General features: G+C 69.0%; 110 protein-coding genes and 2 pseudogenes (2 of these 112 cut by a window edge). 63 read left to right on the top strand and 49 right to left on the bottom strand.

Going from position 1 to position 110,239, the window contains the following annotated elements:
* Window positions 1-80, top strand: the final stretch of a protein-coding gene (locus tag LK409_RS02650; RefSeq protein ID WP_003809012.1) for a cysteine dioxygenase family protein. Its footprint begins 469 nt before the window's first position; 80 of the gene's 549 nt are visible here — the last part of the coding sequence; the start codon falls outside the window, past its left edge; its stop codon occupies window positions 78-80.
* 15 nt (window positions 81-95) lie between these two features.
* Here LK409_RS02650 and LK409_RS02645 read toward each other — a convergent pair whose 3' ends face one another.
* Both LK409_RS02645 and LK409_RS02640 read right to left on the bottom strand, forming a co-directional pair.
* A complete protein-coding gene (locus LK409_RS02645) occupies window positions 96-557 on the bottom strand; it encodes an Lrp/AsnC family transcriptional regulator (protein WP_003809010.1) in 462 nt (153 codons plus the stop codon).
* A gap of 100 nt (window positions 558-657) precedes the next feature.
* Window positions 658-1,647, bottom strand: a complete 990-nt coding sequence (locus LK409_RS02640) for a Bug family tripartite tricarboxylate transporter substrate binding protein (protein ID WP_041937122.1) — start codon at window positions 1,645-1,647, stop codon at window positions 658-660.
* A 312-nt stretch (window positions 1,648-1,959) separates the two neighbouring features.
* On the opposite strand from LK409_RS02640, the gene LK409_RS02635 reads away from it, so the two are divergent.
* Window positions 1,960-2,661: a riboflavin synthase gene (locus LK409_RS02635; protein ID WP_003809002.1), complete on the top strand. Its 702-nt coding sequence runs from the start codon at window positions 1,960-1,962 to the stop codon at window positions 2,659-2,661.
* 46 nt (window positions 2,662-2,707) lie between these two features.
* On the opposite strand, the gene LK409_RS02630 is transcribed toward LK409_RS02635, so the two are convergent.
* From LK409_RS02630 to LK409_RS02620, 3 genes are read right to left on the bottom strand one after another with little or no spacing between them, the layout of a single operon-like run.
* Window positions 2,708-3,940, bottom strand: a complete 1,233-nt coding sequence (locus tag LK409_RS02630; RefSeq protein WP_059565460.1) for a cyanate transporter — start codon at window positions 3,938-3,940, stop codon at window positions 2,708-2,710.
* On the bottom strand, window positions 3,937-4,446 hold the full coding sequence (locus tag LK409_RS02625; RefSeq protein ID WP_003808993.1) for a nucleoside deaminase: 510 nt from the start codon (window positions 4,444-4,446) through the stop codon (window positions 3,937-3,939). Before LK409_RS02625 ends, LK409_RS02630 begins: the two co-directional genes overlap by 4 nt.
* Window positions 4,436-5,131 carry an ankyrin repeat domain-containing protein gene (locus tag LK409_RS02620; RefSeq protein WP_010926062.1) on the bottom strand — a complete coding sequence of 232 codons (696 nt, stop codon included), beginning with the start codon at window positions 5,129-5,131 and terminating at the stop codon, window positions 4,436-4,438. The genes LK409_RS02625 and LK409_RS02620 overlap by 11 nt, the downstream gene beginning before the upstream one ends.
* Window positions 5,132-5,201: 70 nt before the next feature.
* On the opposite strand from LK409_RS02620, the gene LK409_RS02615 reads away from it, so the two are divergent.
* The gene (locus tag LK409_RS02615) at window positions 5,202-6,071 is read left to right on the top strand and encodes a LysR family transcriptional regulator (RefSeq protein WP_033447715.1); all 870 of its coding nucleotides are present in this window, start codon (window positions 5,202-5,204) and stop codon (window positions 6,069-6,071) included.
* A gap of 10 nt (window positions 6,072-6,081) precedes the next feature.
* Here the strand turns inward: LK409_RS02615 and LK409_RS02610 are convergent, their stop codons facing one another.
* From LK409_RS02610 to LK409_RS02570, 9 genes are read right to left on the bottom strand one after another with little or no spacing between them, the layout of a single operon-like run.
* Window positions 6,082-7,164: an NADH:flavin oxidoreductase/NADH oxidase gene (locus tag LK409_RS02610; protein WP_003808988.1), complete on the bottom strand. Its 1,083-nt coding sequence runs from the start codon at window positions 7,162-7,164 to the stop codon at window positions 6,082-6,084.
* 18 nt (window positions 7,165-7,182) lie between these two features.
* Window positions 7,183-7,872, bottom strand: coding sequence for an ABC transporter ATP-binding protein (locus LK409_RS02605; protein ID WP_010927769.1), 690 nt, complete (start codon window positions 7,870-7,872; stop codon window positions 7,183-7,185).
* Window positions 7,865-8,653: an ABC transporter ATP-binding protein gene (locus LK409_RS02600; protein ID WP_010926060.1), complete on the bottom strand. Its 789-nt coding sequence runs from the start codon at window positions 8,651-8,653 to the stop codon at window positions 7,865-7,867. The genes LK409_RS02605 and LK409_RS02600 overlap by 8 nt, the downstream gene beginning before the upstream one ends.
* On the bottom strand, window positions 8,650-9,612 hold the full coding sequence (locus tag LK409_RS02595; RefSeq protein WP_010927768.1) for a branched-chain amino acid ABC transporter permease: 963 nt from the start codon (window positions 9,610-9,612) through the stop codon (window positions 8,650-8,652). Before LK409_RS02595 ends, LK409_RS02600 begins: the two co-directional genes overlap by 4 nt.
* 3 nt (window positions 9,613-9,615) lie before the next feature.
* The gene (locus LK409_RS02590; protein WP_041937120.1) at window positions 9,616-10,482 is read right to left on the bottom strand and encodes a branched-chain amino acid ABC transporter permease; all 867 of its coding nucleotides are present in this window, start codon (window positions 10,480-10,482) and stop codon (window positions 9,616-9,618) included.
* Window positions 10,476-10,868, bottom strand: coding sequence for a RidA family protein (locus LK409_RS02585; protein WP_003808978.1), 393 nt, complete (start codon window positions 10,866-10,868; stop codon window positions 10,476-10,478). Before LK409_RS02585 ends, LK409_RS02590 begins: the two co-directional genes overlap by 7 nt.
* Before the next feature lie 30 nt (window positions 10,869-10,898).
* Window positions 10,899-12,530: an acyl-CoA synthetase gene (locus tag LK409_RS02580; RefSeq protein ID WP_003808977.1), complete on the bottom strand. Its 1,632-nt coding sequence runs from the start codon at window positions 12,528-12,530 to the stop codon at window positions 10,899-10,901.
* A 16-nt stretch (window positions 12,531-12,546) separates the two neighbouring features.
* Entirely contained in the window at window positions 12,547-13,026 is a 480-nt protein-coding gene (locus LK409_RS02575) for a MaoC family dehydratase (protein ID WP_010927766.1), read from the bottom strand.
* The gene (locus LK409_RS02570; protein ID WP_003808975.1) at window positions 13,023-14,237 is read right to left on the bottom strand and encodes an ABC transporter substrate-binding protein; all 1,215 of its coding nucleotides are present in this window, start codon (window positions 14,235-14,237) and stop codon (window positions 13,023-13,025) included. The genes LK409_RS02575 and LK409_RS02570 overlap by 4 nt, the downstream gene beginning before the upstream one ends.
* Before the next feature lie 251 nt (window positions 14,238-14,488).
* Here LK409_RS02570 and LK409_RS02565 point away from each other — a divergent pair, with 251 nt between their 5' ends.
* Window positions 14,489-15,286, top strand: coding sequence for an IclR family transcriptional regulator (locus LK409_RS02565; protein WP_010926058.1), 798 nt, complete (start codon window positions 14,489-14,491; stop codon window positions 15,284-15,286).
* A 33-nt stretch (window positions 15,287-15,319) separates the two neighbouring features.
* On the opposite strand, the gene LK409_RS02560 is transcribed toward LK409_RS02565, so the two are convergent.
* The 9 genes from LK409_RS02560 to LK409_RS02520 form a co-directional block, all read right to left on the bottom strand.
* Window positions 15,320-16,099 carry an SDR family oxidoreductase gene (locus tag LK409_RS02560; RefSeq protein ID WP_010926057.1) on the bottom strand — a complete coding sequence of 260 codons (780 nt, stop codon included), beginning with the start codon at window positions 16,097-16,099 and terminating at the stop codon, window positions 15,320-15,322.
* 28 nt (window positions 16,100-16,127) lie between these two features.
* Window positions 16,128-17,000 (bottom strand): polysaccharide deacetylase family protein, encoded by an 873-nt coding sequence (locus LK409_RS02555; RefSeq protein WP_003818697.1) that lies wholly within the window; start codon window positions 16,998-17,000, stop codon window positions 16,128-16,130.
* 21 nt (window positions 17,001-17,021) lie between these two features.
* Window positions 17,022-17,771 carry an ABC transporter ATP-binding protein gene (locus LK409_RS02550; RefSeq protein ID WP_010927765.1) on the bottom strand — a complete coding sequence of 250 codons (750 nt, stop codon included), beginning with the start codon at window positions 17,769-17,771 and terminating at the stop codon, window positions 17,022-17,024.
* 7 nt (window positions 17,772-17,778) lie between these two features.
* Entirely contained in the window at window positions 17,779-18,636 is an 858-nt protein-coding gene (locus tag LK409_RS02545) for an ABC transporter permease (protein WP_003808967.1), read from the bottom strand.
* A 32-nt stretch (window positions 18,637-18,668) separates the two neighbouring features.
* Window positions 18,669-19,646 carry an ABC transporter substrate-binding protein gene (locus LK409_RS02540; protein ID WP_010927764.1) on the bottom strand — a complete coding sequence of 326 codons (978 nt, stop codon included), beginning with the start codon at window positions 19,644-19,646 and terminating at the stop codon, window positions 18,669-18,671.
* A 79-nt stretch (window positions 19,647-19,725) separates the two neighbouring features.
* Window positions 19,726-20,529, bottom strand: coding sequence for an enoyl-CoA hydratase (locus LK409_RS02535; RefSeq protein WP_003808963.1), 804 nt, complete (start codon window positions 20,527-20,529; stop codon window positions 19,726-19,728).
* Window positions 20,530-20,549: 20 nt separating this feature from the next.
* A complete protein-coding gene (locus LK409_RS02530) occupies window positions 20,550-21,746 on the bottom strand; it encodes a CaiB/BaiF CoA transferase family protein (RefSeq protein WP_010927763.1) in 1,197 nt (398 codons plus the stop codon).
* A gap of 2 nt (window positions 21,747-21,748) precedes the next feature.
* Complete coding sequence (locus LK409_RS02525) at window positions 21,749-23,140, bottom strand: amidase (RefSeq protein ID WP_010927762.1); 1,392 nt, start codon at window positions 23,138-23,140, stop codon at window positions 21,749-21,751.
* Window positions 23,137-23,307 (bottom strand): hypothetical protein, encoded by a 171-nt coding sequence (locus tag LK409_RS02520; RefSeq protein ID WP_019249309.1) that lies wholly within the window; start codon window positions 23,305-23,307, stop codon window positions 23,137-23,139. The genes LK409_RS02525 and LK409_RS02520 overlap by 4 nt, the downstream gene beginning before the upstream one ends.
* A gap of 94 nt (window positions 23,308-23,401) precedes the next feature.
* On the opposite strand from LK409_RS02520, the gene LK409_RS02515 reads away from it, so the two are divergent.
* Window positions 23,402-24,064: a GntR family transcriptional regulator gene (locus LK409_RS02515; protein WP_003808957.1), complete on the top strand. Its 663-nt coding sequence runs from the start codon at window positions 23,402-23,404 to the stop codon at window positions 24,062-24,064.
* Here the strand turns inward: LK409_RS02515 and LK409_RS02510 are convergent, their stop codons facing one another.
* From LK409_RS02510 to LK409_RS02495, 4 genes are read right to left on the bottom strand one after another with little or no spacing between them, the layout of a single operon-like run.
* Complete coding sequence (locus LK409_RS02510) at window positions 24,065-24,361, bottom strand: DUF1634 domain-containing protein (protein ID WP_003808952.1); 297 nt, start codon at window positions 24,359-24,361, stop codon at window positions 24,065-24,067. It lies immediately after the preceding gene.
* The gene (locus LK409_RS02505; RefSeq protein WP_010927761.1) at window positions 24,358-25,212 is read right to left on the bottom strand and encodes a sulfite exporter TauE/SafE family protein; all 855 of its coding nucleotides are present in this window, start codon (window positions 25,210-25,212) and stop codon (window positions 24,358-24,360) included. Before LK409_RS02505 ends, LK409_RS02510 begins: the two co-directional genes overlap by 4 nt.
* Entirely contained in the window at window positions 25,209-25,955 is a 747-nt protein-coding gene (locus tag LK409_RS02500) for a GntR family transcriptional regulator (RefSeq protein WP_010927760.1), read from the bottom strand. Before LK409_RS02500 ends, LK409_RS02505 begins: the two co-directional genes overlap by 4 nt.
* Window positions 25,956-26,013: 58 nt before the next feature.
* Window positions 26,014-26,445: a YciI family protein gene (locus tag LK409_RS02495; RefSeq protein WP_010927759.1), complete on the bottom strand. Its 432-nt coding sequence runs from the start codon at window positions 26,443-26,445 to the stop codon at window positions 26,014-26,016.
* A 196-nt stretch (window positions 26,446-26,641) separates the two neighbouring features.
* On the opposite strand from LK409_RS02495, the gene LK409_RS02490 reads away from it, so the two are divergent.
* Together LK409_RS02490 and LK409_RS02485 are read left to right on the top strand one after the other, a co-directional pair.
* Window positions 26,642-27,721 (top strand): calcium:proton antiporter, encoded by a 1,080-nt coding sequence (locus tag LK409_RS02490; protein ID WP_010927758.1) that lies wholly within the window; start codon window positions 26,642-26,644, stop codon window positions 27,719-27,721.
* Between the two features lie 58 nt (window positions 27,722-27,779).
* Window positions 27,780-28,358 carry a DUF1488 family protein gene (locus LK409_RS02485; protein WP_010927757.1) on the top strand — a complete coding sequence of 193 codons (579 nt, stop codon included), beginning with the start codon at window positions 27,780-27,782 and terminating at the stop codon, window positions 28,356-28,358.
* A gap of 6 nt (window positions 28,359-28,364) precedes the next feature.
* On the opposite strand, the gene LK409_RS02480 is transcribed toward LK409_RS02485, so the two are convergent.
* Together LK409_RS02480 and LK409_RS02475 are read right to left on the bottom strand one after the other, a co-directional pair.
* The gene (locus LK409_RS02480; RefSeq protein ID WP_010926051.1) at window positions 28,365-28,871 is read right to left on the bottom strand and encodes a YciE/YciF ferroxidase family protein; all 507 of its coding nucleotides are present in this window, start codon (window positions 28,869-28,871) and stop codon (window positions 28,365-28,367) included.
* A gap of 188 nt (window positions 28,872-29,059) precedes the next feature.
* Complete coding sequence (locus LK409_RS02475; protein ID WP_010927756.1) at window positions 29,060-29,689, bottom strand: peroxiredoxin-like family protein; 630 nt, start codon at window positions 29,687-29,689, stop codon at window positions 29,060-29,062.
* 217 nt (window positions 29,690-29,906) lie between these two features.
* On the opposite strand from LK409_RS02475, the gene LK409_RS02470 reads away from it, so the two are divergent.
* The 4 genes from LK409_RS02470 to LK409_RS02455 are packed head-to-tail and all read left to right on the top strand — an operon-like array spanning window position 29,907 to window position 34,482.
* Entirely contained in the window at window positions 29,907-30,641 is a 735-nt protein-coding gene (locus LK409_RS02470) for a DUF3348 domain-containing protein (RefSeq protein ID WP_010927755.1), read from the top strand.
* A 10-nt stretch (window positions 30,642-30,651) separates the two neighbouring features.
* On the top strand, window positions 30,652-33,252 hold the full coding sequence (locus LK409_RS02465) for a DUF802 domain-containing protein (protein ID WP_010927754.1): 2,601 nt from the start codon (window positions 30,652-30,654) through the stop codon (window positions 33,250-33,252).
* Window positions 33,249-33,896 (top strand): OmpA family protein, encoded by a 648-nt coding sequence (locus tag LK409_RS02460; protein WP_003808940.1) that lies wholly within the window; start codon window positions 33,249-33,251, stop codon window positions 33,894-33,896. The genes LK409_RS02465 and LK409_RS02460 overlap by 4 nt, the downstream gene beginning before the upstream one ends.
* Complete coding sequence (locus LK409_RS02455; protein WP_010927753.1) at window positions 33,889-34,482, top strand: DUF2894 domain-containing protein; 594 nt, start codon at window positions 33,889-33,891, stop codon at window positions 34,480-34,482. Before LK409_RS02460 ends, LK409_RS02455 begins: the two co-directional genes overlap by 8 nt.
* 19 nt (window positions 34,483-34,501) lie before the next feature.
* Here LK409_RS02455 and LK409_RS02450 read toward each other — a convergent pair whose 3' ends face one another.
* Together LK409_RS02450 and LK409_RS02445 are read right to left on the bottom strand one after the other, a co-directional pair.
* Window positions 34,502-35,140: a Vgb family protein gene (locus tag LK409_RS02450; protein WP_010927752.1), complete on the bottom strand. Its 639-nt coding sequence runs from the start codon at window positions 35,138-35,140 to the stop codon at window positions 34,502-34,504.
* A 35-nt stretch (window positions 35,141-35,175) separates the two neighbouring features.
* Complete coding sequence (locus LK409_RS02445) at window positions 35,176-36,396, bottom strand: helix-turn-helix domain-containing protein (protein ID WP_010927751.1); 1,221 nt, start codon at window positions 36,394-36,396, stop codon at window positions 35,176-35,178.
* Between the two features lie 117 nt (window positions 36,397-36,513).
* On the opposite strand from LK409_RS02445, the gene LK409_RS02440 reads away from it, so the two are divergent.
* From LK409_RS02440 to LK409_RS02425, 4 genes are read left to right on the top strand one after another with little or no spacing between them, the layout of a single operon-like run.
* Window positions 36,514-38,307, top strand: coding sequence for an acyl-CoA dehydrogenase C-terminal domain-containing protein (locus LK409_RS02440; RefSeq protein WP_010927750.1), 1,794 nt, complete (start codon window positions 36,514-36,516; stop codon window positions 38,305-38,307).
* 26 nt (window positions 38,308-38,333) lie between these two features.
* Window positions 38,334-40,211, top strand: coding sequence for an acyl-CoA synthetase (locus LK409_RS02435; protein ID WP_010927749.1), 1,878 nt, complete (start codon window positions 38,334-38,336; stop codon window positions 40,209-40,211).
* 9 nt (window positions 40,212-40,220) lie between these two features.
* Window positions 40,221-41,018 (top strand): enoyl-CoA hydratase, encoded by a 798-nt coding sequence (locus LK409_RS02430; protein ID WP_003808929.1) that lies wholly within the window; start codon window positions 40,221-40,223, stop codon window positions 41,016-41,018.
* Window positions 41,019-41,037: 19 nt separating this feature from the next.
* A complete protein-coding gene (locus LK409_RS02425) occupies window positions 41,038-41,826 on the top strand; it encodes a crotonase/enoyl-CoA hydratase family protein (RefSeq protein WP_010927748.1) in 789 nt (262 codons plus the stop codon).
* Here the strand turns inward: LK409_RS02425 and LK409_RS02420 are convergent.
* Window positions 41,823-42,920, bottom strand: a complete 1,098-nt coding sequence (locus LK409_RS02420; RefSeq protein WP_003808922.1) for a PAS domain-containing sensor histidine kinase — start codon at window positions 42,918-42,920, stop codon at window positions 41,823-41,825. The genes LK409_RS02425 and LK409_RS02420 overlap by 4 nt on opposite strands.
* Before the next feature lie 155 nt (window positions 42,921-43,075).
* On the opposite strand from LK409_RS02420, the gene LK409_RS02415 reads away from it, so the two are divergent.
* From LK409_RS02415 to LK409_RS02350, 14 genes are all read left to right on the top strand, one after another.
* On the top strand, window positions 43,076-44,059 hold the full coding sequence (locus LK409_RS02415; protein ID WP_010927747.1) for a tripartite tricarboxylate transporter substrate binding protein: 984 nt from the start codon (window positions 43,076-43,078) through the stop codon (window positions 44,057-44,059).
* 1 nt (window position 44,060) lies between these two features.
* Window positions 44,061-45,680, top strand: coding sequence for a class I adenylate-forming enzyme family protein (locus LK409_RS02410; RefSeq protein WP_010927746.1), 1,620 nt, complete (start codon window positions 44,061-44,063; stop codon window positions 45,678-45,680).
* A gap of 44 nt (window positions 45,681-45,724) precedes the next feature.
* Window positions 45,725-46,498, top strand: a complete 774-nt coding sequence (locus LK409_RS02405) for an enoyl-CoA hydratase/isomerase family protein (RefSeq protein ID WP_010927745.1) — start codon at window positions 45,725-45,727, stop codon at window positions 46,496-46,498.
* Window positions 46,499-46,584: 86 nt separating this feature from the next.
* The gene (locus LK409_RS02400) at window positions 46,585-47,535 is read left to right on the top strand and encodes an IS481 family transposase (protein ID WP_010927744.1); all 951 of its coding nucleotides are present in this window, start codon (window positions 46,585-46,587) and stop codon (window positions 47,533-47,535) included.
* A gap of 229 nt (window positions 47,536-47,764) precedes the next feature.
* Entirely contained in the window at window positions 47,765-48,649 is an 885-nt protein-coding gene (locus tag LK409_RS02395; protein WP_010927743.1) for a LysR substrate-binding domain-containing protein, read from the top strand.
* 275 nt (window positions 48,650-48,924) lie between these two features.
* On the top strand, window positions 48,925-49,986 hold the full coding sequence (locus LK409_RS02390; protein WP_003818837.1) for an ABC transporter substrate-binding protein: 1,062 nt from the start codon (window positions 48,925-48,927) through the stop codon (window positions 49,984-49,986).
* Window positions 49,987-50,080: 94 nt separating this feature from the next.
* Window positions 50,081-50,947, top strand: a complete 867-nt coding sequence (locus tag LK409_RS02385) for an ABC transporter permease (RefSeq protein ID WP_010927742.1) — start codon at window positions 50,081-50,083, stop codon at window positions 50,945-50,947.
* Entirely contained in the window at window positions 50,944-51,717 is a 774-nt protein-coding gene (locus tag LK409_RS02380) for an ABC transporter permease (protein WP_010927741.1), read from the top strand. Before LK409_RS02385 ends, LK409_RS02380 begins: the two co-directional genes overlap by 4 nt.
* Window positions 51,714-52,832: an ABC transporter ATP-binding protein gene (locus tag LK409_RS02375; protein WP_010927740.1), complete on the top strand. Its 1,119-nt coding sequence runs from the start codon at window positions 51,714-51,716 to the stop codon at window positions 52,830-52,832. Before LK409_RS02380 ends, LK409_RS02375 begins: the two co-directional genes overlap by 4 nt.
* Window positions 52,833-52,890: 58 nt before the next feature.
* Window positions 52,891-53,940, top strand: coding sequence for a dipeptidase (locus tag LK409_RS02370; RefSeq protein ID WP_010927739.1), 1,050 nt, complete (start codon window positions 52,891-52,893; stop codon window positions 53,938-53,940).
* 27 nt (window positions 53,941-53,967) lie between these two features.
* On the top strand, window positions 53,968-55,122 hold the full coding sequence (locus LK409_RS02365; RefSeq protein ID WP_010927738.1) for an NAD(P)/FAD-dependent oxidoreductase: 1,155 nt from the start codon (window positions 53,968-53,970) through the stop codon (window positions 55,120-55,122).
* Complete coding sequence (locus LK409_RS02360; RefSeq protein ID WP_010927737.1) at window positions 55,106-55,414, top strand: (2Fe-2S)-binding protein; 309 nt, start codon at window positions 55,106-55,108, stop codon at window positions 55,412-55,414. The genes LK409_RS02365 and LK409_RS02360 overlap by 17 nt, the downstream gene beginning before the upstream one ends.
* A complete protein-coding gene (locus LK409_RS02355; protein ID WP_010927736.1) occupies window positions 55,411-56,853 on the top strand; it encodes an FAD/NAD(P)-dependent oxidoreductase in 1,443 nt (480 codons plus the stop codon). Before LK409_RS02360 ends, LK409_RS02355 begins: the two co-directional genes overlap by 4 nt.
* A gap of 141 nt (window positions 56,854-56,994) precedes the next feature.
* Complete coding sequence (locus LK409_RS02350; RefSeq protein ID WP_010927735.1) at window positions 56,995-58,158, top strand: GGDEF domain-containing protein; 1,164 nt, start codon at window positions 56,995-56,997, stop codon at window positions 58,156-58,158.
* Here the strand turns inward: LK409_RS02350 and LK409_RS02345 are convergent.
* The gene (locus LK409_RS02345; protein ID WP_010927734.1) at window positions 58,155-59,072 is read right to left on the bottom strand and encodes a LysR family transcriptional regulator; all 918 of its coding nucleotides are present in this window, start codon (window positions 59,070-59,072) and stop codon (window positions 58,155-58,157) included. The genes LK409_RS02350 and LK409_RS02345 overlap by 4 nt on opposite strands.
* 109 nt (window positions 59,073-59,181) lie before the next feature.
* On the opposite strand from LK409_RS02345, the gene LK409_RS02340 reads away from it, so the two are divergent.
* The 4 genes from LK409_RS02340 to LK409_RS02325 all read left to right on the top strand — a co-directional run bounded on the left by LK409_RS02340 (window position 59,182) and on the right by LK409_RS02325 (window position 63,542).
* Window positions 59,182-60,180 carry a Bug family tripartite tricarboxylate transporter substrate binding protein gene (locus LK409_RS02340; protein WP_010927733.1) on the top strand — a complete coding sequence of 333 codons (999 nt, stop codon included), beginning with the start codon at window positions 59,182-59,184 and terminating at the stop codon, window positions 60,178-60,180.
* Window positions 60,181-60,192: 12 nt separating this feature from the next.
* Window positions 60,193-61,722 (top strand): M81 family metallopeptidase, encoded by a 1,530-nt coding sequence (locus LK409_RS02335; protein ID WP_010927732.1) that lies wholly within the window; start codon window positions 60,193-60,195, stop codon window positions 61,720-61,722.
* Window positions 61,723-61,737: 15 nt separating this feature from the next.
* Window positions 61,738-62,478, top strand: a complete 741-nt coding sequence (locus LK409_RS02330) for a sulfite exporter TauE/SafE family protein (protein WP_010927731.1) — start codon at window positions 61,738-61,740, stop codon at window positions 62,476-62,478.
* Between the two features lie 80 nt (window positions 62,479-62,558).
* On the top strand, window positions 62,559-63,542 hold the full coding sequence (locus LK409_RS02325; RefSeq protein ID WP_003808659.1) for a tripartite tricarboxylate transporter substrate-binding protein: 984 nt from the start codon (window positions 62,559-62,561) through the stop codon (window positions 63,540-63,542).
* On the opposite strand, the gene LK409_RS02320 is transcribed toward LK409_RS02325, so the two are convergent.
* Window positions 63,526-64,182, bottom strand: a complete 657-nt coding sequence (locus tag LK409_RS02320; protein ID WP_226376504.1) for a hypothetical protein — start codon at window positions 64,180-64,182, stop codon at window positions 63,526-63,528. The two genes, LK409_RS02325 and LK409_RS02320, sit on opposite strands and share 17 nt — an antisense overlap.
* 171 nt (window positions 64,183-64,353) lie before the next feature.
* Window positions 64,354-65,247 (bottom strand): LysR substrate-binding domain-containing protein, encoded by an 894-nt coding sequence (locus tag LK409_RS02315; RefSeq protein WP_010927729.1) that lies wholly within the window; start codon window positions 65,245-65,247, stop codon window positions 64,354-64,356.
* 140 nt (window positions 65,248-65,387) lie between these two features.
* Here LK409_RS02315 and LK409_RS02310 point away from each other — a divergent pair, with 140 nt between their 5' ends.
* From LK409_RS02310 to LK409_RS02295, 4 genes are all read left to right on the top strand, one after another.
* Entirely contained in the window at window positions 65,388-66,377 is a 990-nt protein-coding gene (locus LK409_RS02310) for a Bug family tripartite tricarboxylate transporter substrate binding protein (RefSeq protein ID WP_010927728.1), read from the top strand.
* 48 nt (window positions 66,378-66,425) lie between these two features.
* Window positions 66,426-67,652 (top strand): CaiB/BaiF CoA transferase family protein, encoded by a 1,227-nt coding sequence (locus LK409_RS02305; RefSeq protein ID WP_010927727.1) that lies wholly within the window; start codon window positions 66,426-66,428, stop codon window positions 67,650-67,652.
* Between the two features lie 33 nt (window positions 67,653-67,685).
* Window positions 67,686-69,533 (top strand): acyl-CoA dehydrogenase family protein, encoded by a 1,848-nt coding sequence (locus LK409_RS02300; RefSeq protein ID WP_010927726.1) that lies wholly within the window; start codon window positions 67,686-67,688, stop codon window positions 69,531-69,533.
* Between the two features lie 95 nt (window positions 69,534-69,628).
* Window positions 69,629-70,117: a GNAT family N-acetyltransferase gene (locus LK409_RS02295; RefSeq protein WP_225665679.1), complete on the top strand. Its 489-nt coding sequence runs from the start codon at window positions 69,629-69,631 to the stop codon at window positions 70,115-70,117.
* A gap of 17 nt (window positions 70,118-70,134) precedes the next feature.
* On the opposite strand, the gene LK409_RS02290 is transcribed toward LK409_RS02295, so the two are convergent.
* From LK409_RS02290 to LK409_RS02275, 4 genes are read right to left on the bottom strand one after another with little or no spacing between them, the layout of a single operon-like run.
* Window positions 70,135-70,596 carry a universal stress protein gene (locus LK409_RS02290; RefSeq protein WP_003808652.1) on the bottom strand — a complete coding sequence of 154 codons (462 nt, stop codon included), beginning with the start codon at window positions 70,594-70,596 and terminating at the stop codon, window positions 70,135-70,137.
* Window positions 70,597-70,614: 18 nt separating this feature from the next.
* Window positions 70,615-72,276 (bottom strand): gamma-glutamyltransferase, encoded by a 1,662-nt coding sequence (gene ggt, locus LK409_RS02285; protein ID WP_003808651.1) that lies wholly within the window; start codon window positions 72,274-72,276, stop codon window positions 70,615-70,617.
* Between the two features lie 43 nt (window positions 72,277-72,319).
* Window positions 72,320-72,517, bottom strand: coding sequence for a hypothetical protein (locus LK409_RS02280; protein WP_010927725.1), 198 nt, complete (start codon window positions 72,515-72,517; stop codon window positions 72,320-72,322).
* An 11-nt stretch (window positions 72,518-72,528) separates the two neighbouring features.
* Entirely contained in the window at window positions 72,529-74,160 is a 1,632-nt protein-coding gene (locus LK409_RS02275) for an L-lactate permease (RefSeq protein ID WP_010927724.1), read from the bottom strand.
* Between the two features lie 544 nt (window positions 74,161-74,704).
* Here LK409_RS02275 and LK409_RS02270 point away from each other — a divergent pair.
* The 5 genes and pseudogenes from LK409_RS02270 to LK409_RS02250 all read left to right on the top strand — a co-directional run bounded on the left by LK409_RS02270 (window position 74,705) and on the right by LK409_RS02250 (window position 77,819).
* Complete coding sequence (locus tag LK409_RS02270; protein WP_010926001.1) at window positions 74,705-75,391, top strand: hydrolase; 687 nt, start codon at window positions 74,705-74,707, stop codon at window positions 75,389-75,391.
* 172 nt (window positions 75,392-75,563) lie between these two features.
* Window positions 75,564-76,115: pseudogene (locus tag LK409_RS02265) on the top strand (NAD(P)-dependent oxidoreductase); the annotation flags it as partial.
* 33 nt (window positions 76,116-76,148) lie between these two features.
* Complete coding sequence (locus LK409_RS02260) at window positions 76,149-76,553, top strand: NAD-binding protein (RefSeq protein ID WP_256375518.1); 405 nt, start codon at window positions 76,149-76,151, stop codon at window positions 76,551-76,553.
* A 15-nt stretch (window positions 76,554-76,568) separates the two neighbouring features.
* The gene (locus tag LK409_RS02255; RefSeq protein ID WP_003808644.1) at window positions 76,569-76,952 is read left to right on the top strand and encodes a carboxymuconolactone decarboxylase family protein; all 384 of its coding nucleotides are present in this window, start codon (window positions 76,569-76,571) and stop codon (window positions 76,950-76,952) included.
* A 114-nt stretch (window positions 76,953-77,066) separates the two neighbouring features.
* The gene (locus tag LK409_RS02250) at window positions 77,067-77,819 is read left to right on the top strand and encodes an IclR family transcriptional regulator (RefSeq protein ID WP_003808642.1); all 753 of its coding nucleotides are present in this window, start codon (window positions 77,067-77,069) and stop codon (window positions 77,817-77,819) included.
* A 36-nt stretch (window positions 77,820-77,855) separates the two neighbouring features.
* Here the strand turns inward: LK409_RS02250 and LK409_RS02245 are convergent, their stop codons facing one another.
* Together LK409_RS02245 and LK409_RS02240 are read right to left on the bottom strand one after the other, a co-directional pair.
* A complete protein-coding gene (locus tag LK409_RS02245; protein ID WP_225665669.1) occupies window positions 77,856-78,785 on the bottom strand; it encodes a Bug family tripartite tricarboxylate transporter substrate binding protein in 930 nt (309 codons plus the stop codon).
* Between the two features lie 146 nt (window positions 78,786-78,931).
* The gene (locus tag LK409_RS02240) at window positions 78,932-80,677 is read right to left on the bottom strand and encodes an FAD-dependent oxidoreductase (protein WP_010927723.1); all 1,746 of its coding nucleotides are present in this window, start codon (window positions 80,675-80,677) and stop codon (window positions 78,932-78,934) included.
* Window positions 80,678-80,763: 86 nt separating this feature from the next.
* Here LK409_RS02240 and LK409_RS02235 point away from each other — a divergent pair, with 86 nt between their 5' ends.
* The 8 genes from LK409_RS02235 (at window position 80,764) to groL (ending at window position 89,476) form a co-directional block, all read left to right on the top strand.
* Window positions 80,764-81,738 carry a LysR family transcriptional regulator gene (locus tag LK409_RS02235; RefSeq protein WP_310591440.1) on the top strand — a complete coding sequence of 325 codons (975 nt, stop codon included), beginning with the start codon at window positions 80,764-80,766 and terminating at the stop codon, window positions 81,736-81,738.
* 606 nt (window positions 81,739-82,344) lie between these two features.
* Window positions 82,345-83,295, top strand: coding sequence for a tripartite tricarboxylate transporter substrate binding protein (locus LK409_RS02230; RefSeq protein ID WP_003808634.1), 951 nt, complete (start codon window positions 82,345-82,347; stop codon window positions 83,293-83,295).
* 61 nt (window positions 83,296-83,356) lie between these two features.
* Entirely contained in the window at window positions 83,357-85,066 is a 1,710-nt protein-coding gene (locus LK409_RS02225) for an FAD-dependent oxidoreductase (RefSeq protein WP_010927721.1), read from the top strand.
* 43 nt (window positions 85,067-85,109) lie between these two features.
* Window positions 85,110-85,745, top strand: coding sequence for a DUF4286 family protein (locus tag LK409_RS02220; RefSeq protein ID WP_010927720.1), 636 nt, complete (start codon window positions 85,110-85,112; stop codon window positions 85,743-85,745).
* Window positions 85,746-85,793: 48 nt separating this feature from the next.
* Window positions 85,794-86,495, top strand: a complete 702-nt coding sequence (locus LK409_RS02215; RefSeq protein ID WP_003808629.1) for a maleate cis-trans isomerase family protein — start codon at window positions 85,794-85,796, stop codon at window positions 86,493-86,495.
* Window positions 86,492-87,121 carry a DUF4286 family protein gene (locus tag LK409_RS02210; RefSeq protein ID WP_010926000.1) on the top strand — a complete coding sequence of 210 codons (630 nt, stop codon included), beginning with the start codon at window positions 86,492-86,494 and terminating at the stop codon, window positions 87,119-87,121. The genes LK409_RS02215 and LK409_RS02210 overlap by 4 nt, the downstream gene beginning before the upstream one ends.
* Before the next feature lie 391 nt (window positions 87,122-87,512).
* On the top strand, window positions 87,513-87,800 hold the full coding sequence (groES, locus tag LK409_RS02205; protein WP_003808621.1) for a co-chaperone GroES: 288 nt from the start codon (window positions 87,513-87,515) through the stop codon (window positions 87,798-87,800).
* Between the two features lie 32 nt (window positions 87,801-87,832).
* A complete protein-coding gene (gene groL / locus LK409_RS02200) occupies window positions 87,833-89,476 on the top strand; it encodes a chaperonin GroEL (protein WP_003808619.1) in 1,644 nt (547 codons plus the stop codon).
* Window positions 89,477-89,577: 101 nt separating this feature from the next.
* On the opposite strand, the pseudogene brkA reads toward groL, so the two are convergent.
* A pseudogene (brkA, locus tag LK409_RS02195) lies at window positions 89,578-92,620 on the bottom strand (serum resistance autotransporter BrkA).
* Window positions 92,621-92,921: 301 nt separating this feature from the next.
* On the opposite strand from brkA, the gene LK409_RS02190 reads away from it, so the two are divergent.
* From LK409_RS02190 to pyrF, 4 genes are all read left to right on the top strand, one after another.
* The gene (locus LK409_RS02190; RefSeq protein ID WP_059565463.1) at window positions 92,922-93,812 is read left to right on the top strand and encodes a YihY/virulence factor BrkB family protein; all 891 of its coding nucleotides are present in this window, start codon (window positions 92,922-92,924) and stop codon (window positions 93,810-93,812) included.
* A gap of 90 nt (window positions 93,813-93,902) precedes the next feature.
* Window positions 93,903-94,301 (top strand): diacylglycerol kinase, encoded by a 399-nt coding sequence (locus tag LK409_RS02185; protein WP_003808610.1) that lies wholly within the window; start codon window positions 93,903-93,905, stop codon window positions 94,299-94,301.
* A 50-nt stretch (window positions 94,302-94,351) separates the two neighbouring features.
* Entirely contained in the window at window positions 94,352-95,671 is a 1,320-nt protein-coding gene (locus tag LK409_RS02180) for an NAD(P)/FAD-dependent oxidoreductase (protein WP_003808608.1), read from the top strand.
* 7 nt (window positions 95,672-95,678) lie between these two features.
* Window positions 95,679-96,500 (top strand): orotidine-5'-phosphate decarboxylase, encoded by an 822-nt coding sequence (gene pyrF / locus LK409_RS02175; RefSeq protein ID WP_003808606.1) that lies wholly within the window; start codon window positions 95,679-95,681, stop codon window positions 96,498-96,500.
* A 138-nt stretch (window positions 96,501-96,638) separates the two neighbouring features.
* Here pyrF and LK409_RS02170 read toward each other — a convergent pair whose 3' ends face one another.
* The 6 genes from LK409_RS02170 to ribBA are packed head-to-tail and all read right to left on the bottom strand — an operon-like array spanning window position 96,639 to window position 100,985.
* The gene (locus LK409_RS02170) at window positions 96,639-97,205 is read right to left on the bottom strand and encodes a CinA family protein (protein ID WP_003808604.1); all 567 of its coding nucleotides are present in this window, start codon (window positions 97,203-97,205) and stop codon (window positions 96,639-96,641) included.
* Complete coding sequence (locus LK409_RS02165; RefSeq protein WP_003808602.1) at window positions 97,202-97,744, bottom strand: phosphatidylglycerophosphatase A family protein; 543 nt, start codon at window positions 97,742-97,744, stop codon at window positions 97,202-97,204. Before LK409_RS02165 ends, LK409_RS02170 begins: the two co-directional genes overlap by 4 nt.
* Window positions 97,741-98,757, bottom strand: coding sequence for a thiamine-phosphate kinase (gene thiL, locus LK409_RS02160; RefSeq protein WP_010927718.1), 1,017 nt, complete (start codon window positions 98,755-98,757; stop codon window positions 97,741-97,743). The genes LK409_RS02165 and thiL overlap by 4 nt, the downstream gene beginning before the upstream one ends.
* Window positions 98,758-98,796: 39 nt before the next feature.
* A complete protein-coding gene (gene nusB, locus LK409_RS02155; RefSeq protein ID WP_003808599.1) occupies window positions 98,797-99,261 on the bottom strand; it encodes a transcription antitermination factor NusB in 465 nt (154 codons plus the stop codon).
* Between the two features lie 7 nt (window positions 99,262-99,268).
* Window positions 99,269-99,796, bottom strand: a complete 528-nt coding sequence (ribH, locus tag LK409_RS02150; protein WP_003808598.1) for a 6,7-dimethyl-8-ribityllumazine synthase — start codon at window positions 99,794-99,796, stop codon at window positions 99,269-99,271.
* 13 nt (window positions 99,797-99,809) lie between these two features.
* Window positions 99,810-100,985 carry a bifunctional 3,4-dihydroxy-2-butanone-4-phosphate synthase/GTP cyclohydrolase II gene (ribBA, locus tag LK409_RS02145; protein WP_003808597.1) on the bottom strand — a complete coding sequence of 392 codons (1,176 nt, stop codon included), beginning with the start codon at window positions 100,983-100,985 and terminating at the stop codon, window positions 99,810-99,812.
* 145 nt (window positions 100,986-101,130) lie between these two features.
* On the opposite strand from ribBA, the gene LK409_RS02140 reads away from it, so the two are divergent.
* From LK409_RS02140 to LK409_RS02110, 7 genes are all read left to right on the top strand, one after another.
* A complete protein-coding gene (locus tag LK409_RS02140; protein ID WP_010927717.1) occupies window positions 101,131-101,928 on the top strand; it encodes an HAD-IIB family hydrolase in 798 nt (265 codons plus the stop codon).
* Window positions 101,929-101,933: 5 nt separating this feature from the next.
* Complete coding sequence (locus tag LK409_RS02135) at window positions 101,934-102,761, top strand: IclR family transcriptional regulator (RefSeq protein ID WP_010927716.1); 828 nt, start codon at window positions 101,934-101,936, stop codon at window positions 102,759-102,761.
* Between the two features lie 148 nt (window positions 102,762-102,909).
* The gene (phnD, locus tag LK409_RS02130) at window positions 102,910-103,917 is read left to right on the top strand and encodes a phosphate/phosphite/phosphonate ABC transporter substrate-binding protein (protein ID WP_003808591.1); all 1,008 of its coding nucleotides are present in this window, start codon (window positions 102,910-102,912) and stop codon (window positions 103,915-103,917) included.
* A gap of 2 nt (window positions 103,918-103,919) precedes the next feature.
* The gene (gene phnC / locus LK409_RS02125; RefSeq protein ID WP_010927715.1) at window positions 103,920-104,690 is read left to right on the top strand and encodes a phosphonate ABC transporter ATP-binding protein; all 771 of its coding nucleotides are present in this window, start codon (window positions 103,920-103,922) and stop codon (window positions 104,688-104,690) included.
* A gap of 17 nt (window positions 104,691-104,707) precedes the next feature.
* The gene (phnE, locus tag LK409_RS02120; protein WP_169507383.1) at window positions 104,708-105,577 is read left to right on the top strand and encodes a phosphonate ABC transporter, permease protein PhnE; all 870 of its coding nucleotides are present in this window, start codon (window positions 104,708-104,710) and stop codon (window positions 105,575-105,577) included.
* Window positions 105,574-106,395 carry a phosphonate ABC transporter, permease protein PhnE gene (gene phnE, locus LK409_RS02115; protein ID WP_003808584.1) on the top strand — a complete coding sequence of 274 codons (822 nt, stop codon included), beginning with the start codon at window positions 105,574-105,576 and terminating at the stop codon, window positions 106,393-106,395. The genes phnE (LK409_RS02120) and phnE (LK409_RS02115) overlap by 4 nt, the downstream gene beginning before the upstream one ends.
* Before the next feature lie 238 nt (window positions 106,396-106,633).
* The gene (locus tag LK409_RS02110) at window positions 106,634-108,232 is read left to right on the top strand and encodes a CYTH and CHAD domain-containing protein (RefSeq protein WP_010927713.1); all 1,599 of its coding nucleotides are present in this window, start codon (window positions 106,634-106,636) and stop codon (window positions 108,230-108,232) included.
* A gap of 46 nt (window positions 108,233-108,278) precedes the next feature.
* Here the strand turns inward: LK409_RS02110 and ftsY are convergent, their stop codons facing one another.
* Complete coding sequence (gene ftsY / locus LK409_RS02105; protein WP_041937118.1) at window positions 108,279-109,478, bottom strand: signal recognition particle-docking protein FtsY; 1,200 nt, start codon at window positions 109,476-109,478, stop codon at window positions 108,279-108,281.
* Window positions 109,479-109,553: 75 nt separating this feature from the next.
* On the opposite strand from ftsY, the gene rsmD reads away from it, so the two are divergent.
* Window positions 109,554-110,174 carry a 16S rRNA (guanine(966)-N(2))-methyltransferase RsmD gene (rsmD, locus tag LK409_RS02100; protein ID WP_003808577.1) on the top strand — a complete coding sequence of 207 codons (621 nt, stop codon included), beginning with the start codon at window positions 109,554-109,556 and terminating at the stop codon, window positions 110,172-110,174.
* A 20-nt stretch (window positions 110,175-110,194) separates the two neighbouring features.
* On the top strand, window positions 110,195-110,239 hold the 5' portion of the coding sequence (gene coaD, locus LK409_RS02095; protein ID WP_003808574.1) for a pantetheine-phosphate adenylyltransferase. 465 nt of this gene lie beyond the right edge of the window; the window shows 45 of its 510 coding nt (coding positions 1-45); it begins with the start codon at window positions 110,195-110,197; the stop codon falls past the right edge of the window.

Below are 110,239 nucleotides of genomic sequence, written 5' to 3'. Positions count from 1 at the left end.
CGGCGATCTCGCTGCACGTCTACGGCGTCGAGGGCGACCGGGTCGCCACCCACGTCAACCGCATCGCCCGCGCCGCCTGAGGGCGGCCGCCGGCGCTACGACGCGTAGTCGACGGGCAGCGCGGTGGTGTACTTGAGCTGCTCCATGGCGAACGACGAGCTGACGTCGTGCAGGTCGGCGATGCGGATCAGCTTCTTGTAGACCGTGTCGTAGGTGGAGATATCGGGCACCACCACGCGGATCAGGTAGTCGATGTCGCCGCTCATGCGGTAGAACTCGACCACCTCGGGGATGTCGGTCACGTGGTCGGCGAAGCGGTCCAGCCAGGCCTGCGAGTGCTGGTTGGTCTTGACCGAAATGAAGACCGTCACGCCCACGTTGAGCGCGACCGGATCGCACAGCGCAACCTGGCGCCGGATCACCCCGCTTTCCTTCAGCTTCTGCACCCGCCGCCAGCATGGCGTGGTCGATAGGCTGACCTGGTCCGCAATGGACTGGATCGGCGTCTCCGCGTTCTCCTGGAGAATCGCAATGATCTTCCTGTCTGTGGCATCCATGTTCGCACCGCCATGAAAAGGCGCGGCGGCCTCCCGTGAAGGAAGCCGTCCGCGCCGGGATGAGCGGCGGGCGCGGCTGCGCCCGCCGCGGCCGTACCGCTCAATCGATGGTGACCTTGGCGTCCTTGATGACCTTGCCCCAGCGCGCGGTCTCCTGCTCCACCAGCCGGGCCAGTTCCTCGGGCGTGGACGGCGCCGGCTCGGCGCCCTGCTTGGCGATGCTCTGCTTGACGTCGGGCAGGGCCAGCAAGGCGTTCACGTCCTTGTTGATCTTGGCGATGATGGGCTGCAGCGTGCCGGCCGGCGCGAACAGCGCCCACCAGGTCGTCACGTCGTAGCCCTTGACCCCGGCCTCGTCCATCGTGGGCACGTCGGGCAGGTCGGGCGAGCGCTTGGGCGAGGTCACCGCCAGCGCGCGCAGCTTGCCTGCCTTGATATGCGCCAGGGCGGCGGGAAGATTGTCGATCGCCATCGGCACCATGCCCGCCATCACATCGGTGAGCGCCGCGTTGCTGCCCTTGTAGGGCACGTGCGTGATGGGCGTATCCGTCATGCGCTTGAACAGTTCGGACGACAGGTGCGGCGAGGTGCCGGCGCCCGGACTGGCGTAGAACGCCTTGGACGGGTCGGCCTTGAAATAGGCCAGCAGTTCGCTGACGCTTTTGGCCGGCACCGACGGATTGACCACCAGCACGTTCATCACGGTGGCGATCTCGGAGATCGGCGCGAAGTCCTTGATGTGGTCGTAGCCCGGGTTCTGGTACAGGCCCGGATTGATGGCGTGCGTGTTGATCGAGCTCATGTAGAGCGTGTAGCCGTCGGCCGGCGCGTGGGCGCCCGCCTGGGCGCCGATATTGCCGCCGGCGCCGGGCCGGTTCTCGACCACCACGGGCTGGCCCCACATCTTGCTGAGATTGTTGGCGACCAGGCGCGTGAAGAAATCCGAGCTGCCGCCCGGCGGGAACGACACGATCATCGTCACGGGCTTGGTGGGATACGCGGCCCCGCTCGCCACGGCCGGGCCGGCCAGCATGCCCGCGGCGGCGCACACGGCCCAGGTCGCCAGCAGGCGGGATTGAATGGACTTCATTGGAAATTCCCTTATTAGAGGTGTTGTATGGCTGCGCCTTGCCAGCATCAGCCCCCGTTCCCGGCATTATGGAAGTCGCGCAGGAAAATATATTTGCGACTTCTGGCTCGAAAACGGCCAAACCGGGAATTAATTTCTAATATATCCCGGGTTGTAGGGTAATCTATTACAATTATTCGTTATATCGTGCGGCTATTTTTCTCTATAGGCGGACTGGACACGTCCGGCCGGCCGCCCGGCCGCCGGCGGCGAAGTCGGTTACTCTCGTCGTTTGTCCAGGCGCCCCGCCGCCTCGCCCGCATCAGGAGCTGTATGTTTACTGGCATCGTCCAAGGCACCGCCACCATCGCCGGCATCGCCGACCGGCAAGGCCTGCGCACCTTCACCATCGATTTCCCGGCCGGTTTCTGCGTCGACCTGGCCATCGGGGCCAGCGTATCGGTCGACGGCGTCTGCCTGACCGTCACGCACATCGTATCGGCCGACACCGCCACCTTCGACGTCATGCTGCAAAGCCTGGACGTCACCACGCTGGGCGGGTATGCGGTCGGCGCGCGCGTCAACGTCGAGCGCGCCGCCAGGGACGGCGCCGAGATCGGCGGCCACCCGCTGTCGGGCCATATCGATTTCGCCGCCGCCGTCGAACGCGTCCGGAACCTGGACAACAACCGCGTGCTGCGCATCGGCATCCCGCCGGCGTTTCGCAAGTATGTGTTCGCCAAGGGCTATATCGCCGTCAACGGCGCCAGCCTGACCGTCTCGGAAGTCGACCGCGAAGAAGGCTGGTTCGAGGTCTGGCTGATTCCCGAAACGCGCCGCATGACGGTGTTCGAGGAAAAGCAGGCCGGCGATGCGCTGAACATCGAGATCGAGCGCAGCACCCAGGTGGTGGTCGACACGGTGCGCGAAGCCGTGCAGGAAAGCCTGGGCAAGCTGCAGCCGGTGCTCGAGGCCATCCTCAAGGAGAAGGGCCTGAGCCTGGAAGACTTCGTGCGCCCGCCGGCGCTGAAGTAAAGCAAGCCGCCCGGCCGGACCGTGGACCAGGGCGACCGCGGCGCCTTCAGGCACTGGGCGCGCGACGTGTCGCTGCCGCGCCAGGCTCCGCCGCCATGACCTGGGCATAGCTGGCGGGATCGAGCCGCTGGATCAGCAGGCACGCGATCGCCACGCACGCCAGGTGCATTGCCCAGCCGGCCGCGAAGCCGCCGGTGGCCGCGCGCAGCGCCGCCATCGCGAACGGCGCCAGCGCCGCGATGAGAAAGCCCCCGCCCTGCATCAGGGCGGCCAGCACGCCGGCCGGCTCGGCCTGCGAAAAGTGATCGAGCGCGGCGATGAAGGTCAGGGCGAAGCAGCCGCCCAGGCCGGCGCCGCCGATCACCGCCCAGGCCAGCGGCGCCGCCGTCGGCCAGAACGCCATGCCGGCAAAGCCCGCCGCCTGCATCGCCAGCGTGGCGTACAGCCACGGCCGGCGGTCGGCGCGGCGCGCGGCCAGGGCCGGCAGCGTGAGCGCCGCCGCGGCCTGCGCGATGGTCATGGCCACCATCAGGTCGCCGCTTTGCGCGATGCTCCAGCCCTGCGCCTGCACGGCCGGGGCCAGCCACGCCACCATCGACGAATAGCCGCCGTTGACCAGTCCGAACGCCGCGATCAGCAGCCAGGTGCGGGGCCGGCGCAGCAGCGTGCCGGCCAGCGCGCCATCGCGCCGCGCCGCCGGCGTCTCGGCCAGGTAACGCCAGGCCGCGGCGAAGGCGATCAGCGCCGGCACGGCCAGCCAGGCCAGGGCGGCGCGCCACGAGTCGCCGGCGCCGCCGGCCAGCCGCGAGGTCAGCCGCGCGCCGAGCGCGCCGCCGCCCATCATCATGGCCGAATACACGCCCATGACGGCGGCCATGCGGCCGGGAAAACGGTCCTTGATCACGCCGGGAAACACCGCCTGGATGTAGGCCACCCCCAGGCCGCACAGCGCGGCGGTGGCGACCAGCAGCGCGCCGTCCCAGGCCGCCAGCCGCAGCGCCGACCCCAGGGCCAGCGCCAGCAGCGCGGCCAGCACGCCGCGCCGCGTGCCCACGCGCGCCTGGACCGCGGGCGCGAGGAAGGCGCCCACGCCCATCAGCAGCATGGGCAGCACGGTCAGCATGGACGCGCCCAGGTGGCCCAGCCCGGTGTCGGCTTCGATGCCGGCCAGCACCGTGCCGGGGCCGGTCAGGAAGGGACGCAGGTTCAGGCCGATCAGCGCCACCAGCGCCAGCATGGCCCAGGCGCGCGGCGCGGCGCCCAAACGCGGGGCCGTCATGGCGCTTGCGGCCCGTCCTGCCACTCGCGGTACAAGTCGGCATCCGGCGCGGCGGCGCCGGGCCGGTGCTCGAAGGCGAAGCCGGGCTGGCGCTGCGGCGGCAACGCCAGCTCGGCGGCCAGCGCCGCGGTGGACAGGCCATAGGGCTCGGCCTGCTCGTTGGAATAGGCGTAGACCGCGCGCGCCACGCCGCTCATGCGCATGGCCGCCAGGCACATCGGGCAAGGCTGGCCGCTGGCGTAGACCACGCAGCCGTCCAGCCGCGCCGAGCGCAGCGCCCTGCCCGCCTCGCGCAGCGCCAGCAACTCGGCATGCGCGGTCGGATCGTGGTCGGCCAGCATGCGATTGACGCCGCGCGCCAGCACCACGCCGTCCTTGGCCACCAGCGCGCCGAACGGCCGGCCGCCGGCGCGCGCGTTGGCGCGCGCCAGCGCGATCGCTTCGCGCAACAGGGCGTCGTCGTCCGGCGTCGCGGCGCCCGGGTTCGAGTTCGAATTAGCGCGCATGGGCGGCCTCCAGCAGTTGGACGATGGCGGCCTGGCCGCGCTGGCGGGCGTGGCGCAGGGGCGAGACGCCATCGCCGTCGGCCAGGTTCACGTCGGCGCCGCCCTCGATCAGGCGCGCCACGATGGCCTGGTGGCGCGTGCCGCCGTCGCCCAGGATGATGGCTTCGAGCAGGCCGGTCCAGCCCAGCCGGTTGACGTGGTCGGGGTCGACCCCGGCGCGCAGCAGCATGTCGACCACTTCGACATGGCCGCGCTCGCAGGCCGGAATGAGCGCCGTGCCGCCGTAGCGGTTGGTGCTTTTCAGGTCGGCGCCGTGCGCCAGGGTCAGGGCCAGGATTGCGCGGTAGCCGCGCGCGCCGGCCAGCAGGTAGGCGCTGTCCTGGATGCCGTTCTGCGCGTTGACGTCGGCGCCGGCCTCGATCAGCGCGCCGGCCGCCTCGGCATGGTTGCCCTGCGTGGCGCGCAGCAGCGGCGTATTGCCTTGCGCGTCGCGCGCCTCCAGCGGCGCGCCGCCGGCCAGCAATGTCTTCACGCGCGCCGCGTCGCCGTCGGCGGCCGCCTGCAGCAGCGCCTGGCCGGCATCGCCGGCCGCCACGGACGCGCCGCCCAGCGACACCAGACACGCGGCCAGCCAGCATCGATAAAACCGGATGATGGGCATACCCAATCCTCCTTGCTTGAACATGCTGCCAGTATCGGGGTTTGTTCAAGTATTATGAAATTAATTGGTTTAATGAATATCAGTGGGAAACGCGATGCTCGATCCCGTACTGCTGCGCAGCTTCGTCACGGTGGTGGATACCGGCAACTTCACGCGCGCCAGCGAACACCTGCACCTGACCCAGTCCACGGTCAGCCAGCACGTGATCCGCCTGGAGGAAAACCTGGGCTGCCGGCTGCTGGACCGCGGCCAGCGCCACGTGCTGCCCACCGAGGAAGGCGAGCGCCTGCTGGGCTATGCGCGCAGCATCCTGCGGCTGGCCGACGAGGCGCGCGAAAGCGTGGCCGCGGCCCAGGGCAACGCCGTGCTGCGGCTGGGCGCGCCGGAGGACTTCATGGGCGCGGCGCTGATGCCCGTGCTCGCGCCGCTGCTGGCGCGCTATCCGCTGCTGCGGCTGGAATTCGACAGCGGCCTGAGCCACCAGCTGCTGCGGCGCTACCGCGATGGCGAGCTCGACCTGCTGCTGGTCAAGCAATGGGAGGTGGACGCGGACTGCCAGGCGCACTGGCCCGAGCCGCTGTGCTGGGTGGCCGCGCGCGACGGCCCCACCCTGCCCGCCGGCGAGGCGGTGCCGCTGGCGGTGTTCCCGGCCGGCGCGCTGTACCGCCAGGAGATGACGCGCACGCTGGAAGCCAGCGGCCGGCCCTGGCATATCCGCTACGCCAGCACCAGCCTGGCCGGCCTGGTGGCGGCGGTCGGCGCCGGACTGGGCGTAAGCCTGCTGCCGGCGGCCAGCGCCGGCGGCGAGCTGCGGGTGCTGCGCAAGCGCGACGGTTTCCCGGCGGTCGACGGCCTGCAGCTGGGGCTGTACGCACGCGCCCGGCTGGGCGCGGCCGGACGCGACCTGCGCGACGCCCTGGCCGCCCATTGCGGGCGGCGCGCCGCGGCCATGAACCAGGCCTGATGCCGGCGCGCTAGGCCCGCAGCCCGGCGCCCAGCCGGTACTGCGGCGCATAATAGGCCGGCGCGCCCAAGGTCTCGGCGGCCCGCCACACCCAGCGCGGATCGGCCAGGAACGCGCGCGCCAGCGCCACCTGGTCGGCCTGCCCCGTCTCGATGATGGCCTGCGCCTGGCGCGGATCGGCGATGCCGCCGACCGCGCGCACCGGCATGCCGGTGCGGCGGCGCACTTGCTCGGCCAGGCCGGCCTGGTAGCCGGGGCCGAACGGAATGCGCGCCCCGCGCACCACGAAACCGCTGGTCACGCACACATAGTCCACGCCGGCCTGGCGCAGCTGGCCGGCCAGCGACACCGCATCCTCGATGTCCAGGCCGCCGGGCAGCCAGTCGGTGCCGGTGATGCGCGCGCCCAGCACGCAGCCGGCCGGCAGGGCCTCGCGCATGCGTCGCGCCACCGCCAGCGCCAGGCGCTGGCGCCCGGCCGCCGTCCCGCCCCAGGCGTCGGTGCGCGCATTGGCCAGCGGCGACTGGAACTGGTGCAGCAGGTAGCCGTGCCCGGCGTGCAGCTCGACCACGTCGAACCCCAGCCGGGCCGCGCGCCGCGCCGCCGCGCCGAAGGCCTCGATCACGCCGGCGATGCCCTCCTCGTCCAGCGCCTGCGGCGTCGGCCAGCCCTCGGCGAACGGCGTGGCCGACGGCGCCACGCAGCGCCAGGCGCCGGCTTGCGGCGCCAGGGGCCGGCCGCCCAGCCAGGGCGCATCGGCCGCCCCCTTGCGCCCGGCATGGGCCAGCTGGATGCCCAGGCGCGCCTGCGGCGCGGCCACGGCGCGCGCGGCGGCCAGCACCCGCGCCAGCGCCGCCTCGGTCGCGTCGGAATACAGGCCCAGGCAGCCGTGGCTGATGCGCCCGCGCGGCTCGACCGCGGTGGCCTCGACCATCACCAGGCCGGCGCCCGACAGGGCCAGTTGCATCAGATGCTGCATATGCCACTCGTTGGCCTGGCCCTCGCGCGCCGAGTATTGGCACATGGGCGACACCACGATACGGTTGGGCAGCTCCAGGGCGCCGATCTGCAAGGCAGAGAACAATGCCGACATGCTTTCCTCCGGGCGAAATCAGAGATAGGAGGCGCGTATGGCCTCGGAATGCGCCAGCTCGGCGGCCGGCCCCGCCAGCGTGATCGCGCCGGTCTCCATGACGTACCCGTACGATGCCGCGTCCAGCGCCAGCGCCACGTTCTGCTCCACCAGCAGGATGGTGGTGCCGTTGGCGTTGATCTGGCGGATGATGCGGAACATGTCGTCCACCAGTTGCGGCGCCAGGCCCAGCGAAGGCTCGTCGAGCAGCAGCAGCCTGGGCCGCGCCATCAGCGCGCGGGCGATCGCCAGCATCTGCTGCTCGCCGCCGGACAGCGTGCGGGCCGGCTGCGCCGCGCGTTCGCGCAGGCGCGGAAACTGGTCCAGCAGCGACTCGTAGTCGCGCCGCGCCTGCGCCCGGTCGCGCTGCAGGTAGCCGCCCAGCAGCAGGTTGTCGGCCACGCTCATGCTGGGGAACAGCTCGCGCTGCTCGGCCACCAGCGCCACGCCGGCGGCCAGCGCCTGGTCGGCGCGCCGGTTGGGCATGGGCGCGCCATCGAGCTCGATCGCACCGGCCGTGGGCTGCACCAGGCCCACGATGACCTTGAGCGTGGTGCTCTTGCCCGCGCCGTTGGCCCCCAGCAGGGTCACGATGGCGCCCTGCGGCACCGTCAGGCTGACCGACTTCAGGACAGTCTTGCCGCCGTACCCGGCGTCTACGTTATGCAAGGACAGCATCGCGCCCCCTTTCCCCAAGATAAGCCTTGATGACCGCCGGCGACCGGCGCACTTCCTCGGGCCGGCCCTCGGCGATCTTCTGGCCGAAGTTCAGCACCGTGATGCGGTCGGAGATCTTCATCACCAGCGCCATGACGTGGTCGATCACCAGGATGGACAGGCCGCGCTCGCGGCGCACGCGCAGCAGGATGTCGTTGAGTCCTTCGATCTCGGCGGCGCGCAGGCCCGCCGCCGGTTCGTCCAGCAGCAGCAGGCTGGGCCCGGTGGCCAGCGCGCGCGCCACCTCCAGCCGGCGCTGCTTGCCGAACGGCAGCGCGGCGGCCGGCGTGTCGCCGTCCTGCGCCAGCCCGACCAGCTCCAGCAGCTCCATGGCCTGCGCGCGCAGGGCGCGCTCGCCGCGCGCGTAGCGCGGGCCGTGCAGCAGCGCGCCGGCCATGCCGTAGGGCGGCGCCAGGTGCAAACCCACCTGCACGTTCTCCAGCGCCGACATCTCGCCGAACAGCTCGGTGTTCTGGAAGGTGCGGCACACGCCCAGGCGGCAGATGCGATGCGGCGGCAGGCGATCGAGCTGCCCGCCCTGCAGGCGCACCGCGCCCGAGGTCGGACGGTAGATGCCGGTGATGACGTTGAGCAGCGTGCTCTTGCCCGCGCCGTTGGGGCCGATGACCGCGTGGATGTCGCCCTGGCGCACCTGCAGGCTGACGTCGTTGAGGGCCACGATGCCGCCAAAGCGCATCGTGACGCGCGCCACCTCGAGAATGGGATGGGTCATTTGGTCGCCTCCCCGGGCGCGGTGGAAAGCGCGGCCGGCGCGGGGCGCGGGCGCACGATGAAACTGGCCAGCCCGGCCGGGCGCAGCATGATGAAGGCCAGCAGCAGGAGCGCGAACACCAGGCCCAGGTACGATTGCAGGCCCTGCAGCACTTCGGGGATGAACACGAAGATGGCGCTGCCGATCAGCGCGCCCAGCGGGCTGGCCATGCCGCCCACCACCGCGATGGCCAGGTAATACACCGTCTGCGTGATGCCGTACTGCGACGGATCGAGATAGGACGACAGCGCGCCCAGCAGCCCGCCGCCCAGCGCGCCGAGGAACCCGCTGGCGGCAAACGCGCTGGCCTTGTAGTGCAGCACGTTCACGCCCATCGCGGCCGCCGCGATCTCGCCCTGGCGCACCGCGCCGAAGGCGCGCCCGATGCGCGAGCGCATGAGGTTGCGCACCAGCGCATACGACAGCGCGAACACCGGCACGATCACCAGGTACAGCGAGGCGCCGTTGTCCAGCACATGGCCGGCGATCTCCAGCGGCGGCATGGGCATGCCCGCCGCGCCGCCGGTCAGGTCGTCGAGGTTGATGACGGCCAGCTGCACGATGGCCGTCACCGCCATGGTGGCCAGCGCCAGGTAGTGGCCCGACACGCGCAGCGTGGCCAGGCCCAGCAGGTAGCCCAGCAGCGCGCATATCGCGGCCGCCAGCGGTATGCCCGCGTAAAGCGGCACGCCCAGGCGCGTGGCCAGGATGGCGGCGCCATAGCCGCCCAGCGCCACGAAGGCGGCCTGGCCCAGCGAAATCTGGCCCGCGATGCCGCACACCACGACCAGGCCCAGCACGATGATGGCCGTGGCGGCGATCAGGCTGACCTGGTAGAGCTGGTACTCGGGCAGGTATCGATAGGCCAGGCCGAACAGCAACGCGGCCGCGGCGTACGCCAGCAGTTTTTTCGCAAGCATGTTCTACACCTTTTTGACGATGAGTTTTCCAAACAGCCCGTGCGGCATCAGCAGCATCACCAGGATGAGCACGGCGTAGCTGATGACGTCCTTCATGGCGCTGGACACGTACGCGCCGGCCAGGCCTTCGAGCACGCCCAGCAGCAGGCCGCCCAGCACCGCGCCGGGCAGGCTGGCAAAGCCGCCGATCACCGCCGCCGTGAAGCCCTTGATGGCGATGATGCCCATGTCGGGCGAGAGGGTGAGCTGCGGCGCGATCAGGATGCCGGCCACCGCCGCCAGCAGCGAGGCCAGGATCCAGATGGTCAGGTACACGCGCGAGACGCGGATGCCGACCAGGCTGGCGCCGGTGCGGTTCTCGCAGGCCGACAGGATGGCCTTGCCGCGCAGGGTGCGCTCCAGGAACAGGAACAGGGCGGCCAGGATCAGCACCGCGATGCCGGCGATCGCGAGGTTGGCCGGCACCAGGTAGATGCCGCCCACCTCGAAGGCCTGCTGCGACAGCAGGAACGGAAACGGCCAGGCCGTCGGCCCCATGTAGGCCCGCAACCCCTCGCGCAGCGTGATGCCGATGGCCAGGGTGGCGATGATGCGGGTCCACAGCGTGGCGTGGCGCAGCGGCCCGGCGAACAGGCCGAAGATCAGCCAGCCCAGCAGCGCCGAGGCCGCCAGCGCGAACAACAGCGCCAGGCCGAACGGCAGCCCCAGCAGCGACTGTCCGATCAGCGCCATGTAGGCGCCGAAGGTCAGCTGCTCGCCGTAGCCGAAGTGCACCACGCCGGTGCCCTTGTAGATCAGCACGAACCCGAGCGCGACCAGCGCGTAGACCGCGCCGGCCGTGAGCGAGCCGATCAGGATTTGCATCAACATGATGGCAGCACTCCGATGGCCTTGATCTCGATCAGCGCGTCGGGGCGGATGAGGCCGGCCACCACGACCCCGGTGGCCGCCGGCCAGGGATCGCCGAACACTTCGCGGCGCACGCGCGCGGTCTTGCGGTACTCGTCCAGCGACAGCACGTAGTCGGTGGTCTCGACGATGTCGCGCAGCGACCCGCCCACGCTGCGCATGATGAGGTCGAACTTGCGGTAGATCTGCCGGGTCTGGGCTTCGATGTCGCCCGGGCCGACCAGGTTGCCCTGCTCGTCGGTCGCGGTGGTGCCCGACAGGTAGACGGTATTGCCGATGCGTACCGCCGGCGAGTACGTGTAGCCGGGATGCCAGGGATAGGGAACGATGGCTTCGATTCTGGACATGCTGGATTTCCTCGTAGTGGTTGCAAGGCCCTAGGCGCGCTGGCGCAACGCGAAGCGCTGGATCTTGCCGGTGTCGGTCTTGGGCAGGTCGGGCACGAACTCGACGATGCGCGGGTACAGGTGCGCGCCGCAGTGGGTCTTGACGAACAACTGGATCTCCTCGGCCAGCCGCGGGCTGGCCGCATGGCCGGGCAGCAGCACGATGTAGGCCTTGACCAGTTCGCCGCGCAGGGCGTCGGGCACGCCGACCACGGCCGCCTCGGCCACGGCCCCGTGGGCCAGCAGGGCGCTCTCGACTTCGAACGGGCCGATGCGATAGCCCGCGCTCTTGATCATGTCGCCGGCGCGGCCGTCGAACCAGTAGTAGCCCTCGGCGTCGCGATGCGCCAGGTCGCCGGTGACGATCCACTCGCCGCGCTCCAGCTCCGCGGTGGCGCCGGCGTCGTCCCAGTAATGGCTCCAATACAGCCGGTCGGCGCTGCGGCGCTTGGCCAGCCAGCCGCTGGCGTGCGCGCCGGCCAGCGGCTGGCCGGCGTCGTCCAGCACGGCGATCTCGTAGCCGGGAAACGGCAGGCCCATGGAGCCGGCCTTGGCCGGCACCGCGACCGCATTGAAGTTGCCCACCGGCAGGCCGTATTCGGTGGCGCCGAAATGATCCATCGGCGTGCGGCCCCAGGCCTGCTGGAAGAATTCCACCACCTCGCCGTTGAGCGGTTCGCCGCAGCTGGATATGGCGCGCACCGCGTTGGGCCGCGCGCGCACGGCGTCCATGCCCAGCGCCATCACGCCGCGCAACAGGGTAGGCGTGGTCGCGAAGTTGCTGACCCGCTGGCGCGCCAGCACATCCAGGCACACCTCGGGCGTCGGATTGGCCGCCAGCGACACAATGGTGGCCCCCATGGCCAGCGCGCCCAGGTAGCACACGAAGCCGTATCCCCAGCCCGGATCGCCGGTGGGCCAGACCACGTCGTCGGCGCGCATGTCCGCGCCGTAGGTCAGGTAGGGCCAGACCGCGGCCAGGAAGTTGACCGCGATGGCGCCGCCCTTGGGCCGGCCGGTCGAGCCCGAGGTATAGATCAGCGCGGCGATGTCCTCGCGCTCGCGCGGCTGCGCCGCGAAGCGCGGCTCGGCCTCGCGCAGCGCCGCGGCGAAATCGATATCGCCTGCGGCCGTGTCGGCGGCGCCTGCCGCCACGGTCACGCAGCGCGCCTGGCCCGGCAGCACGGCCGGCAACTGGCCGCGCAGCGCCGCGTGGGTGAAGACCACGCGCGCGCCGCTGTGGCCCAGGCGGTATTCGATGGCGTCGCGCTTGAAACCGGTGAAGATGGGTACGTAGATCGCGCCGATCTTGATGGCCGCCAACATCGCAACCAGGATTTCCGGGCCGCGCGGCAGCAAGCCGGCCACGCGGTCGCCCGGCCGCACGCCCAGCCGGGCCAGCAGGTTGGCGGCGCGGTCGCTTTGCTCGGCCAGTTCCGCGTACGAGTGGCGCGACTCGCGGCCCTGCTGGTCGATGAAGACCAGCGCCGTGCGCCCGCTGGCGCGGTGGCGGTCGATGATGGCGTGCGCCAGGTCCACGGCGTGGGCTTCGCCCCAGCCCAGCGCGCCGCGTACCGCGCGCCAGTCGAACCGTTCCAGCGCGGCGGTGTATTCGGGAGTCATGCTTGGTGATCCTCTGTCAGGTGTCCGGTTGCATCCGGACCAGGTACGTGTGCTTGCCTTGCATGACGGTGTCGCCCGCATCGTTGGTCAGCCACATGTCGAAGCGCAGCAGCGACAGGTTGCGCGCCGGCTTGTGCTCGACCTGCGCCACCTCGAAATGGCTGGTGACGGTATCGCCGATGAAGACCGGCTTCAGGAAGGAGAACTGGCTGTCGACGAAGGCGACCATGGCGTCCTCGATCCGGCGCGACAGCGGCGTGGCGCCGAACGCGCCCAGCGAGGCCAGCAGCAGCCCGTGCACCACGCAGCGTCCATGGCGCGTGCGCGCCGCGAACGCCTCGTCGTAGTGGATGGGATGGCTGTCGCCGGTGAGCGCGGCGAAGCCGAGGTTCTCGGTGCGGGTGATGGTCGCGGGCGAGCCATGGCTGGCCAGCCCGGGACGCAGGTCCACGCCGTACAGCTGGGCGGATTGCCCGCCTTGGCCGGCCGTGTTCATTGCTTCACGCCATCGACGCTGACCACGATGGGCAGGATGCTGCGCGACAGATCGTCGCCGACCTCCACGATGCGCGTGGCGCGGTTGCCCTCGCGCACGCCGGGACCGAAGGTGGTGGGCAGCGTGATGCCGGTCTCGAAGCCCTGCAGCGACTCCAGCGCCTTGACCAGGCCCTGCTGCGTGGGCTGCGCGCCGGCGCGCTTGATGCCTTCCAGGAACGCCAGCGCGCCGCCGTAGCCGAGCGCGTCGCCCAGGTCCGGACGCCCCTGACGCGCCAGGTCCGGGAAGCGCGCCACGAACGCCTCGCGGAAGGCCTGCGCCTGCGGCGTGCTGGACGACTCGGGCAGGATCTCCAGCGTCATGATGTTCTGCGTGCCGGCCGCGGCCTTGCCGACGATCTCCGGATACTTGCGGCTGCCGGCCGAGTTCGAGCCCAGGACGACGCCCTCCACGCCCAGCTGGCGCGCCTGGCGCGTGATGATGGCCGAGGGGTTGGGATAGCCGTACACCACCAGCACGTCGGGCCTGGCCGCGGCGATCTTGGTCAGCTGCGCGTTGAAGTCGGTGTCGTACACGTTGAACACTTCCAGCGCCACGGGCTCGGCGCCGCGCGCCTTCAGGCGCTGCAGCACGCTTTCGCCGCCGCTCTTGCCGTACTCGTCCGACTGGCGGATCAGCGCCACGCGCTTGGCCTTGAGGTGGTCGAGCGCGTAGTTGGCGATGGCCACGCCCTGCTCGCGGTCGTTCATCGGCCCGGTGCGAAACACATTGGGCAGCGGCGGGTCGGTGACGATGGGCGTGGAGAACACCGAGATGAACGTCGGCGTGGTCGAGGTCTTGAAGGTCTGCACCATGGCCTGGCCCACGGCGCTGGCCGACGGGCCGAACACGGCGAACACCTGCTCGGGGCCGACCAGCCGCTTGTAGGCCGCGATGCCCTTGGGCGGCGAGGACTCGTCGTCCAGCGACAGCCACTCCAGCTTGCGGCCGTGGATGCCGCCGGCGGCGTTGGCCTGCTCGAAGGCCAGCGTGGCGCCGGCCAGGTTGCCCGAGCCGAAGATGGCGAACGGGCCGGTCAGGCTGCCCAGGATGCCGATCTTGAGGCTGTCGGCGGTCACGCCGGGTTCGGCGGCGGCGGGCGCCATGCCGGCCGACAGGGCCAGCGGCAGGGCAACGAGCGCCAGGCGGCGCATGAGGGAAGTGGGAAGCATAAGGTCCTCGCTAGGGTGGCGCCGCGGGCGGCGCATGGGTTGCGCTTCGAAAACCAGGTGCGTCCGGCCGGGCCGCTCCCTGAAAAATAAGTCTCGATTTTCGGAACTTTGTCTCTATTTTCGATTATGATAAGAACAGAGCCGACGTGAGAACATTGGTGTTTGCACCAATGCCGCCCCAGAAGGGGTACGCTGCGCGGCCAGACCAGAACCCTTCCGGCCCGCCCGCGCGGGCGTTCCTATCCGAACCCATGGCTACAGAGAAACTTCCCCCGCTCGAACGCTATATCCGCATGCTGGAACTGCTGACCGCGTTCCCGGACGGCCTGGCGCTGAGCGAACTGTCGGCGATGATCGAGCTGCCCAAGGCCAGCGCGCACCGCCTGATCAAGACCCTGCAGGAACTGGAGCTGGCCGCCACCAGCAGTCCCGGCTCGGCCACCTACGTGACCGGCCCGCGCCTGCGCAAGCTGGCGTTCATGAGCGCCGACGCGCAATGGGTGGTGGCCATCCTGCGGCCCTTCCTGCGCGAGCTGACCCAGGAGATGGGCGAAACCGCTTTCGTGGCGCGGCTCGAAGGCGCCTCGGTGCGCACGATCGCGTTCGAGGCCCCCGAGACGCCCTGGCGCGGCTTCATCCTGCCGGGCTACGAAATGCACCCCAACGCGGCCGCCTCGGCCAAGGCCATCCTGGCCTTCCAGGACGCCGCCACGCTCAAGCGCGCCTTGCGCGAGCCGTTCGAGAGGCTGACGCCGCAGACCAATCTGTCCAAGGAGCGCTTGCTGGAGGAATACGCGGCGATCCGCCAGTCGGGCGTGGCGACCTGCATCGGCGAAATCGACGAGGGGCTGGCGGCCGTGGCCGTGCCCATCGAGGTGGGCGGCGCGGCCGGGCTGTACAGCCTGGGCCTGACCGGCCCGATGAACCGGGTCATGGCGCTGGGCGTGGAACGCGCCGCCGAGCGCATGATGGCCTACGCGGCGCGCATGGCCAGCGGCCTGTCGGCCGGCTTGTCGGCCGAAAGCGCGCGCGCCGCCGGCCTGTCCTGAAGCGGCGGCGCCGCGCGGACGCGGCGCGCCGGATTACGCGGCGCCGCGGTACTGCTCGCCGCCGTCCAGGTCGATCACCGTCGCGCTCAGGTAGCCTGCGCGCGGCGAACAGCCAAACACCACGACGTCGGCCACTTCGGCCGGCTCCATCAGCCGGTCGAACGGCAGGCCGCCGAGGGTCTCCTGCCAGCGGTCCGGATCGTTCCAGCGCGCCTGGGCGCGCTGCTGCGCCAGGCCCAGCACGCGGTCGGTGCGGGTGCGCGACGGGTTGACGCCGAACACCCGCACGCCATGGCGCGGCCCCTCGCCGCCCAGCGCGCGGGTGAACGCCACCAGCGCCGCGTTGGCCGCGGCGCCGCAGACGTAGTCGTAGCGCGGGCTAGAAGCCGCCATGCCGATCACGTTGGCGATCACGCCCGCGCCGGCGGCGCGCATGCGCGGATAGTAGACGCGCGCCAGGTTGATATAGCCATGGACCTTGAGCTCCCAGCCGGCGCGCCAACGCTCGTCCTCGACCTGGTCGAGCGCGCCGCCGGGCACCGCGCCGGCGTTGTTGACCAGGATATCGATCTCGCCGGCGCGCGCCGCCAGCGCCTGGGCGGCGCCGGGCAGCGCCAGGTCCTGCGCGTGGGTCTCGGCCGCCTGGCCGGTCTGCTCCCGCACCGCGTCGGCCGCGCGCGCCAGCGCCTGCGCGTCGCGCGCGACCAGCACCGGCGTGGCGCCCTCGCGCGCGAACGACAGCGCGCAGGCCAGCCCGATGCCCTTGGAAGCGCCGGTGATCAATACGCGCTTGCCCGCCAATTGCAGATCCATATGTGCTCCGGTTGTACAGGGTGGCCCATCAGGGGGCAGGATACTGGGACTTGAACCAATCCGCGATCTGACCGCCGTTCATGAACACCACGTCGGGGTGGCCGGCCAGCAGGTCCAGCATCTGCTCGAAATAGCCGTAGCGGTGCGGCACGCCCATCAGGTGCGGGTGCAGGCCCAGCGCCAGCACGCGCGGCCAGCGCCGGCACTCGCGCTCGAACAGGGCCAGGGTGCGCTCCAGGCGCAGCAGGAATTCGGGCGAGGAATGCTTTTCCACCGCGTAGATCACCGAATCGTTCAGCTCCAGGTTGTAAGGCATCTGGATCAGCGCGCCGCGCTCGACGCGCATCCAGTTGGGCAGATCGTCGACCACCCAGTCGCACACGTACTCCACCCCCGCGGCCGCCAGGATGTCGGGCGTATCCACGGTTTCGCGCAGGCCCGGGCTGAGCCAGCCGCGCGGACGCGCGCCGGTGAAGGCGCGCAGCTTGTCCAGGCATTGCGCGATCAGCTCGGCCTCGCCGCCGCCATGGTTGAGCGACTGCTGGTGCATGCCGTGGCCGATGAACTCCCAGCCGGCCCGCAGCATGGCCTCGGCCGCGCGCGGGTAGGCGTCGATGACGCTGGCGTTGCAGCTGGTCGAGGCCGGCAGCCCGCGCTCGCCGATGGCCTGCAGCATGCGCGCCAGGCCGGCGCGCATGCCGTAGTCGACCCAGCTGAAGTTGGGCACGTCCGGCACGGTCTCGCGGCCATGCGGCGGCGTGATGAGCGTGCGCGGCATGGGCTGGTCGAAGCGCCAGTTCTCGACGTTGACGACCAGGTGCACCATGATGCGCCCGCCGGCGGGCGGCGCGCACGGCGCGCGGTCGTCGGGAAAGGCGTGGGCAATGCGGGGGTTGGCCATGGCGGGCTCCGGCGTGGCGGCTCAGTGCCGCATCTGTTTGAGGATTTCGCGCTTCAACCCGTTGAACACTTCGCCGGTGATCAGGTCCAGCGAGCGCGGCCGCTCGATGGGCACCTCGATGCGGGTGGCGATGCGGCCCAGGCGCGCCGACATGACGTAGATGGTGTCGGCCAGCAGGATGGCCTCGTCGATGTCGTGGGTGACGAACACCACCGTGGTGCGCAGCGTCTGCCACACCGACAGCAGCAGCTCCTGCATGGTCAGGCGCGTCTGCGCGTCGAGCGCGCCGAACGGCTCGTCCATCAGCAGGACCCTCGAGCCCAGCGTCAGCACGCGCGCGATGCCCACGCGCTGGCGCATGCCGCCCGACAGCTGCACCGGCAGGTGCCGCTTGAAGGCCGACAGCCCGGTGATCTCCAGCATCTCCTCGGCGCGCGCGGCGTACTCGCGCCGCGACAGCCCGGCGATCTTAGGGCCGAACACCACGTTCTCCCAGACGTTGAGCCAGGGAAACAGCGCCGCCTCCTGGAACACCACGCCGCGCTCGGGGCCGGGCCGCTCGACCGCGCCCCCGCCCACGCGCAGTTCGCCGCCCGACGGCGCCTCGAACCCGGCGATCAGGTTGAGCAGGGTCGATTTGCCGCAACCCGACGGCCCCAGCAGCGCGATGAACTCGCCCTCGGCGACCTGCAGGTCGATCTGGTCCAGTGCATGCACCGGGGTGACGCCGGGATAGGTCTTGCTCAGTTGCGTAACGGAGATGTGCGACATGGCGGCCTCAGTGGTTTTGCAGCATGCGCCAAGCCAGGACGCGGTGCTCGATGGCAACGATGAGCCGGTCGCTCAGAAAGCCCATCATGCCGATGGACACCATGTCGGCCAGCACGATGTCCATGCGGCCCACGTAATAGGCGTCCCACAGCACATAGCCCAGGCCCGACTTGACCGCCACCATTTCCGAGACGATCACCGCCGTCCAGGAAATGCCCAGGCCGATGCGCAAGCCGGTGAAGATCGACGGCATCGCCGCCGGCAGCACCACGCGGCGCATCAACTGGCCCGACGAGGCGCCCATCATGCTGGCCGCGCGCACCAGGTTGCGGTCCACGTCGCGCGCGCCCTGCGTGGTGTTGACCACGATGGCGTAGAAACCGCCCAGGAAGATCAGGAAGATCGAGCCCATGTCGCGGATGCCGAACAGCGCGATCGAGAACGGCAGCCAGGCCGTGATGGGAATCGGCCGCAGCCCCTGGATGAGCGGGTCCAGCAGCTGCGACGTCAGGCGGCTCCAGCCGATGGCCAGGCCCAGCGGTATGCCCGTGGCCATGGCCAGCGCGAAGCCCTGCGCCACGCGCATGGTGGAATACTGCACGTTGCTGACCCAGGTACCCTGGTAGGGATTGAGCCCCATGCCCGGATCGCCGAAGATCCACGCATACCAGGCGCGCGCCACCTGCACCGGCGTGGGCACCACGCCGGCCATCGCGGCCGACTGCCCCACCAATTGCCACACCACGAGGATCAGCACGGGCACGGCCAACCCCAGCCCGAGACGCCGCAGGGCCCGCCCGGCCGGCGCGCCGGCCGGCGCCGCTGGCGCGGGAGCCGCGGGACGCTTCAATATGGAAGAACTCACCGCCATCTCCTTGGCGCCGGCGCGCCACATGCTTACCTGACTTCCCGGGCCAGCGTCGGGTCCCAGACCTTGTCGATCTGGCCGCTGACATCCTTGGAGATGACGCCCAGCTCGTTGAAGGTCTTGGCCTGGCGCCGCAACTGGTCGAGATCGAGCACGCCGCCCAGCTTGATCAGCTTGACCGACTCGCGCGTCACCGACAGCGGCAGGTTGGTGTACTTGGAATAGGCCTGGGCGAACGCCTCGGGATCCTGTTCGAGCTGCTTCTCGGCGCGCTGGTAGGCCCACAGGAAGCACTTGACCGCCTCGCGCTTGGTCTGCAGCGCCTCGCGCGTGGCCGCCAGCAGGCCAAGCTCGGCGCCCACCGCCTTGGACTGGCTGTATTCCAGGTTCTTGGCGAAGAACGCGGTGCCGTCGGCCACCAGCTGCGATTCGAACGGCTCCCACAGCGCCACCGCGTCGACGTCGCCGCGCTGCAGCGCCTGCACGAACGCGGTGCCGCCGCCCTGGATGTTGACGGCCGTGAAGCTGTTGTACGGAATGCCCTTCTCGGCCAGGGTGGCGGCCCACTGGAACCACACCGCCGAGCCCGGCGCGATGCCCACGCGCTTGCCCGCCAGGTCTTTCCAGTCATCCATCTTCACGCCCTTGCGCGTGACCAGGTACTTGGGCGATGACGCCACGCCGGCCAGGCCGACGATCTTGTCGCTGCCCTGCGCCAGCGCGATGGCCAGGTCGGCCGGGCCGATGCCGGACACGTCGATCGAACCCGACAGCAACGCGGTGCGCGCGTCGGCATAGCGCACGAACTCGACCGGCTTGACCTCCACGTTGCAGGCCTTGAGCGGCTCGGAGACAAAGATCATGGGCGACAGATGGCCCACCTTCACATAGCCGATGGTCAGCACTTGTTTCTGCGGCGCGGCCGGCGGCTGCGCGGACTGCGCCGCGGCGACCGCGGCATACCCGGAAAACAGGACAGCCAGGGCCGTCCGATGGAGCGTTTTCATGCGATTCCCCTTGTGCTTGCTGCATGGTGGCCAAAGCAGACTGCGGGCGGCCGTTCGATAGCGGGAGTTCGGCGCGGGCCTACCTCCCCTTGAAAACCGGTGGGCGCTTTTCGCGGAAGGCCGCCTGGCCTTCCTGGTAATCCTCGCTGTCGAAGCAGGTCCGCACGGCCTGGTCCACGCTGTCGGCCGACGGCGCATGCGCGCCGCCCAGCAGGTGGCGCAGGGCCAGCCGCGCCGCGCGCAGCGTCAGCGGCGCGTTGCCCGCCACCGCCGCCACGCGCTCGGCCGCCGCCTGCGTGAAGTCGGCGTCGGCGAACACTTCATGCGCCAGGCCGATGCGGCCGGCCTCGGCGCCGTCGAAGGTGCGGGCGGTAAGAAACAGGTCGGCGGCGCGCGCCGCCCCCAGCATGTCGCACATGCGCTTGACGCCGTCGAGCGCGTAGCCCAGGCCGAGCCGCGCGGCCGGCATGCGAAAGCGCGCGCTCTCGTTGCAATAGCGCAGGTCGCAGGCCAGCGCCAGGCCCATGCCGCCGCCCATGCAGATGCCGCGCACCAGCGCGATGGTGGGCACGGCGCTCTCGGACAGGGCCTGCTGCGCCTGCGTCACCGCGCGGTCATAGCGCGCGATCTGCGCGGGATCCTTGCGCTGCGAGGCGAACTCGGAAATATCGGCGCCGGACACGAAGGCGCGCTCGCCCTCGCCTTCGAGCACGATGGCGCGCAGATCGTCGCGGCCCTGCGCGTCGCGCACCGCCTGGCCCAGCGCTTCCCACATGGACAGCGACATGGCGTTGTAGCGCGCCGGGTTGACGATGCGCACGCGCAGCAGCCCGTCGGCGTCGTCGATGGCCAGGCGGCCGGGAGGATGGGTGTCCGTGCTCATGGATCGGGTTCCTTGGTGGTTCAGACCGCGCCTGCCGCGCGCAGCTTGTCGATTTCGTCTTCGCCGTAGCCGGCTTCGCGCAGCACTTCGTCGGTGTGCTCGCCCCAGCCCGGCGCGGTGCGGGCGATGTCGGCCGGCGTGCGCGCCAGCGTCACCGGCTGCGTGATCATCACGCGCTCGCCGCCCTGCCAGGCTTGGCAGCGGCGCGCCACGTCCAGGTGGCGCACCTGCGCGTCGTCGAACATCTGCGGCACCGTGTAGACCGGCCCGGCCGGCACGCCGGCCTCGTTGAGCAGGCCGACCCAATGCGCCACGGTGCCGCCGGCGAACACCTCGCCGATCAGGGCGTTGAGATCGCGCCGGTTGCGCACCCGCAGCTTCTCGGTCTGGAAGCGCGGATCGGCCAGCCACCCGATCTGTCCCAGCACCTGGCAGAAGCGCTTCCAGTTGCCTTCGCCCGAGGCGCCCAGGTTGAACATGCCGTCGCTGGCGGCGAACAGCCCCATGGGGCTGCTGGTGGGATGGTCGTTGCCTTCCTGCGCGGGCACGTCGCCGTCGTTCAGGTAGCGCGCCGCCTGGAAATCCATCATGGCGATCTGCGCATGCAGCAGCGAGGCATGCACCCATTGCCCCTGCCCGGACTGCTCGCGTTCGAGCAGCGCGGTCAGGATGCCGATGGCGGCGTACAGGCCGGTGCTGGAATCGGCCACCGCCAGCCCGGCGCGCACCGGCCCCTGGCCGGGCAGCCCGGTCACCGACATCAGGCCGCCCATGCCCTGCGCGATCTGGTCGAAGCCGGGCCGGCCGGCATACGAGCCGCTTTGCCCGAAGCCGGAAATGCTGGCCAGGATGATGCGCGGGTTGATGGCGTGCAGCGATTCATAATCCACGCCCAGGCGCGCTTTCACGTCCGGGCGCCAGTTCTCCACCACCACGTCGGCGCCGGCCACCAGGCGCCTGAGCACCGCCATCGCCTCGGGCTTTTTCAGGTTGAGCGTCAGCGACCGCTTGTTGCGGTTCAGGTTCTGGAAATCGCCGCTCCAGCGGTCGGCGGCGAACATCGCCTCGTTGGGATCGACGCCCGGCGGCGGTTCGATCCGGATCACGTCCGCGCCGAAATCGGCCAGCATGCGCACACAGGTCGGGCCGGCCCGCACGCGCGACAGGTCCAGGACGCGGAAGCGCTGCAGTGCCGGCGATGCGGATAGCTGGGGCATGGTCAGACTCGCTCTCGGGAACGGGCAAGGGGAAGGCCGGGCTGCTGCGCGAAACCCCGGCCGCCGAAACGGCTATGCCCGGCCTGGCGCGCCAGCGCCAGCAACATGGCCTCGCCGCCGGGGCGCGCGATGGCCTGCACGCTGATCGGCCGCCCGGCCGCGTCGCGGCCGATGGGGAACACGATCGCCGGCAGGCCCAGGTAATTGACGAACGACAGCCAGCAGAACAGGTCCAGCAGGCGCCGCGCCTCGAAACCGGGCGAGCTGGTGAGCACCTGCGACCAGTCGGGCACCGGCCCGGGCAAGGCGGGCGTCAGCAGCACGTCGGTGTCGGCCAGCGCCTCGGCCACGAAGGCGTCGACCTGCGCGCGGCGTTGCGCCAGGGCGGCATGCGCCCAGGCTGGCGGCATGGCCGCGCCGGTCAGCGCCAGGTTGCGCGCCAGCGCGCCCAGCGCCGGCGCCTGCCCGCGCAGGGCCTGCGCATGCGCGGCAGCGCTGCCCGCATACAGCAGCGTCTGCGCCAGGCGTATCCATTGCGGCAAGGCCGCCAGCTGCGCCTCGCGGCGCCGGCCGTGCGCGCTGCACTCGGTGGCGTAGTCCTCCAGCGCGGCATGCACGGCCGGGTCCAAGCGCACCGCGGGGTCGGGATGGATCCAGCACGTGGCGATGCGCCACCGCTCCATGGCCGGCGTGGCCGACGCGTCCAGCGCGGCCGCCTGCGCGGCGTCGAGCGCGGCGTGCAGCACCGCTTGCGCGTCGTCGGCGCAACGCGCCAGCACGCCCACCGTATCCAGTTCGCCGGCCAGCGGCGCCACGCCGTCGCCGGGCAGCAGGCCGCGCGTCGGCATCAGGCCCACCACGCCGCAGGTGGCGGCCGGAATGCGCACCGACCCCGCCGTGTCCGTGCCCAGCGAGCCATAGCAAAGGCCCGCGGCCATCGCCACGGCCGAGCCGCTGGACGAACCGCCCACCGCCGCGTCCGCGTCGAGCGGATTGCGCAGCAAGGAATAGCGCGGGTTCTCGCCGGTGGCGCCGCTGGCGTGCTCGGCCATGGCCAGGGCCGCCAGCGGCCGGCTGCCGGCGGCGGCCAGGCGGCGGATCACCGTGGCCGCCCGCACCGGCGCATCCGGCCAGGGATGGCGCGCGCCGCACTCGGGCACGCGGCCGGGCAGCACGAAGATATCTTTATGGGCCAGCCCCACGCCGGCCAGCGGCAGGGATGCCGGCGGGACCTCGCCCGCGTCGTCGGGCAGCGCCACCACGCAATGCCAGCCATCGGCCTCGCAGGCCTGGCGCTGCAGCGCCAGCGCCTGCGCCTGCGCCACGTCCAGCGCGCCAGCCGCCAGTTGCGCGCGCAGGCCGGCAATGCTGTCGGGCAGACCGGCCGGGGTCATGCCGAGCCTCCCGGCGCGGCGCCCGCCAGCCGCGCCAGCGCCCTGGCCACCGCGCGCGCCTCGCGCTCGCTGGCGGCGATGCCCTGGCTCGCCAACAGGGCGCGCACGGCGGCTTCATCGGGCGGCGCAACGGCCGGGTCGGACGGCGCCAGTGGTTGATCCTGCATACCCAAACACCCCTTGATGTATTATTTAATCAGAGTATAAATATATTTATAGACCACCGAATAATTTCATGCAAGCCACGTTTGTCCCTATGCCATGAAGGTCAGCGACCGCATCCGGCAGGCGCTCGAAGCCGATATCCGCAACGGCGTCCTGCTGCCGGGCGATGCCATCGACGAACAGGAACTGGCCGCCCGCCACCAGGTTTCGCGCACCCCGGTGCGCGAAGCGCTGCTGCAGCTCAAGGTCCAGGGCATCCTCGACAGCCAGCCGCGCGGCGGCGCGGTGGTGGCGCGCATGGACGTGCAGGAACTGTTGGCGATCTGGGAGCTGATGGCGGAGATGGAAGGCGTGTGCACCCGCATGGCGTGCCAGCGCATGACGGCCGAGGAGCGGTCCGAGCTGGCCCGCGTGCATCGCGAGGCCGCGCCGGTGGCGCAGGCCGACGACGCGCAGGCCTGGCGCGAGGCCAACCACCGCTTCCATGAAGTGCTGTACCACGGCTGCCGCAACCCTTACCTGCGCGAGCAATTGCTGGCGCTGCGCGCGCGCACCGGCGCCTATCTGCGCCACGCCTTCATCGCGGTCGGCCGGGTGCGCGCCTCGTACGAGCAGCACGGCGAGCTGGTCCAAGCCATCCTCGACCACGACCCCGAGCGCGCGCACCGGATGATGATGCGCCACATCAGCCTGGCGCAAGGCGCCAAGGGCCTGGCCGACTTCCTCATCAACCTGCCCCGCTCGATGGTCAAGCCCTAGCTAGCCCGCGCGCAAGCCCAGCGCCAGGCCCGCCGCCATGATGGCCAGCACCAGCGCCACGATCAGCGCATAGCGCCAGTCGCGCTGGCGCGCGAAGGCCGCCAGCATGGCCAGCAGGCGCGCCGCCGGCAGCGCGATGAACAGCACGATCCCCGCGTTCACCACGCGCGCGCCGGCCGGCGCGTCGATCATGCCCAGCAGCAGGCCCGCCGCGATGATCAGGCAGGCCGCCCAGGTGCCGGCGCGCAACAGCACGGCCAGGCGGATCTCCAGCCCCGCTCCGGCGCGCGCGCTCATCGGCCGCCTCCGGGCCATTGCACGCCCAGCGCCATCAGCAGCATCTGCACCGCGAGCAGCGCCAGCACCGCCACGAACAGCAGGCGCAGCCGTTCGCCGGACACGTGCATCAGGATGCGCGCGCCCAGCACCGAGCCGGCGACCGAACCCAGCGCCACCGGTCCGGCGACCGCCGGATCGATCTCGCCGCGCGCGAAATACACCGCGGCGCTGGCCGCCGCGGTCACTCCGATCATGAAATTGGAGGTCGCCGACGACACTTTCAGGGGCAGGCGCAGCGCGCTGTCCATCGCCGGGATCTTGAGCACGCCGCTGCCGATGCCCAGCAGCGCCGACAGCACGCCGGCCCCGTACATCAGCGACATGCCCAGCGGCAGGCGCTGCACGCGGTAGCGCCGGTGCCGGCCGGCGGCGGGATCACGGTAGCGGCCATGCAGCCGCAAGGCGCCGGCCCAGCGGCACGCCGGCGCGCCGCTCGCGCGCGCCGGGTCGCGCCGGCGCGCCAGCATCTGCCAGGCGGACACCACCAGCACCACGGCGAACAGCGCGTACAGCGCCGCCACCGGCACCGCCCCCACCAGGAAGACGCTGGTCAGCGCGCCCAGCGTGGTGGCCGTCTCCAGCACCACCGCCAGCCGCACGTGCGTCAACCCGCTTTGCAGGAAGGCCGCTGCGCTGCCGCACGAACAGGCAATCACCGAAACAATGCTGGCCGCGATGGCGGCGTGCACGTCGATGCCCCACAGCACCAGCAGGGGCACGATGAAGATGCCGCTGGCCATGCCCAGCATGCCGCCCAGCGCGCTGGCACCCAGCGCCATGGCGAACAACCACAGGCCGGCCACGGTCATGCCGGCACGGGCCGCGCGCGCCGCGCCAGCCGCGTCACGAAGCGGATCAGGTCGCCGCGGTAGTACAGCTTTTCGTAGTCGATGGGCCGAGGGCCCGCGCAATACGAGGTGCGCTCGATCAGGAAGACCGGACTGCCGGGCGGCACCGCCAGGGCCCGCGCCACTTCGGGCGTGGCGATGGCGGCCTCGAGCCGGTATTCGGCCTCGACCAGCGGCAGGTCGTATTTCTGTTCCAGCAGCGCGAAGATGGGCTCGGCCTCCAGGTCGTGCGTGACGACCTGTTCGCCGATTTCGCGCGGCAGATAGGTTTCGTCCAGCGACATGGCCACGCCATCGGCCAGGCGCACGCGCCGGATGCGCATGACCTGCGTGCCCGGCGCCACCGCCAGCTGGCGCGCCACGGCCTGGCCGGCGGCCACGATCTCGGCGTCCAGCAGGCGCGCCGAGGGCACGCGGCCCAAGGCCTGCATGTCCTCCACGAAACCGGTGAGCTCGGTGAGCTCCTGCACCACCCTCGGCTGCGCCACGAAGGTGCCCTTGCCGCGCCGGATCTCGACCAGCCCACGCTCGGCCAGGTTCTGGATGGCCTTGCGCACCGTGGTGCGGCTGACCTGGAAGCGCGCGATCAGGCCGTCTTCGGCGGGCAACTGGCTGCCCGGCGGCAGTTCGCCCGCGGCGATCGCCTCGGCCAGCACGGCCTCGACCCGGGCATAGAGCGGGGCATGGTTCGATTCAGACATCATGACGTCATTATGTCATGATCCAAGCACGCCTGCAGCAGGACCGCCAGGCCCCCCGCGCCTACGGCTTGCGCGCTTCCGCTTCGATCTGCTGGCGCAAACGCGCTTCCTGTTCGCGCAGCTCGGGCGTGAACGCCGCGCCGAAATCCTCGGCCTCGAAGATCTGGCGGATCTCGATTTCGGAGTCTCCCAGCATGGGATTGGGGCAGCGCTTGACCCAATCGATCGCCTCCTCGAGCGAGGCGCACTGCCACAGCCAGAAGCCGGCGATCAGGCCGGGCGTGTCGAACGGCCCATGCTCGACCTTGCGGTCCTTGCCCGAGAAATGCACGCGCGCGCCGCGCGAGCTGGGGTGCAGGCCTTCGCCGGCCTGCATGACGCCGGCCTGCACCAGCGCTTCGTTGAACTTGCCCATTTCGGCCAGCAGCCGTTCCTCGGGCATGACGCCGGCTTCGCTGTTGCGGTCGGCCTTGACCAGTACCATGAATCGCATTTCGGACCTCGTCGTGTAGATGCGCGGCGCGCCTTCCCAGGGCCCCGCGCGGCGGGAAAACCAGGCACTACCGCCAGCGTAGGTCCGCGGCGCCGCGCGGCGCAAGCATCGATTCCACGGGCCGGGCCAGGCAAGCCACTTGCTGCGGACGGGGCCGGACCGCCGGACGGCCGGTCCCGACCGGAGTTCGGCACTCATGATCCGACTGCTGCGCGAGGAGAAATTCATCGTCCTGGCATTGCTGGCGGCGCTGGCGGATTTGTTGCCCGGGCCCTGGCGGCACGCCGGCGCCGCGGCGGCGATGGCGGAGACGGTCGTGCTGGTGGCGGCCATCCTGGCGGCCTCGCTCAGCGTGGTGCGGCACGCCGAGCTGATCGCGCGCAAGCTGGGCGATCCCTACGGCAGCATGATCCTGACCTTGTCGGCGGTGCTGGTGGAGGTAATCGTGCTGGGCATCGTCTCGCGCGGCGGCGCCTCGCCGGAACTGGTGCGCGACACCATCTATTCGGCGGTGATGCTCGATATCAACGGCATCCTGGGGCTGGCGGCGCTGATCGGCGGCTTCAAGCACGGCGAGCAGGCCTACAACGACGATTCGGCGCGTACCTACGGCGTCATGATCCTGACGGCCGTGGCCGTTTCCATGATCATTCCCGAATTCATCCCGAGCGCGCGCTGGCGCGCCTACAGCGTGTTCACCATCGTGGTCATGGTGCTGCTGTACGGCGTCTTCCTGCGCATGCAGACCGGCCCGCACAGCTATTTCTTCAGCTACAGCTATCCGGAAAAGAACGCGCGGCGCAGGCAGGCGCCCGTGCCGGTGCACACGCCCCGCTCGGCCGGGGTCATGATCGCCGGCATCGCCATCGTCGGCCTGCTGGCCGAGCTGATGTCGCATTCGATGCAGCGCGGCCTGCGCGGCGTCGCCGTGCCGGCCGGCGTGGTGCCGCTCGTCATCGCCGGCATCTCGGCGGCGCCGGAAATCCTCACCGCCCTGCGCGCCGCGCTGGCCAACCGCATGCAATCCGTGGTCAACATCGCGATGGGGGCATCGCTGTCGACCGTCATCCTGACCGTGCCCGCCATGGAGGCCATGGCCCTCTACAGCGGGCAGGCGCTGCGCATGGCGATGACGCCGCTGCAGACAGTGATGATGCTGGTGACGCTGATCGCAGCGGCCATCAACCTCAATGATGGCCAGACCAATGCCATCGAGGGCATGACCCACTTCGTGCTGTTCGCCGCTTTCCTGATGCTGGTGGCGCTGGGGCTGTGAGCGCGCCGCGGCCCGCAGGCACGCGCCTTGCGGCAGGGCGCGGCTCCAGGAGACCGCCATGAAACGAGACGACAACGCCACCGTAGACGGCGCCTGCGTGCGCTTCACCTTGCAGTCGCCGCACGGCCCCACGGTGGTGGCCGTCACGGCCAAGGCGCTGGTCGAGCACTGCGGCGCCGACAACAGCGAGCCGGGCCTGCTGCAAGGCTATCGCGCCCACTGGCCGCGTATCCATGCCGTCGCGCGGCAACTGGCGCCCAGCACGCTGGACGGCGGCGTGCGCGTGACGGCGTCGGACCTGGCCAACGCAAGGAGCACCCCCATGAGCGACAGCAAAGACCATCGCGCCGCGCCGGCGCGCAAGCCCGCCCGCATCGCCGGGCAACCCGACATCAACAGTGCGGCGCCGCGCCCGGGCCGGCGCGCCGACGACAGCCCGCGGCGCCCCGACATGGACCATCCGCCGCCCGCGCGCGCGCATGACAGGCCGGGCTTTGACCGCGGCGTGGCGGCCGAAGAGGCGCAAGCCCGCGCCGGCACGCTGCCCGGCGCCGACGCAGGCGGCCCGCCACGGCGGCGCGACGAGGAGGCGGCCCCGCGCCCGGCCGGCAAGCCGGCGGGCGCCAAGCGCCGCTAGGCCACGCTACTTCGCCTTGCCGGCGGCGGCCGCATCGGCGTTGACCTGCTTCAGGGCCAGCATGCTCAGCTTCTCGTCGGTGGCCTTTTCCTCGGCCAGCGTTTCCTTGAGCAGCGCCAGCGCCTTGGTCTCGCCCAGTTGCTTGGCGAAAGTGCAAAGCGTGCCGTAGCTGGCAATTTCGTAATGCTCCACCTTCTGCGCGGCAGCGATCAGCGCCGCGTCGAGCACCGGCCCTGGTTCGATCTCGTCCATCACTTCCTTGCCTTCCTCGACCAGCCCCTCCATGGCGGCGCACTTCATGCGCTTGAGGCGCAGGTCCGAGCCTTCGACGATCTGGTCGATGCGCTCGACCTGTCCGCGCGTTTCCTCCAGATGGGCCGAGAACGCCTCGGCCAGCTTGGGATCGCTGGCCGAGCGCGCCATCTTGGGCAGCGCCTTGGTCAGCTGTTTCTCGGCGCTGTAGATATCCGATAGCTCGTGGATGAACAGTTCCTGCAGGGTTTTGCGAGTCATGGCTTGCTCCTGGAAAAGGCGGCCGCAGCCAACGTGCGGACCGCCGCTCCTTCAGCAACCGCCGTGCCGGCCGCGGGCGCGGAACGGATCTTGCTGCATGTCCCGTTTCCGGCTTGCCGCGCCGGCCGAAATTCCGCGCCGTGCCAGGCCCCGCGCAGGGCTGGCATCCACGCATGGGGTTCGGCGATTCAGGCGCGGCCGGCGTACTGGTCGACGGCGCCCGCCATCTCCTTGAGCGTCTGCTCCATCGATTTGCTGCCGTACGGGAAAAACACCGACTTGTCGCCGGCCGCCCAGCGGCGCTTGAGTTCCGGATCCGACAGGTCCCAGTCCGGCCGGATGTCGCGCGTCACCTCGCGCAACGCGTCGTGCAGCTCGGCGGTGGATGGACGGCCCCAGTAGTAATAGCCGTTCCAGATGCGCCGTATCTCGAGCCCCGACGCCAGCAGCAAGGTATGCGGAACCATGGGCTCGTGCTGCGGATCGGTGTATTCGAGGATGTCCAGGTCGTCGCGCACCCGCTTCTCCCCGTCGTAGAGGAACGGATAATGGGCGCCCAACTGCTGGCGCAGGTTGTTGGTGGTGTGCCAGTCATCGGTAGTAATGACCACCAGGCGGCAGTTGCCGACCACCAGTTGAGGATGAAAGCGCGTCAGGGTCTTGAGCTGCTCGCGGTCCTTGGGGCAGAAGAAGCCGCGGATCAGCACCAGCAGCATGGGGTCGTCGCCCTGCAGGGCCGACAACCGGCGCGGCGTCTTGGTGTGGTCGGGCAGGACGTAGTCGGCCAGACGGCGGCCGGCAGCGATTGCGGGGTTCATGGCGGTTCTCCCATCGATCCGGCCCCGGGACGGGACCGGTCTACGCGGGCGCGCAATCGCCATTCCCGCCGCGACACAGTGCGGCGGATTACCCCGCTTTGTATCAAATCTCTTCAATCCACGGCCGCTCGGACCCGTCTGGCGGCCGCCGCCAGGCCGTTCCAGTAGGAGCCGGCCCGCCCCGCGTGTAAACTGCACGGTTTTTGACTCTGCCGGTATGGTGCAAGTGCCACAGCGAACCGGTTTCAGCGGTCCGACGCTCGTACGCCTGCTTACGCGCCTGACCGAGGTCGATGCTCCGGAATCCCGACAGTCCCTCGCGGACCGGTTGAGCCACTGGCTCGGCTGGACCGACGCCATCGCGCTATCGGCGGCGCTCAACGGCGAACCGCCGGCCGTGCCGCGCGGCCAGTCCGCCGACGGCAGCGCCGAAGCCCAGGAATGCGAGCGCGTGCGCGCCACGCTGATCGAGGCCATTGCCGGCAAGGGCAGGAACGCGGCCGCGCGCAACCGCGCAACCGCGCGCGCGCCGGCCCGGCCCGCGCCGCGCGACGAGGACGTCGAATACACCGAGTATCGGCAGCGCTACCAGGCCTTGCAGCAGACGATGGAAAACACCATTGCCGTCCTGCGCGGCCGCCTGCGCGCCGCGCTGGCCGCCCGCGCGCCGGCGCACACGCGCCTGGCGGTGGTCGACGCCATCATGGAACGCTCGCTGGGCGCGCGCGAACGCACGCTGCTGGCCGCCGTGCCGACGCTGCTGGAACGCCACTTCGAGCGCCTGCGCCAGGCCGCGCTGGCCGGACCGCAAGAGGCCGGCGACGCGGCGCCGCCGCAGCCTGGCGCATGGCTGGCCACGTTCGGCCGCGACATGCGCAGCGTGCTGCTGGCCGAGCTCGATATTCGTTTACAACCGGTCGAAGGGCTGCTGGCAGCCCTTCGCGCCAGCTAACCAGAAACCCATGATCAGAACCCTCATCAACATTGCCGTTTTCCTGGCTGGCCTGGGCGCCGTCTGCTGGATCGGCGCCGGTTATGTCGGCTCCAACCCCCTGGGCCTGGCCATCACCGCCCTGGTGGGCATCATCTACCTGGCCGGCGCGCTCGAGCTCTACCGCTATCAGCGCGCCACCGCCACCCTGGACCATGCGCTGGCCGCCACCACCGAGCCGCCCGCCGACCTGGCGGCCTGGCTGGCGCCGCTGCATCCCAGCCTGCGCAATGCCACGCGGCTGCGCATCGCCGGCGAGCGGGTCGCCCTGCCCGGCCCCGCGCTGACGCCCTACCTGGTGGGCCTGCTGGTGCTGCTGGGCATGCTCGGCACCTTCCTGGGCATGGTGGCCACGCTGCGCGGCACCGGCATCGCGCTGGAAAGCGCCACCGACCTGCAAGCCATCCGCGCCTCGCTGGCCGCGCCGGTCAAGGGCCTGGGCTTTGCCTTCGGCACCTCGGTGGCGGGCGTGGCCGCCTCGGCCATGCTGGGGCTGCTGTCGGCGCTGTGCCGGCGCGAACGCATCCAGGCCGGCCAGGCGCTGGACGCGCGGATTGCCTCCACCTTGCGCCCGCATTCGCTGGCCCACCAGCGCGAAGCCAGCTTCCAGCTGCTGCAACGCCAGGCCGAGGGCATGCCGGCCCTGGTCGATCGCCTGCAGGCCATGCTGGCCGCCATGGCGCAGCACAGCCAGGCGGTCAACGACGGCCTGGCCCAGCAAAGCCGCCAGCTGACCGACGCCCTGACCCGCCAGAGCCAGACCCTGGCCGACACCCTGACGCGGCAAAGCGACACCCTGGCCGAACGCCTGGACCGCCAGAGCCAGACCCTGGCCAGCAGCCTGGACGAGCAAAGCCGGCGCCTGGGCGCCAGCCTGGGCGAGCAAAGCCAGACCCTGGCCGGCAGCCTGGAGCGGCAAAGCCAGACACTGGCCGCCAGCCTGGCCCGGCAAAGCGATACGCTCTCGGATACCGTGGCGCGGCAAAGCAGCACGCTCGCGCAGACCCTCACGCAACAGGGCGAGTCGCTGGCCGCCACCCTCACCGGACAGAACGCGTCGCTGGCCACCGCCCTGACGCAACAGGGCGAATCGCTGGCCAGCACCCTGGCGGGCGAAACGCGCGAACTGGCCGCCAGGCTGGACCAGCAGGGCCGGACCGTGGCCGACGCGCTCGGCCAGCACAGCCAGGCGATGGCCGAGCGGCTGGCCGCCGGCCAGGACGCCTTCCACGAGAAAGCCGCCCAAGCCTATACCGGCCTGGCGGCGTCGGTGCGGCAGACCCTCAACGACAGCGTCGCCGCCAGCGCCCAGGCCGCCGGCGCGGCCATCCAGCCCGCCGTGCAGGCAACGCTGGCCGGCCTGGCCAGCGAGACGGCCGCCTGGCGCGAAACCGTCGGGCAGGCCGTGCAACAGCAATTGGCCGAACTGTCGGGCCGCTTCGAAGCCAGCACCGCCGGCGTGGCCGGCATCTGGAACGACGCCCTGGCGCGGCACCAGCAGGCCAGCGAATCGCTGGCCGAATCGCTGCGCAGCGCGCAGCAGCATCTGGCGGCGCATTTCGAGCAGCGCTCGGCCGCCCTGCTCGACACCGTGGCGGCGCGCCTGCAAGGCGCCACCGACGAGGTGCGCGACGGCTGGCGCGACGCCGTGACGCGGCAGGAGCAGGCGGCCGCGGCGCTGGCCAGCCAGCAAGGCCAGACCGTGGCCGAGGCGGCCGGCGCCTTCGCGCGCCACACGGCCGAGCTGCTGCACGCGGTGGAACAATCGCAAACGCAACTGCAGGCCGAGCTGGCCGCGCGCGACGCGCAGCGCGAAAGCGCCTGGACCCACGCGCTGGAAGCCATGGCGGCGCAGTTGCGCTCCGCCTGGCAGGAAACCGGCGCACAGACGGCCGCGCAGCAGCGCGAAATCTGCGCCACGCTGGCGCAGACCGCCCAGGACATTTCCTCGCAGTCGCGCGAACACGCCACCCGCACCGTCGCCGAGATCGGCCAGCTGCTCGAAGCGGCCGCGCAGGCGCCGCGCGCCGCGGCCGACGTGGTGGCCGAATTGCGCCAGAAACTGGTCGACAGCATGGAACGCGACAACGCCATGCTGGAAGAGCGCAGCCGCCTGCTGGCGACGGTCGAGACGCTGCTGGGCGCGGTCAATCACGCCTCCAGCGAGCAGCGCGAGGCGATCGACGCCCTGGTGGCTTCGTCGGCCGACCTGCTCGAACGCGTGGGCGCGCGCTTTGCCGACAGCATAGAAAGCGGCGCCGGCCGGCTCGAAGCGGCCAGCGCGCAGGCCATTGCCAGCGCGGCCGACGTGGCCAGCCTGGGCGAGGCCTTCGGCGCCGCGGCGCAGGTGTTCGGCGCCGCCAACGACAGGCTGGCCGAGCAGCTGGGCCGCATCGAAACGGCGCTGGACAAATCGCTGGCGCGCAGCGATGAGCAACTGGCCTACTACGTGGCGCAGGCGCGCGAAGTGGTCGACCTCAGCGTCCTGTCGCAGAAGCAGATCCTCGAAGACCTGCAGCGCCTGGCGCAGCAGCCCGAGCCGGCCGGCGCCGAAGCCGCCGAAACGCCATGAACGAGCATCTCGACGCCGGCCCCGACGCCGCCGTGCCCACCTGGGCGGTGTTCGGCGATCTAATGTCGGTACTGCTGGGCGCCTTCGTGCTGATCCTGGTGGGCGTGGTCGGCATGCAGATCGAACTGTCCACCCGGCTGGAGGCGGAAGTCGAGCAGCGCCAGGCCGAAACGCAGCGCCGCGAGGCGCTCGAGCAGGCCCTGGCCGCGCCGCTGGCCGCCGGCCGCGTGACGCTGGTCGACGGCCGGATCGGCATCAGCGGCAACGTGCTGTTCGCCCTGAACTCCGACCAGCTGCAACCCGAGGGCCGCGAAATATTGGCCAGCCTGGTCGCGCCGCTGTCGGCCTATCTGCGCGCCCACGACGAAATCCTGATGGTCAGCGGCTTCACGGACGACCAGCAGGTGCACCAGGGCAATCGCCGCTACGCCGACAACTGGGAGCTGTCCGCGCAACGCGCCCTGACCGTCACGCGCGCGCTGATCGACGCCGGCATCCCGGCCGCCTCGGTCTTCGCCGCCGCGTTCGGCGCCGAGCAGCCGGTGGCCTCGAACGCCGACGAGACCGGCCGGGCGCAGAACCGGCGCGTCGAGATCGCCCCCATCCCACGCCAATCGGCCGACAAGGTGCCAGCCCGTGACTGACGACGCCGCGCGCCAGGCCCAGGCCCGGCTCGACGCCTGGCGCGAGCGCGGCGGCGAGCAGGCCGACCCGCTGCGCTTTCATTACCTGCAGGCGCTGGCGCGCCGCGCCGCCGGCCACGAGGGCCAGGCGCGCCAGCTGCTGGACGAACGCCTGGCCGGCCTGATGGCCGCCTGCCCCGAGACCGCGGCGGCCGCGCCGCCGGCCGGGCCGGACCCGGCGCGCGCGCCCGGCCCGCTAGGCCAGCTGTGCGCGCAGATCGCAGTGGCCGCGCCGGCGCGGCCCGCCTATCCGGAACTGCCTCTGCTCGACGAGTTCCGCCAGGCCTGGACCCGCCTGAGCACCGACCGGCAACTGCGCCAGTCGGAGCAGTTGGTGCCCGAGAATGCCGGCCCGCTGAACTCCAGCCATCTGGCGCACCGCTCGCTGGCGCTGATGCAAGGGCTTTCGCCCGGCTACCTGCAGCAGTTCCTGTCGTACGTCGACGCGCTGGGCTGGCTGGAGCAACTCACCGCCAACGCCGCACCCGCGGCGCGCGACACCGCCCGCGCCACGCCGCGCAAGACCGCGCGCGCCCGCTCGCGCTAGGCGCGCCGCGCCTGCGGCGCTATTCGGCTGCCGGCCGGCGCACCACGCGCACCACGCCACGATCGCCGCCGCCGCAGAAAAAGCGCTGCGCGCCGTCGGACTCCAATCCCGACAGCCCCGCGCCGGCGGGCATCTCCAGCACCTGCAGGACCTCGCCGGTGGCGGGGTCGACGCGCCGCAGGTCGGCCGTTCCATCTTCCCAGGTGCCATGCCACAGCTGCGCGTCCACCCAGGTCACGCCGGTGACATAGCGGTCCGATTGCAGCGTGCGCAGGATGGCGCCGGTGGCCGGATCGAGCTGCAGGATCTGGCGCGGCTGGTACTGCCCCACCCACAGCATGCCCTCGGCCCAGGCCAGGCCCGAGTTGCAGCCGCCCGGCGGCGCCGCGATGGTGCCCAGCACGCGCCCGCTGGCCGGGTCGATCTTCTGGATCACGTCGCCGGCGATCTGGAACAGGTGCCGGCCGTCGAAGGCGGTGCCGGCCTGCGCCGGCACATCGATGCGGCGCGCCACCTCGCCGCTTTCCGGCTCCAGCGCGGCCAGGCTGTCGCCGACGGCGAACCAGACGTGGCGCCCGTCATAGGTCAGGCCGTGCACCTGTTCGACGCCCGCGAACGGGCCGTATTCGCGGACGATATGGGCGGGGGATCGCTTCATGGCTGGCTCCGGAGAAAGTTGGATACGGCCTCATGCTAGAACGCCGGCAAGGCGGTGCACAGCAACAAGTTTGTCGCGAATGCCGCGGCTGGCGCGGCCACCCAGCGGCGCGTGCGCCCCCGCCCCAGGGCCTGCGCGCGTCCGGCCGCGGCCAGCGCCTGCAGGGCCCGCTGCACCGAGCGCTGGCTGGCATCGAGCGCCAGGGCCAGCGCCGAACTCGACCACGCCTGCCCGTCGGCCAGCAAGGCCAGCACCGCCGCATGCGGCGTTTGCACCGGTTGCGCCAGCACCGCCACCTGGCGCGCCCCGTCCGGCGCCAGCACATAGCCGCGGCCGATGGCCCGCGGCGCCGCCATGCCGCTCAGCGCCGCGCGCAGGCGCCCGATTTCCACCCGCAGGCGCGCGCGGTGCGACTCGTCCGGCACGCGCGTGCGGAACACCTGGTCGATCAAGGCCTCGCGGGCCACCTCGCCCGGCCACGCCTCGGCCAGCGCCCGCGCCAGCGCGAACAGCACCGGACGGCGGGACAGCACGGCCCGCGCGGCGCCCGCGCACACCACATAACGGCAGGCGTCGACCACCAGCACCGGCCCGGCCAGCAAGGCCTCGACCTCGTCCAGGCGCGCCGGCCGCTCGCCGCCGCGCGACCGCACCTGCGCCACCGGCGCATCCAGCAGGCTGGCCGCCCGCGCGACTTCGGCGGCCAGCGGCGCAATGGCGGCATGGCGGGCGGCCTGGGCCGCGCGCGCCAGCGCCGCCCGCGCCGCCCCCGCCCGCAACTGGCGCATCGCCAGGCCGGCGGCCAGCAAGTCGTGGATGGCGCGCAGGTCGTGCGGCAGGAAGGGGCGCTCCAGGCGCTCGAGCCACTCGGCCGCCCGTTCCAGCTCGCCCACGAGCAGCAGGCGCCGCACCTCCAGGTACTGCGCGTAGGCCGCGTTGCGCCAGTCGCCGTGCGCTGCCAGCGTGCGTTGCGCGGCCCGCAGCGCGGCGCCGGGCCAGGCCAGGTCGCGCGCTGCCAGCGCGATCTCGCCTTCGGCCAGCGCGCAGCGCGCCCGGGCCACGGCATTGCCCGGCCCGAAGGCGCGCGCGGCGCGGCGCACCAGCGCGCGCGCCCGGTCGAAATCGCCCAGCTGCGCCAGCGCGATGCCGCGCAGGGCCAGCGCCGGCGCGTCGTCGCGCAAGGCCACCTGGTTCAGCGCCGCCAGCGCATCGCCCAGGGCCAGCGCGCGCGCCGCGGCGGCGATACCCTCGTCCATGGACACCTCGTCACTATTCAGATTTATCTGACAGATATATAGTCAAATTCTGACATTACCTCACAGCAATAACTGATGCACACTGCCATTCATCATAGATAGGAGCAGCAGGACGACATGAAAGACGGGCTATACACGGCGCCTCAGCGCGATATGCAGTTTGCGCTCTACGACGTGCTGGACATCGAAGGCGAACTGGCCAGGCGCGCGGCCCCCATGGCCATCGACCGCGAGACGCTGGACCAGGTCATCGAGGGCGCGGACCGCCTGTGCCACGGCGTGCTGGCGCCGCTGAACGCCAGCGGCGACCGCGCCGGCTGCCGCCTGGAAGGCCACGAAGTGCGCACTCCCGCCGGATTCGTCGAGGCCTATCGCGCCTATGCCGAAGGCGGCTGGTCGGGCCTGTGCGCCAGCCCAGACCATGGCGACCAGGGCCTGCCGACCGTCGCCTCGGCCATCGTCGGCGAAATGCTGGGCGCGACCAACATCTCGTTCGCGCTCTACCCGCGCCTGTCCGAGGGCGCCTACCGCTGCATCCGCGCCAACGCCAGCGCGGCGCTGCAGGCGATCTACGCGCCCCGGCTGGCCAGCGGCGAATGGACCGGCACCATGTGCCTGACCGAATCGCAGGCCGGCACCGACCTGGGACTGCTGCGCACCCGGGCCGAACCGGACGGCGACGGCGCCTACCGCATCAGCGGCAGCAAGATGTTCATCTCCTCGGGCGAGCACGACCTGGCCTCCAACATCGTGCACATGGTGCTGGCCCGCCTGCCCGACGCCCCGGCCGGCACGCGCGGGATTTCGCTGTTCGTGGTGCCCAAGCGCCTGCCCGACGCGCAGGGCGAGCCCGGCGAGCGCAACGGCGTCTATTGCGACGCCATCGAACACAAGCTGGGCCTGCACGCCAACGCCACCTGCGTGCTGCGCTTCGAGAACGCCCGCGGCTACCTGGTGGGCGAACCCAACAAGGGCCTGGCCGCCATGTTCGTCATGATGAACTCGGCGCGCCTGGGCACCGGCGCGCAGGCGCTGGGCCTGACCGAGACGGCCCTGCAGAAATCGCTGGCCTATGCCGCCGAACGCCTGCAATCGCGCGCGCCCGGCCACGAGAAGGCCATCACGCGCGCCGACCCCATCATCCTACAGCCCGACGTGCGCCGCATGCTGCTGACCCAGCAGGCCTGGGCGCAGGGCGCCCGCATGTTCCTCTACTGGCTGGCGCTGCAGATCGACACCGAGCTGCACGCCGCCGACCCGGCCGAGCGCGACCGCGCCGGCGGCCTGCTCAGCCTGCTCACCCCGGTGGCCAAGGCCTTCGTGTCCGACAACGCGGTGGAGTCGGTGAACCTGGCGGTGCAGGTCCACGGCGGCAGCGGCTATATCGTCGAATCCGGCATCGAGAAGACCCTGCGCGACGTGCGCATCCTGCCCATCTACGAAGGCACCAACGGCGTGCAGGCGCACGACCTGCTGGCGCGCAAGGTGCTGGCCGACCAGGGCGCGCGCCTGAGCCAGCTGCTGGCGATGGCGCAGGCGCAGGCGCAGGCCGCCGCGGTGAGCGCCGTCGAAGGCGGCGCGCGCTTCGGCCAGCCGCTGCGCGAGCTGGCCGGCCAGGTGGCCGACGCCGTGCCGCGCCTGGCCGAACTGGCCGCGCGCGACCCCGCCCAGGTGGGCGCCTCGTCCACCGACTTCCTGCGCCTGGTCGGACATCTGGTATACGGCTACTTCTGGAGCCGGGCCGCGCAAACCGCGCTGACCCGGTTGCCGGAGGACGACCCCTTGCGGGCCGAAAAGCTGGCCACGGCGCGTTTCTACTTCGAGCACCTGTTTCCCGAGACCGAAATGCGCCTGCGGCGGCTGTTCGTGCCCGCCGACTGCCTGACAACCCCTTGCGCGCTGGCCGCCTGAAGCCCGCGCGCCGCCCCGAAGAGCATATGGAGATACCCCGATACTGGGTCCGCGCCGACCTGTCCACGGCCGAGCGCATCCGGCAGTTCGAAGCCGTGCCGCTGCACGAACGCGGGCTGCCGGACAGCACCTACGCCTTCCTGGCGCGCGGCTGCCGCCAGGCGCCGCGCGCCACGGCCATCCGCTACCTGCCCGACCCGGCCGCCTGCCACGAGCGCGAGGACATCGATTTCGGCCGCCTGCTCGAACGCGTGCACCAGACCGCCAACCTGATCCACGCCGAGGGCGTGGGCCCGCGCGAGGTGGTCAGCCTGCTGCTGCCGAACACGCCGCAGGGCCAGTACGCGCTGTGGGGCGGCCAGGCCGCGGCCATCGTCAACCCGATCAACTGGATGCTCGAACCCGAGGCGATCGCCGCCATCGTGCGCGCGGCGGACGCCCGCATGCTGATGGCCTACGGCGGCGACGCGCAGCTCGACATCTGGGACAAGGTCCTGCGCGTGGCCGAACTGTGCCCGCAGCTGCGCACCATCGTGCGGCTGGGCGGCTCGCGCGCCGGCGCCGCGCCGGCCGGCCGGCGCTTCCTGGACTACGACGCGGTGATCGACGGCTACCGCGCCGACGCGCTGGATTTCGCGCGCGCCATCGGGCCGCATGACCTCGCCGCGCTGTTTCCGACCGGCGGCACCACCGGCGATCCCAAGCTGGTGCGCCACAGCCACTGGAACGAAGTGGTCAGCGCCTGGCTCAGCGCCGCGGTGGCCGGCATCGTCGAGGGCGAAAGCCGCCTGTCGGCCACGCCCCTCTACCACGTGGTGGGCGCGTTCGCCGGCTCGCTGGCCACGCTGGCGCGCGGCGGCACGCTGGTGCTGGCCACCTCGGTGGGCTGGAAGCACCCGCAGCTGCTGGCGCGCATCTGGGAAGTGGTGCAGGCCTGCCAGGTCAATTACCTGACCATCGTGCCGACCATCATGAATCAGCTGGTGCAGATGCCCATCGGCGGCCACGACATCTCGTGCGTCAAGGGCGTGCTGTCGGGTTCGGCTCCCTTGTCCGAGAACGTGGCGCGGCGCTTCCTGGCGCTGACCGGCCTGCCGGTGCGCGAAGGCTACGGCATGACCGAGACCACCTCGGTCTGCATGATGAATCCGCGCGGCGGACCGGTGAAGACCGGCTCGGTGGGCCTGCTGTTCCCGTACCACCGCGCGCGCGTGGCGCGCCTGGAACCGGGCGCCGCGCCGCGCGACTGCGCGCCGAGCGAGACCGGCGTGCTGGCGCTGCAAGGCCCCACCGTGTTCGACGGCTACGCGGCCGGCGCGCAAGGCGGATTCCTGGAGCCGGGCTGGCTGGATACGGGCGATGTCGCGCGCATCGACGCCGATGGCTACATCTGGATCGCCGGACGCACCAAGGACCTGATCATCCGCGGCGGCCACAACATCGACCCCAAGGCGGTCGAGGAAGCGTTCTACCGCCATCCGCAGGTACTGGAGGCAGCCGTGGTGGCGCGCCCCGATGGCTACGCCGGCGAAGTGCCGGTGGCCTATGTGCAGCTGGTCGACGGCGCCGACCTCGACGCGGCCCGGCTGCTGGCCGAGGTGCGTCCGGACATCGCCGAGCGCGCCGCCGTGCCCAAGGACTGCTACCTCATGGCCGCGCTGCCCAAGTCGCCGGTGGGCAAGATCCTCAAGCACCGGCTGCGCGAAGACGCCATGCTGCGCGGCTTCGAAAAGGCGCTGCGCGGCGCCGGCATCGAAACCGGCTATGCGCTGGCGCTGGCCGACGGCCCGGCCGTGCGCATCCGCCTGCTCGTACCCGGCCTGGCGCCGCAACAGGTGCGCGACGCCCTGGCCACGTTCACCATCCCGTATTTCATCGAGACGGCCGACCCGGCCGCAGTGTAGGAGATCGCCATGTCTTATGAGTTCATCCGCGTCGAGCATCTCGGCCCGGTCTGCCGCATCTACCTGAACCGCCCCGAAGTGCGCAACGCCCAGAGCCGCTCGCTGCTGCGCGAGCTGGACGACGCCGTGCGCGCGGCCGAAGCCGACGACGCCGTGCGCGTGCTCATCATCGGCGCGGTCGGCGACCACTTCTCGGCCGGCCACGACCTGAAATCGGCCCGCGTCGAGCGCCCCAACCCCACCGTGGAAGAACGCTGGGAGTACGAGGAAGAACACTTCCTCGAATACTGCCTGCGCATCCACGACCTGAAAAAGCCCACCATCGCCCAGGTCCAGGGCGCCTGCATCGCCGGCGGCTACATGGTCGCCAACATGTGCGACCTGATCGTCTGCGCCGACAACGCCTTCTTCTCGGACCCGGTAGCGCACTCGATGGGCACCGCCAGCCTGGAGGTGCTGATCCATCCCTGGGTGATGGGCATGCGCAAGGCCAAGGAACTGATCTTCACCGGCGCGCGCCTGCCCGCCGCCGAGGCGCTGCAGATCGGCATGATCAACCGCGTGGTGCCGCTGGCCGAACTGGAGCAGGCCACGCTGGAGCTGGCCAACACCATCGCCGCCGCCCCGCCCTACGGCCTGCGCTTCACCAAGCGCTCGCTGAACCGCACCTGGGACGCGCAGGGCTTTCGCGCCGCCGTCCAGGCCCACTTCGACGTGCACCAGCTCTCGCACGTCACCGAGGAATTCCAGGCCCACCTCAAGCGCGGGCTGGACTCCACCATCAAGCGCGCCAAGGCCGTATCCTGAGCCTCGCCCGGAGACAGACATGGAAGCAATCAAGCAAGCCGGCGAGGTGCACCTGGAGCGCGACGGCCCGCTGTGCATCATCACGGTCGACAACGCCGCCAAGAAGAACGCCTTCTCGCCGGAGATGATGGACCAGCTGGCCCGGCACCTGACCGCCTTCGAGGAAGACGACAGCCTGTGGGTGGCGGTGCTGTGCGCCGCCGGCGAGCACACCACCGCCGGCCTGGACATGCCGAAATTCTTCGGCCCCGACGCCACCGCCAAGCCGCGCCCGGACGCCTGGGTCGACCCGTTCGGCCTGAAGCGGCGCACCACCAAGCCGGTCATCGCCGTCGTGCAGGGCATTACTTTCACCATCGGCATCGAGATCATGCTGGCGTGCGACATCGTGGTGGCGGCCGACACGGCGCGCTTCGGCCAGCTCGAATCGCGCCGCGGCATCGCGCCGCTGGGCGGCGCGCATTTCCGCTACCTGACCCGCACCGGCTGGGGCAACGCCATGTACCACCTGTTCCTGTGCGAGGAGTTCGGCGCCCAGCGGGCGCTGGAGCTGGGCTTCGTGCAGGAGGTGGTGCCCTACGGCCAGCATATCGAGCGCGCGCTCGACCTGGCGCGGCGCATCTGCCGCAATGCGCCGCTGGGCATCCGCGCCACCAAGCAGGCCGCGCTGGCGTACCTGGAAGGCGGCGAGCAGGCCGCCATCGCCTGCATTCCGGAAATCCGCGCCAAGGTGTTCGCCTCCGAGGACTTCAAGGAAGGCATCCAGTCCTTCATCGAGCGTCGCGACGCGCGCTTCCAGGGCCGCTAGCCGCCCGGCGCGGGAATCTCCACGGTCAGCACGGTGCCCCCTTCGGGCGCCGCGCCGACCGACAGCGTGCCGCCCAGGCGGCGCGCCCGCTCGCGCATGCCCAGCAGGCCGTAGGCGCCCGGACGCCGGTCATCGCCCGACAGCCCCACGCCGTTGTCGCGCACCGACAGCACCAGCGTCGCCGCGTCGCGGCCCAGCCGCACCTGTACCTCGCTGGCCTGCGCGTGCTTGGCCACGTTGGTCATGCTTTCCTGGAAGATGCGGTACAGGTGCCCCATGGCCTCCATGTCCAGCCCCAGTTCGCCGGTCTCGCCGGCGTAGCGGCACGCGATCCCGTAGCGCGCCTCGAACTGCCGCAGGTGGTTGGCGATGGCCGCCGCCAGGCCCAGGTGCGGCAGCGCGCTGGGATGCAGGTCTTCGGAAATCTGCCGCACCGTGGCGATGGTGTCCTGCACCAGGCCCAGGCACTCGCCCACCACGCCTTCGAGCTGCGCGCGCCGCTCGTCCTGGCCCGGCCCGCCCAGCGTCCGGTCGATATGGCGCGCCAGGCGCGACATGTCGAACTTCAGCGCCGACAGCATGCCGCCGACCGCATCGTGCAGTTCCATGGCGATGCGCTGGCGCTCCGCCTCGCGCACCGACTCGATATGGCTGACCAGTTCGGACAGCGCCGCCCGCGACTGCTGCAGCTCCTCCTGCCGGCGCAGGCGCAGCGTGGCGTCGATGCCCACGCCGATGACGGCCGGCTGGCCGCGGAAGTCGATCAGCCGGCCATGGATCTCGATCGCCACCGGCTGCCCGTCGGGCCGCTGGACGTGCACCATGAAGGTGGCATCCTTGTCGCCGCCGGTCAGGCGCCGCTCGTACTGCTGCAGCAGCGACTCGCGCTGCTGCGGCGGCGCCACCCTGGCCAGCGGCCGGCCGATCAGCTTCTCGCGCGGCACGCCGCACATGCGCGCGAACGCCTCGTTCACATACACCAGGTGGGCGTTCTGCAGCAGATAGATGCCGGCCACCGACTGCTCGATCAACCCCTCGAACAGCAAGCGATAATTGGCATCATCCTGATCCAGGGGCCAGCGAAAATCATGCATGGACGTCGGTGCAATGTAAGAAAACGATGACAAATAAATCGGGTAAATCTGATAGATAAATCATCATGTCGCTCTTTACACTGTCCGCACACTAAATAACCCCTACGTTGCATGTCAATCGGCGGGGCATGGACCAGGGTAACGGGAGACCTACTGTGCAAAGACGTTCCTTCATCAAACTGGGCGGCGCCGCCACCGTGGCCGCCGGCGCGGCCGCGCTGGGCCTGCCTTCGGCCGCGCGCGCCGCCGATGCCTTTCCGGCCAAGCCGATCCGCGTGCTGGTGGGCTTCTCGGCCGGCGGCGTGACCGACATCGTGGTGCGCGCGCTGGCCGAAAGCGCCTCGAACATTTTCGGCCAGCCCATCATCGTCGAGAACAAGCTGGGCGCCGGCGGCGTCATGCCGGCCTACCAGCTGCAGACCGCCGCGCCCGACGGCTACACGGTGGGGCTGATCGCGCACAGCGTGTTCCGCCTGCCCTACATCGCCAACATCAAGTGGAACCCCGTCACCGACCTGGACTACGTCATCCGCCTGACCGGCTTCACCTGGGGCCTGGTGGTGGCGGCCGACTCGCCCATCAAGACCTTCGACGACTACGTCGCCTACGCCCGCCAGAACCCGGGCAAGCTGACCTACGGCACGGTGGGCAGCCTGACCACGCAGCACCTGACCATGGAGCAGATTTCGGCCAGCCTGGGCATCCAGCTCAGCAACATCCCCTACAAGGGCGTGGCCGAGGCCCTGCCCGCCCTGATGGGCGGACACATCATGTCGGTGGCGGACGCCTCGTCGTGGGTGCCCTACGTCACTTCCGGCAAGATGCGCCTGCTGGTGGTGTGGACCGAAAAACGCGTGCCGCGCTTTCCCGACGTGCCGACGCTGCGCGAGGTGGGCATCGACATGGTGCAGACCTCGCCCTGGGGGCTGGCCGCGCCCAAGGGCACGCCGCAGCCGGTCATCGACAAGCTGTACCAGGCCTTCTCCCAGGTGATGGGCGAGCAGGCGATCATCGAGAAGATCGAGCAGACGAAGTCCATGCCCATGCACATGACGCCGGCCCAGACCAAGGCCTATATCGATGCCGAAGCCGAGCGCTTCCGCCGCATCATCGTCGAGCGCAAGATCACGTTCAACTGACATGGACATCCGCGACATCAAGCCGGCCGGCCCGACATGGCTGGACGTGGTCGGCCGGCACGCCGCCGCCACGCCCGAGCGGACCGCCCTGGGCCTGGACGGCCACACCCTCAGCTACAGCCGGCTGCTGGCCGTCGTCGACGAGGCGGCGGCGCTGCTGGCGCGGCTGGGCGTGCGGCGCGGCGACCGCGTCGCCCTGCTCTCGCCGCCCAGGCCCGAGGCCATCATCACATTCCTGGCCTGCACCAGGCTGGGCGCGGTCTGGCTGGCCCTCAATCCCAAGTACAAGGCCCCGGAGATCCACTACATCCTCGACCACGCGCGGCCCACGCTGCTGATGTCGGTGCGCGAGTTCGACAATACCGAGTATGTCCAGACGGTCGAGCAGGTGGTCGCCGGCATCGGACGCGACAGCGGCCACGCCATTGCCACGGTGTTCTTCGACCGCGAACAGCCGACGCACGACAGCCTGTTCGCCGCGCTGCGGGGGGCCGCGCAGGAGCGCGGCGGCGACGCGGCCCTGCCCGGACCGGCAGCGGCGCAACCCGGCCAGGCCTGCATGCTGGTGTACACCTCGGGCTCGACCGGGCGTCCCAAGGGCGTGCTGCTGGCGGAGTTCGCCTCGCTGTTTCGCGCCACGGTGCAGAAAGACTATTTCGCCACCAGCCGGCCGCCCTGCATCCTGAATTTCTCGCCCATCAACCACGTGGGCGGCATGCAGTTCCGCTCGCTGGTCCAGCTGGCCGCCGGCGGCACCATCCATTTCCAGGAACGCTTCCAGCCCGGCGAGACCCTGGCGCTGATCCGCCGCCACCGCATCAACATGCTCATGCTCGGCCCCACCATGCTGAACATGCTGATGGCGCACCCGGATTTCGACGTCGACATCTTCCAGCAGCTGGAGTGGTACATCTCGGCCGGCGCGGCCCTGCCCGTGCCCGCCCTGAAGCTGCTGGCGGCCAACTGCCCGCGGGTAGGCTCGGTGTACGGCTCGACCGAGTCCTGCTCGACCGTGACCTATGCCAGCCTGGACGACTCGTTCGACGCGGTCGCCTACAGCATCGGACGCCCCATCCCCGGCGACGAAATGCGCGTGGCCGATGCGCAGGGCGAGCCGGCCGGCCCCGGCATCGAAGGCGAACTGCAGATCTGCAGGCGCTATTGCATGGTGGGCTACCTGAACGACCCGGCCGCCACGCGCGCCGCCTTCACCGAGGACGGCTGGTACAGGACCGGCGACCTGGCCACCCTGCTGCCCGACGGCAGCTTCAAGCTGGCCGGGCGCATCAAGGAGATGTTCAAGTCGGGCGGCTACAACGTCTATCCGCGCGAAGTCGAGCTTGCCCTGGAATCGCACCCCGAGGTGAAGATGGCCGCCGTGGTGGCGGTGGACGATCCGATGTTCCAGCAGGTCGGCCACGCCTACGTGCTGGTCGAGCCGCGCACCGCGCTGACCGCCGGCCAGTTGACCGCCTGGAGCAAGGAACGGCTGGCCAACTACAAGGTGCCCAAGCGCATCGAGCTGCGCACCGCGCTGCCGATGCTGGCCATCGGCAAGGTGGACAAGGTCGCGCTCCAGGCGGCGGCCGCCCGGGACGCCGCCGTCGCGGCGGCCGGCTGAGCACCATTGCAACGCATGCGCGCAATCGCGCGAAGGAACCACGCATGAACCAAGCAGTAAGCATACGCCGCGATGGCGCAACCGCCATCGTCACGCTGGACCGCAAGCAGAACAGGAACGCGCTGTCGCAGGCCGTGATGGCCGAACTGACCGAAGTCGCCGAGGGATTGCGCGGCGAGCGCGACATCAGCACGGTCATCCTGGCGGGCACCCAGGAGATCTTCTCGGCCGGCGTCGACCTGAAGGACCCGGCCCGCTGGGAAATCGACGCCGGCGATATCGAGGGGATCCGCATGGCCTCCGAACGCGGCGCCCGGATGTGCCGCGCCTGGGAGAGCATCCCCCAGCTCACCATCGCGGCGGTCGAAGGCCTGAACGTCGGCGGCGGCATCGCCCTGACGCTGTGCTGCGACTGGCGCATCCATTCGGAAACCGCCCGCCTGCGCCTGCCCGAGGCGCAGATCGGCATCCCCCTGAGCTGGCAGACCGTCCCGCGCCTGGTCAACCTGGTGGGACCGGCCAAGGCCAAGCAATTGATCCTGCGCGGCAAGGAGCTCGACAGCCAGACCGCGCTGGAGCTGGGGCTGGTGGACCTGGTCGTGCCGCCCGGAACCGCGCTGGACGCGGCGCTCGAGGTCGCCCGGGACGTCAACCGCAACCCCCGGCTGGTGATCACCATGACCAAGCAGAGCATCAACAGCTACGCCAACGCCCTGGCGTACCTGTCCACGCACATGGACGTCGACCAGGCGGTGCTGTGCGGCATGAGCGCGGTCGCGGTGCAGGCGCGCCGGCAGTTCTCCGCGCCCGCGGCCTAGGTGTGATGTCTCAATAGGTTGTTCATCCAGGCCGGACCTGGGATGCTGTGGTTACCACGCCATCGCAACTCAGGGCAGGACACTGGATGAACAACCATAAGCATGCGCGATTGACCCGCCTAGGTCGAGCCCTTCTTGTTAACAGGGTGATGCAACAGAACTGGACGATGAGGCAGGCCAGCCAGGCGGCAGGGGTGAGCCTGCGCACCGGTTACAAGTGGCTTGCCCGCTTCCGAAGCGAAGGTCTGGACGGCCTGCTTGACCGCAGTTCTCGCCCGCACCGCAGCCCGAAGGCCTGTGCGCCCGAGCAGGTTGAGCACTTCGCCCAGCAGCGCCGCCAGCGTCTGCCGCTGTGGCGCATCGCGCGTGAAGCCGGCCGCAGCCTGGCCACCGTGGCGCGGTATATGGAACGCATCGGCCTGAGTCGACTCGCCTCGCTGGAGCCGCCGGCGCCGGTGCGCCGCTATGAACGCGCCAGCCCAGGCGAGCTGCTGCACATCGACACCAAGCGGCTGGGCCGCATCCGGGGCGTGGGCCATCGCATCACCGGCGATCGGGCCCAGAACCGCAACCGCGGCATTGGCTGGGACGCTGTGCACCTGGCCATCGATGACTTCTCGCGCGTGTCCTTTGCTCGCATCCTCGACGATGAGGGCGGCGATCAGTGCGCTGAGTTCCTGCGCCAAGCCACCGCCTACTACGCCAGTCTGGGCGTGCGCATCGACCGCGTGATGACCGACAACGGCAGCGGCTACGTCTCCAGGACCTTTCGGGCGGTGTGCGTGGAGCTGGGAATCCGTCACATCCGCACCCGCCCCTACACCCCCAAGACCAACGGCAAGGCCGAGCGCCTCGTGCAGACCTGCTTACGGGAGTGGGCATACGCCAGGCCCTACACGAGCTCAGCCGAACGACAGGCTGCCTTGCAGCCCTTCATTGACCGCTACAACTGGTGTCGGCCACACTCCGCTCTCGGACATCAGCCACCCATCACGCGTATCCCAGATGTGAATAACCTATTGAGAATCGACACCTAGGGCGCGGCCCGGCGGCGGCCCCGGGGCCGCCGTCGCCCCGTCCCCCGATCCGCCGGCCATGCATTGACCCGCCCGGGTGATCTCAGTAAGCTGAAACCCGATTCGTACCCGAGGCCCGCCATGTCTGGGCGCGGCTCCCGGCAAGCGAAGCAAGGCGCGCAAGCCGTTCACCTGGCCTGCGCCGCGAAAAAGATCGGGGGAATGGCTCATGGGCGCCGAAAAAGGGCCAATGAACGTGCGGGCACTCGAAGCCTTCCGCGCCGTCATGCGCACGGGCTCGATGACCGGCGCAGCGCGCATCATCCACACGACCCAGCCGAACATCAGCCGCCTGGTTTCCATGCTGGAGGCCGAGCTCGACCTGAAGCTGTTCATCCGCGAAGGCAACAAGCTGCACGTTACCGACGAAGGCGCCGCCTTCTTCAAGGAGGTCGAGCAGCATTACGCCGGGTTGCGCGCGCTCAAGGACGCGGCCCGCACCATCAAGCAGCTCGGCGGCGGCAGGCTGCACATCGCCGTCGCGCCGGCGCTCAGCCACGGGTTCCTGGCCAGCGCCGTGACCGCGTTCACGCAGCGCCACCCCCGCGTCACGCTGTCCATACGCACCTGTAACTCGTACATGGTCGAACAGCTGGTGAACTCCCAGCTGTGCGACCTGGGCCTGGCCGCGTTCATCGGGCACGTCACCGAGCCCGGCCTGGAGACCGAACGCATCGCCAGCATCCGCGGCGTGTGCCTGCTGCCCCAGGCCCACCGGCTGGCCTCGCGCGACGTGATCCACGCGCGCGACCTGGAGGGCGAGCCGTTCGTCTCGATCGCGCGCCAGAACGGCAGCCGCGAACACGTGGACAGCCTGTTCGAAAAGGCCAAGGTCACGCGCAAAATCGAGGTCGAGGCCGAGAACGCGTCCACCATCTGCCATCTGGTGGCGCAGGGCCTGGGCGTGAGCGTGCTGAACGCCGTCATCGCCGAGGACTTCCGCTGCCACGGCCTGGTGGTCAGGGAGTTCCGCCCGGCCATCCATTTCCCCATCACCCTGCTTCGATCCAGCCACCGGCCCCGCAGCCTGCTGGTGGCCGCCTTCATCGATTGCCTGGGCGCAGTGCTCAACTAGCGCTTCACGCCCTCGCAGCTCGCCGTCTGCGACTGACGTCTCGCCTGGCCGCAAAGCCGCGCCGCCTGCATATAAATAATTTATGGCGGCTGCGTTTTTTTTGATTTGACGCTGCGCGGGGCGTGAAACACCATAGGACACAAGAACGAGCAGGCCGGCGCCTGGCGATCAGCCAGTGCCGGAAGACGTGGTAGTTGACTTTCAGGTAGTACCCGGCAGCCGGGGCGGCCCTTGCGCCCCCCCGGCACGGACGCACACTGGACAGGACAAACATCATGGATACGGCAACCCGGCGCACCTTCCTGAAACGATCGGCCGGCATCGGCCTGGCTGCCATCGGCGGCAGCTACCTGCGCATCGGCCACACGGCCGACGATCACATCTATGTCACCAGCTCGGGCGGCTCGTTCCTGGAGAACGTGCGCAAGCACATGGCCGAGCCCTTCGAGAAGCAGTCCGGGGTGAAGGTGACCCTGGTGCCGGGCACCAACCCGGCCCACGCGCTCAAGATCCTGTCGAGCCGCGGCACGCCTCCCTATGACGTGGCGGCCTTCGGCGGCAACGACATGTACCGGCTGATACGGGCGAAGAAGCTGGCGCAGGTCGACGAGAAAAGCGTGCCCAGCCTGGCTGACGTGCCCGAAAAATTCAAGGCCGACTGGGAAGGCTGCGGGTCGCTGTACGACTACAGCAGCGTCGGCATCGCCTACCGGCCGGACAAGATCCAGGGCGGCGTCAAGTCCTGGAAGGAGTTCGTCGAGCGCACCGTCGCGGGCGAGTTCGGCAAGCAGGTTTTCTTCAACAACCTCAGCTCCAATGTGCGCGGCGCCGAAGTGCTGTCCATGTTCGGCAAGATCTACGGCAGCGGATACGGCGACATCGAGGCGTCCATCGCCACGCTGGAACGGATGAAGCCGCACATCTTCAAGTTCTTCACGGCGTTCAATGATCCGGTCGTGCTGCTGACCAGCGGCGAGGGCGCCATCGGCCCCGGCTGGGACGGACGCACCTTCATCGCCGAGGATTCGACCAAGGGCATGGTCAAGTGGGTCGACCCCACCGAAGGCGCGGTCTCCAGCGGCCCGGTCATGGCCGTGGTGAAGGGAGGCAAGGAGGACCTGGCCAAGGCCTTCATGAACTACGCCCTGGGCGAGGAGGCGCAGAAGGCATTCTGCGAGGCCATGTACTACGGCGCGGTGAACCGCAAGGTGCAATACAGCGAAAAGCTCAAGCATCGCCTGCCCAGCATCGACTCCGTCCAGCTCGTCGACACCGCACTGCTGATCAAGAACATGAGCGCCCTGCTGGACCTGTGGAACAAGCGCATCGCCAGCTGAGGCCCGCCTGAGCCCGCGGGGCCGCCCCGCCAACGCGAACCACGTATTTCGTCCGCCCTGCGCCGCGCGCGCAACGGCCGTGGAGTGTCGAACCATGAAGCAACGCGTGCTGTTCCTGTCGCCGGCATTGCTGTTCATTACCCTGCTGCTGTTCGTGCCGTTCCTGTACCTGCTGTACCTCAGCTTCATGGACCAGGACTACCTGTACGGCGGGCCGGGCCTGCCCGGCTTCGGCAACTACGTCGAGGCGTTCAGCAACCCGATCTACTGGGAAAGCATCCTCAACACCTTTCGCATCGGCGCCACCGTGACCGTGGCCACCCTGGTCATCGGCTTTCCCATCGCCTACATCATCTCGGTATCCGGCAAGGCCCTGGCCACCACGCTGACCGTCGTGACCGTGCTGCCGCTGTTCGTCAGCGTCGTGGTGCGCGGCTTCGGCTGGATCATCGTGTTCGGCCGCGAGGGCCCGCTCAACGCGCTGCTGCTGTGGACCGGCCTGGTCAGCCAGCCCATCCAGGTGCTGTACACCGAGTCCGCCGTCATCATCGCGCTCACGCACCTGCTGCTGCCGTTCATGATCCTGCCGGTGCTGGCCAGCCTGCGGGCCATCGACAAGAGCATCATCGACGCCGCGATGGTGCTCGGGTCGCGGCGCCGCGACGTGTTCCTGCACGTCATCATTCCGCTCTGCGCTCCCGGGTTCGTGGTCGGATCGCTGCTGGTCTTCCTGCATGTGCTGGCGACCTTCGTCCTGCCCGCGATGCTCGGCTCGATCAACATCAAGATGATCGCGACCCTGATCTACCAGCAGGTGATGATCGTCGGCAACGTCCCGGCCGGCGCCGCCCTGGCCGTCATCCTGTTCGTCTTCACCATGCTGATCTTCGGCCTGATCGGCGCGCTCAGGAACCGCCTGAATTTCGATTCCAGCCCCGTCGAAGCGGGCCAGGCCCGATGAAAAAAGCCCTCAGCGCGCTGTACATCGTCTTCATGTGCAGCCCCTTGCTCATCGTGATCGGCGCGGCCTTCGAGCCGCAGGAGATCCTGAGGTTTCCGCCCCACGGGGTATCGCTGACCTGGTTCGGCCGGGTCCTGCAGGATCCGGCGTTCCTCGATGCGGCGACCAACAGCCTGATCGTCGGCGTGCTGGCGACCGTGCTGTCGGTGGCGCTGGGCCTGCTTTCGGCCTATGCGCTGGCCCGCGGCAGCGGCCGCTACCGCGAGACCATCCTGGGCCTGCTGCTCTCGCCGCTGGTGATCCCGGAACTGGTGATCGGCCTGGCGCTGCTGCAGATGCTGACGCTGATGAACCTCGCCACCGACCTGCTCACCCTGGTGCTGGCCCACACGGTCATCTGCCTGCCCTACACGGTACGGCTGCTCTACAACGGCGTGAACGCGATCAACGAGAGCCTGGAGAACGCCTCGCTGCTGCTGGGAGCCAGCCGGGGCGGCACCATCATCCGGGTGACCCTGCCGCTGATGAAGAACTCCATCGTGGCGGCCGCGCTGTTCGCGTTCCTGACCAGCTTCGACAACACCGTCATATCGCTGTTCCTGGTCGACGCCTCGACCATGACCCTGCCCATCACCATCTACAACTACGTCGAATTCAGCCTGGATCCGGCGATCGCCGCCCTGTCGACCATCCTGATCCTGCTGTCCTGCGTGGTGGTTTCCATCATCAGCAGAGTCTCCGGCCTGGACAACATGGGACCAAGAAAATGAAGGCACGCCAAGACTACTCGATCGAGCTCAGGGACCTGACACTGGCCTACGGCGAGCGCGACATCATCCGCGGCCTGAACCTCGACGTGCGGCGCGGCGAGATCCTGTCGCTGCTGGGCCCCAGCGGCTGCGGCAAGACCACCACGCTGCACGCCATCGCCGGGCTCATCGTGCCGCGCAAGGGCTCGGTCGTCATCGACGGCGTGGACCAGACCGACGTTGCGATCAACCGGCGCAACGTCGGCATGGTGTTCCAGGGGTACGCGCTGTTTCCCCACATGACGGTGTTCGACAACGTCTCGTACGGCCTGCGCATCAAGTCCGTTGCCAAGGCCGAGGTCCGCGAACGCACGATGCGCGCCCTCGCCCTGGTCGGCATGGAACAGTACGCGCAGCGCAAGCCCAGGCAGCTTTCCGGCGGCCAGCAGCAACGGGTGGCCATCGCGCGCACCATGGTGATGGAGCCGCGTGTGCTGCTGCTGGACGAGCCCCTGTCCAACCTGGACGCGAAGCTGCGGCACGAGATCCGCGGCGACCTCAAGCGCATCCTGCGCGAGCTTTCCATTACCTCGGTGTTCGTCACGCACGACCAGGAAGAGGCGATGTTCCTGTCCGACCGGATCGTGCTGATGAAGGACGGCGCCATCGCCCAGCTGTCCTCCCCGCGCGAGATCTACAACAACCCGGCCAACTCGTTCGCCGCCGCCTTCCTGGGCAACACGAACTTCATCGCCGCCACCCTGCTCAGCCAGACGCCGGACCACACCGGCTGCGAAGTCAGCGCCACCGAAACCGGCCAGGTGCTGAAGGGGCGCTCGGCCCTGCGTTTCGACGCGCAGCAGCCGGGCTTCCTGTCCGTCAAGCATGACCGGGTCAGCTACACCCTGTCCCACGAGGAGTTTCTCGCGCTGCGCGACCGCCCGGGCATTTCCACCATGCAATGCCGCGTCGCGGATGTGCATTTCCTGGGGCATGTGACCAAGGTCGAATGCCAGGCGGGCGACCAGACCATGACGGTGCTGCGCTCGTCGGCCTGCGTGCCGCCGGACCTGGCCGCCGGCGCCGCCATCTACCTCTATTGGCCCGAGGAAGAAAGCCTCGTGCTGTCCTTGTGAACCGCCAAGCCGCACGCCGCCTGCGTGACGTCATTCCATCAACCAGAGGGAAAGCAAAATGAGCAAAGCATTTGGACTCGAACTTTCGGAAACCGAACAGGAACGGGTGGCGCGCATCCGCAAGGAATTCGTCTACTGGAACCTGTGCGACTCCACCACGCGCGAGTGCGGCGACGAGACCTACCTGGAGCAGGTCAAGGCGTCCAACGTCACGGCCATCAACCATACGGTCTGCTACACCGTGGATTTCGCCGAAGGCGTGAAGAACGTCGCCCACTGGACGCGGCTCTACGATGCCCGCCCGGACGTGGGCTTCATCGCCAAGACATATGCCGACATCGAACGGACCCGCAAGGAGCGCCGCACCGCGATCTTCATGGGCTTCCAGGACGTCACCGCCCTGGAGGACGACATGGACCGGATGGAGGTTTTCTACAACCTGGGCATCCGCTTCGTGCAGCCCACCTACCAGGACCGCAACCTGTTCGGCGACGGCTGCGGCGAGCGCTTCCAGTCCGGGCTCAGCAAGCTGGGCATCAAGTTCGTCGAGAAGCTGGATGAGCTCGGCATCGTCATCGACACCTCCCACGTCGGCATCGGCACCACCATCGACTGCGCCAACATGTCGCAGCGGCCCATCATGGCCACGCATACGGCCGCCCGCGCCATCGTCGATACGCCGCGCAACAAGACCGACGACGAGATCAAGGCCATCGCGGCCAAGGGCGGCGTGATCGGCATCGCCGGGAAATCCGGTTTTCTCAAGAAGGACGGGCTGGAGACCGGCAGCACCATCAACGACATGATCGACCACGTCGTCTACATCGCCGGCCTCGTCGGCATCGATCACGTCGGCATCGGCACCGACGTCGGCGACTTGCGCAAGTACAGCCCCGACAGGATGGCCGAGTTCCACGCCCGCCATCCCGAGGTGGCCATCATCGGCCCCGGGCTGCGCACCGACCTGATGCATCCCAAGGACGTCGGCCCCGGCACGCTGCACTACGTCATCGCCTATCTCGTCAAGCGCGACTTCAAGGACGACGAGATCCGCAAGGTGCTGGGCGAGAACGCCAACCGGGTGGTCAAGGCGGTTTTCCGCGATTGAGGCGCCGCGCGGCGAGGAGGAACGGACATGGCAATCAGTGCAGCGGCGGACGCGGCGCCGCGGTTCTCCGGCCACGATGTCATCGTCGTGGGAGGCGGACTGGTAGGCTCCGCGCTGGCCTATGGGCTGCGCCGCCGCCTGGATCGCGTGGCCGTGCTGGACGAAGGCGACCTCGCCTACCGCGCCTCGCGCGGCAACTTCGGCCTGATATGGGTGCAGAGCAAGGGCATGGGCATGCCGCGCTACGGCGTGTGGACCATGGCCTCGCAGCGGGCATGGCCGGACCTGGCGGCGCGGCTGCTCGAGGAATCCGGCATCGACGTGCACCTGGAGCAGCAAGGCGGCCTGCACGTGCTGCTGTCGGACGAGGAGGTGCAGGCGCGCATCGACTTCATGACGCGGCTGCTGGCGCAACCCGGCATGAGCGACTACGCATGGAAGCTGCTCGATCGCCATGAGCTGGCCGACCTGGTGCCCGGCATCGGCCCCGAGGTGCGCGGCGCCAGCTGGACGCCGGTCGACGGCATCGCCAACCCCCTCAAGCTGCTGCGCGCCTTGCACACCACCTTCGAGCGCAACGGCGTGGACTACCTGCCGCGCTGCCCGGCGCAGTCCATCAGCCGGCATGCCGACGGCATGTTCGTCGTCGACACCCCGCGCGGCCGCTTGCAGGCGCCGCGCCTGGTGCTGGCATGCGGGCTGGGCAACCAGGCCATGGGCGCGCAGGTCGGCCTGGACATCCCGGTGCGGCCGCAGCGCGGCCAGATCATCGTGCTGGAACGCACCCATCGGGTGCTGCGCACGCCGATCAGCACGCTGCGGCAGATGGACGAGGGCAGCTGGCTGATCGGCGACTCGCAGGAAGAAGCGGGTTACGCCGACAACGAAGTCAGCCTGCCCATACTCGGCACGCTGGCCGACCGCGCCGTGCGCACCCTGCCGGCGCTGCGCGAGGTCAACGTGGTGCGCTCCTGGTCGGCGCTGCGCGTGATGTCTCCGGACGGCTTTCCCATCTACGCGCAGTCCGCGACCTGCCCCGGCGCCTTCGTGGCCACCTGCCACAGCGGCGTCACCCTGGCCGGCGCCCATGCGCTGCTGCTCGCCCCCATGATCGCCGACGGCGCGCTGGCCGGCGATATGGCTCCCTTCTCTGCACGGAGGTTTCATGTTCAAGAGGCTTGAAGCGGCGCCCGGGCTGCCGGCGCGGCCGGTCGTCCATATCGACGTCAACGGCGAGGCCGTGTCCTGCCGGGCCGGCGAAAGCGTGGCCGCCGCCCTGCTGGCGGCCGGGCACGACGCCTGCCGGGCGACCATGGTCGGCGGCGTGCCGCGCGGCCCCTACTGCATGATGGGCGTGTGCTACGACTGCCTGGTCACCATCGACGGGCAGGCCAATCGCCAGGCCTGCATGACGCCGGTGCGCGACGGCATGCGGGTGGAACGCCAGCAGCGCGCGCGGGAGGTCCTGCCATGACGCGCCGTTGCGAACTGCTGGTGGTGGGGGCCGGCCCGGCCGGCATGGCGGCGGCAACCCAGTCCGCCGCGCTGGGCGTGGATACGCTGCTGCTGGACGAACAGGCGACGCCGGGCGGGCAGATCTACCGCGCCATCACGACGACGGCGCTGACCCGGCCGGACATCCTCGGGCCCGACTATTGGCACGGCGCCAGCCTGCTCGAACCGCTGCGCGCCAGCGGGGCCGCCTACCTGTCCGGCGCGACGGTATGGGCGGTGTCGCGCGGCGCCGAGGCCGGCGACGGCGGCGCCTTCGAGGTGGCCTACTCCGTCGGCGGACAGGCCGACATCCTGCGCGCGCGCCACATCCTGCTGGCCACGGGCGCCCTGGAGCGGCCCTTCCCGATCCCGGGCTGGACCCTGCCCGGCGTCGTGACCGCCGGCGCGGCGCAGATCCTGCTCAAGACCGCCGCGATCGTGCCGGGCGAGCACGCGGTGCTGGCCGGCGGCGGACCGCTGCTGTACCTGCTGGCATGGCAATACCTCAACGCCGGCGTCAGGATCGAGCGCCTGCTCGAAACCACCGCGCCGGGCGGGCTGGCGCGGGCCTTGCCGCACGCGCTGGATTTCCTGCGTTCGCCCTACCTGGCCAAAGGCCTGAAGCTGATGCGCGCGGTGCGCGCCCACGTGCCCATCACGCGGGGCGTACGGGACTTGCGGGCGCAGGGACGCGAACGGCTGGAATCGCTGAGCTATCGCGCCGGCGGGCGCACGCACGACATGCCGGCGCGCCACCTGATGCTGCACCAGGGGGTCGTCCCCAACCTGAACCTGTCACGCGCACTGGGCGTGGACCACCAATGGAACCCGACCCAGGCCTGCTGGCAGCCGCGGGTGGACGACTGGGGCGCCACGTCGGTGGCGGGCATCGGCATTGCCGGAGATGGCGCCGACATCGGCGGCGCCATCGCGGCCGAGCACCGCGGCCGCCTGGCCGCCCTGCAGGCCGCCGTCGCGCTCGGCCGCATCGACGACGCCCGGCGCGACCGCGAGGCCCGGGCGCCGCGCCGGGCGCTGGCACGGGCGATGCGCGGGCGCGCCTTCTTCGACGTGCTGTACCGCCCCGCCGACGCCTACCGCCGTCCGGGCGACGACACCATCGTCTGCCGCTGCGAAGAAATCACCGCGGGCCAGATACGCGCGACCGTCCGGCTGGGCTGTTCCGGGCCGAACCAGATGAAGGCCTTCCTGCGCTGCGGCATGGGTCCCTGCCAGGGCCGGCTCTGCGGCCTGACCGTCAGCGAACTGATCGCCCACGAGCGCGGCGTGCCGCTGCCCGAAGTCGGCTATTACCGCCTGCGTTTTCCCACCAAGCCGGTCACGCTGGGCGAGCTGGCCTCGCTGCCCCAGACCGAGGCCTCGCGCCAGGCGGTGGTGCGCCTGAAGAAAACCGCCTGACGCGGCCGCGCGGCGCGCGTGCGCGGGAAAACAGGGCCGCAAGCCGCCCCCCCGTGGCGCCGCGCGCCACGGGAGCGTCATGTTTTCATCGTAAAATCCCGTGCTCCCCGCGCTGCTCCGGCGCAATGCCCTGCGTCAGGGATGAACGTCGATCTCACCACTCTTTACCTCCTCGCGACCGGCACGCTCATCGCCAGCGCCGGCATGATGCTTTGGGAGTACCGCGCCAATCCCGGGCGCGGCAGGGCGCTCGGCCTGTTCGCGGCCGGCTTCGCGACGCTGGCGCTCGGCTGCGTCGCGGCCCTGTACCGGCGCGACCTGCCCGGCGTATGGGGGTCGGCGCTCGCCAATCTCATCATGATCGGCGCCTATCTGCTCGTCCTGCAAGGCGTGGGCGCGCTCAGGGGATCGCGCCACGGCGCCTTCGGCGCGGCCGTGCTGGCCGTCATGGCCGCGGTCTGGGCCTTGAGCGACCCCGCCGAGATGGACGCCACCTGGTCCCATGTCAGCGCGGCGCCGATCGCCCTCATCAACGCCATGACCGCGCTGTCCATGTGGCGCAACCCGGCCATGCGGCCGTTTCCGGCGCGCCGCATGGTGATCGCCATGACCGGCCTGCATGCGCTCATCTACGCCGGGCGGGCCCTCGTCCTGCCCTGGCTGGTGCGCGAACACGGCCTGCCGGTGCAGGCCCTCGCCGGCAAGTTCACCATCTATGAAGGCGTGCTGTATTCCGTGATTCTTCCGATGGCCTTGCTGCGCCTGCTGCGCGAGGAAATCCACGGCGAGCTGCTGCGCGAATCGCAAACGGATTACCTGACCCGCCTGGGCAACCGCCGCTGGTTCTTCGAAGAGGGCGCGCGCCTGCTGAAGCACCGCCCCGCCGGTTCGTCCCCGCTGGCCGTGCTGGCCTTCGACCTGGACCAGTTCAAGGCCATCAACGACATGTACGGCCATCAGACCGGCGACGAAGTCCTGCAGGCCTTCGCGCGCGCCGCCCAGGACGTCATCGGACCGCGCGCCGTGCTGGCGCGCATCGGCGGCGAAGAGTTCGCGGCCTTGCTGCGCGGCGACGACGCCCTGAAGGCCCAGGCCCTGGGCGAAGCGGTCGCCGGCCGATTTACCCAGGCGGTCGCCGGGCGCCTCGCGCACATCAGCCTGCCGGTGACGGTCAGCATCGGCCTGGCGCGCATCGAACCCGGCGACGCGACGCTGGCCGCCAGCCTCATGGCCGCCGACCGCGCCATGTACCGCGCCAAATCGCTGGGCGGCAACCGCCTGGAAGTCGCGGCCGGCGCCGCCTAGGACGCGGCGCGCGGCTCGCCGCCGGCGGGGCCGAAGCGCTTCATGATCAGTTCCCGGACCCAGCTGGCGATGGGCGAGAGCGCCTGCTGGCGCGGCCAGACCATGTTCAGGTGCGTCCTGAATTCCGCATCGGCCACCGGCACCAGGGCGGCCAGCCCCTGCAAGCCCAGCTGCGCGAAACTCTGCGGCGCGAAAGCGATCCCCAGGCCCCGCCGCGCCATCAGCAGCATGGGCAGCGTCTCTCCGCCCCAATACACCACGTTGGGCGCGAAGCCCGCGTTCCTGCATGCCCGCAGCACCATATCGGAAATGCCGGTGCCCAGCGGCGAGCGGTGCAGCAGGAAGCGCTCGTCGCGCAGGTCGGCCAGCCGCACGCGCGCGCGGCCGGCCAGCGGATGGCCCGGCGGCAGGGCCACGAACAGGGGCTCCTCCATGATGACCTGGCTCTCCAGGTCCGGGGCCATGTGCTGGCTGCGGCAGATGGTCAGGTCCAGGCTGCGCTCGCGCAGCTGCTGCAGCATGTAGCCGATTTCGCCTTCGTGCACGTGAAGGACAATCTCCAGGCCCTCGGCGGCCAGGTCTTCCATGACGCGCGGCACGATGAACAGGCTGGCCGCGGTGGAACAGCCTATGTGCACCAGCCCGCGCGCGCCCTGCTCGACTTCGCGCAGCTCGCGGCGGATGGTCTGCAGATTGGCCAGCATCGCCTTGGCGCGCAGGTAGAACAGCTCGCCGGCCGCCGTGGGCACCAGCCGGCGCCCGCCGCGATCGAACAGGCCGACCCGCAGCTCGTCTTCCAGCTTGCGCAGCAGGATGCTCAGCGGCGGCTGCGTCATGTGCAGGCGCACGGCCGCGGCCGACACGCTGCCTTCCTCATAGACCGCGACAAAGCATTTGAGACGGTGCTCGTCCATATACAAACTATATAGAAATAGATTTTATATATATTAGACATTAATCAACGGGGTTTCTAGACTCCTACGCATAGAACTAGCGAGCAGCAATTCCGCTGCCACAGGAGACATGGAAATGCGTCGTATCCGCCGCCGGGTCGTGGGCCTGGCAATCGCGTCCTGCCTTGCCCCCCTGCTGGGCCTGGGCCCGGCCCTGGCGCAAGCCGACTGGCCGGCCCGCACGATGAAGGTCGTGGTTCCCTATCCGGCCGGCGGCACCGCCGACGCCATGGGCCGCATGGTGGCCGGCAAACTGGCCAAGGCCTTTCCCCAGGCCAGCGTGATCGTGGAGAACATCTCGGGCGGCGCCACCGTGCCCGGCGCCATGGCGGTCCTGCGCGACCCGGCCGATGGCCATACCCTGTTCATGGCCAGCGACAACACGCTCAACATCAATCACTGGCTGCTCAAGGACGCGCGCTACGACGGCGACCGGGATTTCACGCCGGTGACGGTGCTCAACACCTATCCGCACTGGCTGATCGTCAATCCGCAGGGGCCGTACGACAGCTTCGACGCGCTGGTGCAGGCGATACGCGCCAATCCCGGCAAGATATCCATCAGCGTCAATACCATCGGCGGCGCCGCCTACCTGGCCCTGGACAACTGGCGCCGGCGCAACGGCCTGGAATTCGAGATCGTTCCGTACCGCGGCTCGCCGCCGGCGGTGGCCGACCTGATCGGCGGCCACACCGACACCCATGTGGACGTGGTGGGTTCCTCGATCGCCCATGCCCGCGGCGCGCGCGTGTTGCCGGTGGCCATCCTGCAGGACACGCCGCTCGCGGAGTTTCCCAAGGCGGTTGCGCAGGACGGCAAGGACCCCAAGGCCCTGGCGGTGCAATCCAACCTGTCGGTGGTGGTGCGCGCCGGCACCCCGCCCGCCCTGCTCGAGCGGCTGTATGCCGCCCTGCAGACCGGCGTCAAGGACAAGGATTTCGCCGGCATGCTGGACATGCTGAGCCTCGATGCCGTCATGCTGCCGCCTGCCCAGGCCAGGACCTTCCTGGCGCAGGAAACCCGACGCTACGGCGCGCTGGTCGAACAATCCGGCCTGGAAAAGCAATAAGGAAGTCCGTCCATGAAGTTTGTCATTGCGCTGATTCGCCACGAAACCAATACCTTCTCTCCCGTCGGCACCGAGCTGAGCGATTTCCGGCGCGGCACCAGCGGTGACGGCCCGGCCCACGGCGAGGCCGCGCGCCTTGCCTGCGAAGGCACCAACAACGCCGCGGCCGCGTATCTGGACATGGCGCGCGAGATGGGCGCCGAAGTCGATTTCTCGGTCTACGCCAGCGCGGTGCCCAGCGGCCTGGTCAGTCGCGCGGCCTTCGAGGCGCTGTGCGACGCCGTGCTCGACAGCGCCCGGCAAGGGTGCGACGCCATCCTGCTGGACCTGCACGGCGCCATGGTGGTCGACGGCTACCCCGATGCGGAAGGCGAACTGCTGCGCCGCCTGCGCGCCTGCACCCCGGCGGGCCTGCCGATCGGCGTGGCGCTGGACTTCCACGCCAACTTCAGCAGCGAGCTCATCCGCCACGCCACCGCCATCGCCGGCTACTGCACTTATCCGCACGTGGACGTGTACGAGACCGGCGCGCGCGTGGGCCGCACCATCCGCGCGCTGCTGGAAGGCCGCAGCCAGCCCGTCGTGCTGTGGCGGCGCCTGCCGATGCTCACGCACATGCTGCGCCAGACGCCCGCCCTGCAACCGATGAAGGACATCATGGCGCGGGCCATGCAGGCCGAGCGCGATGGCGAGGTCTGCAACGCCTCGGTCTTCGGCGGCTTTCCGCTGGCCAACATCGCCTGCGCCGGCCTGTCCGTGGTCATCGTCGCCGAGCGCGCCCGCCTCGAGGCGGCGCAGCGCCTGCTCGACGAATTGTGCGGGCTGGCCTGGTCGCGCCGGGCCGACTTCGTCTTTCCATCCGAACCCGTGGCGGACTCCATCTCCCATGCCAGGACGCTGGAGCAGGGGCCGGTCATCCTGGTCGACCACGGCGACAACTGCGGCGCCGGCGGCACCACCGACGTGATGGATGTGCTGGAGGAGGTCTTGCGCCAGGGACTGCAGGACGTGGTGGCGGGCCCCTTCTGCGACCCGGCCGCGGTGGCGGCCCTGTTCGAGCAAGGCGTGGACGCCGAGGTCACGCTGGATGTCGGCGGCAAGACGGACATGCCGGCGCTGGGCCTGGCCGGCCGGCCGCTGCGCCTGACCGGCGTGGTCGAACGCCTGACCGACGGCGAATACACCGTGACCGGCCCGATGTTCACGGGCGTGCGCCTGAGCCTGGGCCGCACCGCGGTGCTGCGCGTGGGCACCGTGCGCGTCTTCATCTCCGAGCGTCCGCAAGAGCCTTACGACACGGGCGTCTTCACCCATGCCGGCGTGGACCCCGCGCAGTCCCGCTACGTGCTGCTCAAGTCGCGCCAGCACTTTCGCGCCGGCTTCGAGCCGTTCGCCCGGCACATCGTCCTGGTCGGCGGCCCGGGCGTGTGCAGCTCGGACTACGGGATCTTCCCGTTCAGGCACCTGAGCCGCCCCATCTATCCGCTGGACGCCGACGCCACGCTGGAACACGCGCAAAGCTGGATCGCCGGCGATGCCTGACCCCCTGCCCCGGCCATGATCGATCTGCTCTTTCCCGCTTGCGCGGTACTGCTCGGCTACGTGGTGCTGGGAATCACCGGCTTCGGCTCGGCGCTGGTCGTCGTGCCGCTGCTGGCCTGGCGCTGGCCGCTGCCCGAGGTGGTGGCGCTGACCCTGCTGCTGGACGTGATGGCCTCCCTGCTGCTGGGCGGCCTGAACCTGCGGCAGGTCGACTTCGCCGAACTGCGGCGCCTGCTGCCGGGCATGGTGGCCGGCGCGCTGGCCGGCCTGTGGCTGTCGCGCTCGCTGGATGCCAGCTGGCCCCTGCTGGTGCTGGGGCTGTACGTGGCGGCGGTGGGCGCCCAGGCGCTGCGGCCGGGGCCGGCGCGGCCGCGCCCGCCAGCCGCCGCGCCCTGGGCCCTGGCCGCCGGCGGCGCCATCGGCGTGGTCGAAATGCTGTTCGGCACCGCCGGCCCGCTGGTGGTCGCCTGGCTGAGCCGGCGCCTGCCCGACGTGCACGCGCTGCGCGCCAGCACGCCCGTGGTCATCACCGTCAGCGCCTGCTCGGTGCTGCTGGCGATGGGCTGGGCGGGCCGCCTGTCGCAGCCCGAGCTGTGGACGCGCTGGCTGGCGCTGGTCGGCGTGGCGGCCGGCGGCGTGCTGCTGGGCCATCGCTGGGCCCGCCATGTATCGCCGGCGGCCTTGCGCAAACTCATTTGCGGCCTGCTGGTGGTCAGCGGGCTGACCCTGGTCGTCCATACCCTGCAGCAGGGCTAGCCGCCAGCAAACCCTTAGCCGCGCAACGCAGGCGATGACGCAATAGCCCCCCACAAGAAAACTCGATTAGCGAGGAGACCATGTTCAAACTGAACCTATCCAGATGCGCGCCGATGGCGCTGGCGATCGTGCTTGCCGGCGGCGCCATGACGGCACGCGCGCAGGACCATGCCCCGGTCAGGATCGTGATCGGATTCTCGGCCGGCGGCGCGCTGGACAACATGTCGCGCGCCATCGCCGAACAACTGAAAGCCGAGCTGGGACAATCGGTGATCGTCGAGAACAAGCCTGGCGCCGGCACCCAGATCGCCCTGCAGACGGTCAAGCGCTCGCCGCCGGACGGCAACACCATCCTGATCTCCCCGGCGCCCCCCTTCGTGCTGTTTCCCCTGACCTACGACAGGCTGCAGTACGACGCGGACAAGGACCTGGTCCCGGTGGCGCATCTGGCCGACACGCCGCTGGTGGCGTCGACCTCGAGCAACAGCCCCTATTCCACCATGCACGAATACCTGGCGTGGGTCCGGAAGAACCCCGACAGCGTCGGCGTGGGCATGGTCTCGCTGGGCGGCGCGCTGCATTTCGGCCTGCTGAAACTGAACCAGCACAGCGGCCTGAACCTGATGCCCATCGCCTACAAGGGCGCGCCGGCCATGCTCACCGATGAAATCGGCGGCGTGCTGCCCATCGGCATGGACACCGTGGCGGCCACCAGCGAACTGGCCCGGGCGGGCAAGATCAAGTACCTGGGCGTGACCGGCACCGAGCGTTCCGCCCTGCTGCCCGACGTGCCCACGCTGGGCGAAAGCGGCGCGCCGGGGTTCGAGCAGTCCTCCGGCTGGTACGCCGCGTTCGTGTCCGCCGGCACGCCCAAGGCGGTGACCGACAAGCTGGAACGCGCCCTGATCAAGATCGTCAAGGACCCGGCGTTCTCGGCCCGCGTCGCCCAGGTGGGGCTGGTCTCGACCGGCAAGCCCGGCGCCGAGCTGGCCGCCATGATCCAGGCGCAGCGCCAGGCATGGCAGCCCGTGGTCAAGGCATCGGGCTTCAAGGCCCTGCAGTAGGCGTGCGCCCGACGGCTGGCCGGCGCCCCCGCGCCGGCGGCCTGGCCGGCATGAGCGCCGGCTCCCGCGCGCCCGCATCGGCCTTGCGCAGCGGGCCGCGCGACACCCATGCCCCGGTATTGCGCTGGACGATCTCGCCCACCAGCCCCACGAACGACGCCGGCGCGGCCGGCGACACCAGCACGCCCGACAGCAGCGTGCCCAGGTCGACCAGAAGGTTCACGCCATGGCCGCGCCGTTGCGCCTCGCCGCCCTCGCCCGCCGCGCTCAGCACCACGGCCAGCGCGCCGGGCCCGGCCTGGAACGCGGCAGCCGCGTCCCCGGATGCCGAAGCGGCGCGGCCCGCCGCTTCCATCCGCACCGCCATGTCGGCTTGCGTGAACAGGGAAGCGGCCAGGGAGTCGACCGTGGAAACCAGGCATATCCAGGGCTCGCCGCGCTTGCGCGGCGCCGCGCGCACGCAGCCGGCGCCGTCGAGGAAACGCCATGACAGGTCGACCACGCCCGCGCCGCGCCGCCGCGCCGCGGGCGCGAAAGGCAGCCGGCTGAACGTCATGATCTCCATCAGTTCGTAGAAACTGACGCGCCGGAAGATGCCCAGACCGCGGTCCAGGTCGGGGCTGACGTCGACATCTTGCATGATGCAAAACCATTTCGTGAATGGCGCCGCCATTGCCGCGCCGATGGGCAGATCGTAGTCAAAAGACGCGCAGGCGGTATTACCCGCTCATTACCGTTTGGCAATGATCGGACCCGCGCGGCATGATGCCGTTGCCCGTCGCGGCCGCGAACATGGCCGGCGAGCAAGACATCATCGACGCGCGGCCGGCAGCAACGACGCCATGGCGGCGAGCAGCGGCTGGATCAGGCTGTCGTGCCCGTCGTCGCGCCACACGCCCAGCAGCTGCGACTCGACTCCCGCCTTGGCCAACGGCCGGAACCGTATGCCGTCGATAGCGACGCGGCTGACCGAACGGGGCACGATGGCGACGCCGAATCCGGCCGCCACCAGCGCGACGACCGTGGCGTTGGCCCGCACCTCGTAGCGGATGTGGGGCGTGAAACCCGCGTCCATGCACAGGACGATGATCTGGTCGTGGTACTCCGGCGAGAAGTGCCGGGGAAACAGCACGAACGACTCATCCTTGAGCGCCTGCAGCCGGATGCGCTGCCGGGCGGCCAGGGGATGGCTGTCCGGCAGCGCGCAGACGAAAGGCTCGCGATGCAGCAGCCGGGCCAGGATGCCGTCCGGGATGCTGCGCGGGTGCATGATGCCGAAGTCGATCTGCTCACGCTGCAGCGCGTGGATCTGCTCGAAACTGTTGAGCTCGTGCACCGACAGCATCAGGCCCGGACGGTCCTGCTCGAATTGCCGCAGCACCCTGGCCATCGGCGACAGCAGCGACGCGCCGACGAAACCGACGCGCAGGCTGCCGACCTCGCCGCGCGCCGCGCGCTGGCCCAGCGCCCGCGCCTGGTCGGCCAGCGCGAGGATCCGGCATGCTTCCTGATAGAAAACCTTGCCGGCGGCCGTGAGTTCCACCGCGCGCGTACTGCGCCGCAACAGCGCATATCCCAGCGACTCTTCCAGCCTCGCGATGTTGAAGCTGAGCGGCGGCTGGGAAATCGAAAGCCGCCGCGCGGCCCGCCCGAAGTGCAGCGCTTCCGCCACGGCCACGAAGTAGCGCAGTTGTCTCAATTCCATTGCGAAACCGCCCTCGCCAATTGATATACAAATTAGATTAATTTCTCGAAAAAATGTATTGGACGATATAGATTGAGTCAAGAAGAATGGCTGCTGCCTGCCCGGACACCAGATCCGCACATTCAAACAGGAGACAAGCCATGGGCCTCGATACCACCAAGCTGGCCGCAGTTCTTGCAACATCGCTTTCCCTCTGCGCCGCGTCCGCCGCCGCCAGCCCGACAAGCGCCGACTACCCGCGCCAGACCGTCCGCCTGATCGTGCCGTATGCCGCGGGCGGCATGACCGACTTGGTGGCGCGCATCGTCGGCCAGAAACTGGGCGAGGGCCTGGGCCAGGCGGTGGTGGTGGAGAACAAGCCCGGCGCCTCCACGATCACCGGCGCGGACTTCGTGGCCGGCGCCAGGCCGGACGGCTACACGCTGCTGGTGGCCACCAACACCACGCTCACCATCAACCCTTGGCTCTACAAGAACCTGCGCTATGACGCGCAGAAGAGCTTCACCCCGATCGCCTTGGTGGCCAAGGCGCCCAGCGTGATCGTGGTCAACCCCAAGGTGCCCGCGAACAATATCGGCGAACTGGTCGAGCTGGCCTCGGCCAGGCCGGGCAGCCTCAGTTACGCCTCGTACGGCAATGGCTCCAGCGCCCACCTGGCCGGCGAGATGCTGCGCAGCCGCGCCGGCATCGCCGTGCTGCACGTGCCGTACCGCGGCAGCGCGCCCGCCAAGACCGCCACGATGTCCGGCGAGGTTTCCATGACGTTCGAACCCGCGTTCACGGCGGCGCCGTTGATCAAGAGCGGCCAGCTCAAGCCCATCGCGCTGATGGGCGACAAGCGCTCCCCGGCCCTGCCCGACGTACCCACCGTGGCCGAGGTGGGCTACCCCGGCATGGACATGCAGGCCTGGGTGGGCTTCGTCGCGCCGGCAAACATGCCCGACGGCATTGTGGCGAGGCTGGCGGCCGAAATCAGGAAGGTCATGGCGGACCCGGAGGTACAGGCCAAGCTGATCGGCAGCGGCGCCGAGCCAGTGGGCTATTACCAGCAGGATTTCACCGCGTACATGCGCGACGAAAGCGCCCGCTACAAGACCGTCATCGAACAGGCCGGCATCAGGGCCGAGTGAGCGTCCGGCCGGAGCGGACGGCGCGGAATGCGAGATACAGCGAACACCATGCCAAACAAACCACTGCAGAAATATCGCGTACTGGACCTGACCAGGGTGCTGGCCGGCCCCTGGTGCACCCAGAACCTGGCCGACCTGGGCGCCGAGGTCATCAAGGTGGAGCGCCCCGGCGTCGGCGACGAAACGCGCGGCTGGGGACCTCCCTGGATCCCGGCCGGAGCGGCCAGCAAGCGCCGCGACTCCGCCTACTTCGGCTCGGCCAACCGCGGCAAGAAATCGATCACCATCGACTTCACCACCGCGCAGGGGCAAGCCCTGGTCCGGCAGCTGGCGGCCGACTGCGACGTCCTGGTGGAGAACTACAAGACCGGCACCCTGGCGCGCTATGGCCTGGGGTACGAGGACCTGAAGGCCGTCAACCCCGGCCTGGTGTATTGCTCGGTCACGGGCTTCGGCCACACCGACCCATACCGCCACAAGCCCGGGTACGACTTCGTGTTCCAGGCCATGAGCGGACTGATGAGCATCACCGGCGAACGCGATGATCTGCCCGGCGGCGGGCCGCAGAAGGTGGGCATCGCCGTCGCGGACATCACCACCGGCATGTATTCGACCGTGGCCGTGCTCGCCGCGCTGCTCGAGCGCGAAAGCCACGGCCGGGGCCAGCACCTGGACATGGCGCTGCTGGACTGCGCCATGGCGTTCAACAGCAACCAGGCGGTCAATTACATGGCCTCGGGCAGCATGCCCCGCCGTTACGGGAACGCCCATTCGAACGCCGTGCCGTACCAGGTATTCGACACCCGCGACGGCCAGATCGTGGTGGCCGTCGGCAACGATGCCTTGTTCGCGGCGTACTGCCGCGCCGCGCAACGCCCCGACCTGTGCGCCGATGCGCGCTTCGTAACCGTGTCCGGGCGCCTGCAGAACCGCGACGAGCTGCTCTCGCAGCTGGCCGTCGTCATGGCAGGCAAGACCAGCGCGCAATGGCTCGCCGTGCTGGACGCCGCGGGCGTTCCCTGCGCCCCGATCAACGACTTCGAGCAGGCGCTGGCGGACCCGCAGGTCAAGGCGCGCAACATCGAGACCCACATCGCGCTGGAAGACGGCGCGGTCTTTCGCACCATCGCCAGCCCCTTGCGGTTCTCCGAGACCCCGCTCGACCACCTGGCCGGCCCGCCCATGCTGGGCCAGCACACGGCCGATGTGCTGCGCGAGCGCCTGGGCCTGGATGAAGCGCAACAGGCCGGCCTGCGCCAGGCCGGCGTGATCTGAGCCTCGCCCCTTTCGACAACACGGAGACCGCTCATGGCCTACCAACCCGACTATGGTTCTTTCGCCCGGAAACGGCCCGCCCGCTCGACACAGAGTTCGGAAAAGCTGGCGCCGGATTGCGCCGGCCTGGACTTCTTCGCCATCGACCCGAGCCTGCAACAGCTCCTGTCCGTTTACGTGCCAGGCGCCGAACTGGAATACTTCCGGCCGCATTTCGAGCGCATGGGAAAACTGGCCGGCGGCCGGCTCAATGAACTGGCGATGGTGGCCGACAAGCACGGCCCGGTCCTGCATGCGCGCTCGCGCTGGGGCGAAGACGAGGACTGGATCGAGTACCACCCCGCCTACCAGGAGATGGAACATATTGCGTTCGAGCAATTCCAGTTCCATGCCATGACGCACCGGCCGGGGGCCATGGGCTACGCCGGCACCCTGTCGCCCATCACGAAATACGTCTTTCAGTACCTGTTCGTGCAGTCCGAGTTCGGCCAGATGTGCCCGATCAGCGTGACCGACACCTCCATCCACCTGATACGCAAGTTCGGCAGCGAGGCCCTCCAGGCCAGGCTGCTGCCTCGCATGCTGGCCGACAATCTGCAGGATCTCTGGAAAGGCACGCAGTTCATGACGGAGAAATCGGGCGGCTCGGACGTGGGACAGGTCGAGACCACCGCCCGGCAGATCGATGGTCAGTGGCATCTGCATGGCGAGAAATGGTTCTCGTCCCATGTGGACGCCGACATCGCGCTGATCCTGGCGCGCCCGGAAGGCGCTCCGGCGGGCACGCGAGGACTGGCCTTGTTCGCGATGCCGCGCTACCGTGAAGACGGCAGCCGCAACAGCTACCGGATTGTCCGCCTCAAGGACAAGCTGGGCACGCGCAGCATGGCCAGCGGAGAATTGCGCATCGACGGCGCCTTCGCCTATCTCGTCGGCGACCCGACCCAGGACATCAAGCAGATGATGGAGCAGGTCAACCTGTCCCGCCTGTCGCACGCGGTACGCGCCGCGGCCATGATGCGCCGCTGCCTGAACGAATCGATGCAGGCCGCCCGTCATCGCCAGGCCTTCGGCCGGCAGGTCGTCGACTACCCGCTCATGCAGCGCCAGCTGCTCAAGCTGCTCGTGCCGACCGAGGCCGCGCTTACCATGACCATGGCAACCGCCGACGCGATGGCCAAGGCGTATGGCGGCGACGCGCAATGCAAGGCGGCGTTGCGCCTGCTTACCCCGCTATTGAAACTGCGGGCGTGCCGCGACAACGTCACCGTGGCGACCGGCGCGATGGAAGTGCGCGGCGGCAACGGCTATATCGAGGACTTCGTCAATGCCCGCCTGGTGCGCGATGCCCATATCGGCGTGCTGTGGGAAGGCACCAGCAATATCAATGCGCTCGACGCCATCGAGCGCGCGGTGCGCAAGGACCAGGCGCACATCGCGCTGCGCGCCCTGCTGCTGGAGAAGCTGCGGGCCGTGCGCGCCCAGGCGCCGGTGATCGCCGGCCCGCTGGCCGAGGCGGTCGCGGCGGCCTGCCAGCTTGCCGAAGGCGTCGCCGGCGACCCGCGCCACGAGTCCGAGGTACGCCGGGCGGCGTCCGCCCTCTACCATGCCAGCGCGGCGGTGCTGATGGCCTGGGAAGCCACGCAGGAAGGGGTGGACGGCCGCCGGCTGCTGCTGGCCGACGCCATGCTGCGCACGCGCCTGCTGCCGCGCGACCCCCTGGCCGCGCCTTCGGCGGCCATGCTGGCTCGCGACCTGGCCATGCTGCAGGGCGAAAAGCTGAGCCTGCGGCAGGCGGCCGACCTGCTCGCGCCGCACGACGCCGGCGTCGCGCCTGCCCGCCAGGCACGGGCGGACGCCGCGGCGCCCGCCCAAGCCTGAGGCCGCGGCGCGGCGTGACGCGGGACTGGGGGTTGTGTATCGTTGGCTGCACATGCGGAAAATGCCATGCTCACCCCAGCGAATCAGGATCACCCGTGACGGCCAGCGAATTGGCGATACGAACCGCCCGACAGGACGACCTCGAATGGATCGTTGCCGCGCACGCGCAGGTTTACGCGGCCGAGTTCGGCTTCGACCGGCGGTTTCGCGACGGCATCGCCGCGAAGATGGCCGCCCTGCGGCGGCGCCCGGGCGCCCTTGACCGCATCTGGGTAGGCTGGGTGGAAGACGAGCGCGCGGCCTCGATCGCCGTCTCGGACCGGCCCGGCGGCATCGCCTTCCTCAACTTCGTGCTGGTCCTGCCCCGCTACCGGGGCAGGGGCGCCGGCCGCGCCATGATGGAAACGGCCCTGGCCCATGCGCGCGCGCATGGGTCCAGAGAGGTGCAGCTCGAAACCTACAGCTGCCTGGTCGACGCCAGGGCGCTTTATCACCGCCTGGGGTTTCGCGCGACCATGGTGGCGCCGGGCCAACACGCCTACGGCCAGACATTCGACCAGGAGTTCTGGGCCCTGGCGCTCTAGCCTGGCGGACGGACCCGCTACTGTTCTTCCTTGGCGCGGTGCACCAGGACCGCCATCGAGGCCAGGGGCAGCACTTTCGCCGTTACGCTGCCCAGCAACAGGCGCGACAGGCCGCTGCGGCCATGGCTGCCGATGAAGATCAGGTCGCAGCCCGAATCGGTGGCGGCCTGCACAATGCCCTGGGCCACGTTGATATGCGAAACCGCGCGGCCATCCACCCGCAGGCCGGCCTCCCGGGCGCGCTCGGCGATCGGCTGCACGTACGCCTCGGCCTGCTCCAGCATGGACTTGTCGATGTCTTCCTCGCTGAACGCATAGCCGGAGCCCAGCCCGTCGTAGGCGAAGGCCGCCGCGAACGGCTGGGCCACGCTCACGACCACGACTTCGGCGCCGATGGATTTTGCAAAATCGATGCCCGCGTGGGCGGCCTGTGTCGCCGGCGACGACCCATCGGTAGGAATCAGAATCTTCTTGAACATATTTGTGTACTCCTGTCGTCAAAAGCCCAGCGCCGCGCCATCCCCGCGGGGATCCGCGCCGCCCTCGAATGCGCGCGTCACGGGATCGATCCGGATCGCCTGGGCGTGGCCGAGGGTCCCGTCCCAGTTCGGCACGGTTTTCACCGGATGCCCCCGCAAGCGCAGTTCCCGCAATGTTTCATCGGCGATGCGGGCCTCCAGCCAGAGGTCGCGCGAGCTCATGCCCCAGGTGCGGCCCATCAGCCAGCGCGGCGCCTCGATCGCCTGCTGCACGTCATAACCGAAATCCACCATGCGGGTGAGCAAGGCAGCCTGCGTCTGCGGCTGGCCTTCGCCGCCCATCGTCCCGTAGGCAAGCACGGGCTGCCCGTCCTTCATCAGCATGGCCGGCACGAGCGTATGGAAGGTGTGCTTGCCGGGCTGCAGGCAATTGGGATGATCGGCGTCCAGGGAAAAGAACGAGCCCCGGTTCTGCATGATCACGCCCGTATTGCCGCCCACCACGGCAGCGCCGAAGTCATGGTAGATCGACTGGATGGTCGACACGACCAGGCCGTCGGCGTCGGCCACGCAGAAGTACACCGTATCACCGTCCGGGCTCTTGCGCGACGCGGCGCCGCCGAACTTGATGCCCGCCTCGATCCGGTCGAGCGCCAGCGCGGACTCGCTGCGGATCAGGGCGTGCCGCTGCCTGCAGTACTCGCTGGAGAGCAGCGTGGCCAGCGGCATGTCGACGTAGGCCGGGTCAGACAGCCATTCGTCGCGGTCGGCGAACGCGATCTTGATGGCCTCCACCACGTGGTGGTAGTACTCCGCGCTCTCGGCGCCCCACGCCGCGACGTCGCATTGCTCGAGCAGCTTCAGGATCTGCAGCGCCGCGAACCCCTGCGTCGGAGGCGGCATCTGGAACACCTCGTAGCCGCGATAGGTCCCCGAAATGGGTTGCACCCACTCGGCGCGATAGCGCTCGAAATCCGCGGCGCGCAGCGGCCCTCCGGCCGCTTCCAGATAGCGGCAGATCTCGCGCGCGACCTCGCCTTCGTAGAACCCCTCGCGCGGCCCGAGCCGGGCCAGGGTTTCCAGCGTGCGGGCGAGATCGGCCTGGACCAGATAGCTGCCCTCGCGCTGCGGCTTTCCTTCGGGCAGGTAGATGCCCGCCATGCCCGGGTCGGCGGCCAGGATGGCGGCGTCCGCGGCCAGCCAGTCCGCCAGGGACCGGCTGACGGGCGCGCCGTGCCGCGCGTACTCGATCGCGTCGGCGAACAGGCTTTCCCACGGCAGCTTGCCGTAGCGCTCGTGGGCCAGCCGCCAACCGTCCACCGCGCCCGGCACGGTCAGCGCGGCGAGCGCGCCACGGGCGGGAATCGCCTCGGCATGGCCCTTGCCGCGATAGAAATCCATATCGGCCAGCGCGCCCGCCGGCCCGCACGCCTGCAGCGCCTGCACGCCCTGCGCGGCGCCTGCGGCGATCAGCCAGAATGCGTCGCCGCCCAATCCGGCCATATGCGGGTACACCACGCAAAGCGTCGCGTTGGTGGCGATGGCGGCGTCGACCGCGCTGCCCCCGCGGCGCAGGACCTCGAGGCCCGAACCGCTGGCCAGGTAATGGGGGGAACTGACCATTCCTCTGCGGCCCAGCGCGGGCGGACGCCCTGTGCGCGGCCCATTGGCATGAATCATGAGAACACTCCGTTGAATAGCAAGCGAAGACCCGGCCGTCCGCTCAGGACGCTTTCGGCGGATACAGCAGCCGCTGCACCGGAGGGATGGCGGCCGCCACCCCCATCGATACGAACCCGAGCCAGAACAGCCCCCGCGACGGACCGGCCGCGCCGATGCTGATCAGCGGCAGCGCCGCGATGAACAGCACGAACGACAGGCCCAGATAAGACATACGGTTCTGCAGAAAACGTTTGATCATGGTTGGCTCCGTCATTGCATGAACAAGGCAAGCAGCACGGTGGCAACGCCGGTCAGGACGAAGGCCAGCACGGTCCACGGCAGCGTCTTGCGCAGGATCTCGCCTTCCTGCCCGGCGATCCCCGCCGTGCTCGCGCCCATCACCACGTTGGCCGGCGCGATGGCATTGCCGATCGCCCCGCCCGCGCTCTGGGCCGCCAGGATGGTGGAAACAGGCAGGCCCTTGGCTTGCGCCAGCCGCATCTGCACATCGGAGAAAATGACCTGCGAAGACGTGCTGCTCGATGTCATGAAGGCGCCCAGGATGCCGATGGCGTTGGACAGGAACGCGAACACGTAGGCGGGCGCCACCGCGGCGATGCCCATGGCCAGCGTCAGGTTCTGGCCCGAGTGCTTCATGATCGAAGCCATCACCAGAAACGCAATGATGGGGATCGAGGCGGGCACCGCGCCCTGCAGCAGCTCGGGCACGATGCGCGCCGGCGGCTCGCCATGCTGCTCGGCCCACTTGCGGAAATAGCCGCGCCGATGGAAAACCACGAAGGTCAGGAGAGCGGTCAGCAGGATGTAGGCGCCCGGATGGCTGAACGGACGCAAGGCGGAATACTGCGCGGCGGCGGCGGTGGTCATCCCCAGGCCGGTCGCGACCTCCGGAAACGCCAGCCCCCAGGCCACGGCATCCAGGCGGCTGTGCAGCGGATCGATCATCGACACGCACAGGGCCAGCACGGTCAGCAGCCCATACGGCGCGAGCGCGGTCCACAGCCCCATCGGCGGCTCGGCGTCGACCCGCTTCCTGGAGGCATGGTCGAGCATGGCGGGACGCTCCACGATGGAAGCGTCCGGCTCGCGGTAGCGCGACCAGCGCGACAGCGGAATCAGCGCCACCAGGGCCGCCGTGACCGGCAGGAACGCCGCCAGCACCGGATCGACATAAACGGCCGCCACCTGCCCCAGGCCCTGGATGGCGGCGATGACCAGCACCAGCGGCCACCCGGACCGGATCGCCGCCCAGCGCCCATAGAGCCACACGATGGTGAACCCGCCCAGGACAGCCTGGATGCTGATGAGCAGCGCCGCCTGCAGGGCCGTCGACGCCGTGGTCGCCGCGTCGATATCGACGACCTGCAAGGTGGCCAGCCAACCCACGCCGAGCGTGCCGTAGAACTTGGCCCAGATATGGGCAATGATCGGTATCGCCACGGCGTAGACCGGACGCATGCCGAATGCGACCAGCAGGGGCGCGACCACGGCGATGGGCGTGCCGAAGCCGTCTATGCCCTGCAGGAAGGACGCGAACACCCAGCCCAGCGCCACGATGACGAACAGTTCGTTGCGGGACATCAGCTCGATGCCGCGCCGCAGGGCGTCGTATCCGCCCGAATGGCTCATCACGTGGTAGAGCAACAGGGCCGGCCAGATGACATACAGGATGAACAGCGCGTCCCAGACGCCCTTGGCCGAAGCCACCGCCAGCGTATCCAGCGGCGTCGCGAACGCCAGGACCGCGACGGCCGATGCGATGAAGATCCCAGTCGTGCCGGCCTGTTGCGCGGTCCAGCGCATGGCCACCATCAGGACAATCAGCGCGACGATCGGCAACGCCGCAAGCAACCAATGCATCAAACCAGGGGTGGAATCCATGGGCGGAAGCTCTCCTTCATGCGGTCGAGAAATGAATGGCGGATCGGCCCCACGCCATCGGGGCTTGCCTTGCTGGTCTACGGGACACATGCCGCCAGCCGCGGACGCGTTCGGTCCGGACTGGAGCGGCGTGGCGCGACAGCGATGGGCGGGTCATTGCCCGGACTGTCGTGCCCGCCGGTGCGGGTACAGCGCGGCAAACCATTACCGTGGCGGGGGCTCTCGAAAGCACGCAAGCGCTCTTGAGATTGATGCAGACATCCTAGCGTGGCTTGGCCATAGCCTGCCTTGATGCAAGTCAACTCCGTCGGCGATCCAATGGGCCCATGGCGATTCATGCAGCGCGTCTATCGCGCATGTGGCACGGCGCCTGGCAATGCTGCCGTCGTTCCCGATGCAGGACTCTGCGGCGCGTTTTCCAGACTATTGGCGCGCCTGGCGCGGCGATAAGCTGTTTGCTCGCGGCGTCGCGGCCACCCTTGCCCGACGCGGCGAACGCAGCGTAGCGACGGCTGCCGCTACGACAACCTCAAGGAGAATTTCGATGAGCGTCTTTGCGCAAATAGCGAATTTCAACGGGCAGGTGCCAAGGATCGACCCTGACAACGCCGTCATGCTGTTGATCGACCACCAGAGCGGGCTGTTCCAGACCGTGCATGACATGCCCATGCCCACCCTGCGGTCCAACGCCACCACGCTGGCCAGGATCGCCACCCTGGCGAAGATGCCGGTCATCACCACCGCCTCGGTGCCGCAGGGCCCCAACGGCCCGCTGATCCCGGAGATCCACGAATCGGCGCCCCACGCCAGATACGTCGCCCGCAAAGGGGAAATCAACGCCTGGGACAACCCGGAGTTCGTGGCAGCCGTCAAGGCAACGGGCAAGAAACAGCTGATCATCGCCGGCACCATCACCAGCGTGTGCATGGCGTTTCCCTGCATCGCCGCCGTCGCCGAGGGCTATCAGGTATTCGCCGTGGTGGACGCCTCGGGAACCTACTCCAAGATGGCGCAGGAAATCACCCTGGCCCGGGTCGTGCAGGCAGGCGTCGTGCCGATGGACACCGCGGCGGTATGCTCCGAAATCCAGCGCACCTGGAACCGTCCGGACGCCGAAAAATGGGCCGAAGCCTATAGCGCGGTATTCCCGGACTACCAGTTGCTCATCGAGAGCTACCTGAAGGCGCAGGCCGTCGTGACCAACAAGGAACAGCTGGATTCCCAACGCTGAGGAGGCTCGCGCCGTGCCGGCCTATAAATTCATACTAGTGAATATTGATTCTCATACAGGAAATACGTAGAATCACTCATCCCGCCGGGCGGCCGCGCTGCGCAACAGGCGCCTGCCCGGCGGGACGGTTGGCCCGGACGGCCAGCAACAGGGTCCGCGTCGACGCCTTCACATGCCGGAAAACCCGTTCCGCCCCAACAGCCGGGCCCGGGACTTGGCGATTACCCAACACTTATCGAGGGAGGGGCGCAAGGTGGACAAGATCGGCTTTATCGGACTGGGCAACATGGGCGCGCACATGGCACGCCGCCTGTGCGAGGCGGGCTACGCGCCGGCGGTATTCGACGTGGACGCATCCCGGCGCGCGGCCTTCGAGGCGATCGGCGCAAGCTGGGCGGACAGCCCCCAGGCCATGGCCGACCAGGTCTCGACCGTCGTGGTCAGCCTGCCGACGCCGGCCGTGGTGGAATAGGTGCTGACCGGGGCCCAGGGGCTGATCCATGGCAAGGCCGTCAAGTTCATCGTCGACACCTCGACGACAGGCCCGGAAGTCTCCAAGCGGGCCGCCGAGCGCCTGGCCGGGCGCGCGATCCAGCTAGTGGACGCGCCGGTCAGCGGGGGCACCTCCGGCGCGGCCGACGGCAGCCTGAGCATCATGGTTTCCGGCGCGCCGCAGGCATACGAAACGGTATCCGGCATCCTGCGGGTCATCGGCCGCAACCTCTTCTACCTGGGCGAGGAACCCGGCCAGGGCCAATTGATGAAGGTGATCAACAACACCATCTGCGCCGCGGCGACGCTGGCCAGCTTCGAGGGCCTGGTGCTGGGCAGCCGCGCCGGCATCGACGCGCGCGTCATGCTCGACATCATCAATGTCTCCAGCGGGCGCAACTTCTCCACCGAAGTGAAGATTCCGCAATGCGTCGTGGACCGGAATTTCCCCTTGCGCTTCACCACCACGCTGCTGCACAAGGACGTCAAGCTGTGCCTGGACGAAGCCGCACGGCAAGGCGTGCCCATGTGGGTCAGCGACGCCGCGCGGCAGATGCTGCAGTTCGCCATCTCGCAGGGAGACGGCCCGGTCGACTACGGCAACGTCATCAAGCGCTACGAAGCCTGGGCTGGCACCCAGTTCGGCAGCGAACCGCAACCCCAACACTGACGCACGGAGCGCCACATGGCCAAGACACGCCTTGAAGTCGGACGCGACATCCTCAAGCAGACGCTCGGCGACGCGTACTACGCGCAACGGGTCGACAGCACCAACAGCTTCAACGGGAGCCTGCGGCGCCTGACGGACGAATATTGCTTCGGCGAGGTATGGGGCGACGAAACCCTCACGCCCAAGCAACGCAGCATGCTGGTCATCGCCTTGCTGGCGTGCATGGGGCGCGTGCAGGAACTCAAGACCCACGTGGGCGGCGCCGTCAACAATGGCTGCAATGTGGAGGAAATCCGTGCCGTCATGATGCAGGTCGCCATCTATTGCGGTATTCCCGCGGGCGTGGAAGGCACGCGCACCGCCGAAGGCGTGCTGCGCGAACGCAAGCTGATCGACTGAGCGGCGCGGACGGCGGCGGCCGCAGCGGCGCGGGGCTTCGGGTAAACTGACGCACCTTCGAACTGTCCGCCGATCCGCTCGGCGGCAGCGGGTTTTTGCTACGAATGGTCTGCCATGGAAGTCAAGCTGGTTGTCCGCACACTGGATGTGTTCGAACTGTTCTCGAAGGAAGGCAAGCCACTGTCGCTGACCGACATGGCGCGCGCGCTCGACGTGCCGATGTCCAGCACGCTGGCGCTGGTTCGCACCCTGGTGGCCAAGGGCTATCTCTACGAGACCCGCAAGCGCGGCGGCTACTTCCCCACGCGCAAGATGCTGCTCGTCTGCCAGTCCATCGACGCGGCCGATCAGGTGCTCGAACTCGTGCGCCCGTTCCTGGAGGAACTGCGCAACATCAGCCAGGAAACAGCCGTACTGGGCAAGCGCCAGGACGGGCAGGTCATCTACCTGGACGTGGCGCTGTCGCATCAACCCATCCGCTATCACGTCCAGGTCGGCGAAAGCCGCGCCGCGCACACCAACTCCATCGGCAAGGCGATCTTCCCCATGCTCGACGAGAAGGAACAGAAAGCGCTGCTGGCCAAGGCGAACTGGCGCGCCCTCACCTCGCGCACCATCGCCACGCGCGAGGCCTTCCTGCGTGACATGGCGCAAACCAAGGCGCGCGGCTGGTCCAGCAACGTGGGCGAGAGCGTGGAAGACCTGGCGGCCGTCGCCCTGCCGTTCCAGCTGGCCTCGGAGTGGTATGCGGTTTCCATCGTCGGCCCGTACGAGCGCATGGAGCGCAACTGGGACGCGCACGTCGAAACCTTGCTGCAAACAGGCGCCCGGCTGCGCCAGGCCATCGCCGTGCACGAAGGGCAGTAGCGGACCGCGCCCTGCGGATCCGCCGCCGCCCCGCCGCTACTGCGGCGTCAGGCCGGCCGATTTGATCATCTGCCCCCAGACCAGGATTTCCTTGTCCAGGAACGTCTTGAACTCCTGCGATGAGCTCGGCGTGGCCGTCAGCCCCTGGGTGGTGAAGCGCTCGATCAATTGCGGACGCTTGAGCGCATTGACCAGGGCATCGGACAGGCGCCGCTGCACGTCTTGCGGCAGCTGCGCCGGCCCCACCAGCCCGAACCAGACCGTGATCTCGTAGTCCTGGGCGCCGCCTTCTATCAAAGTGGGAAGTTCCGGCGCCAGGGGAAAGCGAGTGCGCGAGGTCACGCCCAGCGCCTTGAGCTTGTCGCCGCGCACCAGCGCCATGCCGCCGGCGAAGTCGCTCAGGGTGACGTCCACCACCTGCCCGACGATATCGGTGAGGATCTGCTGCGAGCTCTTGTACGGAATCAACGCGAACCGCGCGTCTGCCGCGTTGGCCAGCATGGCGCCCGACACCTGCGCGCTGCCGGAGGCATAGCCGTAGCGCACCGAGTCCGGCTCGGCGCGGGCCTGCTTGTACAGGTCCGCCAGCGAGTTGATCGGCGAGTCGGCCCTGACCACCAGCACGAACGGCGAATCGGCCACCTTGCCTATGGGCGTGAAGTCCTTGCTCGGGTCATACGGCAGGTCCTTGAACAGCGACTTGTTGCTGGCGCCGTTCGTCACGCCTACGGACACCAGGGTATAGCCGTCCGGCGCGGCGCTCAGCGCGGCGCGGGTTCCGATGATGCCGCTGGCGCCCGGCTTGTTGTCGATGATGACCGGCTGGCCGAGCTCGCGCTCCAGCTCCATGGCCAGGCTGCGGAACACCACGTCGGTCAGGCTGCCCGAGGCAAAGGGCACGATGATGCGAACCTGCTTTTCCGGATATGCGCTACGTACAGCCAAAGGCACAGCGAGTGTCAGCATGGCGCACGCCATGCCTAGACGGCCAAAGAAGCTCACGATGGTCTCCTGGTGGTGGGCAGGTCCCGATGCCGGGCCCGCTATTTATTCACATGTGTGAATTTTATTTTATGCATGTGAATAGTTTTAAATGAGACCATCTCGTGCTGTCAAGCGGATTGCGCGGCCGATCCGCCTGAGGACCGCGCCAGGTGCTCGATGGCGCGATACGCGAATACCAGGCCCGGACCCAGCGTGGCGCCTGCCCCCGGATAAAACCCGCGAAACACCGACGACATATCGTTTCCGCATGCGTACAAGCCCGGAATCGCCTCGCCGTCCTGACCCACCACCTGCGCATCGGCCGTCGCCTTCAGCCCCAGTATCGTGCCCAGTGTGCCCGGGTAGATACGCAGGGCAAAGAAAGGAGCATGGCGGATCGCCAGCAGATTGGGATTCGGCTTGACCCGCGGATCGCCGAACATCCGGTTGTACGGATTGCCCCCCTTGCCGAAATCCAGGTCTACGCCGGTTTCACAGAAGCCGTTGTGCCGCGTGACCGTTACTTCCAGCGCATCGGGATCGATCCCGATCGCGGCCGCGAGTTCGCGTATGCTGCGCCCGGTGCTGATGTAGCCGCTACGCACGTAACGTCCCAGAGACAGGCAATACGGCTTGATCAAGTTGCCAAGGCCCCGTTTCCATACGAACCGGCGGTCGCAAATCAGATAAAAGCGGCTGTCCGGCGTGACACCGTCCTTGAACATCGCGTACACAATGTCGTGGTACGAGTCCGAATCGTTGACGAACCGCTTGCCTGCCGCGTTCACGGCGATCATGCCCGGACGACTGCGGTCGAGATACCCGTACAGCACCGTCGACATACTGCCGTCGGCCTCCTTGTTCCTGGACGTGGGCGTCCACCAGCACGGCGACGCCAGGTCGGCGTCGATGGCCGCGCCGGCCTGGCGGGCGGCCTGCAGCGTATCGCCGACATTGCCTTCATATCCCACGCTCTGGTCGTGCGGAAAACCGCCCGCCAGCTCTTCAAGCAGGGCCGCATTGCGTGGAAAACCGCCGGCGGCCAGGATGACGCCCTTGCGCGCCCGTATCCGCTGCAACTTGCCGTCGCGGCATATTGCCACGCCGGCGACGCCGCCTTGCGGGTTGCGCACCAGCGACACCATGGGGGAATTGAGCCATATCGGCACGCCACGCTCACGCAAGCTGAGCAGCGCACTCGCAACGAACGCGTTGCCGGCCCCGATATCGGTGCCCCGGGAAAACCTGGTGCGGTCGATCGCATAGCGAGCCAGCGTTCTTATGACGCCAATGAAATTCCTGAACGAGCCAAATGGATTGAGAAACTCGTCGATGCGGCGCTTGTCGATGTACAGGCCGCCCAGCAGCATCAGGCGCTTGATCGGGGCGCGCACGAGCTCGAAGTCGGCGCCAAGCCGCCGGCCATCGAAGCGTTCGGGCTCGAGCGAACGCCCTCCCGCCTTTCCACCGGGCAGCGACGCATGGTAATCCGACATGGCCGGCATCAGCTTCAGCCGTACCTGGGTATCCTCCTGAATCGCCTGGGCGGCAAGCGGGGCCGACTTCAAGTACGGATCGACCAGGTCTGCGCGGTAATACGCTCCCATCAGCGCGCGCAGATACACGCGCACCTGCTCCGATGAATCATCGACCCCGGCGGCGCGAGCCTCGCGGGAGTTCGGAATCCACATCACGCCGCCGGCGCTGGCGGTGGTGCCGCCGACTTGCGATGATTTCTCGCACAGCACCACGTCCAACGATTTCTTTGCGGCCAGCAGCGCCGCGCTCAGACCGGCGCATCCACTGCCGATGACGATGACGTCCCGCTCACCATCCCATGGGTAGTCGGCAAGCGCCGGGGTAACGTCTTTCATTGCTGTGGTTTCCACCTGGTCCGCCCGTCCTTGCCTCTGCTAGAGTGATGCCGAATACTATTCACCAAGATGAGGGGCGTCCAATAGTGAACTCGAATGACCACGATTCTCCCGCCGAATCTCGCGCGTCCGGCGTGCTGAACCTCACGCACCTGAGAACGCTGGTCGCTGTGGTGCAGGAAGGTCATCTGACACGCGCCGCCGAACGCCTGCGCATCAGCCAGCCGGCGGCCAGCCACCACCTGCGCTCACTTGAACAGCAGTTCGGCCTTCCGCTGTTCACGCGCACGCCGCGAGGAGTTGTTCCCACCGCGGCGGGGTTGCAGCTATCGGAACAGGCCGCGCGGCTGCTTGCCTCGTCGCTGGAACTGCTCAGCACTGCCAGCGAACTGCGCGGCAGCGCTTCGGGCAAGATTGCAATCGGCACCATCGAAGACCCCTCGGTGCACGCGGCCCTGCCATCGCTGGTCAAGTGGTTTCATGAACACTACCCGCTGATCGAACTCAGCATCGAATCCCGCAACTCGTCCTCGGTCCGCCAGGGAATCCTCACCGGGGAAATCAACGCGGGCTTTTACGTTTCATGCACGAATGAAGCCAACCTGCGCGAGTACGAAATCGGACAGCGCGAACTGGTGGTGGTGGCCCCCCAAAGCTGGCGCGAACGTGTCGCCACGGCAACCTGGCCGGAACTCGCCAAGCTGCCGTGGGTCATGACCACGACGGGCAGCGCGCACTCCGAGATCACTGCTCAACTGTTTCGGTCCCACAACATCACCATTCGTCCCGCGCTTGAAGTCAACACCGAACGATTGCTGCGCGCCATGGTGTCGCAGGGAGTCGGGCTGGGGTTCACCCGCCGCGAATTCGCCGAGGCCGAGCGGGCGCGCGGCGCGTTTTTCATCGTTCCGATCAGCGTGCACCGCACCACCATGCATTTCGCCTACGCGCGCAGCGCCGAAACGGACCCTCTGATCCAGATCCTGTCGCGCGGCCTGGCCACGGTATTGCCTGTTGCGGAACGATTAATACCGCCTACCGCAAAACCCGCGGAAAAATAAAATTCCCAGCCACGGCGCGTTGACTTGTGCTTGCAAGTTCTGTAGATTAAATGGACATTCATTCATATTGATCTGCAGTTTTGAAGTAGCCGCCTTCCTTGCCTATATGCATATTGTGAAGCGCGTGCTTCGCATTATTCAGATTCGCAATCAGGTCGATTCACTTCAATAATGAAGGAGACAAAATGACAAGGGGAATTGCCGCCGGGCTTGCCGCGACGGTTGCCGCGCCGACGCCGCTGCGCGGCACAGCCGCAACCGCGGGCCATGCGGGCCCTCTTGTGGGCTCCGGCAAGGCGCGCGCCCTGGCGGCAAGCAGCGTGGGCGACAGCACGCTGTGGCCCGGCGCGCCCTCGGCGACCGGCTCCGAAATGCCGCATGCCGCACGCGGAATCGGCGCCCGGCAATAACACGCATCTTCCCGCACTGAACACATCCCGGCGGTCCGGCGGCCGCCATCGGGGCTGGCCCTTTATCCGCCCAATATTGAATGAGTATTCATACCATGCCGTTCATAAACACGGCGCCGGGCGGCACCGATATTCATGCAGCATTCATTCTGATTATTGATTATGCAGATTCAAATAACTTATTAAGGGAGACAAAATGATCAAATTAATGCTTGCCGGCCTGGCCGCACTGATGCCCATGCTGTCCATGGCGTCCGATTACCCATCCAAGCCGGTCACCCTGATAGCCGGGTTTGCAGCCGGCGGCCCCACCGATGTCATGGCGCGCGCCTTCGCCCAGCAGCTTGCCGCCGAGCTGGGGGTGCCGATAGTGGTCGAAAACCGCCCCGGCGCCGACAGCCTGCTGGCCTCCCAGGCCGTCCGGAACGCAAAGCCCGACGGCTACACCATTTATCTGGCCTCTTCCGCGCACGCCATCAATCCCAGCCTGTTCAAGGACGCGAAATTCAAGGTTCGCGACGACTTCACGCCCATTTCGACGATCGGCGAAGTGCCCAACGTCGTCGCCATTCCAACCGACCTGCCGGCCAGGACGCTGAAGGAATTCATCGACTACGCCAAGGCGCGCGACGGCCAGCTCAACTACGCGACCACGGCCAGCATCACCTATCTGCAGACCGCGCTCATGCTGAAATCCGCCGGCTTGAATTTGCAGCGGATTCCATACAAGGGCGCGGCGCCCGCGGCGGTTGCGCTGATGAGCGGCGATGTGCAGTTCATGATGAGCGGCATCGGCCCCATGGTGCCGCAGATACAGTCGCAGAAGATCCGGGCCCTGGCCGTCACCAGCGCGAAACGCAGCGCACTGCTGCCCGACCTGCCCACCGCCATCGAGGCGGGCCTGCCCGGCTTCACCAGCACGGTGTGGTACGCACTGCTGGCCCCGGCAAACGTTCCGCCAGACATCGTCAAGCGCTTGAACGAAAGCACCAGGGCCGCGCTGCAGAATCCCGACCTCATAGCCAAGCTGACGGCGCAAGGCGTGGAACAGCGGGGCTCCTCGCCCGAAGAACTGAGCCAGTTCCTGGCGGCGGAAGAAGCCAAATGGATGGCGACGGTCGATGAATTGGGCGCCAGGCAGCAATAGGGTCCCTGGGCACGGCATGCATGCAGCAAGACACCAAGAGATTCCTGCCAGGAGTGCGGCGATGAGCCCCGTAGTATCTGAAGCCAGTCCAGAACGCTGGGACGACGAGACCGACGTCCTGGTGATAGGCAGCGGGGCCGGCGGCCTGTCCGCCGCACTGTTTGCCGCGCAGGCAGGCCTGCGCGTACTGATCTGCGAAAAACTCGCCTATGTGGGCGGCACCACCGCGACCTCGGGCGGCGGCATCTGGGTGCCTGGCACCAAGGCCGGGCTGGCCGCGGGCGATACGCTCGAGGCGGCCAGGACATACCTGAAGGCGCTGCTGGGCGATTTCTACCAGGAGGAAGTGATAGACACCTACCTTGCCACGGGAGGCAAGGTCATCGACTTCCTGAATGAAAATACGGAGGTGAAGTTCGACCTGTCGAGTTGGCCGGACTATCGGTCAAGCCTGCCGGGCGGCGCGACACGCGGACGCTCGCTGTTTCCGCAACCCTTCGACGGCAAGAAGCTGGGACGCAATTTTTCCTTGCTGCATCCCCCCTTGCACCGCTTGATGGTCCTGGGCGGGCTGATGCTCGGCCCCGAAGAGGTCCATGACTTTCTGCGCCCGTTCTCATCGCCCCGGGCCCTCATGCGCGTGCTGCGCAAGCTGCTGCGGTATGGGATGGACCGTATCCGGTATGCCCGTGGCACCGACCTGCGCTCGGGCAACGCCCTGGCGGCGCGGCTTCTTTACAGTGTCGACAAACTCGGCTGCAGGATTCTGACCCAGGCCGACCTTGAAAGCCTGGCGATCGACCATGACCGGGTGATCGGCGCGACCGTGGTCGTCGGCGGCGTGCCCAAGCGTATCCGGGCGTCGAAAGCCGTGTTGCTTGCCACTGGCGGGTTCGCGCACAACCAGGAAATGCTGCGGCGCTACGGCCCGGCGACTCCGCATCGCTTCAGCCTGTGCAACCCCGCCTGCACGGGCGCAGGGATCCAGGCGGCGCTGGATGCGGGCGCCTCGGTAGACCGCGAGCTCAGCAGCGTCGGCTTCTGGACCCCCGCGTCGGCCAGCCGCGAAAAGAACGGCGCCGATACTCCCGTCATCTACAGCTATCTCGATCGCGGCCGGCCCGGGGTGATCGCGGTCAACGAACAAGGGGAACGGTTTGTCAACGAGGCCAACTCTTACCACGATATCGTCACCGCGATCTTCGCCAACGGCGGGGCGGATGGAAAACCCTTCTACTTCATCACCGACCGCGAGTTCGTCCGCAGGCACGGATTGGGGCTCATACGGCCCTGGCCATGGAACCGCTCGCTGCGCCCCTGGATTCGCCGTGGCTACATCACCGTCGCCAGCACGCTCGACAAGCTGGGCCCGAAGATCGGCATCGATCCAGGCGCCCTGGCCGCCGCCGTGCAGCGCCACAACCAAAGCGCCCGCACGGGCCAGGACCCCGACTTCCACAAGGGGGCCTCGGCCTACAACAGAATGTTCGGCCACAATATGATCTGGCCCAACCCCAATCTCGCGCCTATCGAAACGCCGCCTTTTGTCGCCCTGCGGATCCACCCCGCGACGATAGGCACCGCGATGGGCCTGAAGACCAGCGCGTCCGGGCAGGCCCTGAATGCCGCAGGGCAACCCATATCCGGCCTGTATGCCTGCGGCAACGACCAGGCCTCGCCGTTTCGGGGCTTCTACCCCGGCGGCGGATCGACACTGGGGCCCGCGATCGTGGGCGCCTACCTTGCCGTCCAGTCGCTCTCGAAACAGTGACGCGGCGCCAGCCCTTGAGACCACCACCTTACCAGGATGACATATGACGAAGGCCCTGCTGCTTGCCATGATGACCCCGCCCGGGGACCTGGAAGAAGAGTTCAACGAGTGGTACGACACGGAACACTTTCCGCGCCTGTCGACGGTTCCCGGCTTCGATCGCTCGTCGCGGTATGTCGCGGTAAAAGGATGGCCCAAATATGTGGCCCTGTACGACCTTGCCTCGGTCAATGCGCTTGAACACCCCCAGTACACGCGCGCTCCGGGCGCCCGCTTCTCGCCCTGGGCGCAGCGCATCCTGACCAAGCTGCATGGCCAGTACCGGTTTTCCGGCGACCAGATATACCCCGGCCCCGCCTTGATGGGAGATCGGGGCCGGCCGCTGCAAGTGGCGGTGATGCGTTTTCGCGAGATGCCGGGCGCCCATGAGGCAGCGCTCATCGAGGGGCTGCAGGCCATCGTGGATTCGTCTGAAGATCTGCTTCAGGCCAGGGTTTTCAGGGGATCCGGGCCACTGCAGGGCGACTATATCGCGCTGGTGGAATGCCGCGCGCACGACCCGCGGATTCCGGTCACCGCCAGCGCCCTTGGACCGGCGGCCGACCATCTGGACCTGATGACGTTCTACATCCCGTATTGGCGCAGAGGCTACGTGCCTTCGGTTTTCGAGGCTCAGTAAAAGAGCGCCCCCTGCCTTCCCGCCGCACGCCGCCCCCGGCGCGCAGGCGTGCACAAGTCACACTACCAAAGGTTCATCATGCCCACGGCCATACGCATCGGCGTCTTGATTCCAGAGAACAACACCAGGGTGGCAGAGGAACTGCCGCTCTGGCTGCCCGGCTGCCGCCTTGAAGTCGTCAAAATCCCACGAGACAAAGGCCTGCTGAATGCGGCGGCCTTGCCGGCCTACAAGGAAAACGCGCTGGCCCTGGCCAGGGAAAAGCTGGGTACCGGCGACATCGATGTCGTGGCATATGGCTGCACGGCCGCCGGATTCCTGCTGGGCCCCGTGGGCGACCAGGAACTGGCGCGCCAACTGCGCGAAAACACCGGCAAGCCCGTCGCGACCATAGCCAGCTCCATGACGTCCGTGCTGACCCAGGACGGCATACGCAAGGTTGCGGTGGTGACCCCGTACTCGGATGCCGTCAATGCCCAGCTGAAAGGCTTCATTTCAAATGCCGGCATCGAGATCGCCGCCTTCGACAGCCTGTACGCCAAGGATGTGGATGAGCTGGGCAGAATCAGCGCCCAGGCCGTCTCGCATATCGCCAGGCAGACCATGAACGACGATTGCGAAGCGATGTTCATCGCCTGTGCGCAATTGCCCACCTTCAACGTGCTGCACCAGCTTGAAACCGAATTCGGCCGGCCGGTCTATTCGTCGATCCAGGCCATGGCAACGCAAATCCAGGCAATCGCATCATGACCCACTCCAAAGCCCTACTGCTTGTCTCCATGGAACCGCCCGCCGGCATGGAAGCGGAATTCAACGACTGGTACGACACCGAGCACCTGCCGGAACGGGCCGGCCTGCCAGGATTCGAGACCGCCCTGCGATACGTGTGCGTGGCGGGCTGGCCGCGCTACCTGGCCTTGTATGACCTGTCGAATATCGAGGTCCTGGACGACAAGCCCTACCAGGACGTATCCGGCGAGCGCTTCAGCCCATGGAGCAAACGCGTGCTCAACCGGGTGCGCGGCCAGTCGCGCATGGCCGCGCAGCAGGTCTATCCCCGGCAGGCCATCACGCAACGCGCGCCAAGGCTGCTGCTGCTGAGGTTCGTCGGCTTGACGCTGCAACACGAGGCAGACCTGGTAAGCACGCTGCGCAGCGCTTTCTCGAACCGGGCCGGCGTTCAGCAGCTTCGCGTGTATCGCGAGCCCGCCGATAACGGCCCACGATTCCTGGCCTTGGTTGAAGCCCACGAATCCTTCTCGCACCAGGAAAAAACCTCTGGACTAGGCCCCTACGCCAGGCACTTGGACATGATCAACGAGTACACCCCATACTGGACGCGTGGCGCCTTGCATGGCGTGTATCCCGAGAGCTGAGCCCCGAGGATGCCAGGCCCTCGGGGCCTGGCATCGTTGAGGCAAGCGGTTGCCGCGCCCAGCAACTCCGCCCCCTGCCCGCCCTGGCGCAACAGCCGCACCGCCTCGCGCTTGAACCCGGCCGCCGATTCCCGGGCCGCGCCATGCGCCCGCCCCGGTCTCGCCGCCCCGGCGGCAAGGCGCCGTATCTGCGAGGGGGAGGATTCCGGCGTCTCCGGGCGTGGCGGCCTGCAGCGAAGACCCGCCAATATGTAACAAGCACCGTCTCCCCCCTTGAACCCTGCGGAAGCATCCCTATAATTAGCACTCGTCGCCGGTGAGTGCTAACAACAGGCTCCCCGCGCCAAATACCGATCATTTTTCTTCTTTTCTTTAGAAACAGGAGTTCCTCATGGCCCTGCGTCCCCTGCACGATCGCGTGATCGTCAAACGCCTGGACAACGAGCGCAAGACTGCCTCGGGCATCGTCATTCCCGACAGCGCCGCCGAAAAGCCGGATCAAGGTGAAGTCGTGGCCGTCGGCCCCGGCAAGAAGACCGAAGACGGCAAGATCCTGCCGGTCGACCTGAAGGCTGGCGACAAGGTCCTGTTCGGCAAGTACGCCGGCCAGACCGTCAAGGTCGATGGCGAAGAGCTGCTCGTCATCCGCGAGGACGAAATCCTCGCCGTGATCCAGTAATTGCGTAACCGAATTCTCTAAGGAAGCTAACAATGGCTGCCAAGCAAGTTCTGTTTGCCGACGAAGCCCGCGTGCGCATCGTGCGCGGCGTGAACGTCCTCGCCAACGCCGTCAAGACCACCCTGGGCCCCAAGGGTCGCAACGTCGTGCTGGAGCGCTCGTTCGGCGCCCCGACGGTGACCAAGGACGGCGTGTCCGTCGCCAAGGAAATCGAACTGAAGGACAAGTTCGAGAACATCGGCGCCCAGCTGGTCAAGGACGTTGCCTCCAAGACCTCCGACAACGCCGGTGACGGCACCACCACCGCCACCGTGCTGGCCCAGGCCGTCGTTCAGGAAGGCCTGAAGTACGTCGCCGCCGGCTTCAACCCGATCGACCTCAAGCGCGGCATCGACAAGGCCGTGGCCGCCGCCGTGGAAGAGCTGAAGAAACTGTCCAAGCCGGTCACCACCAGCAAGGAAATCGCCCAGGTTGGCTCGATCTCGGCCAACAGCGATGCCTCGATCGGCCAGATCATCGCTGACGCGATGGACAAGGTTGGCAAGGAAGGCGTGATCACCGTCGAAGACGGCAAGTCGCTGGAAAACGAACTGGATGTCGTCGAAGGCATGCAATTCGACCGCGGCTACCTGTCGCCCTACTTCATCAACAGCCCGGAAAAGCAAGTCGCCGCGCTGGACGATCCGTATGTCCTGATCTACGACAAGAAGGTCAGCAACATCCGTGACCTGCTGCCCGTGCTGGAGCAAGTCGCCAAGTCGAGCCGTCCGCTGCTGATCATCGCCGAAGACGTCGAAGGCGAAGCGCTGGCCACCCTGGTCGTGAACAACATCCGCGGCATCCTGAAGACCACCGCCGTCAAGGCCCCGGGCTTCGGCGACCGTCGCAAGGCCATGCTGGAAGACATCGCCATCCTGACGGGCGGCACGGTGATCTCCGAAGAAACCGGCATGTCGCTGGAAAAGGCCACGCTGCAGGATCTGGGCCAGGCCAAGCGCATCGAAGTGGCCAAGGAAAACACCACGATCATCGACGGCGCCGGCGACGGCAAGTCGATCGAAGCGCGCGTCAAGCAGATCCGCGCCCAGATCGAGGAAGCCACCTCGGACTACGACCGCGAGAAGCTGCAAGAGCGCGTGGCCAAGCTGGCCGGCGGCGTTGCCGTGATTCGCGTCGGTGCTGCCACCGAAGTCGAAATGAAGGAAAAGAAGGCTCGCGTCGAAGACGCCCTGCACGCCACGCGTGCCGCGGTGGAAGAAGGCGTGGTTCCTGGCGGTGGCGTTGCGCTGCTGCGCGCCAAGCAGGCCATCACTGGCCTGAAGGGCGACACGGCTGACCAGAACGCCGGCATCAAGCTGATCCTGCGCGCTGTCGAAGAGCCCCTGCGCACCATCGTCACCAACGCCGGCGACGAAGCCAGCGTGGTGGTCAACACCGTGCTCAACGGCAAGGGCAACTACGGCTACAACGCCGCGACCGGCGAGTACGGCGACCTGGTCGAGCAAGGCGTGCTGGACCCGACCAAGGTCACCCGCACCGCGCTGCAGAACGCCGCTTCGGTGGCCAGCCTGCTGCTGACGGCCGAAGCCGCCGTGGTCGAGCTGATGGAAGACAAGCCCGCTGCTGCTCCGGCAATGCCCGGCGGCATGGGCGGCATGGGCGGCATGGACTTCTAAGTCCCGCCTTCCCGGCCGAAACCGCCGCGGCTTGCCGCGGCGGCCTTCCCGAAAAAAAACCCCGCCAGGTTCGCCTGGCGGGGTTTTTCATTGGAGCTCGCTCAGAAGCTGTAGCGGTAGCCGGCGTGGAACGACCACGGAATGTTGATCCGGTCGCCCGCCGCGTACTCGTACGAAGCATAGAGGTTGTGCCCCTTGCCCAACGCGGCGTCGACGCCCGCGCCCAGTTCCACGCGGCCGTGGCGGCCTGCGCCGGCATGGCCAATGCCATTGGTGCGCACATCGCCCGTGCTTTTGAACTCCTGCGTCCAGCCGAGCCTGGCGTAGGGCTGCACGATGTTGCCGCCGGCCAGGGCGATGCGGCGGCCGAAGCGCAAGCCCAGGCGGCCCAGCGTGGCGGTGTTGGCGTCCACCTTGACGCGCAGGCCATTGCTGGCGCGATAGCGCTTGCCTGACGTGCGCCACAGCATGACCTCGGCCTGCGGTTCGGCGAACCAGTCGTTGGGCAGCTCGAACCGGCGCCCGCCTTCGAGCGACCATGCGGCGCCGCTTGTGCGGTAGTCGGCGGTGACGCGGCCGCCATCGGTGCCGGCAATGTTGTATTGCTGATCGTAGCGGCCCAGCCGCAGCACGGTGTCGAGATAGTAGCCGCCATCGCCGACATAGGCGGCGTAGCCGCCGACGTGCAGGCCCTTGACCTTGCCGCCACCGTCGCCGGGATAGGTGCGGTCGGCATAGGTGTAGCCGAGCAGGCCGCCGGCGTACCAGCGCCCGCCCGACGCGCTCCAGCCACGGTCCAGGCCGATCTCCAGCCCGCTGACCGTCTGGTCGTAGGCGCGGGCGTGGCGGTTGCTGATCTGCTGGCGCTCGCTGAACGTACGCGCCCATGGCCCGCCGGCGTCGGCGCGCAGGCGCAGCTCGCCCAGGCGCTTGTCCAGCGCGTTGGACTCGGCCAGGGCGATGCTGGAAAGATCCGCCGCGTTCACGGCGGCATTGGCCGCCCCCGACAGGGCCTGGCCCGCGCGCTGCAAGCTCCAGACATGCGTCTTCGGATCCTCCGCCAGGCTGTAGCGCCACGTGCCCAGGTCAACCGCCTCGCCGACGTTGGCCAGCCGGAAGGTGGCGTTGCCCTGCCCCTGGGTATGCACCAGGCCCAGGCGGGCGCCCCGGCTGTCGGCCTCGCCTCCGGCATTGCGCACCAGCACGCGGTGCTGGCCATCGGCGCGGCCGGTGACCCGCAACTGGTCGTTCTGCCCGGCGGCGACGTTGGTGTTCAGCACGAACACGCCGTTGCCGTCCAGGGTTTGCAGGGTCAGGGTCTTGTAAGAGGCCTCGGGCGCGGGCGCCTGGAATTCGACCCGCCCGCCGCGCATCGACATGTCCTGCACCCGGGAGTCGGCGTTCACGACCCAGGTTCCGCCCTTGCCCAGCGTGGCCGACTGGAGCACCTGGGTGGCGCCGTGCCAGGCGGCGCCGCTGGCCACGCTGAGGGAGATCCCGGCATCGACGGGCTTGTTGCCGTCGGCGACGATATCGCCGCGAGCCAGGGCGCCGCTCTCGAGGGCAACCGCCACCGGAATGGTGGAATGCTGCTGGAGGAACACGCCATTGCCGCCTTGCGCCGTGGCGCCGTCGGTCAACCGGACCGAGACCGTGCTGCTGGCCAGGGCGCCCGGCATCAGCTTCAGCGGCGTGTCGGTCACGCTGATCGCGCCGGACTGGACCGAGGCCAGCGACCCTGCGCTGACGACCAGCGTGCCGTTGGCCAGCTGCGCGGCGCTCGAGCCGCTGCCCTCGGCGCGCACCGCCACGCCTTCCAGGCGGGCGCTGCCGTGGGTGAGCGCGATGCCGGCGGCGCGGTTGCCGGTCGTGGTGATGCTGCCGCCCTGCATGTCGACGCTGGCCGGACCGGAGCCGGACTGCGGCTCGAAGCCCAGCACGGAGATGCCCTCGGCCCCCGCGCCCGCGGTCTCGATGCGGGTCTGCCGCAGCGTGACGCGGCCTCCATGCTGGGCCGATACGCCGGCGGCCAGGCTCTTGGCGGTGCGCAGCACGGTGTTGACGACCTCGGCGCGCGCCGCGTCGCCGCGAACCAGCACGGCATCGGTGTTGGCGCCATCGGTCGACACCGTGGTTCCGTCCAGCCGCACCGTGCCGCCGGGCGGCAAGTCCTCGAGCAGGCCCGCGCCGGCGACCACGCCGGCCCCGTCATCGCCCTGCACGCTGACTGTGCCTCCCTGCAGGGTGATTTCGCTGCCAGGCATATACGCATAGACGCCCGTCGCCTGCGGTCCGTGAGCCCGCAGCGCCACCTCCCGCAGTGTCACCTTGCCGTCCTGGCCGGCGTGCACCGCGGCAACGCGATCGAGCGGCGGATGCGCGGCCAGCGGCGCCCCGGGAAGCGGTGGAGGCGGCGGCGGGAATCCCGGGCCCATGTCCATGTCGATCGAACCGCCGGCGACGGAAATGGAGCCGCCGTCGGCAATGAGCGCGGGCCCGAGGATGCTCTGCAGCGTCGCGTCGATGATGCTCGCCTGGCCGCCTTGCGCGGCCCGGACCAGGCTGACGCCCGGCGCTTCGCCGCCCAGCACGCCGCCGCGCACGCTCAGGCGGCTGCCGGCGTCAGAGACCGTCATCGGCTCCATCCCTTCCCCGCCCGCCACGGTGACGCCATCCAGCTCCAGCGTGCCGCCGCGCCGTACCACTGCGGGAATGCCGCCCTCGGTGGCATCGATGGTCGAGCCGGCCAGCGTCAGCGCGCGGCCGGCGCCGCTGACACGCACCCCGATGGCCGGCTTGCTCATCGGGTTCTTGTGCTCCACCGAGATGTGGATGTCCTTGAGCGTGGGGGGGCGCCGTCTCGCCGAGCTCGTCGGGATCGTCGGGATCGTCGTCGAGATTGATGCCGACGCCGTCGTCAAAGACTGCAATGAGCGTGTTGTCCCGGTGGTCGAACTCTCCTTCCTGCCCGGCGTCCTGCGCATGCGGCGCGCCGGCCACGGGCGGCTGCGGCGCCTGCGCCGCCGCGGGCGCCAGCCGGGCCATGCCGGCCAGCGCCAGGGCTGCGGCCAGCGCATGCAGGCGCCACGCGGAACGCGGGATCTGCAAGGAAGACGGACATTGACGGAATCTATCGAGATACATGTGCCACCAAAAGAGAAGTTGAACAAACCGACCCGCCTGCCGTACGACGCCGGTGACGCGAAGGAAACGACCGCGTCCCAATGGAATCAGGCACGAGCCATGCGGGGATTTGCGCAATATCCGAAGCCCACGTCATAATGAATGCCGGATGAAGTCCGAGGCCCAACAAGAGCTTTCCCGAATAGCCGTGCTTTCCTATGAAAATTGCGCACGACGTCATGAAGTCCGGAAGACCTCCTCGAACCGCGGCCGGCCACGGTCGATACTTCCGCCACCAAGCTGTCCCATCCAACCCGAGGCCATGCGCTTGCCACGCCAGATCCGCTTGCCCCACCTCCGCGACATCGGCGCGCTGCTGACCGATTCGGCCCGCGAATGGTCGCGCCATCGCGCTTCCAGCAAGGGGGCGGCGCTGTCGCTGTACATGGTGTTCTCGCTGGCGCCCATGCTGATCCTGGTGATCGCGGTGGCCGGCGCCTTCTTTGGCGAAGAGGCCGTGCGCTCGGAACTGTTCAGCCAGGTGCGCGACCTCACCGGCGAGCGCGGCGCCGAGGTGATCCAGACGGTGCTGGCCAGCGCGCACGAATCGGGCAGCGGCTGGCTGGCCGCGCTGCTGTCGATATGCGTGCTGGTGTTCAGCGCCACCACGGCCTTCGCCGAACTCAAGGCCAGCCTGGACGAACTGTGGGACGTCAAGGAAGACAAGAGCGGTTTGCAGGGGCTGGTGCGCAGCCGCATGCTGTCATTCGGCCTGGTGCTGGTGCTGGCGCTGTTCCTGCTGCTTTCGCTGACCCTCAACGCGGCGCTGGGCGCGGCCAAGGGATACTACGGCGATCTATGGAGCACATCGGCCTTCGCGATGGCGGCCGACTGGCTGTCGAACCTCTTTTCGTTCGCGGTGGTGACCGCGCTGTTCGCCGTGGTCTACAAGCTGCTGCCCAGCAAGCGCATTCCCTGGCTCGACGTGATACCCGGCGCGATCGTGACCGCGGCGCTGTTCCTGGCCGGCAAATGGGGCATCGGCCTGTACCTGGAACGCGGCGCGGCGGTATCGGCGTACGGGGCGGCGGGTTCGCTGATCGCGCTGCTGCTGTGGATCTATTATTCAGCGCAGATTTTCTTCTTCGGCGCCGTCTTCACCCGGCAGTTCGCCGAGCGCTTCGGCAACCTGCGCCGGGCCGCCCCCGCCTGAAGGCGGCAGGCGGCCGCAGAGGGCTCACGCGGGCAACACATATCTGTTAAAAACGCGGCCAGCCAACCCTAGACGCCACACAATCCGACCATGGCCCATACCCCTCATCCCTCCCCCTTCAAGAGCACAGGCGGATTGCGCCGCATTCTCAACGCGCTGCGCTACTCGCTGCAAGGGCTGAAGGCAGCCATCAAATACGAGGCGGCGTTCCGCCAGGAGCTGGTCCTGGCCATCCTGCTGGTGCCCGCGGCATTCTTCCTGGGCCGCACCACCGACGAAGTCTTCATCCTGATCGCCTCGGTCATCCTGGTGCTGGTGGCCGAGCTGCTCAATTCCGCCATCGAGGCGCTGGCCGACGCCCTGTCGGTGGAGACCCATCCCCTGCTGGGCCGGGCCAAGGACCTCGGCAGCGCCGCGGTCATGCTGATGCTGCTGTTCACCCTGGCGGTCTGGGTGGCGGTGCTCATCAGCCGCTTCGTCCTGGACTGAGCGGCGGCGCCGCCGTTTCCAAGCGCGCCGGGCCACTCTATACTTGCCGCATGACGCAGACCCCGAATACAGGTTCCCCTCATCGCGTGGTCATCGTGGGCGGCGGCGCCGGCGGCCTCGAACTGGCCGCCAAGCTGGGCCGCGCCCACGGGCGCGAGCGCGTCACGCTGGTCGACAGCCGCCCTTTCCACATCTGGAAACCCTCCCTGCACGAAGCCGCCGCCGGCACGCTGGACATCCACCAGGAAGGCCTGTCCTACCTGATGCTGGCCAACATGTGCAACTTCACGTTCGCGCAAGGCGAATTGCAGGGCATCGAGCGCGAGCGGCGCCAGATCCAGGTCGGGCCGGTGGCCGACCCGTCCGGCCAGCAGGTCCTGCCGCCGCGCGAACTCTCGTACGATACGCTGGTGCTGGCCATGGGCAGCACTTCCAACTTCTTCAATACGCCGGGCGCGGCCGAACACGCCGTTACCCTGGACACCACCGAGAACGCCGAGCAGTTCCGCCTGACCATGCTCAAGGCCATGGTGCAGGTGGACCTGCGCAAGGTTCACGACCCCTCGGCGCGCCTGGACCTGGTCATCGTCGGCGGCGGGGCCACCGGCGTCGAACTGGCCGTGGAGCTGATCGAGGCCAGCCATGTGGTCAGCGCCTACGGACTGCCCAATTTCCGCGCCGACCGCGACCTGGTCATCACGCTGGTCGAAGGCGCGCCGCGCATTCTGTCGGCCCTGCCCGAGAAGATCTCGCGCGCGGCCCACGCCCGCCTGACCGAGCTGGGCGTGCGCGTCGAAACCGATTGCCGGGTGGCCGAAGTCGGCGCCGACCATGTCGTCACCGCCGACGGCCGGCGCTTCGAGGCCACGATGTGCCTGTGGGCCGCCGGCATCGAAGGGCCGCCGCTGTTCCGGCAACTGGGCCTGCCGCTCAATCGGCTGGGCCAGCTGGAAGTCAACGAACGCCTGGAAAGCCCCGATCCCCACATCCTGGCGCTGGGCGATTGCTGCGCGGCGCCCTGGAAGGACGGACGCACCGTGCCGGCCCGCGCGCAGGCGGCGCACCAGCAGGCCGACTACCTGGCGCGCAAGCTGACGGCCCGCCTGCGCAATGCCGCCGAACCCACCGAGGCCTATGCGTACCACGACCACGGCTCGCTGGTTTCGCTGGGCCAGGGGTCCGGGGTGGGCAGCCTGATGGGCAAGCTGGCCGGGCGCGGCCTGTTCGTAAGCGGTACACTGGCGCGCCTGATGTACATGAGTCTGCACCTGATGCACCACCGCGCGGTGCTCGGTATTTCGCGGACCGCCACGCTTGCCCTGGCGCGCCTGTTGATGCGGCGCACCCGTCCCAGGGTCAAACTGCACTGACCTCGCCATGACATTCCTGAAGAAACTCGAACACGCCTGGAGCGCCAGCCAATCGTTGCTGCAGGTGGGGCTGGACCCCGACCCCAAGCGCTTTCCGCGCGAACTGGAAGGCAAGCCCGACGCCATCTTCCAGTTCTGCCGCGACATCGTCGACGCCACCGCGCCGTACGCGTGCAGCTTCAAGCCGCAGATCGCGTATTTCGCCGCGCACCGCGCCGAAGACCAGCTCGAAGCCCTGTGCCAGCACATCCGCGCGCAGCATCCCGACCTGCCCATCGTGCTGGACGCCAAGCGCGGCGACATCGGCTCGACCGCCGAGAACTACGCCCGCGAGGCATTCGAGCGCTACCAGGCGCACGCGCTGACGGTCAGCCCCTACATGGGCCTGGACTCGGTCGAGCCGTACCTGGCCTGGGGCGACCGCGGCGTCATCGTGCTGTGCCGCACGTCCAACCCTGGCGGCTCGGACCTGCAGTTCCTGAAAATGGCCGACGGCCAGCCGCTGTACCTGCATGTGGCGGGCCTGGTGGCCGACAAGTGGAACGCCAACGGCCAGTGCGGCCTGGTGGTCGGGGCGACCTTCCCCAACGAACTGGCGGCGGTGCGCCAGCGCATCGGCGATGCCGTGCCGCTGCTGGTGCCGGGCATCGGCGCCCAGGGCGGCGACATCAACGCCACCGTGCAGGCGGGCGCCAACAGCGCCGGCGCGGGCATGATGATCAACTCGTCGCGCGCCATCCTGTACGCCAGCACGGGCGAAGACTGGCGCCAGGCCGCCGGCGAAGCCGCGCGCGGCCTGCGCGACGCCATCAACGCGGTAAGAACGTAACCCCCCCGGGTGCCTGTCCCCGAAGGGGGACTGGCACCCGCTGACTTCTCAGGGTGCCTGTCCCCGCAGGGGGACAGGCACACGTTGAATCTGGGTGTCCAGGTGCCTGTCCCCGGCGGGGACTGGCACCCGAGAAAGTCAGCCTCGATTGACCGGCTCTCCCAGGAATTCCAGGATGCCACGCAGCGCGAACTCGACCGAGGCGTTGCGCACCTGGGCGCGATCGCCGGGAAACACATGGGTGATGGCGCGCGAGGTGATGCCGCCGTGGGCGCGCATGGCGAAGCCGAAGCACACCATGCCGACGGGCTTGCCCGGCGTGGCGCCGCCCGGACCCGCGATGCCCGTGGTGGACACGCCGACTTGCGCCGACGGCGTGGCAAGCAGGACGCCATTGGCCATTTCCAGCGCCACGGGCTCGCTGACCGCGCCATAGTGATCGAGCGTCTCGCCCGAAACGCCCAGCTCGGCGACCTTGGCCGCATTGCTGTAGGTGACGAAGCCGCGCTCGAACCAGTCGCTGGAACCGGCCACCGACGTGACCGCGCCGGCCAGCAGCCCGCCGGTGCACGACTCGGCAGTGCCCATCATCCAGTCGCGCCGCAACAGCGCCTCTCCGACCATTTCCGCCAGCCCCTGGATGGCGGCCGCCGTCAGAGGCGTGGGCGCCAGGCCGGCGCGCCCCTGGGTGTCGTGCAAGCTCATGTGAATACTCCCATGCGGACCAGAATCGCCATGACCAGCAAGGTATAGGCGGCGGCTACGATATCGTCCCACATCACTCCGAACCCGCCCTTGATGCGCGCGTCGAAATACTTGATGGGTGGCGGCTTGGCAATATCGAATACGCGAAACAGGACGAACGCCAGCGCCTGGGCGGCCACGGTCTGCGGCACCAGCCACAGCACCAGCCAGAACGCCACGATTTCATCCCATACCATTCCGACGTGGTCGGACACGCCGAGTTCCCGGCCGGCCTGTCCGCAGGCCAGGCAGCCATAGGCAAACGCCGCGGCTATGCCCATGCCCAGCGCCCAGTCGGGCGCCAGCGGCGCGAAGACGAACCAGCTCAGCCAGGCCAGCAAGGTGCCCCAGGTTCCCGAGGCCGGGCGCAACAGGCCGCTGCCCAGGCCGAAAGCCAGCAGGCGCGCGGGCCTGGCGCGCACCCAGCTCCAGCTGGGATAGGACACGCGCGTGCGCGCCTGCATCGAAGTCGGGTCGGGGTTGGCGTCGGGCGGGTTCATGGTCGGCGGCCGGGGGCCGGCTGGTCCGTTGCGTCGGAGAAATGATCGAAGCCGCCCGGCAGTTCGCCCAGCGGCGCGCCATCGGCGTCCAGCACGCGCAGTCCTTGTCCCGCCAGGATGCGGCCAATGCGGCTGACGGGCGCGCCCGCGCCGTGCGCCGCCTGTCCGATGGCCTGGCGATGCGCCGGGTCGGCGGTGAAGCAGAGTTCGTAGACATCGCCGCCGCCCAGCGCGGCGCGGCGCACGGTCTCGGCCGGCAGGCCGGCCAGCGCGGCCGCGACGGGCAGCGCGTCGTAACGCAATTCGGCCGCCACGCCGCTGGCGGCAAGAATGTGGCCCAGGTCCTGCAGCAGGCCGTCCGAAATGTCGATGCCGGCGCGCGCAAGGCCGGCCAGCGCCATGCCCAGCTCGACACGCGGCCGCGGCCACTCCAGCGCCGCGCGGGTGGCGGCCAGGCGCAAGGGGTCGGCGGGCAATTGGCGATCGAGCAGGCGGTAGGCGATATCGGCCGCGCCCAGCTCCCCGGAAACCCAGACATCGTCGCCCGGCTGCGCGGCGGCGCGGCGCAGCGCGTGGCCGGGCGCCACGGCGCCGAACACGGTAACGCTGATGGCCAGCAGCCGTTGCGGGGCGCGGGTGGTGTCGCCGCCGATCAGCGGGCAGGCGTGCGTATCGGCAAGGGCCTGGAAGCCGCGCGCAAACGCCGCCAGCCACGCTTCGTCCACGCCGGGCAGCGCCAGCCCCAGCAGGCAGCCGACGGGGCGCGCGCCCATGGCGGCCAGGTCGGAAAGATTGACGGCCAGCGCCTTGTGGCCGAGCGCCTGCGGATCGACGTCGGGAAAGAAGTGCCGCCCTTCGATCAGCAGGTCGGTGCTGGTGGCCACTTGCTGGCCGGGCGGTACGGGAAACAGCGCGCAGTCATCGCCCACGCCGAGCACGCCATCGGGAGCCGGCCTGGTGAAATACCGCGCGATCAGGTCGAACTCGGACGCCAAGGCGACTCCTGCCAGCAAACGCGAACGGACGCGCCGCGCGGGCGCGCCCGCGGAAGGTCAGCGCCGCGGCGCCGCCTGGACTTCGGCCGTGCGCACGTCGGCCGCCAGCTTGTCGAGCACGCCGTTGACGAACTTGAAGCCGTCGGTGCCGCCGAACGACTTGGCCAGTTCGACCGCCTCGTTGATGGCAACCTTGTACGGCACTTCGACATGGTGCATCAGCTCGAAGCTGCCTATCAGCAGAATGCCGTGCTCGACCGGCGACAGCTCGGCCAGCGGCCGGTCGATGTACGGCAGGAACCGCTCGCGCAGCACCGGCGCCTCGCGCAGCACGCCGTGCAGCAGCGTCTTGAACCACTGCGCGTCGGCCTCGGAGAAATCCTCGGCATCGCGCAGGTGGGCGTCGATTTCGCCGGCGTCCTGGGTGCCCTCGCCGCCGCGCAACAGCCACGCGTACACGCCCTGCAGCGCGAACTCGCGCGCGCGGCGCCGCGCGCTGCGCGCGTTGGCGCGGGCCTGCACCGCGTTATCAGCGGCCGTCGTCTTCTTCGTCGTCAAAATCTTCGTCCTCGTCGTCTTCGTCTTCGTCGTCTTCTTCCGGCTCGAGCGCCGCCGCCAGGTTGGCCATTTCCACGGCCACCTGGGCGCAATCGGCGCCCTTGCCGGCGGCACGGGCCTGCGCCTGCTCGTCGGTATCGACGGTCAGCACGCCATTGGCCACGGGGATGCCGGTTTCGAGCGCGATACGGCTGATGGCCGCGGCGCTCTCGTTGCTGACCACTTCAAAGTGATAGGTTTCGCCGCGGATGACCGCGCCCAGGGCGATCAGCGCGTCGAATTCATAGCTTTCGGCCATGCGCGCCAGGGCCACGCCCAGCTCCAGCGCGCCCGGCACGCTGACCACCATCACGTCGCGCTCGTCCACGCCCAGCTTGCCCAGCTCTTCGAGGCAGGCCTGCAGTTGAGCCTGGCCGATTTCTTCGTTGAAACGGGCACGCACGATGCCGATGTGCAGCCCTTCGCCGTTCAGGTCGGGGGTAAGAATGTAGGGATTCATGTGTCGGCCTTGTTCAGTCGTTGCGTAGGTTCGGAGGGGCGCAATCGTAACCCGTAATGGTGAGGGCGAAGCCCGCCATGCTGGGCATCTTGCGGGGACGGGCCAGCAGTTTCATGCGGCCCACGTTCAAATCACGCAGGATCTGCGCACCGATGCCGTAGGTGCGCAGCCCGAATCGGTCGCCTTCCTGGGCGGCCGCGCGCTCGGCGGGGCCGGCCCAGTTGGCGATCTGGCCAAACAGGTGTTCGGTAGACGACTGGCAGTTCATCAGCACCAGCACGCCGGCCGGCGAGGCGGCGATGGCATGCAGCGCCTGGCCCACGCTCCAGCTGTGCGGGCTGGCGCCCGTATCCAGCACGTCGAGCAGCGAGGCGGGCTCGTGCACCCGCACCAATGTCTCGCGCTCGGGATCGATATTACCGTGTACCAGCGCCAGATGTGGCGAACGCGTGGCGTCGTCGCGGTAGGCGATGCAGCGGAAATCGCCCCAGGGAGTCTGCATCATCCGCTCGCCCATGCGCGCGATGATGGATTCGTGCTCGCTGCGGTACTGGATCAGGTCGGCGATGGTGCCGATCTTCAGCTTGTGCTCGCGCGCGAATTCGACCAGGTCGGGCAGGCGCGCCATGGTGCCGTCGGGCTTGAGGATTTCGCAGATCACGGCCGCCGGGGTCAGCCCGCCCATGGCGGTCAGGTCACAGCCGGCCTCGGTGTGGCCGGCGCGCACCAGCACGCCGCCGGGCACCGCGCGCACCGGGAAGATGTGGCCGGGCTGCACCAGATCGGACGGCTGGGCGTCGCGCGCCACCGCGACCTGGATGGTGCGGGCGCGGTCGGCGGCCGAAATGCCGGTCTCCACGCCTTCGGCCGCCTCGATGGATTGCGTGAAATTGGTGCCGTATCGAGTGCCGTTGCGGCTGGCCATCAGCGGCAGGTCGAGCTGCCGGCAGCGTTCTTCGGTCAGGGTCAGGCACACCAGGCCGCGGCCGTGGGTGACCATGAAATTGATGGCCTCGGGCGTGACGAACTCGGCGGCCATGACCAGGTCGCCCTCGTTCTCGCGGTCTTCTTCGTCGACCAGGATGACGATGCGGCCTGCCCGCAATTCGGCAATGATCTCGGGCACCGAGGCGATGCCGAAAGATTCCGGCGCGGCGCCGGCGTTGAGCGAGGAAATCTGGGCAGACATGAATCGGGCGCGTCCAGGCTGGAAAGCTGCAATTTTAGCGCCCTTGGCGCGGTCGCGCCCCGCGCGGCGCCGGGCCGCGCGCGCACGGTAAACTTCGCGCTTGAGAATCGCGCCCCGATAACGACAAATCCCCTCGAGGAGCCCCATGCAAGCGCTTGCGGCCATGCCAGCCCCGGTAGCCGCGTCGGTACGCATCGTACTGACCGACATCGACGACACCCTGACCACGGAAGGCCGCCTGCCGGCCGGCGCCTACGCGGCGCTGGAGCGCCTGGAACAGGCCGGCATCGTCGTGGTACCGATCACCGGCCGGCCCGCCGGCTGGTGCGACCACATCGCGCGGATGTGGCCGGTGCGGGCCGTCGTGGGCGAAAACGGCGCGTTCTACTACGCCTACGACCGCTCGGCGCGCCGCATGAACGCGCATTACTGGGCCGACGCCGCCACCCGCGCGGCCAACCGGCAGGCGCTGCAGGCCATCCGCGAACGGGTGCTGCGCGAAGTGCCGGGCACCGCCGTGGCCAGCGACCAGGATTACCGGGTGGCGGACCTGGCCATCGATTTCTGCGAAGACGTCCCGGCCCTGCCCGACGGCGCGGTCGGCCGCATCGTCGAGATCTTCCACGAAGCCGGGGCGCAGGCCAAGGTCAGCTCCATCCACGTCAACGGCTGGTTCGGCGACTACGACAAGCTGACCATGACGCGCACCCTGTTCGAGCGCGAATTCGGCCTGAACATCGATTCGGCCCTGCAGCACACCCTGTTCATCGGCGATTCGCCCAACGACGAGCCGATGTTCAAGTTCTTCCCGATCTCGGTCGGCGTGGCCAACATCCAGTCGCAGCTGCATCGCATCCAGCATCGCCCGGCGTTCGTCGCGGCCGCGCGCGGCGGCGACGGCTTCGTCGAAATGGCCGAGCGCCTGCTGGCGAACCGGGGATAAGCGCCATGTCCGCCGCCAAATCCACCGCCAAGCCCGCCGCCGCTCCAGGCAACGACGGCCGCCGCAGCATCCAGTCGGTCGAGGTCGGCTTCCCGCTGCTGGCCGCGCTGGTCGACGCCGGCCGCCCCCTGACGCTGCGCGACCTGGCCGGCGCCGCCGGCATGACCTCGGCCAAGGCCCACCCCTACCTGGTCAGCTTCACCCGGGTCGGCCTGGTCCAGCAGGACACGGTGACCGGCCAGTACGAACTGGGGCCGTTCGCGCTGCAGATGGGCCTGGTCAGCCTGCAGCGGCTCGATCCCGTGCGGGTGGCCCTGCCCGAAGTCGACAAGCTGCAATCCGAGATCGGCCACACCCTGGGCATCGCGGTGCTGGGCTCGCACGGCCCGACCATGATCCACATCACCGAGGCCAGCTACCCGGTGCATGTCAACATGCGCAAGGGCACGGTGATGTCGATGCTGCACACGGCCACCGGCCAGGTGTTCGCCGCCTGGCTGCCCCCCAAGATGGCCGAGCACTACATCGCCCGCGAAGACGGCGACGCCGCGGTCATCGCCAGCCTGACGCCGCGCAAGACGACCCGCGCCAACCTGGACGCCATGCTGGCCGACATCCGCGTGCACGGCATGGCCCGGGCGCTGGGCAGCCCCCTGCCCGGCGTGGACGCCCTGTCGGTGCCGGTGTTCGACCACACCGGCGGCATCGTGCTGGCGCTGACCAGCCTGGGGCCGACCGGCCTGTTCGACGCCTCCTTCACCGGCGCCATCGCCCGGCCGCTGCTGGCCTGCGCCCAGGAAATCTCGCGCAAGCTGGGCTATCGCGGCAATTGAAGCGTTCGAAACAAAAAAGAAAACAAAACGAACAAAACGAACAAAAGACGAAAAGAAAGACAGGGACTTCACCGAGTGCGCGGATAGGCTCGTTTGTGTTTGAATGGCGTGACAATTCATATACCAAACGCACTCCGAGGAGACGCCCATGCGAGCCAAGCGCCTGTTGCAAGCCGCCGCCGTGACCGCCCTGATTTTCGGTTCCTACGCCGCGCAGGCGGCCGACGCCGCGTGTTCGAATCGCGGCGATCTGGACAATATGTATTGCGATGCGAACAAGGATCTGGTCGCCGATACGCCGACCGACAAGTCCAAGCTGAAAACGCCATCGACGTTGGTCTTCACCTACACGCCGGTGGAAGATCCCGCCGTCTACGAAGACATCTTCAAGCCCTTCACCAAGCACCTGAGCGAGTGCACCGGCAAGCGCGTGGTGTTCTACCAGGTGCAGAGCAACGCGGCCGAAATCGAAGCCATGCGCTCGGGCCGGCTGCACGTGGGCGGCTTCTCGACCGGCCCGACCGCCTTCGCCGTGAACATCGCCGGCGCGGTTCCGTTCGCCGTCAAGGGCTACGCGGACGAATTCCAGGGCTACAACCTGATCGTCATCGTCAAGAAGGACAGCCCCTACCAGAAGCTGACCGACCTCAAGGGCAAGAAGCTGGCGCACACCGCGCCGTCGTCGAACTCGGGCCACATGGCGCCGGTCGCCCTGTTCCCCAAGGAAGGCCTGACCCCCGACAAGGACTACAAGGTCATCTTCTCGGGCAAGCATGACCAGTCGGTCATGGGCGTGAACTCCGGCGACTACGACGCCGCCGCGGTCGCCTCCGACGTGTTCAAGCGCATGGCCGAACGCGGCCAGGTCAAGGAAGAGGATTTCCGCGTGATCTATCGCAGCGAGAAATTCCCGACCTCGTCGTTTGCCTACGCGCACGACCTGGAGCCGGCCTTCCGCGACAAGATGCTCAAGTGCTTCTACGACTACCGCTTCCCCGACGAAATGAAAAAGGCGTTTGACGGGGCCGACCGCTTCTATCCGGTGACCTACCAGAAGGACTGGGCCATCGTGCGCGAAGTGGCCGAATCCGGCGGCGAGAAGTTCAACCGCGCGGCCTACGACCGCGAAACCGCCAAGAGCAAGGGCAAGCAGTAAGCATGGCGACGTCTCTGCGCATCACCGGCCTGGTGAAGGAATACCGGGCCGGCAAGCCGGTTCTCAACGGCATCGATCTCGATATCGCGGGCCAGGGCCTGACGGCCATCATCGGGCCGTCGGGCACCGGCAAAAGCACCCTGCTGCGCTGCATCAACCGGCTGATCGAGCCGACCAGCGGCGAAATCGTGCTCAAGGACGCCGAGGGCACGGTGGACCTGGCCCGCGTGCGCGGCCAGTCGCTGCGCCGCGCGCGCCGGCGCATCGGCATGGTGTTCCAGGAGTACAACCTGGTCGAGCGCCTGACCGTGATGGAGAACCTGCTCACCGGACGGCTGGGCTACACCTCGGCGCTCAATGCCTGGATGCGGCGCTTCGATCCGGCCGACATCGAACGCGCCTTTCAATTGCTCGACACGGTGGGCCTGGCCGGCTTTGCCGACCAGCGCGCCGACGCCCTGTCGGGCGGCCAGCGCCAGCGCGTCGGCATCGCGCGCGCGCTGATGCAGCGGCCGCAACTGCTGCTGGCCGACGAGCCGACCTCGTCGCTGGACCCCAAGACCTCGGTCGAGATCATGAAACTGCTGACCGAACAGGGCAGCGTCAACGGCATCCCCGTGCTGGTCAACATCCATGACGTCGAACTGGCGCGCCGCTACGCCAACCGCATCGTCGGCATGTCGGGCGGCCATGTCGTCTACGACGGCGACGGCAAGGGGCTGGACGCCACCATGCTCAAGACCATCTACGGAGGCGAGTCTTGGCTGGAGTGACCGTGCGCACGGCAAACATGGCGCGCCGTCCTTTCTCGCTGTCGTGGCGCGCCAAGACCGGCGTGCTGCTGGTGGTGCTGTACACCTTCTACGCCGCCGCCCAGCTGGATTTCAGCTGGGCGCGCTTCGAAACCGGCCTGGGCCATGCGGCGACCTTCCTGGCGCGCATGTTCCCGCCCAATTTCGAGAAACCCGACACCCTCTGGAAGGGCATCGCCGAAAGCCTGGAAATCGCCGTGCTGGCTTCGGTGCTGGGCATCCTGCTGTCGCTGCCCATCGGCCTGCTGGGCGCGCGCAACCTGATGCCGGCCTGGGCCTCCTGGCCCGCGCGCGCGCTGGTGGCGCTGTGCCGCGCCCTGCACCCGGTGATCGTGGCCATCCTGTTCGTCAAGGCCGTGGGCTTTGGCGCGCTGGCCGGCATCCTGGCCCTGACCGTGGCCTCGATCGGCTTCATCGGCAAACTGTTCACCGAGGCGATCGAGGAGATCTCGCTCAAGCAGGTCAAGGCCGTGCGGGCATCCGGCGCCTCGTTCGGCAACGTCATCATTTTCGGCGTGCTGCCGCAGGTGTTCGCGCGCTTCGTGGGCTTTGCCACCTACCAGTTCGACTCCAACCTGCGCAATTCGACCATGGTCGGCATCGTCGGCGCCGGCGGCATCGGCGGCACGCTGTTCTCGGCGTTCCAGCGCTTCGACTACGACTTCGTGGCGGCCATCCTGCTGACGCTGATCGCCATCATCATGCTGGGTGAAATCCTGGCGGGCTTCGTGCGCAAGGTATTCCTGGACAACATGGGCTTCGAACGCATCCTGCAACGCCGCTTCACCGCGGCCCGGGGCCTGGGCTCGACCACGCCGCTGGCGCGCAAAGGGGAGGTGGACGAATGAACACCTCCGTGACGAGCCTGGAACCGGGCCATCCGCGCACCTGGCAGCGCTACAGCGGCGGCCAGAAGGCGCTGCGCTTCATGCTGTACCTGCTGCTGGTGGCCGCCATCGTGCAGGCCGTGCGCAGCGTGGAGGTGATCCCCGAGTTCCTGTACGACGCGCCCGAACAGATGGCGGACCTGCTGCGGCGCATGTGGCCGATCGACTGGTCGTACTACCCAGAGGGGGTGCACGCCGCGCTGGTCGAAACGCTGCACATCGCCACGCTGGGCACCATCCTGTCGGTCGGGATGGCCGTGCCGGTGGGCCTGCTGGCGGCCAACAACCTCACGCCCAGCCGCACCATCAACATGCTGGCGCGCCTGATCCTGGTCTCCAGCCGCTCGGTCAACTCGCTGGTGTGGGCGCTGCTGTTCATCGCCATCTTCGGTCCTGGCGCGCTGGCGGGCACCCTGGCCATCGCGTTCCGCTCCATCGGTTTCGTCGGCAAGCTGGTGGGCGAAGCCATCGAAGAAGCCCAGCGCGGCCCCATCGAGGCGCTGACCGCCACCGGCGCCAGCAAGGCCGCCGTGCTGTGGTACGGCTACTGGCCGCAGATCCGCCCCTCGTTCTGGTCCATCGTGCTGCTGCGCTGGGACATCAACGTGCGCGAATCCGCCGTGCTCGGCCTGGTCGGCGCCGGCGGCATCGGCATGGCGCTGGACACCGCGCTCAACCTGTTCCAGTGGGACCGCGTCGCCCTGGTGCTGGCCGCCATCTTCATCGTCGTCGTCGCCGCCGAAATCGTCATCACCCAGGCCCGCAAGCGCATCCTCTGACGCCGCGTGCCTGTCCCCAAAGGGGGACTGGCACCGGCAAGTGTGCCTGTCCCCGCGGGGACAGGCACACTGTCATACGCCATGAACACTAGCCTGCCAAGACGGTATCTGTCCCCGCGGGGCCAGGCACCCCCATGCCCCCCCGCAGCGCCCCTCCCATGACCGAAATATGACCCGTCATCAATTTCCGGGTTAGCTTTGGGTACTATCCTAGGCTTTCGGCTCGGCGGGTCCGATCATGTCAGAACAAGAATTGAAGCTGCACGTCCCGGCGGCGGCGCGGGCGGCGGTGCAGCAGCAGATCCAGCAGCGGCAGGCCGCGCGCATCCGCCTGCACGCCATGTATTTCGACACCCCCGGCCGCGAGCTGGCGCGCGCCCGCATCGCGATCCGGCTGCGCCAGGAAGGGCGCGACTGGGTGCAGACGCTGAAGATGCCGGGCGCCAATGCCATCAGCCGCGTGGAGATCAACCACCCGCGCCCCGGGCCGGTGCTGGACCTGTCCGTCTACGCCGGCACCGAGGCGCAGGCCGCGCTGACGGCCATCAAGGGCGAGCTGGGGCTGCGCTACGAAACCGACGTGCAACGGCTGTTCTGCAAGGTGCGCGGCCGGCATGGCACCGTCGAGCTGGCCTACGACACGGGCGTGCTGCGCGCCGGCGCGCTCGAACTGCCGATCTCCGAACTGGAGTTCGAACTGGTTTCGGGCCGGCCCGCGGCCATCTTCGCCATGGCGCGCAGCTGGCTGCAACGCCACGGGCTGGTGCTGGATGCGCGCAGCAAATCCGAACGGGGCGATGCGCTGGCGCAATTGGCGCACGACCTGGCCGCCGCGCCGGGCGAGGCCGATGACGCCGCGCGGGCAACGCGCGACCAGCAGGCCGTCGCCGGCTTCTGGGCGCCGCGCAACGCCGGCGCGGTCAAGCTGGACGAGTCGATGACCCCCATGCAGGCCATGGCGGCGGTAGCGGCCGAATGCGTGGACCACATCGCGCGCAACGCCGCCGTGCTGGCCGAGGTGGACACCCTGGGCGTCTATCGCGCCGGCACGCCCGAACACGTGCACCAGCTGCGCGTGGGCGTGCGGCGGCTGCGCTCGGCCTGGCGCCTGTTCGACGGCTGGATCGCCGACCCGTCCGAAACCCTCGCGCAGGGCGCCCGTACGCATTTCAGCGCGTTCGGCATGGCGCGCGACCAGGATGTACTGGCCGACACCATCATGCCCTTGCTGGCGCGCGCCGGCATGCCCGCCCTGCCCGCCGAGGCCGCGCCGTCCAACGACAATGCCCAGTCGCTGGCCGCCGACCGCGCCTTCCAGGGCTGGCTGCTGGAGCTGCTGGCCTGGAGCCTGGACGTGCCGCCCCCGCCCGCCCCGGCCGCCACGGCCGAGGCCGCGCCGGCCAGCCCCACCATCATTCCGCTGGCGCCGCCCGCCGAGGCCGCACCGCCCGCCCTGCGCAAGCGCCTTACCGGCCGGCTGCGCCGCTGGCATCTCAAGGTCATCGACGAAGGCCTGCGCTTCGGCGCGCTGGAGCTGGAGGCGCGCCACGAGCTGCGCAAACGGGTCAAGCGCCTGCGCTACGGCCTGTCGTTCGCCGAATCCCTGCTGCCGGCAGCCCGGCTGCGCACCTATCGCAAGCAACTGGCCCGCGTGCAGGACCTGCTGGGCGAGATCAACGATCTGGCGGTGGCGCGCGATTACTACCAGGCGGCGCTGCAGGCGCACCCGCAGGCCTGGTTCGCGGTGGGCTGGATCGGCGCCCGGCTCGACGGCCTGACGCCGCAGGCCCAGGAAGCGTTCGACCAGCTCGCGCACGCCAAGCCGTTCTGGAAATGACAACGCCGCCCGGACGGGCGGCGTTGCGGGCAGGCGCGAACCCCGTTCAGTCGGCCAGCAGGGCGGCGGCGAACTCGTCGGCCACGAAGGGCTGCAGGTCCTCCAACCCCTCGCCCACGCCGATCCAATAGACCGGGATGGGCCGCACGCCCTGGCTGCCGGCGGCCACGGCCGCCAGCGTGCCGCCCTTGGCGGTGCCGTCCAGCTTGGTGACGACCAGGCCGGTGAGGGTGATGGCGGCGTCGAAGGCGCGGATTTGCGCCAGCGCGTTCTGGCCGGTGTTGCCATCGACCACCAGCAGCACTTCATGCGGCGCGCTGGCCTCGGCCTTGCCGATGACGCGGCGGATCTTCTTCAATTCTTCCATCAGGTGCAGCTGCGTGGGCAGGCGGCCGGCCGTATCCACCATCACCACGCCCACGTTGCGCGCACGTCCGGCATTGACCGAGTCGAACGCCACCGCGGCCGGATCGCCGCCATCCTGCGAGATCACGGTCACATTGTTGCGGCTGCCCCATTCGACCAATTGCTCGCGCGCCGCCGCGCGGAAGGTGTCCCCGGCCGCCAGCAGCACGCTGGCGCCCTGGCGCTGGAAGGTATGCGCCAGCTTGCCGATCGAGGTCGTCTTGCCCGCGCCGTTGACGCCGGCGATCATGACCACCAGGGGCTGGGCCCGCCCCAGGTCGAAGGACCGCTCCAGCGGCCACAGATGGTCGGCCAGCAATTGGCGCAGCGCCGTCTTGACCTGCGCCGGATCGTCGATGCGCTCTTTCTTGACGCGCGCGCGCAGCGCGGCCAGCAGTTTCTCGGTGGCCTCGATGCCCGCGTCGGCCATGATCAGCGCCGACTCCAGTTCCTCGAACAGGTTCTCGTCGACCTTCACGCCGACGAACAGCCCGCCGATGTTCTGGCCGGTGCGCGACAGGCCCTGTTTGAGCCGGCTCAGCCACGAGGCCTTGCGGGGCGCCTCGGGCGCGGCCGCGACCGGTGGCTGCGGCTCGGCGACCGGTGGCTGCGACTCGGCGACAGGCGGCGACGCCATGGCCGGCGGCGCCGGCTCGGGCGGTTGTTGCGGCTGCGGCTCGGGCTGCGGCTCGGGCTGGGGGGCCGGCATCGGGGCCGGTTGCGGCTCGGCGGGTTGAGGCTGCGCAGGTGCGGCTGACCCTGCGTCCACTGCCTCCGGCGGCGGCGCGGGCTGGGCCGGCGCGGCGGGCGGAGGGGATTTTTTCTTGAAGAAGCTGAACATGGGCAAAAGTATATTCGTTTCCCTACATCCGTCCCCGCGGGGGACGCTACTATTGCGCCCAGGAGGTCCCCGTTCTTGAAACCATCCCGCCCGGGCAGCAAACCCATCCGCATCGTAGGCGGCCTTTACCGCCGCACACTCATTCCCGTTGCCGACGCGCCGGGCCTGCGCCCCACGCCCGATCGCGTGCGCGAGACGCTGTTCAACTGGCTCAACCACCTGTGGGGCGGCGAATTCGCCGACAAGCGGGTGCTGGACCTGTTCGCCGGCAGCGGAGCGCTGGGTTTCGAGGCGGCCTCGCGCGGCGCGGGCCAGGTGCAGATGGTCGAGCGCGACCGCGGCGCGGCGGCCGCCTTGCGGACGCTGCGCGACAAGCTGCAGGCGGGCGCGGTGCGCATCCATGCCGGCGACGCCATGCAGGTGATCGAGCGCATGGACGCCTCGCGTTTCGACCTGGTCCTGCTCGATCCACCGTTCGGCCAGGGCTGGCTGGAACGCCTGTGGCCACTGCTGCCCGCCGTGCTGGCCGAGGACGGACTGGTCTATGTCGAGTCCGAAACCGCGCCGGCGCCGCCGGCCGGATTCGAGCTGCTGCGCGAGGGCAAGGCCGGCGCCGTGCACTATCGCCTCTTCCAATTTGCTGCAATGCGCAAATCGATGAATAATCCGGCATTGGAGGATGGTGCAAGCCACTGAACAAAAGGTACGGAGCCCCTATGATCATCGCTGTTTACCCCGGCACGTTCGACCCGCTGACCCGA

The organism is Bordetella parapertussis (genome assembly GCF_020735925.1).
Classification (GTDB): Bacteria; Pseudomonadota; Gammaproteobacteria; order Burkholderiales; family Burkholderiaceae_B; genus Bordetella; species Bordetella pertussis.
This window is presented reverse-complemented; position numbering and strand designations above follow the sequence as displayed.

What these genes read in the sequence shown, in the direction of transcription:
- LK409_RS02645 (WP_003809010.1), bottom strand. Translation starts at nt 557, where the DNA reads ATGGATGCCACAGACAGGAAGATCATTGCGATTCTCCAGGAGAACGCG.
- LK409_RS02640 (WP_041937122.1), bottom strand. Translation starts at nt 1,647, where the DNA reads ATGAAGTCCATTCAATCCCGCCTGCTGGCGACCTGGGCCGTGTGCGCC.
- LK409_RS02635 (WP_003809002.1), top strand. Translation starts at nt 1,960, where the DNA reads ATGTTTACTGGCATCGTCCAAGGCACCGCCACCATCGCCGGCATCGCC.
- LK409_RS02630 (WP_059565460.1), bottom strand. Translation starts at nt 3,940, where the DNA reads ATGACGGCCCCGCGTTTGGGCGCCGCGCCGCGCGCCTGGGCCATGCTG.
- LK409_RS02625 (WP_003808993.1), bottom strand. Translation starts at nt 4,446, where the DNA reads ATGCGCGCTAATTCGAACTCGAACCCGGGCGCCGCGACGCCGGACGAC.
- LK409_RS02620 (WP_010926062.1), bottom strand. Translation starts at nt 5,131, where the DNA reads ATGTTCAAGCAAGGAGGATTGGGTATGCCCATCATCCGGTTTTATCGA.
- LK409_RS02615 (WP_033447715.1), top strand. Translation starts at nt 5,202, where the DNA reads ATGCTCGATCCCGTACTGCTGCGCAGCTTCGTCACGGTGGTGGATACC.
- LK409_RS02610 (WP_003808988.1), bottom strand. Translation starts at nt 7,164, where the DNA reads ATGTCGGCATTGTTCTCTGCCTTGCAGATCGGCGCCCTGGAGCTGCCC.
- LK409_RS02600 (WP_010926060.1), bottom strand. Translation starts at nt 8,653, where the DNA reads ATGACCCATCCCATTCTCGAGGTGGCGCGCGTCACGATGCGCTTTGGC.
- LK409_RS02595 (WP_010927768.1), bottom strand. Translation starts at nt 9,612, where the DNA reads ATGCTTGCGAAAAAACTGCTGGCGTACGCCGCGGCCGCGTTGCTGTTC.
- LK409_RS02590 (WP_041937120.1), bottom strand. Translation starts at nt 10,482, where the DNA reads ATGTTGATGCAAATCCTGATCGGCTCGCTCACGGCCGGCGCGGTCTAC.
- LK409_RS02585 (WP_003808978.1), bottom strand. Translation starts at nt 10,868, where the DNA reads ATGTCCAGAATCGAAGCCATCGTTCCCTATCCCTGGCATCCCGGCTAC.
- LK409_RS02580 (WP_003808977.1), bottom strand. Translation starts at nt 12,530, where the DNA reads ATGACTCCCGAATACACCGCCGCGCTGGAACGGTTCGACTGGCGCGCG.
- LK409_RS02575 (WP_010927766.1), bottom strand. Translation starts at nt 13,026, where the DNA reads ATGAACACGGCCGGCCAAGGCGGGCAATCCGCCCAGCTGTACGGCGTG.
- LK409_RS02570 (WP_003808975.1), bottom strand. Translation starts at nt 14,237, where the DNA reads ATGCTTCCCACTTCCCTCATGCGCCGCCTGGCGCTCGTTGCCCTGCCG.
- LK409_RS02565 (WP_010926058.1), top strand. Translation starts at nt 14,489, where the DNA reads ATGGCTACAGAGAAACTTCCCCCGCTCGAACGCTATATCCGCATGCTG.
- LK409_RS02560 (WP_010926057.1), bottom strand. Translation starts at nt 16,099, where the DNA reads ATGGATCTGCAATTGGCGGGCAAGCGCGTATTGATCACCGGCGCTTCC.
- LK409_RS02555 (WP_003818697.1), bottom strand. Translation starts at nt 17,000, where the DNA reads ATGGCCAACCCCCGCATTGCCCACGCCTTTCCCGACGACCGCGCGCCG.
- LK409_RS02550 (WP_010927765.1), bottom strand. Translation starts at nt 17,771, where the DNA reads ATGTCGCACATCTCCGTTACGCAACTGAGCAAGACCTATCCCGGCGTC.
- LK409_RS02540 (WP_010927764.1), bottom strand. Translation starts at nt 19,646, where the DNA reads ATGAAAACGCTCCATCGGACGGCCCTGGCTGTCCTGTTTTCCGGGTAT.
- LK409_RS02535 (WP_003808963.1), bottom strand. Translation starts at nt 20,529, where the DNA reads ATGAGCACGGACACCCATCCTCCCGGCCGCCTGGCCATCGACGACGCC.
- LK409_RS02530 (WP_010927763.1), bottom strand. Translation starts at nt 21,746, where the DNA reads ATGCCCCAGCTATCCGCATCGCCGGCACTGCAGCGCTTCCGCGTCCTG.
- LK409_RS02525 (WP_010927762.1), bottom strand. Translation starts at nt 23,140, where the DNA reads ATGACCCCGGCCGGTCTGCCCGACAGCATTGCCGGCCTGCGCGCGCAA.
- LK409_RS02520 (WP_019249309.1), bottom strand. Translation starts at nt 23,307, where the DNA reads ATGCAGGATCAACCACTGGCGCCGTCCGACCCGGCCGTTGCGCCGCCC.
- LK409_RS02515 (WP_003808957.1), top strand. Translation starts at nt 23,402, where the DNA reads ATGAAGGTCAGCGACCGCATCCGGCAGGCGCTCGAAGCCGATATCCGC.
- LK409_RS02510 (WP_003808952.1), bottom strand. Translation starts at nt 24,361, where the DNA reads ATGAGCGCGCGCGCCGGAGCGGGGCTGGAGATCCGCCTGGCCGTGCTG.
- LK409_RS02505 (WP_010927761.1), bottom strand. Translation starts at nt 25,212, where the DNA reads ATGACCGTGGCCGGCCTGTGGTTGTTCGCCATGGCGCTGGGTGCCAGC.
- LK409_RS02500 (WP_010927760.1), bottom strand. Translation starts at nt 25,955, where the DNA reads ATGATGTCTGAATCGAACCATGCCCCGCTCTATGCCCGGGTCGAGGCC.
- LK409_RS02495 (WP_010927759.1), bottom strand. Translation starts at nt 26,445, where the DNA reads ATGCGATTCATGGTACTGGTCAAGGCCGACCGCAACAGCGAAGCCGGC.
- LK409_RS02490 (WP_010927758.1), top strand. Translation starts at nt 26,642, where the DNA reads ATGATCCGACTGCTGCGCGAGGAGAAATTCATCGTCCTGGCATTGCTG.
- LK409_RS02485 (WP_010927757.1), top strand. Translation starts at nt 27,780, where the DNA reads ATGAAACGAGACGACAACGCCACCGTAGACGGCGCCTGCGTGCGCTTC.
- LK409_RS02480 (WP_010926051.1), bottom strand. Translation starts at nt 28,871, where the DNA reads ATGACTCGCAAAACCCTGCAGGAACTGTTCATCCACGAGCTATCGGAT.
- LK409_RS02475 (WP_010927756.1), bottom strand. Translation starts at nt 29,689, where the DNA reads ATGAACCCCGCAATCGCTGCCGGCCGCCGTCTGGCCGACTACGTCCTG.
- LK409_RS02470 (WP_010927755.1), top strand. Translation starts at nt 29,907, where the DNA reads ATGGTGCAAGTGCCACAGCGAACCGGTTTCAGCGGTCCGACGCTCGTA.
- LK409_RS02465 (WP_010927754.1), top strand. Translation starts at nt 30,652, where the DNA reads ATGATCAGAACCCTCATCAACATTGCCGTTTTCCTGGCTGGCCTGGGC.
- LK409_RS02460 (WP_003808940.1), top strand. Translation starts at nt 33,249, where the DNA reads ATGAACGAGCATCTCGACGCCGGCCCCGACGCCGCCGTGCCCACCTGG.
- LK409_RS02450 (WP_010927752.1), bottom strand. Translation starts at nt 35,140, where the DNA reads ATGAAGCGATCCCCCGCCCATATCGTCCGCGAATACGGCCCGTTCGCG.
- LK409_RS02445 (WP_010927751.1), bottom strand. Translation starts at nt 36,396, where the DNA reads ATGGACGAGGGTATCGCCGCCGCGGCGCGCGCGCTGGCCCTGGGCGAT.
- LK409_RS02440 (WP_010927750.1), top strand. Translation starts at nt 36,514, where the DNA reads ATGAAAGACGGGCTATACACGGCGCCTCAGCGCGATATGCAGTTTGCG.
- LK409_RS02435 (WP_010927749.1), top strand. Translation starts at nt 38,334, where the DNA reads ATGGAGATACCCCGATACTGGGTCCGCGCCGACCTGTCCACGGCCGAG.
- LK409_RS02430 (WP_003808929.1), top strand. Translation starts at nt 40,221, where the DNA reads ATGTCTTATGAGTTCATCCGCGTCGAGCATCTCGGCCCGGTCTGCCGC.
- LK409_RS02425 (WP_010927748.1), top strand. Translation starts at nt 41,038, where the DNA reads ATGGAAGCAATCAAGCAAGCCGGCGAGGTGCACCTGGAGCGCGACGGC.
- LK409_RS02420 (WP_003808922.1), bottom strand. Translation starts at nt 42,920, where the DNA reads ATGCATGATTTTCGCTGGCCCCTGGATCAGGATGATGCCAATTATCGC.
- LK409_RS02410 (WP_010927746.1), top strand. Translation starts at nt 44,061, where the DNA reads ATGGACATCCGCGACATCAAGCCGGCCGGCCCGACATGGCTGGACGTG.
- LK409_RS02405 (WP_010927745.1), top strand. Translation starts at nt 45,725, where the DNA reads ATGAACCAAGCAGTAAGCATACGCCGCGATGGCGCAACCGCCATCGTC.
- LK409_RS02400 (WP_010927744.1), top strand. Translation starts at nt 46,585, where the DNA reads ATGAACAACCATAAGCATGCGCGATTGACCCGCCTAGGTCGAGCCCTT.
- LK409_RS02395 (WP_010927743.1), top strand. Translation starts at nt 47,765, where the DNA reads ATGAACGTGCGGGCACTCGAAGCCTTCCGCGCCGTCATGCGCACGGGC.
- LK409_RS02390 (WP_003818837.1), top strand. Translation starts at nt 48,925, where the DNA reads ATGGATACGGCAACCCGGCGCACCTTCCTGAAACGATCGGCCGGCATC.
- LK409_RS02385 (WP_010927742.1), top strand. Translation starts at nt 50,081, where the DNA reads ATGAAGCAACGCGTGCTGTTCCTGTCGCCGGCATTGCTGTTCATTACC.
- LK409_RS02380 (WP_010927741.1), top strand. Translation starts at nt 50,944, where the DNA reads ATGAAAAAAGCCCTCAGCGCGCTGTACATCGTCTTCATGTGCAGCCCC.
- LK409_RS02375 (WP_010927740.1), top strand. Translation starts at nt 51,714, where the DNA reads ATGAAGGCACGCCAAGACTACTCGATCGAGCTCAGGGACCTGACACTG.
- LK409_RS02370 (WP_010927739.1), top strand. Translation starts at nt 52,891, where the DNA reads ATGAGCAAAGCATTTGGACTCGAACTTTCGGAAACCGAACAGGAACGG.
- LK409_RS02365 (WP_010927738.1), top strand. Translation starts at nt 53,968, where the DNA reads ATGGCAATCAGTGCAGCGGCGGACGCGGCGCCGCGGTTCTCCGGCCAC.
- LK409_RS02360 (WP_010927737.1), top strand. Translation starts at nt 55,106, where the DNA reads ATGTTCAAGAGGCTTGAAGCGGCGCCCGGGCTGCCGGCGCGGCCGGTC.
- LK409_RS02355 (WP_010927736.1), top strand. Translation starts at nt 55,411, where the DNA reads ATGACGCGCCGTTGCGAACTGCTGGTGGTGGGGGCCGGCCCGGCCGGC.
- LK409_RS02350 (WP_010927735.1), top strand. Translation starts at nt 56,995, where the DNA reads ATGAACGTCGATCTCACCACTCTTTACCTCCTCGCGACCGGCACGCTC.
- LK409_RS02345 (WP_010927734.1), bottom strand. Translation starts at nt 59,072, where the DNA reads ATGGACGAGCACCGTCTCAAATGCTTTGTCGCGGTCTATGAGGAAGGC.
- LK409_RS02340 (WP_010927733.1), top strand. Translation starts at nt 59,182, where the DNA reads ATGGAAATGCGTCGTATCCGCCGCCGGGTCGTGGGCCTGGCAATCGCG.
- LK409_RS02335 (WP_010927732.1), top strand. Translation starts at nt 60,193, where the DNA reads ATGAAGTTTGTCATTGCGCTGATTCGCCACGAAACCAATACCTTCTCT.
- LK409_RS02330 (WP_010927731.1), top strand. Translation starts at nt 61,738, where the DNA reads ATGATCGATCTGCTCTTTCCCGCTTGCGCGGTACTGCTCGGCTACGTG.
- LK409_RS02325 (WP_003808659.1), top strand. Translation starts at nt 62,559, where the DNA reads ATGTTCAAACTGAACCTATCCAGATGCGCGCCGATGGCGCTGGCGATC.
- LK409_RS02320 (WP_226376504.1), bottom strand. Translation starts at nt 64,182, where the DNA reads ATGCAAGATGTCGACGTCAGCCCCGACCTGGACCGCGGTCTGGGCATC.
- LK409_RS02315 (WP_010927729.1), bottom strand. Translation starts at nt 65,247, where the DNA reads ATGGAATTGAGACAACTGCGCTACTTCGTGGCCGTGGCGGAAGCGCTG.
- LK409_RS02310 (WP_010927728.1), top strand. Translation starts at nt 65,388, where the DNA reads ATGGGCCTCGATACCACCAAGCTGGCCGCAGTTCTTGCAACATCGCTT.
- LK409_RS02305 (WP_010927727.1), top strand. Translation starts at nt 66,426, where the DNA reads ATGCCAAACAAACCACTGCAGAAATATCGCGTACTGGACCTGACCAGG.
- LK409_RS02300 (WP_010927726.1), top strand. Translation starts at nt 67,686, where the DNA reads ATGGCCTACCAACCCGACTATGGTTCTTTCGCCCGGAAACGGCCCGCC.
- LK409_RS02290 (WP_003808652.1), bottom strand. Translation starts at nt 70,596, where the DNA reads ATGTTCAAGAAGATTCTGATTCCTACCGATGGGTCGTCGCCGGCGACA.
- ggt (WP_003808651.1), bottom strand. Translation starts at nt 72,276, where the DNA reads ATGATTCATGCCAATGGGCCGCGCACAGGGCGTCCGCCCGCGCTGGGC.
- LK409_RS02280 (WP_010927725.1), bottom strand. Translation starts at nt 72,517, where the DNA reads ATGATCAAACGTTTTCTGCAGAACCGTATGTCTTATCTGGGCCTGTCG.
- LK409_RS02275 (WP_010927724.1), bottom strand. Translation starts at nt 74,160, where the DNA reads ATGGATTCCACCCCTGGTTTGATGCATTGGTTGCTTGCGGCGTTGCCG.
- LK409_RS02270 (WP_010926001.1), top strand. Translation starts at nt 74,705, where the DNA reads ATGAGCGTCTTTGCGCAAATAGCGAATTTCAACGGGCAGGTGCCAAGG.
- LK409_RS02255 (WP_003808644.1), top strand. Translation starts at nt 76,569, where the DNA reads ATGGCCAAGACACGCCTTGAAGTCGGACGCGACATCCTCAAGCAGACG.
- LK409_RS02250 (WP_003808642.1), top strand. Translation starts at nt 77,067, where the DNA reads ATGGAAGTCAAGCTGGTTGTCCGCACACTGGATGTGTTCGAACTGTTC.
- LK409_RS02245 (WP_225665669.1), bottom strand. Translation starts at nt 78,785, where the DNA reads ATGCTGACACTCGCTGTGCCTTTGGCTGTACGTAGCGCATATCCGGAA.
- LK409_RS02240 (WP_010927723.1), bottom strand. Translation starts at nt 80,677, where the DNA reads ATGAAAGACGTTACCCCGGCGCTTGCCGACTACCCATGGGATGGTGAG.
- LK409_RS02230 (WP_003808634.1), top strand. Translation starts at nt 82,345, where the DNA reads ATGATCAAATTAATGCTTGCCGGCCTGGCCGCACTGATGCCCATGCTG.
- LK409_RS02225 (WP_010927721.1), top strand. Translation starts at nt 83,357, where the DNA reads ATGAGCCCCGTAGTATCTGAAGCCAGTCCAGAACGCTGGGACGACGAG.
- LK409_RS02220 (WP_010927720.1), top strand. Translation starts at nt 85,110, where the DNA reads ATGACGAAGGCCCTGCTGCTTGCCATGATGACCCCGCCCGGGGACCTG.
- LK409_RS02210 (WP_010926000.1), top strand. Translation starts at nt 86,492, where the DNA reads ATGACCCACTCCAAAGCCCTACTGCTTGTCTCCATGGAACCGCCCGCC.
- groES (WP_003808621.1), top strand. Translation starts at nt 87,513, where the DNA reads ATGGCCCTGCGTCCCCTGCACGATCGCGTGATCGTCAAACGCCTGGAC.
- groL (WP_003808619.1), top strand. Translation starts at nt 87,833, where the DNA reads ATGGCTGCCAAGCAAGTTCTGTTTGCCGACGAAGCCCGCGTGCGCATC.
- LK409_RS02190 (WP_059565463.1), top strand. Translation starts at nt 92,922, where the DNA reads ATGCGCTTGCCACGCCAGATCCGCTTGCCCCACCTCCGCGACATCGGC.
- LK409_RS02185 (WP_003808610.1), top strand. Translation starts at nt 93,903, where the DNA reads ATGGCCCATACCCCTCATCCCTCCCCCTTCAAGAGCACAGGCGGATTG.
- LK409_RS02180 (WP_003808608.1), top strand. Translation starts at nt 94,352, where the DNA reads ATGACGCAGACCCCGAATACAGGTTCCCCTCATCGCGTGGTCATCGTG.
- pyrF (WP_003808606.1), top strand. Translation starts at nt 95,679, where the DNA reads ATGACATTCCTGAAGAAACTCGAACACGCCTGGAGCGCCAGCCAATCG.
- LK409_RS02170 (WP_003808604.1), bottom strand. Translation starts at nt 97,205, where the DNA reads ATGAGCTTGCACGACACCCAGGGGCGCGCCGGCCTGGCGCCCACGCCT.
- LK409_RS02165 (WP_003808602.1), bottom strand. Translation starts at nt 97,744, where the DNA reads ATGAACCCGCCCGACGCCAACCCCGACCCGACTTCGATGCAGGCGCGC.
- ribH (WP_003808598.1), bottom strand. Translation starts at nt 99,796, where the DNA reads ATGAATCCCTACATTCTTACCCCCGACCTGAACGGCGAAGGGCTGCAC.
- ribBA (WP_003808597.1), bottom strand. Translation starts at nt 100,985, where the DNA reads ATGTCTGCCCAGATTTCCTCGCTCAACGCCGGCGCCGCGCCGGAATCT.
- LK409_RS02140 (WP_010927717.1), top strand. Translation starts at nt 101,131, where the DNA reads ATGCAAGCGCTTGCGGCCATGCCAGCCCCGGTAGCCGCGTCGGTACGC.
- LK409_RS02135 (WP_010927716.1), top strand. Translation starts at nt 101,934, where the DNA reads ATGTCCGCCGCCAAATCCACCGCCAAGCCCGCCGCCGCTCCAGGCAAC.
- phnD (WP_003808591.1), top strand. Translation starts at nt 102,910, where the DNA reads ATGCGAGCCAAGCGCCTGTTGCAAGCCGCCGCCGTGACCGCCCTGATT.
- phnC (WP_010927715.1), top strand. Translation starts at nt 103,920, where the DNA reads ATGGCGACGTCTCTGCGCATCACCGGCCTGGTGAAGGAATACCGGGCC.
- phnE (WP_169507383.1), top strand. Translation starts at nt 104,708, where the DNA reads ATGGCGCGCCGTCCTTTCTCGCTGTCGTGGCGCGCCAAGACCGGCGTG.
- phnE (WP_003808584.1), top strand. Translation starts at nt 105,574, where the DNA reads ATGAACACCTCCGTGACGAGCCTGGAACCGGGCCATCCGCGCACCTGG.
- LK409_RS02110 (WP_010927713.1), top strand. Translation starts at nt 106,634, where the DNA reads ATGTCAGAACAAGAATTGAAGCTGCACGTCCCGGCGGCGGCGCGGGCG.
- ftsY (WP_041937118.1), bottom strand. Translation starts at nt 109,478, where the DNA reads ATGTTCAGCTTCTTCAAGAAAAAATCCCCTCCGCCCGCCGCGCCGGCC.